Below are 114,995 nucleotides of genomic sequence, written 5' to 3'. Positions count from 1 at the left end.
GGCGCGGATCTTCGCCTTGAGCCGAGTAAGGCGCTGGCTCATCGCGGAAGGCTTGACGATGAACGCGGACGCAATCCGGGCCGCATCGATTCCAAGCACCGTCTGCAGCATAAGCGGCGTACGCATCACGGGGTCAATGGCCGGATCCGTGCAAAGAAACATCATTCGTAGCCGTTCGTCCGGGAAGGCGTCGCTTGAAGAAGCCGGATACTGAGCATCCTCGGACATGGCCAGAAGCGTAGGAAGCGCGTTTGCGGAGATTCGGGCTCGCCGGGCACGGTCGATAAGCCGCCTGCGCGCGGCCGTAATCAACCATGCTTCCGGCCTATCCGGAACGCCGGTCTTCGGCCAGGTCTCTAGAGCGGATAGAAAAGCGTCCCCGAGCGCATCCTCGACAGCCTGCACGTCCCGCCAATGGACGACCAGATAGGAGAGCAGCCGTCCATAGGCCTCGCGCGCCGTTTGCTCAATGAGCCGATTGATCTCCATCTATCGGTTACTTAAGCGCCGGAAGGTTCTGTCTTACCTCGACGGTATCGACAGGTCCTCTGGCCGCCCACTCCAAGGCGGTATCCAGATCCGGCACCTCGATCACGAATATCCCGCCGAGCTGCTCCTTGGTCTCCGGGAACGGTCCGTCCTGAACCGCCATCTCGCCGCCGCGGCGCTTCATCGTGGCAGCCGTATCCGGCGCGTAGAGTCCCGAACCGAACACCACGATTCCCGCTTCCCGCAGGGCATGAACATAATGGGTCCAGCCCGCCAAGTATTCTTGCCGCTTGTCCGGATCCGTTCGGGCCGCAAAGTCCTCCTGGCTCTCATAGAACATCAAAGTGTAACTCATAAGTCAATTCCTCCCTCGATCATTCATTGGAATTTGGTTTCACTAAGATGTCGTACCGGCTGATGGGATTTCGACAAGACGCAGAAAATTTTTTATCTGAAACGGCCTTGCCGGCGAGTCACGGACGAAGTCGAGGATTCTTGGCCAGAATGACTTGGATCACATGCCCGACTCCGGTATGAAGCTGCCCTTCTTCTCTCTTCTGCTCTCCGTAGAAGAAATGAAGAACCTCGTAATCGCTCGTCCATTCCAGAACGTCGGCGGGACGATAAAGCATGTCGACCGATTTGGGGCCGCCGGTTCCGTAGCGGATTTGATCTTCGGAATAGACTTCCAGCATGACGATGCCGCCCGGTTTGACCACCGCGAGCAATTTGTCGAACACCTTTCTTTGCTCTGCCTTAGGAAAGTGCCCGAAGACCATCAAAGCGCCGTCATAGGCTTCGGAAGGAACCGAGTCGCGGAGCAAATCCTTAAGCTCGGTTTCTACCTTGACCTGATACCGCTCCGCCAGCTTCTCGGTCTTCTTCAGACCGTTCTCGGCATAGTCCCATGCCGTAACATGGTAGCCTTGCCTCGCCAAATAAACGGCATTCCGGCCTTCGCCTTCCGCGAAAGCGACGATCCTCTCCCCATGGAACCGGCGCGCTTGTTCTTCGATGAAGGCATTGGGCTGCTCCCCGTAGGCATATTCCTGCAATCCGAACCGTTCATTCCAGGTGTTCATCATCGCGATATCGTCCTCCCGTCGTTTTTTATTCCGTCGCTAATTCATAGATCTTGCGGATTTTCTCATCGAGCAGATCCAGATGAACGATTCGCGCTTCGCGTATGTATTCTTTGCCGTCTACAAAAAGCAATAATACGGGAACGGTGAACACCGAGAATCTTCCGGCGACTTCTTGAACTTCCCACGCGTCTATCTCCGCCAATTGAATCTCGGGATAGCTCATCATTAATCTCCGCACCTGAGGCTGCAAGGCATGACAGACGCTGCAATCCGTACCGTAAATATAGAGGAACGATAATTTGTGGCGTTGGATAAATTCATCAGCGGCTTCAACGCTTGTTAATGGTTCAAATTCTCTCATGGGTACCCTCCGGGCAATTCTATCCTTCTTGTATGTATTTATTATGCAACAGATTAAAGAAATCCGATACGTTGCTAACGTAATCGGATTTCTAGCCGATCATTCGAACTTATAAATAAAAATGGATTCCGCCAGAAAGTCCTGTCTGATATGCTTGCCCGTTAACTGCACCGTTTGATCGGCTGCGAGCATCTCGCGGGTCGCGGGGCGATCCTTGTAGGATTTCCCGCCTCCCTTCACGACCCGGAGAGTATACTTCGTCCCTTCCGATATCATTACCTTAACCTTGACCGCATTGTCCCCCAATCCCATAACCGAGACAGCCGAACCTCCGTCCAGCTCCTGGTCCATGCTTAGGTTAAGGGTGATCCGATTCCCGTCCAGATCAAGAATGGAGCCTGAGATCTCCTCGGGGGCAGTTGCTGGCGAAGCCTCCTTCCCGTTCTCTTCGGAATTCTTCTTATCTGGCCGCGGGCTCTCCGATTGCCCGGTTGGACTTGAGATTTGGATGGCATCCTCCGCATCGCCGCTCCGCGGAAGGGGATCGGTTATCAGGATAACCTCGGGAACGTTCGATTGCGGGTTCAGCCAGAGCCGGATTCCTGCCCGCTCCGGGATGCCGCCATATTGCTCAGAGGTCAGCTTCTCGTAGCGAATGGTGGTCCGCTGTTTGCCGCCGATGATCGTGCTTCGATAGATTTTCGTACTCCGTGCGAGAGCCGATTGCCGTTTCTCCAACCATTCATCCTTTGTTCGATCTCCTGTTGCCCAGCCTAAGTAATACTCCGCCCGATCGCCTGTCAGCCGGATCAGCGTTCCCTCCGCATCGGCCTCCCGACGCGGGATAAACTCCATTCCTTCATAGACAATCTCATGCTTGGTCAGGCCAAGCATGTCGCCAAATTCTTCCCTGGCGATCCATAACGCGGGAATGCTGCCGACCGCGATGAGCGCCAGAACCAGGCCTTGCGTCTGAAGAGAATTCTGATTCGCATAACGAGCGATCCAACGATAGATGACGAACCCGCATAATGCTCCAAGCATATTCAGCAGAACGTCATCGATATCGGCGCTGCCCAGCGACAACGCGAATTGCAGGCTTTCGAACAGAATGCTGACGGCAAGAGCGAGAAACGCCAGCCGGGCGGGCCTTGCGCGCACGTTAGGGAACAAGGCAGGCATCAGCATCCCGAACGGGACAAATATCGCCGCGTTTCCGGCGATATTGGAGAAGGCTCTAAGCCAATTCGCGGATTTTAAATAGGTTCCATAGTCGACGAAGATTTGAAAAGGGAGGAGATTATAGGAACGGTAGCCGCCGGATCGGCCTTGAACAATATCTGCTAACGACCCTGTCTTAAGAAGGATGATCTTAATCAGAAATGCGATATAGACGGCAAAAACCGCGTACATCAGCCCTGTTACAGCTTGCTTCTTCATTGGTTATCCGACCCCTAATCCTTATTGTCGCCTTCTTGGCGTAAGGAAAGGATAACGTAAAGTTCTCAACTTCCTCTCAATTTCAGATGGAAAATGCAGCCGTTATGCTAGCCCCGCCATTCTCGGCATTGGCGACGGACAAGCTGCCGCCATGCTTCTCGCACAAGACCTCGCAGATATAGAGGCCGATTCCCGCTTGCCCTTTGACCGTTGAGGGATCGTGGTAGAACGGTCTCTGGGCCATGCTCAAGCCTTCGTCGCTGAATCCCGGCCCATCGTCCCGAACCGTCAGCACAAGCTTGCCTTCCGCAACCCGGCACTCAATCCCTATCTCTTCAGAAGCATGGCGAACAGCGTTGGAAATGAGATTCTCCGCGACGCGAAGGAATAGCTTGTCGTCGACTCGGACCGTCGGCTGCTGGATTGATACGTTAACACGGTAACGAAGGCGGTCCTGCGGAACAAGAGCTCTCATCGTCTCCCCTACCGCCTCCTCCAGCTTGGCAGGCGGGATGTCGTTCTTGTGCACCCGAATATCCTCCAATCGGCCAATGGAGCTCATCCCCTCGATGTACTGCTCGATTCGGTCGATGCTAGCCGACATCGAATGAAGCACCTTGCTTATTTTCTCAGGGGCCAGCCTCCGGGAGGATCCATACTCGATAAGGAAATCATGGTAGCCCTTTAACGTGGTCACCGGGGTTCGCAGATCGTGAGCAAATGCGGCATTGAGCCGTTTCCTCTCTTCGGCCGTACGCCACATCTTCGTATAAACGGCTGCCATCTCCCTGCGCATCCGCTCAAACGCTTCGACCGCCTCATTCATCTCGTCTCGCTGATCGTAGCTAAGCCTGAAATCAAGATTCTGCCTCGAAATACGCTCGGCTCCTTCAATGAGCAGTGCAATCGGCCGTTTAAGCTTCATCGAGTAATACTTCCGCGCCGCCATAAAGATGAACAAGCCAAACGCAAGGATAGGAAAAACGCTCGAAGTCCATCTCAACAAATGGATCAGCAGCTCATCCTTGCCTGACAACTCCTCTCTCGCGACATACAGGGTATCGGAATGAACGAGCGTGTATTTCCGCATAATGCGGTAGATTCCGCTGGAGCACAGATTCTGGACAAGGATGGCCAAGACAGAGGCTCCCGTCACGGCAAAAGCCATCAGGAGAAAAAGGCTGGCCTTCAAGGATAAACGATTTAAGCGTTCCATTGATAGCCGACTCCCCAGACCGTCTCGATGAACGGATAATCGGTATGCTCGGCGAATTTCTTGCGAATCTTGCGGATATGCTCCATGATGACGCCGGAGTCCCCTTCCTTCTCGCGGCCCCATACCCTTTCGTAGATGCGTTCTCTGTCGAATACCTGTCCGGCGTTCATGGCAAGCAGCTCGATAATCTCATATTCCTTCTTGGAGAGCGGAATCGGCTCCTCATGCACGAACGCCTTCTTGCTATCGTAATCGATCACGATCCCGCCTTCGAACAGAGCCCGCTGCTTGGTCGAATTGCGGCGTTCCCTTCGAAGATGCGCCTCGATCCTCGCCCCGAGCTCGCGGATGCGGAACGGCTTCTCGATATAGTCGTCTCCGCCCTTGCGGAACGCATTGATCTTGTCAGGCTCCTCCACCTTCGCGGTCAGAAAAAGAATCGGACAGGAGACGTGCTCGCGAATCCGTTCGCATACTTCGAGCCCGTCCATGTCCGGCATGCCGATATCAAGGAGGATCAAATCCGGTCCCTTAGCCACCTTCTCCAGCGCCTGCATTCCGTTCTCCGCGGCAAAGACGATATAATCATTCATCTCGAGGTAATCCGTCAACAACGACAGAATCTCTTTATCATCGTCGACTACAAGCAGCTTAGGCCTAATCAACTTGCATCTCCTACCGTTCCATCTCTATGTTAAAAGTGATTTTACCCGTAAGATCTCAAATTTTTATCAAGATTCCCAATCTTGCTTATTATCCTTCTTAATATTCCCCTTTAATCACGAAGAACGAACCCCGGATCGTTCCGGCCAGCTTGGACTTCTGCCTGGCAAACTTGAACTTCCCCAGCTCCGCCGGGATCTCCATCCCCTCGGAAAGCTTGAATCCGACCGCCCTCTTCTTAGGGTCGTCGACCGTGTACAAGACGTTAACCCCAAGGCCGTCCTCGTAAAACACGAATGCCCAACGGATATTCTCTACTTGAAAATACGACGTCTCCAGCGGTTTGGCCGCAAACTCGATATTCCGCTCTTCTCGAAGAATCCGATTCACGTAATCCAAGGTCTCTTGGCTCTCGCTTGCCGGTACGACCGTGAATTCGTGCTTGTATTTGTTCATAAAATAACGGGCTTCATTCGCGCGCAGACCGGCAAGCGCTACTGCTGCCGGGGAAGTTTCCAAACCGACCGCGGACACATTCTTGAAATCGACGATATAGGACATTCTAATCTCTCCTCTTCTAGTTCAAATGAATTTTAAAGTTTACGGTTCTTCGGGCGCAGCGCCCACGACGCAACATTCAAAGCGGCATAGAAAAGCGGAAGAATCATATGGGACCCGTAGCCGCCATAATCGTCGGCGAGCATATGGGAGAAAGCCGCTCCCGTCATTAGAAAGAAAATGCCGGCGTAAGCCCATTCCTTAAGCCGTGGAAGACCCGGCGCGACGATTGCCAGGACGCCGAGCAATTTCCAAGTTCCCAGAATGCTCGTGACGTACAGCGGGAATCCGATGTTCGTTACCAAGTCGACATTGCCCCCATACCGCATCAGTTGACCAATGCCGCTTAGCGTAATGGATATCGCAAGCACCATGGTAACGATCCAATAGGCAATCCCTTTTACTCGGGGCCGGTTTCCTGCTCTAACGGCATTTTCCGTAACGTTAATTGTGCTCATTGCGCTTTCTCCTCCATTCTCCATTAAGACACCATTTGGTGTCGGTTTGATTATAGGACACCTTTAGGTGTCCAGTCAAGAGTTATTTCTGAGAAAATGTGGAATTTCCCCTGCCCATGAGCGAATAGGGCCTCTATATGACATAAAGCCATCCCATGGGGATGGCTTTATGGATCTCTCGGCATTATTCATAGCTGTATCCTTGTCTCTTGCTTCATGCTTCCTCTTCCAGCAATTCCGACCCGCTGCGCAGATGAGCGCCGTGCTCCTGCGTCCATGACCACATGGCAGCGAAGATCGGCTGAAGAGCCTCCCCGGCCGCCGTCAAGTCGTATTCCACATGCAGCGGCACGCCGGGGAACAGCGTGCGCGTGACGATCCCTTTGGCTTCCAGTAGCCGCAGGCGGTCCGTCAATGTCTTCGGACTGATCGGGTGCAGCTTGCGGCGCAGTTCCCCGAACCGCCGGTTCCCGTTAAACAGCTCGAACAAGAGAAGAAGCATCCACTTGCTATCCAGTATTTCGAGAATCGGCTCAACCTTCCCGGGGCAGGATGAAGTCCTTTCCATTCGCGACTCCTCCATACTTCATTTTTTGTAACTATTGCATTTAAATGTAACTACTTTTCAAATATACCACAGCGGACTTAATATTGGATCCAGGCAATGAAAATATTGGTTACTAATGAGGAGGACATCAACATGAAGACTGTATTATGGGCTACCTTAACGGCAAACGGAAATTATGCGCAATCCGGCGCGGAGAATCCCCCCAAGAAGGAGGCGCTTAACGACTTCGCGAAGCAAGCGATGGCGGCGGGCAACTTTATCGTCGGGCGGAGAACTTTCGAAGCCATGCGAGGAAACGGAGGAGGAGGCGGGCCCTTCGCCAATCTCGACATCGTCGTCCTCTCTCAGACCGTCGCGGAGATGCCGGGGGCTGCCGTTGCGAAGTCGCCGGAGGAAGCGTTGCGTTACTTGCGGGAGAGAGGTCATCAAACCGCGCTTATTAGCGGAGGGGCGGATATTCATAACGCATTCCTGGGTCGGGGACTCGTCGACGAATTGATCTTCAACGTGGCGCCCGTTCTGGAGGGCAAAGGGCTGAATCTGGTTATCGACCAAGCTAACTATCGCTATAAGGAAGTAAGCTTGATCGACTGTTCGCCCCTCGGCGGCGGAGTCGTGCAGCTTCGCTATGCGATTGGACGATAAGGAAAAGAATAAGGGTTCTCATTCACGCTCGGCGATCAGACGGCGGATCTTGTTTGCCGTATCGTAATCAGGCAGAGGCGTACTCACTTTGATTTGCAGATCCGGGTTCTCGCTCGATTGGAAGGATACATTCTCGAAGGCCAATTTGCCCGCTATGGGGTGGTAGATGAGCTTCTTCCCCTCCGGCGAGTAAAGCACGTCGCGGTCCGGCCACCACTGCCGGAACTCCGGGCTGCTCCGGGTCCATTCTTGAATCCGCTCCGTCCACCACGGGTCGCCTACGAATCGGCCGTACCCCGCGCGGAATCGGGCCAGTTGCCGTCTTGCATGCTCCTCCCAGCCTTCTCTCAGCAGCTCCCGCATGGAGGGAGACATGAACGTGCGCCACACCGAGTTCCGCTCCAGCTCCGACATCGCCGCATAGTCGCCGTAAATGGCCGATGCCGCTTTGTTCCAGGCGATCACCGTAATCGTGGGGTCGACGACGAACGCGGGGGCCGCTTCCTGCAAGTCGAGGAAACGTTGAAGCGCCGGCGGCACGACAGGCCGCGTCGTCTGCTGCCCAAGAGGCTCTTGCTTAAGCGCCAGGTGGAATAGATGCCTTCGGTCGTTGACGCTCAGTCGCAGCGCGCGCGCGATGTTGTCCAGCACTTGCGTCGACACCTGAATGTCTCTTCCTTGCTCTAACCTCGTATACCAATCGACGCTTACCCCTGCCAGAGAGGCGACCTCTTCGCGACGCAGCCCGGGCGTGCGCCGTCGTCCGCCGTCCGGCAAGTCGACGCGCTCCGGAGCAAGGCGTTCACGGCGACTGCGCAAGAACTGGGCTAGCTCCAACAGACGATCGTCCTTTGTTTGTTCCATTTGAGCGTCCCCCTATCCTACGAGTTTATGTCCTAGGATAAACTCTCTTCTCGTTAGGCGCTTTTTCTCATTGTACACTAGAGGACGCCAAGAATACCCCTACAAGGGGAAAAAGAGGTGTCCTGACATGAATCCATCTTCCCTCTCGGAAGCCTATGCGACAAAACCCGCAACGAATGCTCTCCTATTGATTGGACTTTCCCTCGGCTATTTTATCGTTCTGCTGGATATGACCGTGTTGAACGTAGCTCTCCCGGCAATCCGACTCGACTTGGGCGGCGGATTCGCAGGCATGCAATGGGCTTCCAACGCCTACACGATCGTATATGCCTGCTTGCTGCTGGCCGCAGGCTCTCTGGCCGACCGCTTCGGCGCCAAACGTCTGTTTATCTGGGGTCTCGCTCTCTTTCTCGCCGCTTCCGTTCTATCGGCTGCCGCTTCTTCGCTCGCCGTTCTGATCGTCGCCCGTGCATGGCTCGGGGTAGGCGGCGCGGCTCTGCTGCCGGCCTCGATGGCCTTGTTCACTCATGCGTACCCGAACCCCGCCGCCCGGGCGCGCGCGCTCGGCATCTGGGCCTCCCTATCCGGGATCGCGATGGCGGCGGGCCCCGTCATCGGAGGCGTGCTCGTCGATTCGTTCGGTTGGCGCAGTATTTTCCTAATGAATGTACCCATCGCGCTCGCAAGCATCGCCGTTGCCGCAGCGGGAACGCGGGAGACGCCTCGCCGTTCCGAGACGAGCTTCGACATAGGCGGACAGCTTACCGCTATCGTCGCCGTCGGCTCGCTCACATTCGGCTTGGTACAGGGCGGCTCAGTCGGCTGGTCCGCCCCTCAGGTCGTCGTCACCCTCATCGTTGCCGCCGTCGCCGCAGTGCTGTTCGTGCTGTTCGAAGCACTCGGCAAGTCCCCGATGCTGCCGCTCCATCTGTTCCGAATTTCCAACTTCTCTACGGGGCTGGCGGCGGGGTTAGCGGTTAACTTCGCCTTCTCCGGCCTGCTGTTTCTGCTGTCGCTTTACTTCCAGCAGACGCTTGGCTACTCCGCGTTCGCCGCCGGTCTTGCGTTCCTGCCGTTCATGCTTCCGCCGACCTTCAACCCCATTCTGACGGGGAGGCTCGTAGGCAGGATCGGCCCCCGGATTCCGGCTGCGATCGGCTTTGCTCTTCTGACCGCAGGCACGCTGGTGCTGCTCTTGGCTAGAGAGAACAGCTCGTATGCGATCCCCCTGATCGGACAGCTTCTGGCCGGCTTCGGCGTCTCCTTCGCCATTCCGTCTCTGATCCCCGCCGTCGTCTCCTCCGTTCCCAAGGAACAGGCCGGCATCGCTTCGGGCGCGCTTAACTCCAGCCGCCAGCTCGGAGCCGTTCTCGGCGTTGCCCTTCTAGGCACGATCGCCAGCTCGAGCGATTCGTTCATCGCCGGCTTGCATGCCGCATTGGTCGTCGCCTCGATCTTGCTGCTTGCCGGCGGCATACTATCGCTGCTGCGTCTTGGCCGCAGCGGCCGCTAGACCGAAGTCAGGAACGGCGGGATTCTCCAGAGCCCACTTCGCGGGGTTAGAGCCATCGACAATATCCCCTTTAATAATGGAAAGATAATAATCGGCCTTTGCTTCCATATAATCGGCCCGATGTTTGGCTTCCTGCAATTGAAGAAGGGCACGCTCTTTTTGCCTCCGAATAATCTCGTATCGTTCCTGAATGGTAGAATCGCCTTCTAAACAAAGATCTATGTAGGTTTTAATATCTTCGAGAGACATTCCGCATTGTTTTAGAATTTTGACGCCTACAAGCCAATTGAGCGATTCCTCGTTGAATAGCCGCGCGTTATTGGAATCTCGAACGACTCCTGGTATTAATTCCATATCCGTGTAATAACGAACCGCATGCTCGCTTAATTCAAGCTTCTTAGCCACCTCTTTGACCGTGTACATTAAATCCCTCCTCCTATAATTCTAACGATATCCCTCTTGCCTTCGTGTTACACGAATGGTGTAACGTACTAATTGAAGTCGTATCGGAGCCTAAGTTATCGGAGGGAATAAGGATGCAATTTATAACCCTGAATAATGGAGTACGAATGCCGATTCTAGGATATGGCGTTTACCAGATTCACGATCCCGAGGAATGCGAGAGATGCGTGCTTGAAGCCATTCGCGTGGGTTACCGTTCGTTCGATACGGCACAAGCGTACCGAAACGAAGCTGCCGTCGGTCGTGCGGTCAAGAGAAGCGGAGTGCCTAGAGAAGAGTTCTTCATCACCACGAAAGTCTGGATCTCCAATGCGGGCTATGACAAAGCAAAGGCCTCCATTCAAGAATCGATGGTTCAGCTTCAAGTCGATTATCTGGACTTGGTTCTGATTCATCAACCGTTAAATGATTATTATGGGACGTACCGCGCGATGGAGGAGCTTTATAAAGCAGGTAAAATCAGGGCGATCGGGGTGAGCAATTTCTCCCCGGAGCGATACGTCGACCTGGTGAAGTTCAGCGAAGTGGTGCCGGCCGTGAATCAGGTAGAGACCCATGTCTTTAACCAGCAGGTCAAAGCGCAAGAATGGATGAGAAAATACGGGACGCAGATGGAATCCTGGGGTCCCTTCGCAGAAGGGAAGAACGATTATTTCTTTAACTCGACCTTGCGGCAGATCGGCGATAAATATAACAAATCGACGGCTCAAGTCGCTTTGCGCTTCTTGATTCAGAGAGACGTAGTCGTCATTCCGAAAACGGTCAAAACAACCAGAATGGAAGAGAACTTTAACGTCTTTGATTTTCATCTTACAGCGGAAGACATGGAAAAGATAGCTGCGTTGGATACGGGCGAGAGCTTATTCTTCTCCTCATCTGATCCGCAAACCGTAGAGTTTATCATTAGCCTCGGCAAATAAAAGTCTGCTAGTCATTCATAAAACTGCAAAGAGGCGGTGTCCGTTAAGACACCGCTTCTTGAAGTTGCGCTCATTATCTTAAATGAGAATATGCCCTCCCTCCACATGAAGAACGGTCCCGGTCACGAAGCTGTTCTGGAGCAGGTACAGCACGCTCTGCGCGACGTCTTCCGCTCTGCCTACTCGTCTCACGGGCAGCTTGCCCGCCACCGTCTCATAGAATTGGCTGCGTGCTTCTTCCGGCATCTTGCTGCGTGAAGGCGTATCGATGATGCCGGGCGAAACGACATTCACTCGGATCGGGGCCAGCTCCAGGGCGAGGGTCTGGCCAAGATTCGATATGGCCGCATTGACGGCGCCGAGTGCCGATGAGCCAACCATTGCCTTGTAAGCAACAACGCCCGAGAATAACGTGATCGAACCGGACAGGGATATTTGGGCAGCCCCATATTTGGCCGCGTAGTACTGGCCCCAGAATTTGTTCTCGAACAATCGGCGAGCTTGGGCGGACTCCGTCTGAAGGAAAGAACCCCCCGATGTCTCCGCGGCGCTGACGACCAAATGGTCGAAACGGCCGACCTTCTCAAAGAATGTTTGTACCTGCGGTTCATGGGTCGTATCCAGTGGATAAGCTTCCGATCGGGGTCCAAGAACCGCTTTTGCCTTGTGCAATTTTTCCTCCGAGCGGCTGGCCACGACCACTTCCGCCCCAAGCGCGATGGCTCGTTTAGCCGTTTCCAGGCCAATGCCGGAGCTGCCGCCGATGATCACGATTCGTTGAGCTTGTAACATGAGATAACCTCCTAAGGTTTGGATTATCGATTCCCAAGACTATTATAGGAACAGTAAATTCATTTAGGGAAGTAGTGATCTATTGTACATATAATTTCCCTAAAGTTATTATTGTGATATAATGAGCCAAATCAGATCGATAATTCTTTGGAGGATGGTCCGATGAACGCTGTTGACCCCATTGAATTGAACAAAGGAACGCCGGGCGAACCTTGCCCCATAGCCAAGACGCTTGACGTTATAGGGACGAAGTGGACATTCCTGATCATTCGGGATCTGCTGATCGAAGGGACGCTTCGATTCAGCGATCTGCTGAGATCCTTGGAGGGGATAAGTCCTAAGACGCTCTCGCTTCGATTGAAGGAATTAGAGGAGAACGGCCTATTGGAGCGGAAGGTGTTCCCGGAAGTTCCCCCGCGCGTCGAATATACATTGACGGAGAAAGGGAATCGATTGGAAGGCGTATTTATTGAATTAAAGCGATTCGGATTGCATCTATAAGAGGCATAAAAAGAAGAAGCAGGCCTAGACTGGTTTGTCCTCAGTATTGGCCTGCTTTTCGTTGCTGCCTTATTCGCCGCTATCGAAGTTGTTTGAGGTGTACCCTTCATGCGATCATAAGGCCGCTGCCCCGCATAAGTTAAATGACCTCATATGTTCGGGAGTGGATCGACATGGCGCTTTTTAACCCTCAGAAATTATCCGTCAATCTAATTCCGCCTGCTACCTGGGCTCATCCCGTTGAGGGAAGAAAATATACCCTGACGCATTCGGACAGCACGGGCCAATTATTCTTGGACATCGGATATGGATACAACGGCAAAGCCATCGATCCCAAAATGCGCGACGAAGTGTTGGCGGAATGGATAAAAGACCCGAATGGCCGTCTACGTATAGCCGGGACAGCGTACGTAGACGGCGGTGAATTCAGCCAAACGGAAGCTGAAGCCCGCTTGGCTGTATTCAAGAAGGAGATGGCGACCGCGCTCAAAGGCATGATCAACGGAGACCGTCCCTTTTACGCAAACTATCCCTTTCTCCTTAATGCGCCTATTTATATCCAATTCCTGTCCGCATATCCCCAATATAGACAGGTCATCTACTATGGTACGCCGCGCCAATATCTAGAAGAAGCTTGACGCTAATTCTCCATCGCCTCGATCGCATACTTCAGCTCGACGTCCTGCCCTTCCATCACGCTTTGTTTGAACGTAGCTTCATTAAGGGGAATTCGGATGTCGGGAAGCACGCCTCCGGCTCCGGACCGGTCGGCGTCTCCCTGGACCGTTCCGTTCCGATCGAGCGATCTGCCGTCGGGGAATTGAATGACGTAGCCCTCGGGCATCTTGATTTCGATAGGACTGCTCATGATCCCGAACGAACCGGCCGTCGAGGTGAATCCGACGATTTGGACATTGGGCTCGCCTTTGAGGACGAGAGGCATCCCTTCTCCCGAGCTTCCGGTACGGCTGTTGATCAAGATGGCTACTCTTCCGCCGAAATAAGGCTTAGCCGGCTTGACCTTAACGACTTCGTTCCGGTTCCGTTCAAACTTCCCGGTGTATCTGTTGTAATAACTGACATTCTCGTAATGTTTCCTCTCCTTGACGAAGAACCCGGCCAGATCGGCGGCAAGCTGATCGTCCCCGCCGGGATTGTTCCGCAGATCGATGATCAACCCTTTGGCTTGCCTGTCCTGGAACCCCTCCAATAAGTCCGCCAGACTTCTCTTGGGTGAAACGCCTTCTGACACGGGGAGAAAATGCTTGATTCTCACATAGCCATAGCCGTTGCCGAGCATTTGCCCTTCAACCGGGGAGACATCCAGGTCGGACTGCGCGAGCTTGCTTCTCGTCCTTTTCAATGTCTCGAATCCATCGTCATAAGCCGTCAGCTTCGTTCGGATGGGCTCGGACTCCCCCCAGTTGCGGAATTCGACTTGTACTTCCTTGCCGATGGGGGCGCGAACCATAAACCGGCCTTGATTGAGCCTCATCCCCTCATTCGTGGCCATGCCCGTCTCGCTCCAGGTGGTCCGGTCGTACGCTTCCTCCCCCGTTTCCCCATCCCACGTGACGATCTCCGCCCCTAGCTTGATTCCGCTCTTGGCCGCGGGGCTGTTCTCCAGAACCAGACTGACGAGTACCTTGCCGTTATCCAACTGAACGGTGCTTAGTCCGAAGCCGCCGCCGACTTCCCTCTTGAACACCGTATTTCCGTCGTACACCTTATCGTTGACGATCTTGACATGTCCGTCCCGCAGGGAAAACAGGTATTCCCTTAACGTTAAATAGTACAAATCGTGGTTATGGGCTCTTTCGGCTTGTTCGAATAGCGGCTCATACTTGCTTCGAAGCTCGTTCCAATCGATCTGCTTCCATTCCCCGAACGGGTATTCCCGCGACAATCTGTCGTTCATGGCAACGAATGCCTTGGAGTAGCCCATTCCGCTGTAATCGCTAACCGGGTTGTACCTTAATACTCCCGCGTATGCCAAGGCAAACACCATGGGGGCAACTCCGCATGCGCAGAGGACGCTCCTGGCGATCCTGAACGGTTTCCTCCTCGGGGTCGTCCAAGCTTTGGGCTTTACCAGTCTCCCGAACGTGCAGATAAACACAAGCAGCGTAAGGGATTCGATGAGGAGAGCCGGAAGGCTCCTATCCCCGGAGAGGACGCTTGCCATGGCCGCAAGCATGCCCGCGCCGGGCAAATAATCAAACCATCTGTAAGGCTTCTTGATTGGTATCGCGTATACCGTCAATACGAATAAATTAAGGATGCACATCGCCCACTCATAAACCGTCAGCCATTTGACCGAATCGATCGTACCGATAACGCTCATACTCCGTCTCCTCCGTTTCTTTTCTCAGCGGCCTCCACTGGGATCCATGGGAAGAGTAGGGGAGAAATATGAACGGAGCGTGAACCGGCTTACGATTCGTCAGGCGGAGCGGCGGGCAGATAAACGACGACTTTGGTGCCTTGTCCGACTTTGCTTTCTATGCGAATATCGCCATGGTGAAGAGCGCAGATCTTCTTGACGATCGCGAGTCCAAGGCCATTGCCGCCGCTTCGGCTCCGGGACCGGTCCGCCTTGTAGAAACGCTCGAACACGCGGCCCAGCTCATCCGGCGCAATCCCGATTCCGGAGTCGGATATCGTCACGGTATATCCGTCCATGCGGGCCGTCAATTGAATATGGATGCGTCCGCCTTCCGGCGTGAACTTGATGCTGTTGCTTAGCAGGTTCGTCCATGCTTGGTTGAGCAGGTCCTTATCGGCCGTTATTTCGACGGCCCGAGGCAGATCCAGATCGATAACCAGGTTCTTCTCCGACCATAGGGGTTCGCCGTTCACGACGACCTGCCTGATCTGTTCGTCCAGACGGAAAACGGCATAGTCCAGAGGATGATGGTTGGAATCGAGGGATGCGAGCTTGAGCAGATGATCGCTGAGCCTGGACAATCGGCCGCTCTCCGCCAAGATGATATCCAGATACGCATGGCGCTCGTCTTCGGTCATGGCCTTCATGTCCTTCATTGCTTTCGCAAAACCGGATATCGACGTTAACGGAGACTGAATCTCGTGCGACACATTCGAGACGAAATCCTGACGCATCCGCTCCAATTGCTTCAGATCCACCGCCATCTCGTTGAAACTCCGGGCCAATTTTCCCAGCTCGTCCTTGCGCTTCATGGCCAATTCCACGTCGAAGTCGCCCTTCGCCAGTCGTTTGGTCGCGGCAGTAAGCGTCTTGATCGGTCTTACCACGTACATCGCGGCGATAAGAATGCAGATACTCCCCGTCGCCAGAACAAGCAGAAGGATGACCAGCAGCAAGCGGGTGAGGGTGGATTCGTTCTTGGACGAAGGTCTTAAGAATAAGGCTTGCCGCTCCTCTCCGATTTGGAACGGCAGCCCGACGAACGTCTTCTTGTCCTTGGGGGTAGATCGGTATCTCTCGCCTTCCAGAACTTGCCGAATGGACTCCCGCGATATCGCAAGATCGCCCGAGTCGGAGCTGTATTTGAAGGACTTCAAGGCTCCGGAGCGCTCGTATAGTTGAACGGAGTAGGAAGTGAGCTGCACCATGCTCTCCATGAACCGATCCATATTCGCCGGCCTCGTCTGCTCATAGACGCGAATGATCTCCTCCCCCGCGGCTATCAAGTCGTTCTGCCCGATCCGGTCAATCTTTCTCTCGAATAGGGCAAGCCCGGCCAGAACGGAGACCAGCAGCCCTATTCCCATGGCTGCCAAGAACGTCAACACGACGCGAACGTATAAGGACCTTGTCATTTCTTCACCTCTAGCCGGTAGCCGAGGCTGCGGACCGTCTCGATGCGAAAATGCTCGGCATCCCCGGCGAATCGCTCCCTGATTCTCTTGATATGAACATCGACGGTCCGGTCGTCGCCCTCGTAATCCATCCCCCAGATTTGCACGATCAACTGTTCCCTGGTTAATAGTTGCCCAGGGTGGCAGGCCAGCTTGAAGAGAAGCTCGAATTCTTTTAACGGCAAGATTAGCTCCTCGTCCTCCCGGATTACTTTGAAGGCCCGCCGGTCCAACACGATTCCGCCTAATTGAACGACCTGGGAGGAAGCGATTCGATAACGCCTTAGCAGCGCTTTGACTCTCATCACAAGCTCCGCGGGATCGAATGGCTTGGTCACGTAATCATCCGTGCCCAACTGAAAGCCCCTCACCTTCTGCCCCGCTTCTCCTATGGCCGTTACCATGAGCAGCGGAATGTCCGGATATAGGCGCCGGATCTCCACGCACAGCTCCCACCCGTCCATATGCGGCATCATGATATCGAGAATGACGATATCGACCGGCGACTTCTCCATGACGGAGAGCGCCTGGGTTCCGTCAGCCGCCTCGACCGTATCGAACCCTTCGTTCCGCAGATACAACGTCATGAGCTTGCGAATATGGGCATCGTCGTCCGCGACGAGAATTCTGGTCATTCCCCCTGTAGCCTCCTTGAAGGATAGATTCGATAAACGCAAAAGGAGCTGTCGCGGCGCAACGAGCTCCAAGAACCTCGATAGGATGGTTTAGGGTTTGAATACCATTAGCACAATCGAGAGGAATACGGCAAGATTGGCGACCCCCTCCAGCCAAGCGGAGCGTCTGCGGCTATGCCGGTAAGCCTCGGGCAGATCATCGCCCTGCGTCTGCTGCAGCAGCTTCAGCTGCTGCTTGATGCCGGCCGGAAGCAGTCCGGCGAAGATGACCAGAATGACCAAGAAGATGACGATCGAAGCCACATACCACCGCTCCCGGAACAAGTAGGTCTCCTGGAAGCCGATCGCAAGACCCGAAAGAAGCAGCAAGGTGCCCCCGATCTTCGGCAGGATCGCCGTCTTCTCCAGCAACCCGAGCGCGAACTTGGCCTGGCCCACGGTCCGGGCGCTGCTCATGATGATGGGATAGCAGATGACGGCGGCTATGGCCGTCACTGAGGCTGCGATATGAATGAACAACAGGTAACTATACATGTTCTGCCCCCTATTTTAGCTATGCCCCGGTAAGGATACGGAGTTAGCTGTCGTTCTGGCATGCCGCTCTTCTCGATACAGCAGCCAACTGATGACAAACCCGTATACGGCGCTAACGATATGAATCCAAGAAGGCGTTTTATCCGTTGCGTACGTGAGAACTAAAGCTGCATCCAGGATAGGCATAATCGTAGAAGTCAACATGCCGATAAGCAATGCTTTTCTCATCCGGAAAATCATTAGAACCAACAGGAAGATGCCGATAAACAGATCTCGATCCGCTTTTACATACACAAGGGATTTATCGGCGGTGTCCTGCAGAGGGATCCCATACCCTCGAATCGCGGCTTCCGGCTGGAGAAAGCCTCTTATCCCTAAATACAACATTAACAAGGTAATGACGCCTACCATCCAGAAGGTTGCCGACTTTACTCCCCACTCCGATTTTCCCATACGTCCTAGCTCCTTTTCCTGTTCGATTGGATTGACTTCATTGTATAGCGGTTGTAAAATTCTGTTAAGAACGCACTTTAAAGTAAGGGGCTCACTTGGAAGTAAGGGAGTGGTTGATCATGATTCACCCGCGCGAATGTCCGATCGAGACCGTCATTCACGTACTGGGCGGCAAGTGGAAGCCGTTTCTTCTGTGGCATCTGATGGATTCAACCAAGCGCTTTAACGAGCTGGAGAAGCTCATCCCGGGCGTCTCCCAGAAGATGCTCGCTCAGCATCTCCGGGACCTGGAGCAGGAAGGCGTAATCGAAAGGACCGTATACCCGACCGTCCCGCCGAAAGTTGAATATTCGCTAACCGAGTACGGTAAAACGTTGATCCCTGTGGCGGAAGTCATGTGTGCATGGGGAGAAAATCATAATGAGCGGAAACGCGATGAACCAGCTTCTTGAAGCTGGTTCTTTTTTTCTGATGATGAGAGGGATTGCCTTAACCGTTCATGCAAGCCGAATGACCCGATGTGCCTTCCACTTCGTTGCCTTCTCTGCGCCAATACTCGATGCCTCCAAGCATCTCTTTCACCTGGAAACCGAGAGCGGATAGACGGGCGGCTCCTTTGGTACCGCCGTTGCAAGCGGGTCCCCAGCAATAGACGACGATCAGCCGGTCTTTGCCAAATGCCGCGGTCGTTTCGGCGTTGATCTGGTTGGAAGGAAGGTTAATCGCTCCCGGTACGTGGCACTCGCCATAAGCCTGGGAACTGCGCACGTCTAGGAGCAAGAAGTCGTTAAGCCCATGCTGCATGTCGTACTTCACGTCCGACACGTCCGTCTCGACTGAAAGCTTGTTCATGTAGTGTCGATGCGTTTGCTCCGGCGATGCGGCAGGCGTCTCAAGTACGAGAGAGAAGCGGGTCTGAGTGGTCATTTTTAGCAGCCTCCAAGGATTGTCGTTTTCTTGCCATCAATATAGCACGACTCTCGACATTGGAGTTATCGATAGAAATCTATAGTATTCTTCAATCATTTTGATAATTGGCGCCGCTTATAAGCTCTAAGAAGCCCTCGAAGGCCTTCGCTTTCCATTTTCTCTTGGAGTAGATCAATTGCGTATAGAACCTGCACTCTTCATGGACGAAAGGAATCGCTGCGAGTTGTCCTTTGCTAAGCTCTTCGGCAACCGTGATTCGGGGCAGAAGGGCAATGCCAAGACCGTAGGTCACGCACTGTTTGATTGCTTCCAAATTCCCGAACTCGTAAGCGAGATTGTAGCTGACTTGATTTCCCTTCAACACCTTAAGCAGCATCGCGCGGTAAGTGCAGCCGTCCTCCGTCATGATCAAGGATTCCTTCTCTAGATCTCCCGCATGGACTTCACTGTGTCCGGCAAGTTTGTGGTCAGGGCTAGCAATGATAACCAATGGTTCTTCCCTCAGAATACGGCACTCCAGCTCAGGGTCCGAGAACGGGGGGTCCAGAATAATGCCGATATCCAAAGCGCCTTCTTTGACCGATTCGATAATAAAGGGTTCATTCCCCGGTTGAATAGCCACGGTAACCTCTGGATATTGATGACGATAAGCCTTAAGGCGCGACGGAAGATAGAAAGCCGCCAACGTCTCGATCGTTCCTATGGAGAGCGTCCCCTTGGACTGCTTGGAGACAGCTTCCTTGGACTCTTCATGCAATCGGTGTATATCGTTAGCGTATTGAAGGAGCGTTTCGCCGGCCATTGTCAGCTTCATCGCTCTTCCGTATCGTTCCAAGAGGACCACGCCATAGGATTCCTCTAGTTTCTGAATTTGCGTCGTTACGCTGGACTGGGCATACCCCAGCATTTCCGCGGCTCTCGTGTAGCTTCCCCATTTCGCCACTTCGCGAAAGGTTCTCAGATAAGTCAGTTCCACCGTCCTCGCCTCCCTTCTCCTTATAGCATGACGAAGCGAATAGTAAATCCAGGGAAGCACTGTAGCAGCCCTTTTATGACGATTCAACTCCAATGCGCTAATAACTTTTTCTCAGCAATTCAATCACTTCATCCAGGGTGAGGCCAAACGATTTGTAGTATAAGGTGTCGATTTCCATCTGCTTCAGGATCATCTCGTCGCGGATTCGGCGCACCTCATCCGATGAGAATTCGGCTACAAAACATCCTTTGCCCGTTACGGTATCGATCAACCCGCTTCGTTCGAGTTCCTCCCAAGCTTTCTTTACGGTGATGACGCTAACGCCGAGCTCAAGGGCGGCTTGCCGAATGGGCGGTAAACAATAGCCGCTTGCCAGCTCGCCTTTCAGGATTTGGGCACTGATTTGTTCGAAAAGCTGCTGATAAATCGGTTTGTCTGAATGGTTCGAGATAGATACGTTCATAGAATCTCCACTTTAAGGAATCGTTTAGCTCCGATCCGATAGGCTATCAGGGTGAAGGCGATAAATATCGCAATTCCCGCTATCAGAAGGGACAGTTGAAGCGCCGTATGGTCAGCCCCGGAACCATTGAAAATGTCATTTACCCGCGGGCTCTGAATGCCGACCCATTGGGCAACTCCGGCAAAAAGCATAGCGGCCGTAATGGATGCGCACATGGCCCCGCCGAACTTATATGCCGTCTTGTAAAACAGGGGTATGAATACGAGGTTGTAAATCGCGAGCATGACAAAGCATAATCCCCAGAAGCCCATATGCGGCGCGAAGAAATAATAGGTCAGATTCGGGTATAAGCGAAGCGTAAAGATACCATAAATCATTGCGGTTACCAGGTGCAACAATTCCATGATAACAATAACGCTTACCCTTGCTTTCACGATATCCTTCTTGGTTACGGGCATCATCGCGGTAAACATCAAATCGTTCTGGGCCCTGAATCCGCCGAAAATGTTCGGCATCGTAATCCAACAGAAATACATCGGGACGATAAAATAGATCCAACCCGGTATGAGCATCAAGGCGTTTAAGACGAGGGGAAATAACAAGAAAGCAGGATTTATCCCTAGTTTCAGATCCTTCCATACTAAGTTATACATATGCATCCTCCTTCTTGGCAAAATAGATCATGATCTCCTCGAGACTCGGCGTGGCGGCTTTAAGGTTGGTAGAGGGATCGAAGTCCTTGGCGCGGATCAATCCCGTAAAGCCGAATGAATTGATTTTGTAGGAAATCAGCTGTGCCTTCACTTGATTCAGTTGGCTCTCGCTGCCGCTTAGCAATCGATAGGCTTCCATAAATTCGTGCTTCTCCGAGCTGGCGATGATTTGCCCGTTGTCAATGAAGGTAATATAATCGGCGCATTTCTCCAGATCGGATGTAATGTGAGTCGAGAAGAGAATGCTGATCTCTCCGTCGAGGACGAGCTCTTGGAAAATATCGAGCAGATCGTCCCTTGCGACCGGGTCGAGTCCGCTAGTCGGTTCATCCAGGATGACAAGCTTCGCGCCATGAGATAAAGCAAGGGCTAAGCTATACTTGACCTTCATGCCCGTTGACAGTTCCGCAACCTTCTTATTCTCATCTAATTTAAATCTTCTTAAATAGCTGTGATAGGTCTCCTCATTCCAATTCGCGTAGAACTTCTTTATGACATCGGTTAACGTCTTGATCTTGCTTCGCGTATAGAATTCAAACCCGCCGAATGCATAGCCGATTTCTTGCTTTAATTCGATCTCGTGTTCGGCGACGTTCTTGCCCAGAATGCGCACCTCGCCGCTATCGATATGAATCATATTCAAGATGGATCGGATCGTGGTTGTCTTCCCTGCGCCATTGGCGCCGATAAATCCCATAATATATCCCTTCTCCAGTTGAAACGATACGTCTCTCAGCTGAAAGTTGGGGTATTTCTTATTTAAGTTTCGAATGTCTATTGCCAGCATACCGTACCTCCTCATCAGATTGTGTATGTTGTGCATACACAATGTACCACGGTGGGTTTCTGGAAGTCAAATGGTTTATAACCTAATTTTGGATTTAAATCCGCGCGCAGAATTTATAGAAATAATTGACAGATCGGATTGGATCGGTTATTTTGAGAATGAACGGTTCATTCTTAAAATAAGCATGCGGATTATGGAGGGATGACTTCATGAACACGGAACGAGCGATTATTATTGGCGGGGGTATCGCCGGACTGCTGGCAGCGAAGGTGTTGTCGGGATTTTATGGCGAGGTTGTGATCGTGGACCGGGATGCCTTTCCTCGGGAGCCCGAGAACCGCCCCGGAACGCCTCAGGCCTATCAGCCTCATCGCTTCACGCCTCGCAGCCGATTGATTCTAAACCGGATGTTCCCCGGCCTTATCGATGAGTTAATCCGACACGGCGCTCATCCCGCTCGCGGAACGAAGGCACATCTTCACAACCCCTACGGCTCGATGACCACCGTCGAACAAAGTCACGATGCTACTTTCAGCAGAGCCCTGTTCGAATGGGTCATACGGGGCTACATCCAGAGAACGACAAATATTCGCTTGCTTGGCATGAACGACGTGACCCACCTTCAAACGTCCGAAGACCGCTCTCGGGTAACCGGCATCGTACTCAGGGAGCGCGTATCGGGCGATCGCAAACGTTCCATGATGACGGCGGACCTGATCGTCGACGCGAGCGGACGCTTCTCCAAGGCCGTTCAATGGCTCAATGAGCTCGGATACCAGGTCCCGCGGCCCGAGCGATTAAAGATAGATCTCGGTTACAGCACTCGTCGATACCGCATCCCCGCCGGGCGCAAGGACGAACTGGATACGATCCGCATCGAAGGCGATCCCTTTGCGGCGACGCATGCGGGAGCTTTCTCGATCATTGAAAACGACGTTGCCGAGATGGTACTCTGGAATTTAAATGGCAGGTACCCTTCCACGGAACCGGCGCTATTCGAACAGGAAATTCGCCAATTGGGGAACCCGCTGCTGAATGACGCATTGAGAGGACTGGAACCGATCGGGCAGCCGCGCGGGTTTAGGGTACTGGAACTGTCCAGGCAGCATTTCGAACAGATGCCGCAATGGCCGTCCGGACTGCTGGTCATGGGAGACGCCTTCTGCCAGCTTGATCCTGTTTACGGTCAAGGAATGACGCTCGCGGCAATCGAAGCGGAGGTCCTTGAAGAATGTATCCGGCGACAGTTGGAGCAGCCCCGGCCGCGATTCGAGCTTGAAACCCTTCAGCGGCTGCAGGATAACATAGAGGTTGCCTGGTGGCTGAACGTCGTGTCCGACCTGCGTTGGAGAGGCGTTGAACATTCCGGCGCGCAGCCGCTTCAAGGCGTAACGTTCGCCCAGAACTACTTCGACCATATTCTCAAATGGTCTACGGAAAATGCCAATCACGAAATTCTAGGGTTATATTGGCTGATCAACTCCCTGTTCCTATCCCCGCAGGAATTGTTCCATGCGGATAGGGTCGCAGACCTTATGGCTGCAGGCGGCTCCGGCGAAGCGAAGCAATGGCTGGACCGCTGGATCGAGGAGTCGGATCGGCCGCTGGTCGAGCGACTGTCCCGAGCGATCCCCTCATTCGAGGGAGCCGCCTTCGCCACCTTGGACCAGCTTATGCATTCATCATGATCCTTTTCCAACTATTTCTCCCACGAAGGAGCGCTAACCGTTGACACCCTTATCCGAAGAGCAATTGATCAAACGGCGAGAAACCCAGAGGCAGCGAATCGCAGAAGCAGCCCTAAAGGTATTTGCCGTACGCGGCTTGCACGGAGCCAAGATGAGCATGATCGCCGAAGAAGCCGAACTGAGCGCGGGCCAGCTCTACCGCTTCTTCGAATCGAAGGAGGAACTGTTCATTACCTTGATTCGGCAGGTTGCCGAGGAAACGACCCAGGCAATGGGGAGGATCTACGATCTTCCCGGTTCTCCCTTTGACAAACTCCGCGCCTTTACCGCAAGCATTCTGCAAGAGGAGAGCGTGCAGTATCCATTCAAGCTGATTCAGCATGGCAATACGGAGGAAGATACACCGGGCGAAGTTAAGCAACTGCTGCAACAATTCTCCGCGAAGAGCTATATCGAGCAGCTGCTTCCTCTGTTCGAGGAAGGGCAGCGGACAGGAGATTTCGCGCAAGGCGATACCCGCAAGCTCATATCCGCCTTCCTGACCATGCTATCCGCATTGATTACGTTCAACATGCCCATGGATGAGGATCATCAAATGCCGGATGCCGATATTCTTATGCGAATTGTAGCGGGGCCGCGCGTTCGGGATCGCTAAGGGCCGCTTTATCACAAGGGGGAGATGATCGGACATGAGCACCATTCTGTCTTGCACGAATTTATCGAAGAGCTATGGCAAGCACGATGCCGTCCAGAATCTCGAGATGAGGTTGAACGAGAACACCATATATGGGCTTCTCGGCCGCAACGGCGCCGGCAAAACCACCTTACTCAACATGATAACCGGAAGCTTATTCCCCAGTTACGGTCAAATCGAACTTAACGGTTCCCCGCTTAAGAGAGGAGAGACGCCGAAGGACGTCTGCTATATTCGAGAGAAGAATCTGTTCTTCGGCGGCGCGAAGGTTATCGAGATCCTGCAGCTCTCGTCGGTGTTCCACAAGAATTGGGATTGGCCATTCGCCCACGAACTGCTTAGGATCTTCAATCTCAACCCGAACAAAAAGATTCGCCAGCTCTCCAGAGGAATGGAGTCGCTGGTCGGGAATGTCATCGGTCTGGCGAGCCGCGCGCAGCTTACGATTTACGACGAACCGGTCCTTGGCCTTGATGTGCTCATGCGAGAGAGGTTCTACCGCGTTCTGGTCGAGGATCATGCGAAGCATCCTCGTACGATTCTGTGCTCGACCCATCTGATAGACGAGATCGCGACGGTCGTTGAACAGGCTTATATCATCGATAACGGTTCCATTCAGATGCACGACACGGTAGACAGCATCCGAAGCCAGTCTCATTTGTTAAGCGGGGACCGGGCATCCGTAGAGAGCTTTACCTACGGCAGGAAGGTCATCTATCAAGAGACTTATGGCAATAGCTTGCTGGCTGCCGTATATGGAACGCTGGAGGAGAAGGACCGACAGCTCGCTCGCAATCGCGGCATCACGATCGATAGCCTGCCGCTTCAGAAGTTCTTCTCCTACCTGATCGAAGGGGGACAGCGAATTGGATAAAACGACCGTGCTGTTGAAGGCAACGTTTCTGCAACTTAGGCTTTATTTGTGGATTATCGTAGGCGTACTAGCCGTCAGCGTTATAACGGACCTCATCATAAGTCTCGCGATGGGTAACGGGGAGAACTCTTCCGTGTCGGCGGGTAATTTGCTCGATGTGTTCCTGATCTTCGTGGGCAGCGTCCTTCCCGTAAGCTTCTTCAAACGGTTAATTTATTTAGGCGCAACCCGGAAAGAGTACTATGTTGGCGTCCTGTTCGTCTATGCGGTGTCGGCAGCCGTCTTCGCCATCTTCAACATCGCTTGGCTCCAGCTGGAGAAAGACGTCATTCGCAGCTATGAGCATACGTTTAACATTCTCGAAATTTTCCACTGGGATCAATTCGGCTTCGGCGGCATGTTCGGGTACCAATTCGGTGCCTACCTGTTGCTGCTTGCGCTGTTGAACCTGCTGTTCTCCGGACTTCGCCATGCCGCGGGCTGGACGATCTGGGCGGTCCTCATTGCCGCGATCCCCGTCTTCACCTCGATCGCTGCCCTTCGGAGCAAACTTACCGATGGACTTCAGACATTGCTCTCCAACGATTCCCTTCTGCAAGGCTTCGGATTGACCTTCGGTGCGGCATGCCTGCTGTTTGCCGGAGGTTGGTGGTTTACGACGAGACGTTCGTTCGCGTAAACGGCTCCTAACCCTAAGGTTGACACTTATATAAAATGCCTCTATTCCGCAAAGCGCGGATTAGAGGCATTTTTGCGTTATTTGCCTTATACTCGTTGATGATGTACGTCTCGTAAATTTCCCGATGAACGGGGTCTTCGACCAAACACACCTCGATCTTGGTCACTTCATTCCGATAATCCTTCATCACCGACACGGTATCTTCGAAGTGCCTTCTGCGTCTTATTATTTCCGGTTCGCCTCATGTACCTTCAACAGCTTGCCTTTGACAGTCGTATCCTTCATCATATCAAGAACGAGGCGTCCTTTGCCATTCAGAATATCCACATAGGAGGCGTTATCCTCGATCGTGATGATCCCGATGTCATCCGCCGTTACCCCTTCGAGCTTCGCGATCGTGCCGACGAAGTCTACCGCCCGAAGCTTCTTTTTCTTCCCCCCGTTAAAGTAAAGCTTCATCACTTCCTTATTCGATGCGGAACCCTTATCCTTCTTGACGGTTCGCCGGCTTATCTTCGCTTCGAAGGCGGGGCTGTTGCGAGCGATCGCTTCTTTGGAAGGATTGTTTCTCTTGGGAATCTCGAACCCGATATATCGCTCGACGCCCGCCACGAATTTCTCTTCGGTCGGCGTGGCGAAGGAGATCGCTTTCCCCGAATGTCCGGCCCTACCCGTTCGGCCGGTTCGGTGGACATAGCTTTCGTTTTCTTGCGGAAAATCGTAGTTGATGACATGGCTGATGTTCTCGATATCGATCCCTCTCGCAGCTACATCCGTCGCGATCAAATAGCGGAATTCCCCTTGTTTGAAAGCGTTCATGATCCCCGAGCGATCGTCTTGCTCCATTCCCCCATGGATTCTGCCGCAGGGATATCCGTGCTTGTTTAATTCTTTGAAAACGACTTCAACTCTGATCTGCGTCCGGCAGAAAATAATGCAGCTATCCGGATTCTCGACGATAGTGACGTCCCGGAGCAGTTTAAGTTTGTTCTCGTCCCTGACCGAAAAAATCGAATGCTCGATTTGGCTTGTCGTTCTAGCCTCGGTCTTAACCTCTATGTCCAACGGATGATTCATGTACTTGTGGCATAAATTCTCTACGTCCTTGGGCAAGGTCGCCGAGAACAACATCGTCACGCGATCCTGAGGAAGCTCGCGGATAATCGTCTCCACATGCTCGATAAAACCCATATTCAGCATCTCATCGGCTTCATCAATTACAAGAAACTTGATTTGTTCGAGATCGATCGTCTGCTTCTCGATATGATCGATTAACCGCCCCGGCGTGCCTACGATGACATGATTTCTCTGCTGCAGCTGCACCTTCTGCCTGGAGAAAGGCTGCTTCCCATAAATAGCGGTCGCTTTTATTCTTTTGTATCGGCCGATATTCATGATATCCTGCTTCACTTGATCGGCAAGCTCGCGAGTCGGCGTTAAGATCAGGGCCTGCGGCCGATTCTCATCCCATTCCAACATCTCGCAGATCGGAATGCCATAAGCCGCGGTCTTCCCGCTTCCCGTATGGGACTTGACGGTCATATCCTTACGCTCAATCGCGACGGGGATCACCTTGCTTTGAACTTCCGTCGGTTGTTGATAACCCAAGCTTTCCAAAGAACGAGTAATTTCCTCGCTTAACTTATAGTCTTTAAAGCCTTGCTCACTCATAGACAAACCCCTTTATTATAAGTAACACCGAATTATTTCCTCGAGGCTAGGTTGTATTCTATCTATTATGGACCTGCCTGTCTATTCCATTCAGAGTACATTCGGCTTGAACGCTTGTTTAGAAATTGATCCCCGCGCTTCTTCACATAGTTTGCAATCACGAAACGCCAAGGAATGACGAAGGGGAATATGACAACCCATAAGATAGAAATAGCCATCTCCATAGTCGGATCGTCCATGTGACCGGATGTCCAAATCGGGAGGGCAACGACGATCAGCCAGAGCGACTTCCACGCCAATTCCCACAGAAGTACAGGCAGCATCTGCAGGGGATACCGCAACCCGAGGACGCATAGCGCCCAGAAGGCGAGCAGCATGCATTGCACCACCCCCTCCATCAATTCCCATGACCCCGACCGGTTGATGACTTCAGGCCATATCTGTATACCGAGCCCCACGACGACAACAAGATACCCTGCCCTCAGTATATAAAGACGCAATAACGAGACCTTCCGGGCTGTTCCTCCTTGGAAATGCTCCGTCACGTTCATCATCCCTCTCCCCTAGATATAAGCCTTCTTCATCCAATCCGCGATGCGAAGAGACTCTGTTTCATGCAATTCCTCCACGTCGGCCATCTTAAGCAGCGAACCGTCTTTAAGCGCAATGAAACCGTCTATTAAGCTTTCGATTTCCGCAACCTCATGGCTAGTCATGATTAAGGTTTGAGCATTCAAGTCAACATAGGAGATCAAACCTTTCACGATAGTCTCGCGTACCATCGGATCTAGCCCGGATAAGGGTTCATCCATCAGAATGTAGGGTACTTCCCTGGCCAAAGCGAGCACGATTTGCAATCGGCCGCGATTTCCTTTCGAGAGAGCTTTGATTTTCATTTGCGGATCCAATCGCATAAGCTTCATGATTTCGTCCGCTTTAGCAAGGTTGAAGTCAGCAAACTGCGACGCCTGGAACCGTATCGCTTCCCTTACCGTGAAAATAGGATAAAAGGAGCCCAATTCAGAGGAATACGAAACGACTTTGCCGGTTCTTCGATTGGCCGCCTCTCCGTTTACCGTCACGCTGCCGCTCGTAGGCAGCGAAAGTCCCGACATTAGCTTCAATAACGTTGACTTCCCGCTGCCGTTGCCGCCTATAACGCCAATGATTTTGCCTATAGGAACCGTCAGTGAGATGTCCTTAAGCGCAGTCTGGTTTATATATTTTTTTGTAACGCCTGTCATCCGGATCACGTTACTCATCGCCTTTCTCGACATTGTTCAGATATTCTTCCAGCCCCGATAGAATCTCCGCTGAGCTGTATCCCATTTCTTGCATGACATGAACGAATTGCTCGATTTGTTCGTGTTTTAACTTTTCACGCTGTTGAACCAAGCGTTCTTGCCGCTCCGAAACGAACGTGCCTTGGCCTCTTCTCGTTTCCAAGATCCCTTCGCGCTCCAACTCGCTGTATGTGCGTTGAACGGTATTGGGATTCATGTTGTATTTGATCCCCATATCGCGGATGGAGGGAAGCTTCTCTCCTGCTTTCAACTCCCCGCTTATAATTTGTCGGTGTATGCGATCCGCCAATTGCAAGTAGATCGGCTTTGAAGCATTAAATTCATCCATCGTTATCCCTCGACTTTGTTGTCCACGAGCCACGCGGTTAATATGAATAATCCGACGATAAGGATGAGGTCGTATACATACCCTCCTGCGTAGGTTTGTATAGGATCTGTCAATACCGAGGGGAATTTATAAGTAATGCCGCCCCATTCCGCAACGATCCGATACAGATCAGAGGTTTTAAACAGAGCATTAAGGCCTTCGGTAATGACAGCCGCGCCAGCAACCGCTGCCCAGCTCCAACGCCCGATTCTCAGCTTGAGGTATTGGTACAGGGCCCAAAGAGCCATCACCCATGCGCCAAGCATAATGGATATCCAGATAATGTGCGGAAAGACGAACCAGCCCATTCTCCAAGTATCCGTCCAATACGGCTCAATCAAGCTGAACTTAGGTTCGATCAGCAGTCTGGACAATGCATATAGCAAGGCTAATGAAATTACCGTCATCATCAAACCGTTCGCTATTTTACTCAGCAACAATCTAGAAGCCGATTGGGGATTATTCAGCCATAGGTGCAAATGGTTGCCCTCCGACTTTAACCCCATAACTACGATAAGAGGAACGTAAACCACATGTAGGGCAACGGCAATCGCTAAAGGAACGAACATGAGCAATGAATCTTCCGCTGCCCTCTCCAAGAATATCGTCAGCACTGCAATACATACGTTCATGACGAGTCCGATAAAGAACACGGCTCTTGTTAACTTAAAGTCCTTAATGAACAAAGCTGGCCACTGCCTCATATCCGCTTCACCCTTTTACGAGAAATTAATCAAAAGACCAGTGCACTAATGAAATAGTACACTAAGTCACTACAACATGTAAATAGGCATTAGAAAAAAAAGGCAAAAGAGGGTCCCCTCTTTCGCCTTCTCCACCAATGGTTTGATTCCCCATATTATCCCATAAAAATATGCGTACTTACGTTAGCCATTGAATCGATTTTCAGCGTAAGCTGGAAAGCGGACGGACGATTGGTAAAATCGTTTTGGCAAATTTCTGATCCTACCTAGTTTCTGATCCTACGAAGGGAGCCCGTCCTTCCGGTCCCGTTCCTGCACGAGTTCGACGAACGTCTGCAGCATCTCCGGATAGATCTTGTTCGTTGGCCGTCCTATGATAAAGGCGTACAACCAGCCCAACAATCCGGTAAAATCAAGTTCGTGAGTAATCCGCAAAGCCCCGGTGTTCAGCTTCTCGAAGCTCCTGTTGAACGTAAGGCGACCGCCGGGCAGCGGAACGATGCAGGAATAGCCTTTGGCCTTATCGATGCCGACGATCCGAAACTTCGACCAGACGCCCCCCTTCGCCGACTTCATTCCCCCGGATACGCCTACGGCGAAGGGCCCCTCCAGCTTCGCCTCGACAATCTCTCGGTCCCATTGCGGCCATGAAGGAACATCCGCCCAAGCTTGCCACAAGGCCTCGGTCGAGACTTCTGCGATCGTGCTGTTTATGAATTTCAACGTTTTTTGCTCCTTATAGAGAAATGGTACTAGTCTGTTCCATCATATCATTTTCCAATCGGGAACTGTGTTAGACTTGGATAGAAGACCTTCGCCGCTACCGACAACAATCCTGCAGACGGTCAACCGAAGAAACAATGAGACAGAAAGGACTGAACAGCAATGCCGTTTCGGACCTATCTCCCCCAACCTCCTTTGTCTTCTCTCATCGCATACTTCTGGTCCTATACCGGAACGAATCCGCCGCACTCTAGAAGACTCACCCTGCCGGACGGCTCGATCGATCTTGTCATTGATCTGCGCGATCGTAAAACCCGTATACATAATCGATATGACAGCGAAACGACACTGGCATCTTCCGTGATTAGCGGGCCTCAGACCGATTATTATATAACGGATTCCTCCAGCGAGCGGTCTATGATTGGCGTCCATCTCAAGCCCGGCAGCGCAGGTCCGCTTCTAAAGCTGCCTTCTATTAAGTTAAAGGATACGCATGTCTCGCTGGATGATTTATGGGGGATAGCGGCTACGGATCTGCGCGATGAGCTGCTTTATTCCAACTCGGTAGAAGATCGGTTCCGTATCCTTGAGAAATACTTTCTATTGCGAAGCGATTGGTCAAGGCCATCGCATTCAGCCGTTCCGTTTGCGATTGCCTCGTTGCAGCAGCCGCAACAATCCGAATCCATTACGAACCTAGTCGAACAGGTTAACATGAGCGCCAAACGATTCATTCAAATCTTTAAGGATGAAGTGGGGCTAACACCCAAACGGTTCAGTCGTTTAATGCGTTTTCAACAGGCGGTACGTCTAATCAGACAGAGCAAACAGATCGATTGGGCCGATCTTGCCATGTCTTGCGATTATTATGATCAGTCTCATTTCATAAAAGAATTTCAGTCCTTCTCCGGCCTCACTCCGACCGAGTATCGCGCTATCGAAAGCCTTCACCCCAATCACATCCCACTCACCAGCTAGATTCGAGGAAAAAATATACAATACGGCTTCCCGTTCGTCCCCTTACAATGCGGAGAGCAGCTTACATTCTGTAGTTGGAAGGGGAGATTGGCTATCATTGCTCCATTCAAAATCGAGGTTCCGCAATCCGATCTTGAAGACTTAAGAGCGCGGTTGCATCGTACCCGGTGGCCCGATGAAGAGGCCGGCGCAGACTGGTCAATGGGTACGGATCTCGGTTATATGAGAGAACTGATCGATTATTGGCGAACGCAGTATGACTGGCGCATTCATGAAGCCAGGTTAAATGCCTTACCGCAATACAAGACTGCTATTGAGGGAACGACCCTCCATTACGTGCATGTTCAAAGCGAAAATCCAAATGCGGTGCCGCTATTGCTCGTTCATGGTTGGCCCGACAGCTTCTACCGATATCACAAGATGATCCCGTTGTTATCCGACTCCTTCGATCTTGTCGTGCCTTCGATTCCCGGCTTTGGATTCTCGGATCGCAGAACCACAACACCGAAGCGAGTCGCCCGCTTGTTTGCCAAGCTGATGACAGAAACGCTCGGATACGAAGGCTTCGCGGCTTGCGGCGGGGACATCGGCACTGGAATCGTGACCATGCTATCCACCCATCACTCCGACGTTGTGAGAGCGATCTTGTTGACGGACGCCGGTTATCCAACCGGAAGGGAGGATATGACGGAGGTGTCCTCTGCCGATCGGCAGTTTATGTTAGACACGCAGGCTTGGGTTCAGTCAGAAGGCGCCTATCTGAAGCTGCAAGCGACCAAACCGCAGACGCTTGCCTATTCGCTTAACGATTCGCCGGTCGGCTTGGCGTCTTGGATCATTAGCATGATCCGTTCGGGGGCTGGCGACGAGACCGTAGATGTTGCCTTTGGCGGCAGGGAGGAACTTCTCACGAATATCATGATCTATTGGCTGACCGAGACAGCCGGATCTGCCGCGCGCATGTATCGGTTAATGGCATTGGCCAATCAAACGAACGAAGATCGCGATCCGCCGAAGACAGCGATACGCAGAGTACCGGCAAGCATCGCGCTCTTCCCGCGCGAAATCCAGTTCCCCGCAAGTTGGGCCGAACGTTCGGTACATGTGCGAAGCTATAACAGGATGCCCCGCGGCGGTCATTTTGCAGCGCTGGAGCAACCCGAACTTCTGGCCCATGAACTGAGGCGATTTATCCCTATCCATTATTCTTATTGATAACCAAGGAGGAACTTATGAGATACGCTTATGTTTACGTACTGGATACGATGGCGGATTGGGAGCTTGGCTTTGTGACTGCGGAGCTCAACTCCGGTCAATATTTCAAAAATCGGGGGAGTCGTCTTCCCGTGCGTACAGTCGGGGCTTCCAATCGTCCTATCACGACGAAGGGCGGATTAACGATCGTGCCGGATCTGACAGTCGATGAGATCAAACATGAGACATCCGCGATTCTGCTTTTGCCGGGGGCCGATAATTGGAAGGATCCCGCGAACGGGCCAATCCTAGAAAAGGCAAAGCAACTGCTGAACGCCGGCGGCAATGTTGCAGCCATATGCGGAGCAACGCTTGCGCTTGCGGATGTGGGGTTGCTGGATGATCGTCAGCATACGAGCAACAGTCTGGAGTATTTGAACTTCTTTAGCCCCTCGTACAAAGGCGCCGCTCGATATAAGGACGAGAAAATCGTTGTCGATGGCAATCTGATTACAACCGGTTCAGCCGGCGCGCTAGAATTAGCGCGCGAGGTTATCGCGCTGCTGGACCTGTTTGCGGAAGAGACGCTGGAAGCTTGGTATAACTACTTCGCTTCAGGCGACCCTAAATATTTCTATGCGATGATGGGGACGCTGCAAGAGAGCCATTCATAACTTGCGAGGGTGACTAAGACGTTGGTCTTGGGTCACCCTGTTTCTATTCTCATCGGGGGCATCGCTACTCGTTTTTTTCATATTCGTAATCCCGTTCGACCTTGCAGACTCTCGTTTTGAATCGGAGGTACCAATCGGACACCCCACGCCTTTGAGCAATCATATGCCGTTCATTCTGTTTCCAATTTCTTATGGCATCGAGAGATTCCCAATACGATACCGTAATGCCTACGCCTTCCCGGGCGCTTTCTACGCCTAGAAATCCGGGTTGAGAACTCGCGAGTTTCTCCATCTCTTCTGACATTTCTGCATATCCGTTGTCCCCATCCGTTCTCTCGGATGTAAAAATAACGGCGTAATAAGGGGGCTCCGGTGTCTTTGCTATTCCGCTCATAAGTACCTCCCGCTAAAGTTATTGATTTGATTATAATGATTAAATTAAAATAAATAAAATGAATATAAATGATACAATGAATTAGATTGTTTCATGAAAATGAGAGGTCATTATGAATTTGCTTAAGTACCAAATTTTCATTCATGTAGTGGAAACGGGGAGTCTCACTAAGGCTGGAGAGGTGTTAAACCTTACTCAATCCGCAATCAGTCATGCCATCTCCGGATTGGAGCACGAATTAGGATTGAATCTTCTTATTAGGAACCGTTCAGGTGTCCAACTTACCGATAATGGAGAACGGTTACTCCATTATTTCAGAAAAATCACCCAGTTAAATGAAGATCTTCACCAAGAAGTGGCTTTGATCAAGGGCATCGAAACGGGCACGGTGAGGATAGGTACATTTTCAAGCGTATCTATATCGTGGCTGCCCGGAATTCTAAAAGAGTACCACGATCGGTTTCCGTTAATTGAAACGAAAATACTTGACGGCAACTACCGCGAGATCGAAAGGTGGATTGCAACCGGAGCCGTTGATATTGGTTTCGTGAACCTCCCCGTTCAGGAGGGGTTAGAGGCGATCCTGTTGAGAAGAGACAGAATGCTCTGCATTTTGCCTGCCGATCACCCTCTTGGCGGGCAATCAACCATCCGAATCGATCAAATCATAAACTCGCCTTTCATTATGCCTACCACTGGCTGCGATGCAGATCTAAGACGAATTTTCTCGCAATACAAACTTTCGCCGAATATCAAATATGAGCTTGAAGACGATCATGCCATCATGTCCATGGTACAAAATAATTTAGGTGTAAGCATACTCCCGGAGACGATACTAGAGCATTCTCGTTACGATCTATGCAAGCGTCCATTGGAAGGAGAGCACTTCCGTTCCATTGGCATTGCTGCTGTTTCCTTTAAAAGTATCTCTCCAGCGGCAAAAAAATTCGTTGATTACATAACAACATGGGTCAACAAATTATAGCGCCTGAGCCCTACATAAGCGATTTGCGGTAATCGCTCGGAGAGACGCCCGACCAGCGTTTGAACTGCCGGCTGAAGTGGGCGATGTCCCGGTAACCGAGCCTGAGCGCGATATCGGATACCGAGGTGCTCGGATCGAGCAGCCAGCGTTTGGCCAGTTGCAGCTTCACTTGGGATAAATACTGCCGCGGCGACAAGCCGAAAGCTTCGTGAAACAATCGATTGCAGTACGCCGTGCTGAATCCGAGACGGCCTGCGATCCTCTCCACAATTCGCCCCTCGCCGCCTGCATCATCCGGAATTGCCGATTCGACTGCGCTCGAGGGGTTCTCAGCCGCCTCTTCCAGCATGCGGGCCATTTCCCGCGCCACGGGAAGCCGCGAGGACGAAGGGGTATCCGCAGCCGTCCCTTCCTCCTCCAGCGCGTCTCCCAGCACGGAACACAATTCGAACAGCGCCGACAGCGCGCGAATGTGCCCGTTCGGACCCGCGGCCTGCGGGATCCCCTGCGTCATTTCGAGCAGCTTGCCGAGCGGCTCGTAAAGCTTGCGGGCATTGACGGAACCTTGGGGAAAAACGACCGTGTTCGTTTGCTGCAACCTCCGGCGGAAACGGGCTTCTCCAATGTCGAAGTGCAAGCAGAAATAAGACATCTCTTCTCCGCCCTGCGCCTCGCTGCGATGGCGCTCTCCCGAACGAACAAGCACGATGTCGCCCGTTCCCTGCGCGATGGGCAAGCCGCCCACGTGCATGAGCTGTTGCCCAGCCAGCACCCAGTTGATCTCAAACAAAGAATGATTATGGACGGGATACGACCAGTTCGGTTCCACCGTGCGCATATGCGCGTAATGCAGCGATACCGTCGCCTCCATATTGGGCAGCATATGCGCTTCCCGGCTATGCCTTTCGCCTGTCGGCAGCTTCCACAAGGCTCGTCCCTCCTAGTTGCGATTTGGGTAAAATCAGGTTCGTTTTGTTTCTGTCTCCTAGTAAAGTTGTGGAGTATATTTAGGATAAAGGCAGAATCCTATCTTCGCAATCATCAAGCTTGAGGAGGCAACCCCATGACTCTGAATCCATTCTTCAACGCGCACCACTCCCCGATCGGCGCATTCGCCAGCTTCACCCTCGGATTCCCCGGCGCAAGCGGTGGCTTCGATCTCGAGCGCGGCGTCCCGCCGAAACAGAACGTTTATATCGGCCTGCAGAAGCAAGACGGCAAAGGCTACGAGGCGCTTCCCTTCTATGAAGGAGCAGACGACGAGACGAAGCGTTACGCAGCCGAGCACGGTTCTTCCCTCAGCGACAACGACCAGCTCGTCTCCGTATTCCCGCCCGACGCGATCACGCGCGATTTCCGGCTGTGCACCGACACTTGGCAGGCTGGCGATCTCACTTTCCGCCTCTACTCCCAAGTCCGCTCCGTCCCTGATCCTCTGAAGGCGACCGAACAAGAGCTGCGCGAAACGCTGTTGCCCGCCGTACTGGCGGAAATTACAATCGACAACACCCAAGGCGATCAGCCTCGCCAAGCGTTCTTCGGCTTCAGAGGCAACGATCCGTACGCCGCGATGAGACGCCTCGAAGACTCGACCGACGGCCGACTGCACGGCGTCGGGCAAGGGCGCATCGTCGCCATCGCGACGAACGATCCGAACGTCGAATCGGCGCAAGGCTTCAACCCGGAAGCCATTCTGAAGCCGATTCGCGCCGAGAACAGGCTGTTCGGACTCGGGGGCGTCGGCATGCTGCTGTTTGATACGCCAGCCGGGCAAAAACGGACGTACCGATTCGCGCTCGCTTTCCACCGGGACGGCCTCGTCACCTCCGGCATGGAATGCTCGTACTGGTATTCCCGGTACTATCGTAACCTCGAGTCCGTCGCCGAAGCGGCGCTCGCCCAATTCGACGGTTACGTAAGCCATTGTCTCGACGCCGACCGGATGATCGACGATGCCCCGTTGTCCGCCGATCAGAAGTTTATGATGGCGCACTCCATCCGCAGCTATTACGGCAACACCCAGCTGCTCGACCGCGACGGCTCGCCGCTGTGGATCGTCAATGAAGGCGAATATCGGATGATCAATACGTTCGATCTGACCGTCGACCAGCTGTTCTACGAATTGAGAATGAATCCATGGACCGTTAAGAACGAGCTCGATCTGTTCGCGGAACGCTATTCCTATTACGATGAAGCCCATTTCCCCGGCGACGGCAAAGCGTATCCGGGCGGCATCAGCTTCACCCATGATATGGGCGTCGCCAACGTATTCTCGCGTCCGGGCTACTCCTCGTATGAGCTTCACGGCATCGCGGATTGCTTCTCCCAAATGACGCATGAGCAGCTCGTTAACTGGGTGCTGACCGCGGCCGTGTATGCGGAGCAGACCGGCGACCGCGACTGGCTGTCGCAGCGGATTCCGCTGCTCGGCGAGTGCTTGGACAGCATGATGAACCGCGATCATCCGGATCCGGCGCAGCGCAACGGGCTGATGGGACTCGACAGCAGCCGCACGATGGGCGGCGCGGAGATTACGACGTACGACAGCCTCGACGTGTCGCTCGGACAAGCCCGCAACAATATTTATTTGGCCGGCAAATGCTGGGCCGCTTACGTTGCGCTCGAGAAGATTTTCCAAGATTTCGACCGGTCCGATTGGGCGCAAGCAGCCGGTTTGCAAGCAGAGCGCTGCGCGGCGACGCTGGCGGGAAGCATGACGGCAGGCGGCTACATCCCCGCTGTCATCGGGGAAAACAACGATTCGCGCATCATCCCCGCAATCGAAGGGCTCGTATTCCCTTATTTCACGGGCAATGCGGAAGCTTTGGAAGAGGATGGCCGTTTCGGCCGCTACATCCGCGCTTTGAAGACGCATTTGCAGACGGTACTCGTCCCAGGCGTCTGCTTGTTCGAAGACGGAGGTTGGAAGCTTTCGTCGACGAGCTCCAACTCGTGGCTGAGTAAAATTTATCTGTGCCAATTCGTCGCGCACCGGTTGCTCGGTCTGCCGCAGGACGCATCCGCCGCTGCGGCCGACGCTGCTCACGTCGATTGGCTGCTTCGCCCCGAATCCGCGGTTTGGAGCTGGAGCGACCAGATGCTGAACGGCGTACCGTGCGGCAGCCGGTATTACCCGCGAGGCGTCACAAGCATTCTGTGGCTTGAGAATACCGCGCAATAATTATCATAACCGCGTTCAGCCTGTAATCAGTTTGAGAAAATGACCGGATTTGCGATAGCAATCCCGGTCATTTTCTTATTAACTGAGCCAAAACAAGCACATCCGATTCAGATTGATTTATAATATTGGAATAATAGGCACCAAAATTAAACAATTATGGAGCGTAACGATGACCAACCTGAAGAGTGCAATGATTATCGGAGCCGGAATCGGCGGCTTAGTAACGGCCTTACAGTTGGATCGGCTTGGAATTAAGGTGCAAGTTTTTGAAAGCGTTGACGAGATTCGTGCGCTGGGGGTGGGCATCAACCTTCTCCCGCATTCCGTCAAGGTATTAACCGAATTAGGATTCGCCGACGAACTGGATCGTGAAGGCGTTCGCACCGCGGAACTCGTCTACTATAACAAATTCGGGCAGCTCATTTGGCAGGAGCCGAGGGGACTGGACGCCGGCTATCAGTGGCCGCAATACTCCATTCATCGCGGCAAGCTTCAACTGCTTCTCCTGCAGGAAGTTCGACGTCGACTAGGCGAACATGCGGTCCAAACGGGCCATCACTTGAGTACGTTCGAAGAGAATGCGGACGGCGTAACCGCGCACTTTGTCAGCCGCAAGACCGGACAGGCTGTCGGCAGTTACAAAGCCGACATGATGATCGGCGCTGACGGCATTCACTCCGTGGTCCGAAAAACCTTCTACCCCGACGAAGGCGATCCCAAGTACGGCGGACGGATCTTGTGGCGCGGCACGACGGAAGCCGCTCCCTTCTTGAGTGGTAGATCGATGATCATGATGGGACATGTCGACGTCAAATTCGTGGCGTACCCGATCTCCGCCCCGAACCCGCAAGGGGAATCGACCATCAACTGGATTGCTGAATTGACCGTCCCAGGAGGGATGCGGAATCGCACCGACTGGAACCGCAGGGCCAATAAGGAAGATTTCGCGCCTTCTTTCGCCAATTGGAAGTTTGATTGGATCGACGTCCCTCGGATCATCGAGGAAGCGGAGTCCGTCTACGAGTTTCCTCTCGTGGATAAAGACCCTGTCAAGCAATGGGCGTTCGGCCGGGTAGCTTTGCTGGGCGATGCCGCGCATCCGATGTATCCGATCGGATCGAATGGTGCTTCCCAAGCGATATTGGATTCGGATGCCTTATCCCGCTCTCTGCAAGCGAATGAATCCGTGGAAGCCGCATTGAAGCAATATGAAGCCCTCCGGTTGGAGAAAACGGCATCGATCGTACTCAGCAACCGCGAGAACGGTCCTGAGATCGTGATGCAGATCGTGGAGGAACGGGCGCCTAACGGGTTTGCGAATCTTCATGACGTGATCAGCCGGCAGGAGTTGGAGGACATCTCCGCGCGCTACAAGAAGATTGCTGGCTTCGATAGAGATACCTTGAACGCCGTTAAGGACGTGACGTCATGATACATTCTGAACTTGCATTCGAAGCCGTCATGGAGGTCGGCCCCGTTCAGGAACTCGGGGCAACGCCCAAAGGCGCGAGAAAAATGATTCCCATTCTGGGCGGACGATTCTCGGGACCGAAAATCGAAGGGATCATCCTTCCCGGCGGAGCGGATTGGCAGCTGATTCGAAATGACGGCGTCGCGGAAGTGAAAGCCCTATATACGATGAAGACCGCGGATGGAACCATGATCTATATCGTCAATAGAGGCTACCGCCACGGTCCGAAGGAAGTGATGAGCCGGTTGGCTGCGGGAGAACCCGTGTCACCGGAGGATTACTATTTTCGCACCACGCCTGTCTTCGAAGTGGAAGACGGCCGATACGGTTGGTTGAACCGAACGCTGATGGTCGGCATAGGCGAGCGGACCAAAGAATCGGTTCGCATTCGGTTCTACGAAATTCTATAAACGATAAACGCCCGGGAAGACAGATGCGCTGCCTATATCTAAGTTAGCAGCGATAGCCGGGTGCAATAGCGAAATGGAAAGGCACCTGACCGGGTGCCTTATTTATTTGCCGGGAAGCCCGTCCCCTAACCTTTACAACTCTATTACATTTTCGTGATATATTGCGTTCAGAGGTGATGCCCGTGGCGACAATTCTTATTGTCGAAGACGAGAAACCAATTAATGAATTGATCCGAAGAAGCCTGCAAACCGTCGGACATCGCTGTGTCTCCGTTTATGACGGACAAGCTGCTGTTGATGAGCTTGCACAGAATAAATATGATCTCTTGCTGCTTGATATTATGCTGCCTAAGATGGGCGGTTATGAGGTGTTCGAAAGAATACGGGGAATTCCAACCATCATTCTGACGGCTCGGGACGGATTATCCGATCGGGTTAAGGGACTAACAATGGGCGCTGACGATTACATCACCAAGCCTTTCGAGATGTTGGAGTTACTGGCTCGCGTGGATGCCGTATTGCGCCGTACGAGGAGAGAACGCACGGGGGAGAGCTTCGAGCTGGACGGGATGCGCATCGATTTCGGAAGCCGCCAAATCTACTGCGATCAACAGCCGATCGAATACACGCCACGGGAATTTGAACTGCTGGAAACGCTAGTGAGAAACCGCAACATCGCGCTTTCGCGGGAGAAGCTGCTCGAATTGGCATGGGGCTACGACTATGAAGGGGATACTCGAACAGTGGATGTCCATATTCAGAGGCTTCGGAAGAAGTTTGGCCTGGAGGACCGCATCAAGACGGTCTACAAGCTAGGCTACCGATTAGAGGTATAGAGATGAGAGCAAGAACGTTTCTGGTTACTCTGACGCTGTTCCTTCTCTTTTTTAATCTGTCCATTTTTTTGTTCTCGGCGATTACGCTCAAAACCAATCTTGACGGTTCACGCGAACGAAGTCTGGGCGAACATTATTTTATTGCCTCCACTTACGGCAAGGATTTGTACGCTTTGGAAAGCAGGGGGACTATCGCGGATGCGGCGCTAGGCTCGCTGTTCCAGTCGTATTCCGCATACTATGGCAAGCAAGGCGTAGCCCTCGAGCTGTCGGAAGAAGGCCGCATCCTATACACCAGTCTGCCGAAAGGCGACCGGCGCTCCGGCCATTCTCAAGCCGCAATTCCGGGAGAGCGAACCGTAACGACAACGAAGCTGGATGGACGGACCTATGTCAGCGTAATAGGCAATCTTCCCGCACCTTACGAGACCTATACGTTAACCTACCTTTATGATGTCTCGGGCTACTTATCGGCATGGAGCCGTATGACCGGCATGCTGTTTCTGTTGGGAATCGTCTTATGCACATTGTTGGCCGTTTGTCTGCACTTCGTGCTCGGCCGCGTGTTCAAGCCGCTTCGTCAAATCTCGGAAGCTTCGAAGTGCATTGCGCAAGGAGAATATGGCAACCGCATTGGCGCGACCCGTCATGACGAGCTGTCGGAGATGGCTGATAGCTTTAACCATATGGCCGAGGAAATCCAGAAGCAGATAGGGCAACTGAAGCTAGCGGCCGAACAAAAACAGCGTTTTATCGATAATTTCGCTCACGAGCTTCGCACCCCGTTAACCTCTATATACGGCTATGCGGAGTATATTCAGAAGGTAGAGTTAACGGATGAGGATAAGTTGGCGGCAACCGATTATATCATGTCGGAGAGCCGCAGACTTCAGAATCTAGCCTATCAATTACTAGAGCTGGCGACGCTTGGCCGCAGCGACATCCGGCGGGAACCGGTTGAGATAAAAGAACTGTTCCGTAAAACGGAGGAGACGCTTAAGCTCAAGTTGGAAGATTGCAAGGTCAGGCTGACTTGGAAGTGCCGATTGGATGCGGTAGACGGTGACCGCGATCTATTGGAGAGTCTTGTCGTCAATTTGGCAGATAACGCCGTTAAGGCTTGTCCCCCGGGCGGTCTGGTGCTTCTGGAAGCTTATATGGAGTCTGAACGCCCCGTCATTCTCGTAACCGATGACGGCAAAGGAATGACCGATGAACAATTGGGGCGCGTAACGGAAGCCTTTTACCGCGTTGACCAAGCTCGCAGCAGAGCTGGCGGCGGAGCAGGCTTGGGACTGGCTCTATGTGAGCAGATTGCTGCCAGCCATGGCGCCAAGTTATCTTTTTCTTCGCAAATCGGCAGAGGCACGATCAGCAAAATTACTTTTACAACTTCGTGATAACTTGATGATAGATTGCTAACCTGGCGCCCTCATACTTGCACCTGTAAGCAAAAATCGCGTTTAAAAAAGGAGAGCTATCATGAAGGCAACAATAGGAAAAGGAAAAGAATTAAAAACGATTGTACTCGGAACGGCTGCGGCGATTACGGCGTGTACTCTTGTCTTCGGGGGCTTGGCTCAAGGGGCGAAAGCGGCGGAGACGAACAAGACGACAAGCGTAGCGACCAGCTACAGCGCGCCCGTCGTCCAAACGGCGAAAGAGAGCTTGCCAAGCGGTTATGTTAAGGCCGATTATCAGGTAAAGCTTCATGATCTCAGCGGGCAAGGAACGGCAAATGACTTGGGGATGAGCGAAGCCGCTGAGCTCGGGGCGCAAAATCTATGGACGCTGTTTCAAGCGGATCTGAAAGGCAAGACAATCGTCATGTCTTACCACCCCGCGACCGCGCTTGATCCCCGCGCTACATGGTACGGCGAAGTAGCCGAGGCGGACGGCCAAAGCTATACGTTTGAAGTGGACGCAGTAACAGGAGACCCTCGGGTCGCCCACCAAGGCCAGTATTGGAAGAACGCCGGATCGCTTGGTTTGGATAAAAAGTTGCTGAAGCAACACGATGATTTTACGAAGCTGGCGAAGGAAATGGCGGAGAATCACAAGCTCGTACCGGGTAAGTTCGCTTCGGTTGAATATGTCTCGCAAGGCTACACCAGTTCGAACTACGGCAGCAATCCCGATATTACCTTTATGGTGAAGTCGGAAGGCGGCGAGCGCGCCCAACTGACATTCTCCCGTTATAACAAGCAGCTGTTGTCGGTGGAATATGACGGGTGGCTAAAGGACATGCAGCCTAGAGAAGACGCTGCCGTAAACAGCGTAGCAGACAAAGCCTATACGCTCGTAGAAACACAAAGCGAATGGGGAGACGGAAGAATCGAGATGAAGGAGTACCCTTCGCTGAATCAATAATCGATAGAAGAAGCGCAATCCCTCGGGATTGCGCTTTTTCTATCAGATTCCCTCTACATACCTTTTGTCCTGCACGGCGTATGTATGATTGGCTTTCCCCCCCTTATTACAGCAGCGCAAACCCAGTTGATGTATAATTAAGGAAATACATATGTCCTACTTGGGTAAGGAAGGATGCCTGTGAAAAAAGTTTTTTATTTCATGGACTGGGGGATATTTGGGCTCCGGTCCTATAATTATATTTTGCTGTTATCTCATCTTTTAATGGAGAATGAATATTCGCCTCGATTGTTCGTGAACATCGTCTGGATCTTGGCGGCCCTTATTATTCCGGCTTTATTCTGGTTTCCGCAGCAAAGGATGAACAAGGGATGGTTCATCTCGCTTGAACTATTGCTAGGGGGATCTTACTACGTTAAATCGTTTATGCAGGCCGATCAACTTGGGAGTGTCGATTACCTTATCCCTAGCCTTACAATCGGCTACCTATTAACCAGAAAGACGGCCTGGACGATCCCGGTCCTATCCGTACTCCCCTTCACCAGCATGTTATTCGGGAAAGTCACCTGGGATCTGGCGCTCGGTTCAAGCTCGGATAACCTTCTTTTCTCTTTTATCGGGATTTGGGTCAGCTTCATCGCCAAGGCCTATCATGAGAAAAATAAATTAGCTAAAGAGATCGATGAACAAAATAAACTGTTATCCCAATATGCCGCCGAGATCGAAAGGATGACTCTGCTGGAGGAACGAAGCCGTATGTCCAAGGAGATGCACGACACGTTAGGGCACTCTTTTATTTCCCTTATTATGAGTCTCGATGCGGCAATTGCCCTTCTAGGCAAAAACCCAAGCCTGGCCAAGGAAAAGTTGATTAGCATAAGAGGAATGACGGAGCAGAACCTGGATGAAATGAGAGACATCGTGCATAAGATGGGGGAAGAAGAGACGACAAGTCTAGCGGACCATGCCGAGAGACTCGTCAGCAACTTTCGAGAATATACCGGAACGGTCATTCTTCTCACGCTGAAGGGCACAGAACGGACCCTTCCTTTCGATATGCGGCAGTCGATCATTCGGGTGATACAAGAGTCTTTTACGAATGCGCTCAAGCACGGGAAGGCAACGGAAATTGAGCTGGAGCTCCGCTTTTCTCCATCGGCTTTATCCGTTGCCATTCGCAATAATGGAACTCCCCTGGGTAAGATAGAGCATGGGTTCGGCCTATCAACGATGAAGAATCGGGTGGAGATGCTGGGAGGTACCTTCTCGATCTCCTCCTTGGCGGTCGCTGGCGTTGAAGTCAGATGCGAGATCCCACTGAAAGGAGATAAGCCGGATGCCGAGAATTAAAGTGCTCATCGTTGATGATCAGGAATTGATCCTTGAAAGTCTTAAAATCGTACTCGAGATGGAAGACGATATCGAGATTGTGGGATTGGCTAAGAATGGTGAAGAGGCGATCGACTATTGCGAGAAATCCCAACCGGATATCATCCTCATGGATATCAACATGCCTATTATGGATGGCGTTGTTGCTACAGAGAAGATCAAGCCTCGATTCCCGTCGACGAAAATTATTATTCTGACTTCTTACAAAGAAGTTGAATATGTTCTGGCGGCGTTAAGCCATGGAGCGGAGGGTTACCTGCTCAAAGCCATTCACCCTAAGAACCTCATCGCAGGCATCCGAGTGGTTCATACGGGAGGCACTCTCATTTCGCCGGAAATGGCGGACAAAATGATTAAAAGCATGCTGAAAAGCGGTATTTCATCGACAATGGATAAGAACAATGAATTCGGGCTTAGCAACCGTGAAGTCGAAGTTCTTCACAAGCTGGCGTTAGGTCTGCGCAATCAGGATATCGCTAAGGCCTTATATCTCAGTGAGGGTACGGTTAAGAATTATATCTCGAATATCTATTCGAAAATGAATGTAAAAGGAAGAAGAGAAGCTGCCTATAAGGCCAAAGAGACAGGGATTTTAGATTTTTAATGAACAGCTCGAAACCGACACCTTAACGGGTGTCGGTTTTTTATTTGGGTAAAGTCATATGACCGCGATATGACCAAACGGCACTGCTGAGGTTTGACTTTTTTAAAGTATAGTGTGATTTAAATCCTGAACAAGAAGAGGAGCAATCACCTATCATGAGAAAAACACCCCATAATGAGGCACTTAGCGGCAAGGAATCGTCTAAGCTTGTTGCGTTCTTTCGATTCCCCCTCATCTGGATGCTCGTGGGAGCGCTTGGGATCGCTCTCGCCAATGTGACATTCAACCTGTTATCCGAAGATTTAGAAGCGCCGGGATCCATCATGCTGGCGCTTGTCGGAAGCGCGGTTGCAATCGCGATCTACTGGCTTACGATGAAATTCCTGGCGCGGCGGCCGGTTCCTGAACTTCTGTTCCAACGGCGTGCGGTATCGGAGATTATTTACGGCGCCGCCATCGGCCTTATCTTTATCATCGTTTCAACATCGCTCATCGTCCTGCTCGGCGGGTATTCATTCAAGTGGTCAAACGAAAACATCGGCTCTGTCGTTTGGCCTATTATCGCCACGCAACTCGGCGCTGCCTTCGTAGAAGAATTGATCTTTCGCGGGCTTGCTTTCCAAGCCATTGAGAAAATGGGCGGAAGTCGGCTTGCGCTGATTCTAACATCCCTCTTCTTTGGGATCGCTCATCTAGGCAACCCCGGAGCTACAGCTTGGGGAGCCCTATCCATTATCATTGAAGCCGGCGTATTGCTAGGTGCAGCCTTCCTTTGGCGGCGCAATGTTTGGTTTATCATTAGCCTCCATTTCTTCTGGAATACAATAGAAGGACTCTTAGGCATTCCCGTCTCGGGCCATTCCTCCTCAGGTCTGTTCACCGTTAAAGTGACGGGTCCAGCCCTTCTCACGGGAGGCCAATTTGGCCTTGAAGCTTCAATTATACCCGTAATAATCAGTCTAATGATCGCCATCACCATGCTGATTCTAGCTCGCCGCAAAGGGCATCTCGTATGAGAAACTCCATATCATTCCTCCTGGCTGCAGGATATGTTAATATTGTTACTTAATACAATAATAATTTTGAACTTAGCCTGCCGCCAGCTTGCATGGAATTCTTACGACTTTTATAAGGTAGGAAGAAGGGGGATATTTATGGAGTATCATGTATCCGTACAGGGGAACGATCAGCTGAGAGGAACAGCCGATCAACCCTTTCGCACAATATCGCGCGCTGCGGCTCTTGCCCTGGCTGGCGACACGGTTATCGTTCATGCCGGAGTATACAGGGAATGGGTTAACCCTGCTAATGGAGGAACAGCGGAGCATAGAATCCTCTATCGATCCGCGGGAGACGGGGAAGTCGTCATTACAGGAGCGGAACGGATTACCGACTGGAAGTCCGAAGGGGATCATGTTTGGAGTACGGAAGTACTCAATTCCATCTTCTCCGTTCGTAATCCCTTTGAAGTGGAGTTGAGCGGGGACTGGGTGTTTGACGGGCCCTTCCCGGTTCATCTCGGCGATGTCTATTTGGATGGCAAATCTTTGTATGAATGCGAGAGCGTCGAGAAGGTCCGCAAGCCCGAAGTTTGGCCCGAAGCCAAATATCCCGAGGACTCGCTGCTCAAATGGCATGCCGAAGTTGGCGTTGCAACAACAAAAATTTGGGCCCATTTCGGCGGGAAAGATCCTCGTAAGGAAAATGTCGAGATTAATGTCCGTCCTTATTGCTTCTGGCCTGAGAAACCAGGACTTAACTATATAACTGTAAGCGGATTCACCCTTCGTCAAGCCTCTCCTCAATGGGCGCCGCCTACCGACTACCAGGAAGGTTTGATCGGACCTCACTGGAGCAAGGGTTGGATTATAGAAAACAATATAATCAGTGAATCCAAATGCGTTGGCATCAGCCTCGGTACGGAGATCGGTACAGGCCACACCAAGTCTTCGGGGAAGCATATGAAAGGCGGAACTCAACGCGAGCAGGAGGTTATTTTACGAGCATTACGCTCCGGCTGGCATAAGGATAGAGTCGGCAGTCACATCGTTCGAGGCAATGTGATTCACGATTGCGAACAGGCCGGTATTGTGGGGCATATGGGGGGAGCCTTCAGCCGCATTTATCAGAACCACATTTACAATATTCACCACAAACGGCTCAGGCACGGTGCCGAAGTAGCGGGCATTAAACTGCATGCTTCCCTGGATACTCAAATTAGCGAAAACAGAATCTACAGCTGTTACCGTGCGCTTTGGCTTGACTGGCAGGCACAGGGCACGCGCATCAGCCGCAATGTATTTTTTGACAACCTTTCCGAAGACCTCTTCGTTGAGGTTTGCCATGGTCCGTATATGGTCGATCATAATCTGTTTCTCTCTCCGATGAATTTCAGAAATATGGCACAGGGCGGGGCATTTGCCCATAACTTGTTTGCAGGCAGATTTGTCGTTCGTTCCGAGATTACCCGTACTACGCCGTATCACTTCCCTCACGAGACGGCAATGGCAGGGTACTCCAACATCACCGGGGGCGATGACAGGTACTACAACAATATCTTTTTGGGGGATAACGACGCGAATAAGGAACCTGTTCCAATAACCTTTTTCGAGCATCTTCCGCTTAAGCCAAGAGATGAAGTTGGAGAAGACGGGAAGACGGTCATGGACGGCGTTCCGGACAATTCCATTTGCTATCTGCATGCCGTGGGACTGGGGGGCTACGACAAACATCCCGATGTAAAAGATAAGAAATGGTGGGAATACACCCCGGAGGAGCTTATTGAGCTTGGCGAAGCCGCAAAGGATTTCTTTATTGGAAATGCGGTTCTTCCGGTGGCGATGGGCGGAAATTTATATCTTAACCATGCGGTTCCAAGCAGTCATGAACCCCATGCGAAGATCTATGCGCAGAAGGGTATAAAAGTCGAGATTAATCCTGCGCAAGGCAGGGTGCACATTCAGGTCAAAGAGCCCGAATTGCTTCGGGGAGCCTCTGCAACGTTGGTGACCACCGACCTGCTTGGCAAGACTTATCACGCCGATATGAAGTATGAGGAACCGGACGGCACTCCATATCGTTTCGACTCCGACTTCTTCGGGAATAAGAGACCCGATGCAGATGTCTCACCTGGTCCGTTTGAATGGACCAACAATGCTACCATCGATTTTGAATTTTAGTTTATTATTGTTGATCCAGATCCAGTCACTTCGGTGATTGGATCTTTTTTGCGAAATCAAAAGGCACCCATTTAGGGTGCCTTGATAAGTTTGAATTCCTTGGCCAATTCGTTATCTTACGGTTTGGCGGCTCCGTTTATCTTCTCGAAATACGGAGCTAGCTTGGAAGCGATCTGTTCAAACTGCTGTTGCTCTTCTTTGGACAACTCCTCCTCATGCGCAACTCCATTTTCATCGGTGATCTTCAGCTTTAATTGCATCAACTGCTTCGTCAGCTCCGAATATTCCTTGAATTCGTCTTCCGTGAGCTTGCCTTTTGCTGCCTGAAGCATTCCATCAATCTCTTGATAATCTTCCTGTGTACCGCCATGCTGTTCAATGGTCGCGGAGGAACCGAAAATATCGTCGGCCAGATAGGAAGCTGCGAATACGGTTGACGGAATCAGGATGGCTACTGCAACAATGCCTGCAATCATGCGTTTTTTCATAGGAGCTCTACCTCTCTTTTCGTTTAAATAGTGTTGATAGGACTGTCGGACGCGTCCATATAAATCGGGTGGGCAGTGCATCGAATCTGCCGCCTGGCGCAGCTCTTCACGCAGTTCCTTATCAATGGACATACGCGTCTCCTCCCATCATCTCGAAACGTTTCCGAAGTTGCTTCAATGCCAGATGATTCCTGGATTTTACGGTGCCAACGGGGATCTGCAGCAGGTCTGCGATTTCTTCCAGAGCATAGTCGTGAAAATAGCGCAGGATGACAACCACACGTAGTTTGTACGACAGCTTGAGGACATGACTGGACAGTTCATGCTGCATTTCGGACTGCAGGACAGCTTTGTCCGTCCACTCGTACTGTTCGCAAGTCATCTGGCGGTTTCGTTCAAAGAGGCGAATTCGCCGCCAGGCCTTTCGTTTCCAATCCTGGACCTGACGAACAGTGATCCCGTGCAACCAATACCGGAACGGCCGGTTCGGATCGTACGCGTGAAACGACCGCCACATGCCCACGTAAACTTCGTTCACGATATCCTCAATGTCCTGTTTGTTGAAGACGAGAAAAGCAACCGTCCGATAGATGTCTTGATGCGTCGCCTGATAGACAAGCTGAAACGCCGACTCATCGCCCGACGTTGCTTTTTCAAGCCACATAAGTAACTCTTTGTCATTCATGGGGGGCCCTCCCTGACGTGTTTCAACCCTTACTTCGCTCTCGCGGGCAAAAAGGTTCAGTTGGTGAATAAATATATTTGAAAATACGGATCCGAATTTCCTCAGGTGTGTTCAGCGTATCATCTCAAATGCGAAAGCGAAAGGCACCCATTTAGGGTGCCTTGATAGGTCTGATTAATATAGTCTGGCTACAGCGACGAATCTGCTTTTGGTGCTGCTTTACGAAGCGGTGTCGGACTTCCGATTGGGGATTAATTTTCTTTAAGTCAGGCCATTCGGCGGCGGCGGAAACAGATCGAGCGTCGTCCGAATGAACAACTTGACCGCGTGGGATGCCTCATGGATGGATGGAACCGCAAGCCCAATATCGCGATAGGCATTCGGTTCAAGCTTGCGTTTCACAAGCCCTGGAGGGAGAGACTTCAGCGCAAGCTCGGACAGAATGGGGAAGCCGAGCCCCTCCTCCGCCATATGGAGAGCCATGCTGACACTCTGAACGATGTACTTCGGTTGCAAGTGGGTCCTCGCTCGTTCGAAAAGGTCGGTAAGCGGCGGCTCATAGCCGGCATTACACGTAATGAATGGCTCCTTCGAGAGCTGTTTGACGGGGACAATGGGCAAACCGCTCAAAGGATGATCCTCTCGCAGTATGGCGAACATTTTCTCCCGATAGAGCGGAATCGTATCCCAATCTCCATCCGGCGGAATGAGCAATGCAACGTCGATCACTCGTGTCTCCAGCCAGTTTCTCAGCTCGTCGATGCTACCCTCTTGCAGCTCGAATGCGATGTTCGGATGCTGCTTGGCGATAGCGCTAATAATACGAGGCAGGAAGTGAGCAGCGGCCACGGGAAACGCTCCGACGCGGATGGTGCCGACTTGAAGCCCTTTCTCATCGGCGACGACTTGATCGACCTTGGCGAAGGTGCTGAGAATCTCGCGGAACAGAACGACGATTCGCTTCCCGGCTTCAGTCAATTGTACGCCGCGGCGGTCACGCAGCAGCAGAGGGATGTCCAACTCCGATTCTAGCGAGGAGATTGCTCGGCTGACCGCAGGCTGCGTCATATTGAGTTCGAGGCCGGCTTTTGTGAAGCTCGCCGTCTCTGCAATCTTTACGAACAGCTTGATTTGTGTATTGGTCATAACGTTAATGATATGCCCCCTATGAGAAACATTCATTTTAATCATGCTGGAATATAGTGTATCATTCGGATAAGGCTTCTCACAAGGAGAGATTCGTTATATGTCAGAGACAGCATTATCAAGTAAGCAAACGTTATTCTATTTGGCCTTCCTCATTCTAATGTGGGGGATTAACTGGCCTTTGTCCAAGTATGCTCTCGAGTTTACGCCGCCGCTTCTGTTTGCCGGACTTCGTACCCTAATCGGAGGCGCACTGCTTATTATTATTGCGTTGCCGCACTGGAAGCTGCTTCGGCTTCGGGAAACATGGCGGTATTATGTGCTGTCCGCATTCTTAAGCATCGTATTCTACTACGGCTTCCAAACCGTCGGCCTCCAATACATGCCGGCTGGCCTGTTCTCTGCGATCGTGTTCCTCCAGCCTGTGCTACTCGGATTGTTCGCTTGGATGTGGCTGGGAGAGGGGATGTACACGCGGAAAATGGTCGGCTTACTGCTCGGCTTCGGCGGAGTCGCCGCGATGAGCATCGGCGGATTGAAGGGGGGCATTTCCATCTTGGGCATACTACTTGCCTTGGGGTCCGCGCTAAGCTGGGCGCTTGGCACGGTTTATATCAAACGGCAGGCAGCCAAGGTCGATTCGCTATGGATGACCGCTATGCAGATCGTGATTGGAGGCATCGTCATGACGGCTTACGGCTCGACTGTCGAGAGCTGGTCAGAGGTACGCTGGACGGCCGCTTTCTTGTACGATACGCTGTTCATCTCTGTATTTATCATTGCACTCGGTTGGCTCGTATACTTCAAGCTAATCGGTTCAGGCGAGGCATCGAAGGTCGGCTCTTACACCTTCCTTATCCCGGTCGTCTCCATCGTCTGCAGCATTTTGTTCCTGAACGAGCATTTGACGATGAACCTTATCGTAGGAATGGCGCTTATCGTTTCTAGCATATTGCTTGTAAATGTAAGGCATAGACAGGTGTAACTCAGCTATCGGCTTTGAGCAGATCTATTGTTTAAGGATCTATAATCCCTGTTTTCAAGGCATCGCTGATCATCAATAACGCTGAAGTGGCAAAAAAACCGCATCGAAGCGATGTAAAAGCCAAAGCGAAAATCGAGGGCACCTGAGGAGGTGCCCTGCTTGTCGTTTACTCTATAAATTCCTGAAAAACGACCGGATATCCCCGACCATCAGATCCGGCGCGTCGATCGCCGCAAAGTGTGTTCCGCGCTCGAATTCGTTCCAATGCACGATGTTGTTGGCGAGCTCGGCAAAGCGGCGGATCGCAACATCAGATTGCTGGAATACGGCTACGCCCACAGGCGTCGGCGATGGATCTTTAGGTACCCAGGCCGCCGCATCATGCGCGCCTTCGTAGTACATGCGGGCGGAAGAATTCGCCGTGCCGGTTAGCCAATAAAGCATGAGGTTCGTCAGGAAGCGATCTCGGTCCACGGCCTCCAAGGCGTCACCGAAGCCGTAGTACAATTCGCACGTCCAGGCGAGCAGGCCGACCGGGGAATCGTGCAGTCCATAGGCCAGCGTCTGAGGCCTAGTCGATTGAATCTTGTTAAAGCCGAACCGCTCCTGCATGAATTGGCCCAGGCGCTCCAACCGGACCTTCTCAGCCTCGGTCAGTGTTCCTAATACCTCATCTTCGACCTGGCCGAAGGGAACAAAGCCCATAGTCGCGGCGTTGACGTGGACACCGATCACGTTCTGCGCCGCGATCCGGCCGATCTCCGGCGCGATAATCGCCCCCATGTCTCCACCCTGTACGCCATAGCGCTCATAGCCAAGCAAGCCCATCAGCTCAGCTAGTGCGCCGGCCGCGCGACGTGGCGACCATCCCGTTTCGGTCGTCGGACCGGACAAACCGAACCCCGGCAGGGACGGGATGACGAGGTGATACGCGTCCGACACGTCGCCACCGTAGGAAGTCGGATCGGTCAGGGGACCTATCAGATCCAGGAATTCGACGGGCGAACTCGGCCAGCCGTGAACGAGCAAGAGTGGCGTGGCGTTCGGCTCTTGCGACCGGATGTGGAAGAAGTGGATAGTCGCCCCATCGACCGTGGCGGTGAACTGCGGCAACTCATTCAAGCGAGCCTCTTGGCGGCGCCAGTCAAACGAAATTCTCCAATACTCGGCCATGTCCTTCACGAAGGAGAGGGGGGCACCGTAGCTCCAGCCGACGCCCGACAACTCACCGGGCCAGCGGGTCATGCGGAGTCGATGGTTCAGGTCTTTCAGTTCGCCCTGGGGAGCTTCGATGCGGAAGGGACGGATCATATCTGACTGTGCGTTCGTTTCCGTGTTCATGTTTGAATGCCTCCTTAAATTTGTTGTGGCATGCATAACACTTACATTTCAAAAAAATTGTCTCGTTCGACCCTGCACACTCTTAGTCCAAATCGTTTATACCAAACCGCTTTCCCCTTTTCCTGCGCCACCTTATGCATGGCATGGTCTTTCCAATTTTTGATTGACTCCAGGGAATCCCAATAAGAAACCGTAATCCCTAGCCCTTCCTGGTCGCGATCGCTGCTTTCTATGCCTAAAAAGCCTGGTTGTGTAGAAGCAAGTTCAACCATCTTGTCCGCCATTTTTTCATACCCTTGTTCTCCACTTGTTAGTTCAGACGTAAAAACCACTGCATAGTAAGGTGTTTGAGGAGTTTTTGCAATTCTGCTCATAAGTGCCTCCCATAAGGAAAATAGTACTTGTAGTTAATAACCCGGCTATCCAAAATTTGGGTTGATTCGAGTATACCCCTTAAATTAGAATAAATATAATGAATGTTTATGATGTTATTAATTAATATTTTTCATGAAAATAGGTGGCCATGATGAGCTTGCTTAAATATCAGATTTTTGTCAAAGTTGTGGAAGTGGGAAGCCTTACCAAAGTGGGGGAAATGTTAAAACTTACGCAGTCAGCAATCAGCCATGCCATCTCTGGGCTGGAGCATGAATTAGGTTTAACTCTTCTGATTAGGAGCCGTTCCGGCATCAAATTAACCGACAATGGAGAGCGTTTATTACATCATTTCAAAGAAATCATCCAATTGAACGAGAAACTCCATCAAGAAGTCGCTTTGATTAAGGGGCTGGAGATTGGCACAGTAAGGATTGGCACCTTCTCAAGCGTATCGATTCAATGGTTACCCCGATTACTGAAAGAATATCACGATCAGTTTCCGCTAATCGAAGCGAAATTACTAGATGGAAACTATCATGAAATCGAAAACTGGATCGTTAGCGGGGAAGTTGATTTTGGTTTTGTGAATGCTCCTACACAAGAAGGATTAGAAGTGATTCCGTTGAAAAATGATAGAATGCTCTGCATTTTGCCATCTAATCACGTTCTTCGAGAGCAATCCATAATCCGATTAGAACAAATCGTGGATTTGCCTTTCATTATGCCTGTTGCAGGCTGTGATATTGATGTGCTTCGCATTTTCTCTCAACATAAACTTTCACCGAAAATCCAATATGAAGTGGAAGATGATCATGCCATTATGTCCATGGTACAACATGGTCTAGGCGTGAGCATTCTCCCTGAAATGATACTATCACAGACTCAATATGATTTGTGTATACGACCTTTGGATGGGGAGCATTCCCGTTCAATCGGCATAGCTGCCGTTTCTTTTAAAAATGTTTCTCCAGCGGCAAAGAAATTTATTGATTTTATTGCAGCACGGGTTGATAAATTGTGAATGGGAATTCGCCCCACTTATGGCACGGTTCCGCGTATCATTTATAGAGCGAAATCAAAAGGCACCCGATTGGGTGCCTTTGTTGCGTGTTTTTCCCCTGTAAATCCACTAACCTGACCAGACATTCATGTAAAAAGACGATCAAGTATCCGAGCTACTTCGGGCCTCGCTTCTCTAACCTGATCTTTGTCAACTTCCCGGCGCTGCGCGATTTCGGCGTAACGACGGTCATTGATACATTGCTCTCGCTGATCTGCGCCTTAACAATCCTGCCGGCGCTCATCGTTCTGTTCCGCAAGCGCGAACGAGCAAAAATAGGAATGGATAAGGGTAAAACTTATAAATTCTAGATGATGAACACAAGAAGGAAATGGGATCGTGCGATGTATACCTCAGATATTTCAAGAAGAAACCTTACGTTTTGAACATCGTTTGTTGAGTGAACTCGCCTCTTCAGATTTACGCTCATATCAGTTGAACTGATCATATGGGGTGTCTTTGAGTTTATTGCTGTATTCAATATTTCGCCGTCACTTGTGGTACGGTTCACCTTAACGCTCATAACGGCGAAAATCACGAAAGGAGCTGCCACGGCAGCTCCTTTTTTTGTATATATGGGATTGATCTTACTGTGAACGTACATCGTCGAAATTCCGCAGAAGGCGTTGCTCCAGCTCTTTTTCGTTCGTTTTTAGTTCTTGCATGATCGGAATACTCATATCGGTATTGGGATTGTACTCAAGGCCCCAATGCATGATGGCAAATAGGACCGGAATCAGGTCAAGTGCTTTTTGTGTCGGCCGATACATCGTTTGTGCCCGATTTGACTCGCCTTCAATTTTGACGAGCAAGCCTGCTTCAACTAGTGATTGGAGCCGTGCGCTTAAAATATTGGTTGCGATGCGCTCGCGTGAAGCGAGGAATTCGCGGTAATACCGCTTGTTATGGATAAGGACGTCACGAAGGACGACGAGGCTCCATGGATCGCCCCATATATCGAGCGCATATACAATTGGACAAACGGTAGATGTTCGCTTTTTCATGAGCATGATTATACGATCTGTGCTTGCATTTTGCAAGTTTTATTGTTGTCGTTCTAATCAGGCTGCGCCTAATGCTATTCCTGCCAGGTCACTGGTTTATCGAGTATGACGCCATCCGTCTGCACCCATTGACGTAGACTGCCCGCTTGGACTTGAATTACGATGAAATACAAATCGCCAGTACCGTTATTGCGAAGCGTGCGTTCGCCTTCAGGCGAAACACGAATAGCCGTTCCTTCCTTTACATCAACAATCTGTCCATCTACCTGAAACTGACCTTGGCCGCCAATGAATAGGTATAGCTCCTCATTCTCGCGATGGGTGTGATAGAACGGGACAGAGCCTCCCTCAGGCAGTTGGTTCAGCGAAACTTCCATGCCGGTTAGTCCAAGCTTGTCCTTCAGAAAGAGCTTACCTGGGATGGGATCCTTCGACATGCTCAAAAGATTGCTAATAGGACCTGATTCCACAACGCAATTGGAAAGCTTGTCTCGATAAAATTTTCGCCGTTATTTGTGATGAGGTTCACCGTAACGGAGGTAACAGCGAAAGTAGAACAAAGCGTATTCCCTTGACATTACCGTAAATCCGCTTTAAGATCTAAATAACCAAATATTTAGTTATTTAGTCGATAACAAGATGGAGGCAATGCACCGATGGAAGCCCATGATACGACGCAACTTGAGACACTCGTCCATCGGCAGTTGAGGGATTGCAGCCCGATCTTCCTCGCCTTGGCCGACCCTATCCGGCAAGATATCATTATGATGCTAACGAAGCACGATTCGCTAAACGTCGCTCAGATCGTCGAACGATCGCCGATGTCCCGATCCGCCATATCCCATCATCTGAAAATATTAAAACAAGCCAATATCGTCAATTCCACCAAAATAGCCACCGAGATTTATTACAACCTGGAAATCGAGGAACCGGTGCAGCATCTGAAGGATTTTATCGCGACAACGGAACGTATTATAGAGATGAAGACTGCCGGGGCCGAATAAGGCCCTTTCTTCTCATACTAAATAACCAAATAATTAGACATTTAGTTATTTGGTCTTTAGATAATAAACGACTTAGGAGGCTTCATCCCTATGAAAACCGTCCTTATTACAGGCGCATCTAGCGGCATCGGCAAGGCATTCGCGGAATTGTTCGCCAAGAAGAACTACCGCATCGTTCTTGCATCCCGCAACGAAGAGAAGCTTAGCGGTATTGCTCGGCAGCTTCGGGACAACTATGCCGTCTCGACAATATTAATTCCCGTTGACCTGGCTCAAAGTGATGGCCCCATCCTACTACACGGGCAACTGATGGAAATGGGCATCGCGATCGACGTTCTCGTCAACAATGCGGGGTTCGGCTCCTTCGGACTGCTACATGAGCAGGACGTACGCTCCGAACTTGAGATGCTGCAGCTCAACGTACATTCGCTCTCCCACCTCATGATGCTGTTCCTTCCTGCCATGGTGAGCCGCGGAAGCGGAAGCATACTGAACGTAGGCTCGACCACTTCATTCTACGCCTGCCCGCTCAGTGCCAACTATTCCGCTTCTAAAGCTTTCGTTCTCTCGCTCACCGAAGCCGTCTCGAACGAGCTGCAAGGGACAGGGGTTATCGTCACCGCATTATGCCCCGGGGCTACCGGGACCGAATTTTTCCGAAGCGCTAAGATGGATGGTCAGAAGGTCTCCGATCCGAAAACGCTCATGAGCCCGGAAACCGTTGCAGAGATCGGGTACAAAGCGTTAATGAGCAAAAAAACAATCGTTGTCCCCGGCTTCCAGAACTGGCTGCTCACCCAAGCGCCGCGCTTCTTCCCAAGAAGATTCGTCACCCGAATCACGCGAAGCGTGCTGGAGCAGAAGCTATAACCACGACAGCGCGAGGCTATTCCCGCTATTGCAGAAAGCTCCCTCCAAGCGGATCGGAGGGAGCTTAGACAACGCTATAAAATCGTCTTAATCTCGGAGAGGGCGTTTTAGCCGTTACTTATGATACGGTTCTCCGCGCCGTCTGTAACGGCAAGTTTTAGGGCCATCCTTTGCCGGATGGCCCTAAAGAGAGGTTATTTATCAATATAAAGGAGAACATCAAGACCCCTTTTTAAGGTATACGATAGCTCTATGTACCTTTTCAGCGTTACCATAGCCCCGAAACCTACACACATATATACAAATCCATGCCCCACAAGGAATTCCGCAAAAGAACTTGCCCTTACTTATGATACGGTTCCCCGTATCGTGTATAGAGCGAAATCGGCACCCCGATTGGTTGCACCCTCACAAGTCAGTATAAAAAAGCCTTTGAAGCTGATGTATACTCAAGGTAACTTTGTCCATTAACTGACTAGGAGGTGTCCATAACGTGGGAAATCAGTCGAAGCAACGTACGACGCAGCTCATTATGAACTCTTATATTAAGCTCCTGAACCAGAAGCCCTTCTCTGCTATTACAGTGAACGATATCTGTGAGGAAGCGCTCGTTCATCGCAGCACTTTCTATCGTTACTATGTAGACAAGTACAATTTATTCAATCAATTGATGGAAATTATAGGAAACAACCTGTATGAACGGGGCCATGTCCGCAGTTTAACGCATTCGTTGCCAGAGGTATTAATTGAATACGTCAACGATAACCGATCGCTCTTCTTGAACGTGACCGCCGACAATCAGAACAACGAATTGTACAGTTTGCTTATTCGGATCGCAAGCAAACTGCTGATGGAGGGTGCTCAGATGATGGACGACCCGTTGTCGATCAAGATTAGGCGTTCACCCTACCCGAATGTAGTATGCGAGTTCTACAGCAGTGGAATGATCGAAGTACTGAAGCAGTGGGTGATGAAGAAATATGACTTCTCCAAGGAAGAAATAATCGAGATCGTTACTGAACTGACTGCCTAACAGGACAATTTGGAACATATGTCTCATTATAAGACGCTTTGCTTGAATTGATCATATTTCAGCCTCCTAATCCTTGCTATATTACGAAATAAGCAAAGGAGGCTGTAAAGACAATGGATAGAATTTTCTCAAGAATAGGCGAGTTTATCGTTGCTAGGTCCAAGTTAAACATTATCGTTGTCGTCATTCTAACGATTATTATGGGCTTGGGCGTAACCAGGCTCGAGATGAAGATGGGAAACGATGTTCTCGTCAGCAGCGACTCGGAAGCCTTCAAGAACACCGCGACATATCAGGAGAACTTCGGCGGCGACAGCATTTATATTCTGCTGAGCGGAGAACGCGATCAATTGATCTCGCAAGCGACAGTGAAGGAGATCTCCCGCTTTACGGAAGAGGCTCTGCGGATCGAAGACATCACGGGAACGACTGACTTTGTTACACTGATGAACGAGATGCGAAAAACGGACGCGCCGGCCGTCGAAGAGATGAGCACCGAACAGCTGCGTCAGGCTGTGTTCTCCGATAACGGCAATGTTCCTGGTCCGCTTAAGCAGTTGATCCCCGCAAACGGTGAACGAGTGCTGATCGTAATGAACACCTCTAATGACACCGAAATGGACACTTACGTTCGAATTAACGATGAGTTGAACGACCTTATTGAGCAGAGCAACTTCGCGGACGGGATCACGGTCAAGACTGGCGGGGTACCTATCGTAGAAGGTGAGGTTAAGGGCGAAGTCATGACCACGATGGGAATCATGCTATCGCTCGCTGTCGTCTTGATGATTCTCGTTCTGTTCCTGGTATTCCCTGTCCGACGCCGGATTATCTCGCTCGGCTTCGTTCTGGTTGGCCTTCTATGGACTTTCGGCTTCATGGGTTGGGCGGGCATTCCAATCACGCTGGCGACGATGGCAACATTGCCTATCATCATTGGCCTGGGAACGGACTTCGGCGTACAGTTTCATAATCGCTACGAAGAAGAGTATGTGCATAACAATCGCGATGCCGCTCTTGCAACGAAGAACGCTATCAAGCATATAGGTCCCGGTGTCGGAATTGCCGTCTTCATCATGGCTTTAAGCTTCTTAACCATGTTCTTATCGAAGGCGCCGATGATGCAGCAATTCGGGCTGACGCTCGCGATCGGCGTTCTCTTCAGCTACGCAGTTGAACTCGTCCTCCTGTTCTCTGCCTTCAAACTGCTCGACCAGCGCAGCCGGGCGGTGAAGCTTAAGGAGTACAAGGAGACTTGGCTTTCCCGCTTCTTAAGCCGCTACGCGGGTCTCGTCGGAAAGCTCGCTTTGCCGATTCTGGCCGTCGCGATCGCCTTATCGACGATTGGCTTTTCCGTCGAGCACAAGATACCGACCGATACGAACCTCCTCAAGATGATTCCGCAGGATATGAAGTCGCTCAAGAACACGTACGAGCTTCAATCCACTGTCGGCTCGACTATGTTCATTACCTATCTCGTAGAAGCCGATGACGTCACGGATCCCGAGGTCGTCCATTGGATGCAGGATTTCAGCCAGACCATCGATAACAAATATGAGGATATCCAAGGGGTGAACACGCTGGCCTCGCTTCTCCTTCAACTAAGCGGCGGCAGCGACCTCCCTTCGGATGCCCAGCAGCTGAAAGCCGGCATTCAAAGCCTGCCCCCTTCTATCTTGAAGACCGTCGTCAGCGAAGATCATCGCTATGCAACCCTCCAATTCCAAGTCAATCCCGATCTCTCCTCCGCCGATCAACTCGCTCTCATGAACGAGATCACGGATCAGGTCGATGCCGAAGCAGGGATCGAGGTGAATCCGGCGGGCGCTCAAGTCATGATGCTGTATGGAGTCAACAATATCGGCGCCAACAAACAGCTCATGATCGTCGTAGGGCTGGCCATTATTTTCATCGGCTTGTTCCTGGTTTATCGCCGATTCAAGCATTCCATCTACCCGCTTGTTCCGATTATGCTCGTTCTCGGAATCGGAACGGAGTTCACGATCCTGATCATGGAGCGTTTCCGCGAAGAAGAAGCCAAAGGGTTAGGGGCCAAGGAAGCGATCCAAGTGTCCTAGTCCAAGGTCGGCCAAGCGATTACCGCTTCCGGATTGACGGTTGTCGTAGGCTTCTCTACCCTGATCTTCGTCAACTTCCCGGCGCTGCGCGATTTCGGCGTAACGACGGTCATCGATACATTGCTCTCGCTGATCTGCGCCTTAACAATCCTGCCGGCGCTCATCGTTCTGTTCCGCAAGCGCGAACGGGCAAAAATCCAAACAAAAACGCCTTCTGCGTCCATGGATGTCGAGAAAGCTTTGCAGAGATCAGATAGGAATGGATAAGGGTGAAACTTATAATATCTAGATGATGAACACAAGAAGGAAATACAGTGTGCTACTCGTAAAATAGCGTCACCTGAGTCTGCGTCCCTAAATCATCGTGACAAGGAGCAACATGGCGATTACATCGGCCAAAAGGTGGGCCATAAAGGCAACGACGATGTTCTTCGTTCTCATGTAGATGATGCCGAAGATCACGCTGTCGACGAACACGCTGAGTAAGTCCCAGAACACAACTTCTGCGGATCCGGTGCTAAAGTGCATGAGCGCAAAAAGAAGGGACGAAGTACAGATGGCAGCCCATGGCGGCACAAACCAGCCGATTCGCTGTTGAATGAGTCCGCGGAAGGCAATTTCCTCTCCTAGAGGCGCAATCAGGATCGCCAAAATCAACTGCCCGTTCAGCTCTCCGCTCGACGGTAGACGGTCTTTGATGTGCATAGCCGTTTCCGGTGAGTAATACTTGAAGACAAGAACAAATACGAGCTGCGACACAACAGAAACAAGTATTATCCATAGCCAAGTCCGGCGGATGTCCCTCGTTAAACCCGCAATCGTCGGCCCCCATAACGGGGCGTCGCCTTCGCGTATTTTCCAATCCACTATAAAATATATAATAGACGCGATCGCGATCAGTCCCTTGAGCCCGGGAATGAAAATGACGGAAACGATCATCAACGCGATGATAACCAATACTTCGGCAGCCCGGCGGGGTCTCAGAGATTGGGGAGCCGTCTCCCTGCCGGATTGTACAACTTCGACCTCGCTCATGCTTTTTTCTCCTTATCGTTATGTTTTCAGAATACAATGTGGCATAGATTGGCAGAAAAGTAAATAGCTTGGCTCATACATAAGGCCTTCAACGCAACCGAACCAGGTTGCGTCTTTTATTTTCAACTTCTTTTAGACAGTATATTGACTTAATTGCCAACATCTGCTAATAATAGTTTAGACAGTACATTGTCTATTGTGAAGGGGCCGATCCTATGGACATCTACAAAGAATTGTTTCTCATGCAGCAGACTTACGCCACATTGTTTTCGCTTGCCAATAAGATCCAGATTAAAGGCGACATCTATTTCCAGAGCCTTACGTCTAGACAGTACATGACGATGCTGGCGATCGCCCATCTGCAACAAGATGAGACTACGCTCAACAACATTGGACGGAAACTAGGCACAACCAAACAAAGCGTCAAGCAGATCATATCGATTCTCGAGCACAAGGAATTTGTCCGAATTGCTCCTAGTCCCAGGGATAAACGAGCGGTCAACGTCATCATCACCGAAACAGGCATGCAGGCCCTGTTGGAATCTTCGGAAAAAGGCATTTATTTTCTTGCGGATCTATTCGCAGAATTCACGTCAGATGAACTAGAGTTCATGTGGAACCTATTGAAAAAACTGTACCGATTTGACGGGGAAGAACAGGATGGCTTCGAATCCGACGGCACCCAGGAACCAGCCGAGAACGCAGATGAGCTGCAGACAAGAGTCATGGAAGAATTCGAAAGAAGAAGAAATCAATCCAAATTGGGAGGACCAAATCATGAAACAAAGAAATGAAAGCTTTGAATGACAGGCGAGGACCTGGTAGGAGTCAAAACTTGGGGAGGGTATAATTATGACGGTTGTAATAAACGACAAAACTTTGCAAATGATTCGAAAGGCATGCAAAAGCAAAAAGAACTTAAAATTAACAGTTGGCTACGTAAGAGGAGCGGAGTCCGGAATATGTGTAATTAATGAACACGGGGAGATGGAGGCCGATCGCGAATACCGTTATGAAATCGGCTCTATTACAAAAACCTTCACGACTTCCTTGTTAGCTAAGTATGTTTCAGAAAACAGGATGTCATTAACCGATTCCATCCATAAATACGTTGAAGGACTTACGGAGGAAAAGTACTATCCGACTTTGTTTCGTCTCGCCACTCATACTTCGGGATATTCAGGTTCATTGCCCTTTAATAAACGGGAGAATTTGAAGTTGCTCCTCGGATTGATCAGCGGCGGCGGCGACATGAAAAAGCGGAATCCGTTTAATGTGGACATCGACAAGATGAAAGCGTTGATCGAGCGACATCCGTTGAAAAATAAAGATTACGCATGGGAGTATTCCAACTTCGGACTTGCGCTTATCGGTTATGCATTAGGAGCGGCTTCCGGCAGGGGATATTGGAGTGCGATGAATGATTTTGTACAACATGAATTAGAACTAACTCATACCTGGCTGGGGAATGAAAAAGCAAATTTGCACGGGTATGACTCCAAGAATAACGTTTGCGACCATTGGCAATGGGGTCCGAATGAAATCATAACTCCTGCAGGCGGACTAAGTTCCACAGCTGGGGATTTGCTGAACTATGCTACTAGGGTCATGGGTAACGATCAACCATACTTGGCAACATGTACCTTGAAGCATGCGAATGGAAAAGGCAAACGATACGATATGGGTCTCGGCTGGTGGCTGTTGAGGAATAACAATAACATCTTTTGGCATGGCGGGGGTACGGGTTGTTTCAGTACTTTCTTGGGCGGCAATCGGGAAAAGAAAACAGCAGCCGTTGTTTTAGCCAATTACAGGATGGGCTTCGACGCCGATCAAAAAATCGGGTTCTCTTTATTGGAAAGCTTATAACGGGATCAGAAGCAGGGGTTAAAGTGGTATGGGGGAGGACTGGTTTTCATTCAGTTAACCTTTCACGGCCCACGGCCCTCCTACCCGAATTCCGATTGCTCCAGCGGTCCTTACTTCCACGTACGATAGCGAACATTAGCTGGAGCAATTGAACTAGGTGACGGATACGAGTATGGCGACCATCCCGATGATGTCCGTAAGATAACTTTTTCTGAAAATCCCCGGAAAACCAATGCCTCTTTAATTGAAACTCTACATGTCGACTAGCCTCTCGAATCATGAAAGAGCAGTATTGAACTCCCACAAATTTCGCCGTCACTTATGATACGGTTCACCGTAACGTTGGATAGGGTAAACTAATAGTAAAGGAGGGGGCTCGATTACCCCCTCCCATCACTTCTCTCCCAATCCCAAAAACCCCCAGATGTTATGAAGAACCTCCAAAATGGAAACTGCAATAATCCATTTGACCAATGGTGTATTTACTAGATCTTTTACTAATGCTGAATCTAAGTTCATTCCCTCTGTTATAAAGTTTGCATAGGTAAACCATGCTATAACTGCATACCCAACAAACTTGCCAAGCAAAAGCAATTTATTAACTAGTTGGTCCCATCTCAATGTGATGTAACACATCCTTATTATTTTCTATATTAATCAATTTGAATAAACGTACATTATCTCGAAACACATGTTTTTTTAATGACAATGAATTGTATATTATTTACACTGAACTTGTGAGACTACCGACTGGGGGTTAGCAAATGAACATCGAGCTGGCAAGAAAAAATGGGAAGACCAAAATTATTAAGCTTAATTTCAATGAACGCTCCGTACAAGTAGCGCTAGGTCTGGTAAATACATCAAAAAAGGGAGCCGTTGTTCAAGCCAATTACTTCATTACCCAAAATGGAGAAATACTAAAAGGTTGGAAGCAGCATGGCTCTGTTCAGGAACTGGTTAAAACGCATTTAGGTCTCGATGTTCCAGGAACTAGGCAAGAATTTATTGACAAGCTCTATTATAGTTGTTAATAATATGCCGCCTAGGAATTGTTGCGATCCTAGGTGGCATTCAAGCTGCGGGCTCTACTTATTACTATCCGCTATTTGTTCAACAAGCACCGAACATCTTTCTGTTGCATCCCTCTTCAATTCGCACTCCCAAACAACAATCACTTTCCAGCCCATATCTTGCAATGCTCCTTGCTTTTTTTGATCGCGCAAGACATTGCCCTCAATCTTTTTCATCCAGTACTCTGTATTTGACTTTGGCGGACGGTAGTACTTGCAGCCTTCGTGAGCATGCCAGAAGCAACCATGAATAAAAATCGCTGTCTTATACTTAGGCAAGATGATATCAGGCTTTCCTGGCAGTTTCTTGTCATGTAGACGATATCGAAACCCTTTACTATGCAGATACTTCCTGACGGTCATTTCTGGCATTGTATTCTTGGCTTTTATCTTCGACATCATCTTGCTTCGTTGCTCTGTCGTCAGCGTATCCACCATCTGCAATGCCTCCCTGCAAGTTGCTTGACACATTGCAAGCATCCAGCAATTTTGCAAGTTTGGCTGCAATAGCATGGGCCATAATCGGCGGCACAGCATTCCCGACTTGCTGGTACTGAGAATCCTTCGTTCCTATAAATACGAAATCATCAGGGAATGATTGCAGTCTTGCCGCTTCGCGGATGCTTATTGCCCTATGAATCGTCGGATGGATCCACATCGACTTGCGGACATTCGTAACCGTCCCACAGGACTTCTCATAATTGAGCCTTAGATAAATTGAATTTTGGGTGCGCTCTGGGCTTGTGTAAGTGTCCTCAATAAGGCTGCGGTCAAGATCATGGAAATTCTGGCCTTGTCCAAGAGCTTCAAATCGCTTTTTTGCGGTCTCCCGAGTTTCCGTTACTATGTGATTGCTTAATGTAGAAGTGTTCCGAAGCTGACTGGTCAGTTTTGTTTCAAGAAACTCATCAGCTAACTGAATTGGAGCATCCTCGGTACTGAATACAGGAGGCACGGTCTCTAGATCCTTTATAGCATCATAAACTGTACGGTATTCAGTTTCTTCAAACTCTCGTTTAGGCAACTCTGGCTTTACATTGAGTTTTTTTAATATTCCCATAGCTATATAACGTTCCCGAAGCTGCGGCGCTCCAAACCAAGCAGCATTTAGAACATCTGCATCGATATCATAACACTCGCCCAATCGCTTATTAATATAATCAATGACCGAATACGACCTTACTTCCACTTGAACGCTTTTCGGCTCTCTTTTCAATGAATGCACAGCGATATTGTTATCTAGCAACTCTTTCGCATGCATAAGCATACGTTGAAAGTTAATGTAGTTCATCATGGGCCGAACTGCTTCCTTGAACACAATTTCCTCGCCTGCATACTTAATAAACGCATTCAGCGCCTCTTGTTCGAATTCAATGTACGCTTTAGAAACGTCTGAACTCCTCTGAGGAAGCCCTGCAATATACTTGATGCACTGTTTGGCCTTTTCCTTTAAGGCTTTTTCGCGCGATTCTTCTTTGCTCGAATTCTTGAGAAGCATTCGCAGCAAATAAAACACCTTGTCTGACAAAATCAGCTCGTCCAGCACTTTCGAATTAAACAAGTACTCTTCTACATCCGCAACTGGACACTCCGTATCGAGAAGGTATATCGTCTCATTACGAGTAGTAATCCCCAATCGTTCAAATTCCATCCCATCATTATTCGTACAATAAAATCGATGAACATCCGACTTCAACATACGAACATTCTCCATAACAAAAGCCTTGGGCTGGAGATTGAGTATGACTTCGACATACTTTTTAACCAAACTATTGTTCTGGCTGATAATATGGTTTTTTTGCCGATTCGCATTGGAGAACCCCTGACATGGCGGTCCTCCTACCACTACATCAAACTCTCCATATGTGCTTTTGAAAGACTTATAATCAGTGATATCCAGTATATCGCTTAACACTGTTGTATGTTCATGATTACGCTCGTAAGTAGCTTTTGCATTGTCATTTTTCTCAACGGCTACTGCTATATCAAAGCGTTTGGTTTGCAAAAATCCCAAGCTCATGCCGCCCGCGCCTGCAAACAGATCCAGTAGTCTATACACTGTCATGCACCTCTCTTTAATCCTCTTTCCAGCCTTCAGACACAGCCTTTTCGAGCAAAGCAAGCAGCTTCTGGCTATGTACCGAGTTTGGCAGCTTCGCGGGCATATTGCAAGCTATTTTTAATGACTCAGCTTCTGTATGGTAGGGGATCTTCTTTTCTGCAATGAATGAATGCACTCGTTTCCAGTATTCGGCCCCATAATTGACTACTTTTGATTGGGCCTCTATTCCGCTGATCATTTTCTGATCCTTGCGCGCTCTTCGAGCTTCCGATTTGGCATCGGTTGTATCAATTAGAATAGATTCAATCGACGCATCAAGAACAATATCCAATGACTTGATTCTCGTCCAACACGCCTCGCGTTTGCACCATTGGGTTACGTTGGCGACAGCCCTGGTCGGATCAGTAATTGAATCCAGAACAACTTTGGCAAGCTTGGCTAATTGATTTGTAAGCACGTCAGGAACGTCTTGTTTATTCCAGATTATCTGTAAGTCCAAGGTGCTATCGGGATATTGATTCTTTAGCAAGTGAGCCAGCAAAGCGATTGAATAGGTAACTATATTGGCTCGATAGCCTTGCTCATACCACGATTGGTACGTTACCAGCTTTTCAACATGCTTGAATAAGATAAAGAGGGCAATTGATTCTTGAAAGAATCGTTCATTGAATGCCTCATCGGAAACCGACCATGCATCATCTACCCACTCTGCGAACTCGCTGAAATTCGACTGGGCTCCTTTGCTTACGGTATGAGGAAGTCCTCTCCAGGTATTTCGCGCTTTCGCCATGTCAGTCTTTGTAATCAATTGTTCCTTTGGATTTTGCGTTAGGAAGCGGTTGCGCTCCGATTTTGTCATGCGCATTTGGGCTTGGAGATACTGTCCCCTGGCTCGTTCATAGAACCAATGTGTATCGTGCTGCGCACCGCCTGTTGCTGGTGCAAACAACCTTCTTGAAATCTGTTCAATACGAATGTGGAATGGATGCGTTGAGAAAAAGTCTGCATCGCTTACTTTATTCTGACTATTGGATGATCTCGAAATTTTTTGCATGAGATTATGCGTCTCATCCTGATCACCATCGATCTCAGTCAATTTCATCTGTACGCTGATATCGTTTAGATTGGCCTTATCCTTATAACGGGCACTGGATAATGAAGCCGTTGTCTGCCCGCCGTTGATAATCTGAAAGTCTTTTACTGAAGTTATGAATTTCCCCTCTGGTTTCTCCTCGACTACTACATCCGCTGCTGTTGCCGCTATTCCATTATTGAATGCAAAGAACATTCTCGGAGAGCTTAGTATCGTTTCTCGGATTTTCTTGTTTACCGCAACCTTTGTGCTTAAAAACGACCGCACATTGCCTTCCAACAACTGCGCACCGAAACGATCATATACATCTGCAACAGCTGAACCTGGTATTACACATAAATAGCATCGATAAGAATTATCTCCGAATCCGCTGGCATCAAGGCATGGAATCCCGTTTGGAGTGTATTGGGTAAAGTCTATTTCGATGTTCTCACGACCTGAATCCGCTAAGAACATCTTGTAGAGCCGCTCAACATCCCATATTTGAAACTCTACATTAACCCCTTCAAACTCCTTGACTGGGAAACTTTCAATCCGACCGCTCATGAATCCATCAGTAAACAACAGAACACGGTACTTGCGAATACGCTCCTTGTTCGTCCTCAAAATATCCATCAAATCCGCGGCGGTACTGCTGATTTCTATTTTCTTGTGAAGATTATTGTTGAAAGTCTCATCAACAAATCTTAGCGGCCACTCAAAAATTTGTTCAGCATCGGAACGAGTAAGCGTTCTTTCGGTGTCTTCCCCGAGAAAATCGGCGACTATAAGATTCATCGTATAGTCGAACTCATCAAGTGCATATCCATCAATTCGCAACTTTCTGTTCCGCAAGCCTGAACCTAGGTAAAATGCATTCTCGAAATCAGGAAGTACTTCTGCGTTTACAAGGTAGTTTGAAACAATTGCAACGAATGCCGCGCTTGAACCCTCGCCATAGGCTGCAGCAGTAGAACGGACATCTTCAATAAACTCTTTTCTAAAATCCTGCAGATCCATATGACGCCTCCAACTTAATTTTTAACTCTCCAGCCCTCAATTGCGTTAATGCTTAACTCATAGCTTGCTGATGCGATTTGGGAAGGAACGCTACCGCTGATCAATTTCGGAAATGTGCTATCAACATGATATCTGTGTGTCCCGCTCAATCGATACCAATAATCCTCGTATTCCTGCAAGTCAATAAATCCTCGCCTAAGCAATTTTTCATTGAATAAGTCCAACGCCGATTGATCATGCTGTAACGCCTCTCGAATTTCTGCCGCTTTGCTCAATAAAGTGAACGAATTGCTTTCATTAGGCGCGGTTTTATCCACGAAATACAGAACCAATGCCCCTGGCAGCGCAACATTCAACTGCTCCAGCGAAGAAATCGAAACAGTCTTTGAACCGATACCTAACGCTTTTACTTCATGCCATGTTGTCGGAAAGATAAAGTCCTGGTCGGCATCTTCGGGTCCCATCCAACTTTCCACAGCTGCTTGTACTGATACTCCCTCGGACATGCAAATTTGCAGATGAATCATTTCACCTAGCAAACCTTTCCTCTCTGACTCGCTCAATAGTCCGATTTTCTGTTGTTCCATTAACCTCGACCATTGCTTATATCGCTTCATCACATATTGAATACCGCTTTTCGAGTTTGTTTGATTTCTTGATGACTCTATCAGATCACAACACAACCAAATAAATACTTCTTCATTTTCATTGCGTATAAGTCGAAATGCGAGAGCCCACTTGCCATCTCCACGCTGTCCAATTGAGGACAATATCGATTTTGATGATGGAAAAATATCGGGCTCATTATTACAGACTAACAGAAGAGATTTCTGATTAATATTCTCATAACCAATATGCCATTCTAGAGGATGAGTACCATCTATCCTTACATAACCGCTGTTATGGTGTGAAAGCCTATTCCATTTGTCTCGAAGCAGCTCGTTAGATAACATCATCATCGTCCTCATCGTCATCAATATCCATCCAGTTGCTTACTTCCACCATATTTACAACATAATTGGCTGCTTCGATCTCTCCATTTCCAGGGAGCCCCAAACCAATAGCGTAAAGTGTATCTGGAATCTTTGGGTTTGCTGGTTCATCTTCGTTTTGGGTACTCTTCAGTACGTGGAGCATTAATAGCGGCTTTCGATCACCAATTAAATAAGCACTATCGGGAACATTTTTTCGATCAGGATGCAATTGTCTGAAGCTATCCTCAGCCGCTTTAATTTGATCGCTCGTTAAACCTGCCTTAGTACATCCGCCAGATCCTACTCTGACTTTTGTTCCCATGACTTTTATCATGCCGTTGGCTTCTTCAACATAGCGTTTTTCTCTCTTAAGAGTAATAACGCCATTTGCACCTTCCAACTCAAACTCAACAGAATCTGAACCGAATGGAATGAATACATCCCATTCAACAAACCCAGGGTTCTTCTCGATGTACTCTGCAAGAGCTTTGCCTTGGAATGACATATGCCAAGGATGCGTCTCAAAACTGTATAACAATTCTACGATAAGATCCTTATGAATTCCGCTCCACATTAGTCCGTTTTGTTCAACATCCCGTCTTGAACCTGCGCTATCCAAACTCGCTACAAACAGCTTGAAAGCCCTCTCGTTCGCCGCGAGTACATCTGGCTTTGATTTCAGACGCGGTGTCTCAAGCAGCTTTCCTGTCACCGAGATAGGGCGGCTCACCTGTGTTGCTGTCCTCATTTTATTGCGAGCAGTTACGATTAAAGAATTCGGATCCTGGCGCACCTTAAGACCGAAATCTCTCGGCGTAAGATTATGTTTATTCATTCTGCTTATTTCATCTTTAAGCTCGTTGGCTGCTGCTGTAATATATCCATACCAATCAATCACATCCGCGGACATCCATACCTTAAAGAGATCGCTATAATTGGGACGGTAACCAAACCATCTAGCCATTTGCAGCAACGTATCGTACATTTGCGAATTGCGATAGAAATAGCTTGTACACAGGCCTTCTAATGTCAACCCCCGAGACAAACTGTTGCCCCCCACGGCAATTACTCGCAGCCCATTTTCCTCATGAGCATCATAATTCAGGCTTGCAGCCCCTGTTTTCTGGTTGACTGCTCGAACTTCAATCGGTGAAATGGCTTTATGCAAATATTCCATTTGCAGAGTCCGCCAAGAAACCCCTGCGATATCCTCCAAACGATGCTTGTCCCAGATTTGCTTCAACACATTCAGTGAATGTATCTGAAGAGCCTGCTCTTCATCCCATGCAGCATAATTACGAACATCCGACTTGACCTGTTCCAGCCATACTATTATGTTTTCACGTATTTTTACTTGAACATCTGTAAATCGACTTACGTTTATGAGCATAGAACGATGATCTTTAATATCGCCTCGAATATCCCGCACAGCATTTGTCAGCAGAAAATAGCCCATCGCTTCGAACAAGCTTGGAGGCAGATCATCAACTGGTAGGTCTTTCTTATGCTTGAATGGGAAGAAGCACTCGATCTCTTCGGAATCTATTTTCATGATGCTTTTATCATATTTCGCTTCTTCTCCGAACATGGCATTGGCTCCAATATAGTTCGTTGGAGGCGACAATACATAAATGAAATCTCTTGGGAAAAGATCATCGCCTACCATATCATCCTCTGTTTCTGGATTGATAAAGATGTTGGCGAATGGAGTCGCTGTAATGCCCAGATAAGTCGCTTGATAGAATCTATTTAGAATTGATCGGATAGCTGCATTAATAGCTGTCGGATCTTCCTCCTCCTTTCTTGTGTTTACAGATGCATTATCAGCTTCATCATCAATGAGCAAGAGCGGTAAATCGATTTTTCCAGAGTTATCCGCATTATTGGAACAGAGCCAGCTTTCGAGGTTTCTCAGTACAGATTTATTCTTTTTTACAACGAACAGCGCAGGTTCTTTAATGTTTTTCAAAGTCAGATCATTGCTGTTCAATATACTCGTGTTGAAGTCATACAGCACAGAAGTGAACGCAGAAATACGTTTTGTCGAGTCAATCTTCCCTACCCCATCAAATACATTTTTAACTTCCTGCTTTCCCTTCAATCGCAGTAGATCCTTGCTTAATCTTCCTGCGAACTCCTTATCTAAACGCTTCTGTGTCTGCATACGCAGATTTTCCATAGTCCCTGCCAGAACGATAATAACTTTATATCCTGTATCCGCTGCCTTATTGCAGATTGCGGTGTAGTTGACGGTCTTTCCAGATTGAACATCGCCTAGAATCAACCCTCTTCTTTGCCACTGCTTGCTGCTTTGCGGATCGCCAAACAAGTCCACAATATCATTGGATACTGTCTCCAGATTGGCAGTTACGCGAGTGTTCCAGCCCTTCACATCTTCCAAATAACGTTTGAAACGATTCCAATAATAGAAATCAATTTCCGCTCTGCGTCCAGGCAGCCATGACTGATGATCGCTGTTCTTATTCGAGATATAAACACCAACATCCATAGTAATTACCAAGGCAGCCTTAAGGTTTTTTACGACTTGAGCAAACTCCTCATCTGGTATTGGGAAAGCCGCTCTCAATGCATTGGCCTCGGCAATAAATTCATCTTCGCTCGGAGGAGCATCAGGATACTTTGTATTGACTGCAACAGAAATAAATCTTTCGAGCATTTGCGCTGCTTGACTCAACATCCTATTCCGCCTCCTAAATTAGATCCCTCAGCAATTCGGGCTGTTGATTGAATGGTTCTGTACTTGCTAGTCTCTTTAGCATCATTTCTCTTTCCTTCACATCTCTACAACCAGCTAGCAGCTGTTCCAACAAGTTCGACAGATCCGACTGGGAGACTTCATTCTCGTTTACAATACGCTCATCATTAGTCAGATCAATATAAAGCTGATTAAGAGGCAAGCTTCTTTCAATTTGCTGCAGCAGTTTCTCTACTAATTGTTTGTTTGCAGCATTTGAACTTACTGCTTCTACCAACGGATGGTCACGGTTTATTTCATAGAATATTCCGCCTTGACGAGCTTTCACTCGATTCCAAATGTGTATTTTTGATTCATCCGTTTCCTTCTTCCCCCTAAAGACCCATGTTCTTTTGCTGCTTTCAGATATTTTTCCGATAATGCCAGCCAAATTCCTACGCACTGCTTCGGGTGGAACTGCAATCGATTTTTTTATATCAAGTGTCCAAAGATAGTCTAATGAGTTTGGAATATCTACACGAACCCGAGCTAGCTTTGAGAGGTCTCCTTGCCGCATTAATCGAAACCAGGTTCCCCACACCAGCAATCGTTTATTGCGGTAGACATAAAAGCCTTGCAGCTTTCTTAGACCGTCTTTTCCCCCAAGCATGCTGATATCGGATTCTGACAACTGAGAAATATGCGGCAACGTATATGGTCTAACCATAACCTTGTGACCTTCAATTGAAATGCTCTCATCAGCCATTACCTGAGTGCTTTTACTCGATAAAAAAGGATCGATCGGTTCAAGCTTCACATTATTCATGAAAATCTCAATCTTCTTTATCCCTTGCTCTCCAGCAAGATATCGATGAAACACCAAGGAGAGGTGCTCCCGAACGAGATCCATATATTTGCCCATTGTCTGATCGAAGTTGGCATCCCCCAGACTCAAGCGATCCAATGCTTGCCACACAACCAACGTTCCTGTGACCTTCTCTTTCAGCTGATCAATATGCGGAATATCCGCCACATCATCTGAGTCGAGAAGCTTTAACGACCAGTCGTTCGTTGATTCAATAAAATCCAAGTCCCATTGTGCACCAACAATTGCATCATTTTTTTTGCTTATTACTGTAAGCCTTCTGCATTGGGACATAGAGGCAGTCTTCAACCCCAAACCAAATCTCCCCAGATCACCGCTTGCCCTGGTATCGAGTGGATTTTTGCTCCCATACCGCATTGCATTCTTTATTTCATCCTCATTCATGCCTGATCCATTATCCATTATTGCAACATAGGGATTTCCGATTGGGAAAAACATAATGTGTACCTCTGTTGCATGCGCTGTAACGCTGTTATCTATAATATCCGCCACAGCGGTTTCTATTGAATAACCGATTGCTCGGGTAGCCTCCATTAACACTGGCGCATTAGGCGGTAATGAAACAACCTCCACAGATGACACTTCCTCTCTTGAAAAAGTAATCCTATTTTACTATTGCATATTCGACAACAGTCACCCTTTACCCTTCCAAGAACTACGCTGTTCTTTCAATATCCCAATGCCTGCCTAAATTTCGGATATCCAGATGCTGATGCAGATTGAAGCGGCCGTATAGGAGCTAAAAATTATATAAAATTTCTCGAGGGTACTGGTGCTTGATCGAGACTTTTCTGCGCCGTTGGGAGCCCCACCCCCTTCAATAGTTAGACCTGTGTTTGCCTGAGTATTTGGGTAGATGCAGGTCTGTTTTTGTTTGCGGCGTTATGACAGCGAAAATTGGGCAAGTGAGAAGATGCTCAACTATGGGAGAGAGGAGGAATCTGCATTGAATGATGCTCTTGCGGCTTTGTGAGTGGAGCTTACTGAGTTGCTTGTATGGTAGCGTGTATTGCGTTCAGTCAATCAGCAAAAACCGCGCTATGAAACCGCTTTGCAGCTCAATCTGGAAGTCAGTGGACATTGGATCAACTAATGTCAGCACACCATCACGAAAGGAGAACCAAGACATGCTTTCACATCAACAATCAATTTCTGACGACATGAAGTCCCTGTTGAAGCAATTAATTATCAACGGGAGCACTCGAATTGCTGAAACTGTTCTCTTTGTGTATTTCCAGCGCAATTGGAAGATCGACGACAATCTGGCTGCTCATTATGTTGTTCGATACTTTCAGAAGTATTTTCCGAAGCAGCTAGCCAAGCATCAGCAGAGCCGCGCTAAGACGGAATAGAGATCATTGCATTCACGTGAGGGGGTGAGAACGATGTACAAGTTGGAGAACTTGCTGGAGCTAAAACAACGGCTTCTAGCAGTTGGACAGAAAATGAATCCTACAGCTGATCTTCAATCATCCGACGGAAGGAAATACATTCGCTGTCTATGCAAAAGAGTGCTCTTGGAGCAGGCAATCGAGGCAGAAAAAAAGGTGGCCCATTGAGAGCACACCAGAGAATTAATCTGATTGTAGTCTAACCGAATCTGTACTGATCTTCAACCAGGAGAGGCCATTACGGTCTCTCCTTTTCACATTCTATTAGTCGATGGAGGAATCAATTTGAACCCAACTTATAATATGTCATCTCTGAAACATCTGCTTGCCGATACGCTTTGTGAAAAGTTGACCAGCTACCTTATCGAAGAAATCTTCACCCGCTTTCCATCCAACGCTGAACTGCTGGATGCTACAGAGCAGGAGCTGATCGCCATTAAAGGCGTAGGCAAAGTTAAAGCAAGACAAATTATCTCTGCTTTAAAACTGGCGCGCTTGCTGGCAGCTCCGACGGAGACCCCTAATAAATTGAGTTGTCCTCAGGATGTTTGGCGGTACGTCTCGCCAGAACTTTGCTATCTGCATAAGGAACATTTTGTCTGTCTATTTCTTAATACCAAGAATCACGTCATTACAAAAGAGACAATCTCTATTGGTTCGTTATCGGCGGCTATTGTACATCCAAGGGAAGTATTCAGATCGGCTATAAAACGTGCGGCAGCATCAATCATTTGTGTTCATAACCATCCTTCAGGAGATCCGACTCCATCTCAGGAAGATATTCAATTAACAAAACGTTTGGTTGAAGCAGGCAATATTGTTGGTATCGAAGTACTCGATCACATGATTGTCGGTCATGAAAAGTTCTACAGCCTAAAGGAGCACGGCAACATGTAGTCGACGTTCCGATCCTTCTGCGCCGCCCTCTTGACCTGGAGCCTCTAGCATCATGTTTACAGGGCTTCGGGGCGATCCCCCAAATCAGGAATTGCCCTGGCACGAAGCTTAACATGATGCCCTCTCCAAATAAAGAGGGCTTTAGAGGTCATTCCCTGCAAGTTTTAAAAACATAATGAAAGGAAATGAACCATCATGACGAAATTGTTATATCCGTCAGACCATGAAGAAATCGTGCTGGTTTCCTGCAAAGAGGTTTCTTCGAATCAAATTGACATATCGGATGCCGACAACCGTTATCAACTGTTATTAATCGATGGCGGATATGATCGTTATGAGCAGCGGCATCTTGAATGGTTCCGATTGATTGAAAAAGTTTGCGGTTGGTCTGTTTATGTTTTTGAAGTCGACGCTGAACTTGAATCGAATATTCTAATCGACCAAACCAAACGCAGGATATTTATTAATAGACGGCTGCTCAAACGTCGATTTAAAGCGCTGATGCAGATATTGAACAGATTAATCAACTTCCTTAATTACATCCAAGAGAAAACTTATGAATGTTTATTCAAACGTCAATGAGAATGAACTTCAAATGAAGAAGCCAAGGGAATCAATCTTTACCTTGGCTTCTTCGGCACATCAAATAATGCTGCGCTCAAAATGCTCTTCGTAACACCGTGACAGAGTGGACTTCAAAAAAACGTAGATGCTGCTGTCCATTTCTAAATCATCTGGAAGCTCTACATCATAATCGTCGCCGCACTTCACCAATCGTATGTGTGATACGGTCAATTCAAACGGGGAGATGTGAATGATGCCGTCACTATCCTCATATTTGCTGATCAAAACTTTGACATCGGCAAACAATACTGTTCCTCCCATATCTACATACGGCGCAGAAAACTTCAAAATGCGGCATTGCATGTCCTCGGGAGCAAAGCGGATTGAAGCTACCTGATCTTGTTCGTACAGAGTCAAACTCTCATTTCTCATCGTTTACAGTCCTATCAATAAAGTAGCTAAGCAAAATGAAAATGCTTGGCCCTCACTATCCGACTTGGACCAGAGGGATGACGGTCAAAGCATCAAGTCGGTGTTGGTTGTAAATATGCCTTATTTCGCCCTCTTGCTCCCTGTTCCACATTGAAAACAAATTATGCATTGTGAAAAATGCTTGTACTACAAGGATTTCGCTCTTCCATTGAATTTAAGAGATATCATGAACAATCAGCCAGCTTCGTCCCGCTTACCCGTCTGTTCAATATACCTTTGAATCGGAAGCTTTGTAACACTAAGAGGGAGATCTTTGATGGTTTCGGTAAAAATTGACTACTTTCTTGTGAATGCTTCTCCCTCTGTGTTCCGTCCCCTTAATTAAATGAAAGCCATCTCAGCAACTGATTTGTATACTCATTGCTCATCGATACCGCCAGATTAAGAGCCGATAATTGAGAAAGGATTTTCTTCCTCTGGTACGGGGACAATGACTTCATCGTTTGACCGATGTAGGGCTTCCGCACCTTGTTCTTGAACTGATCGAGAAGTTCGTCAATGAAATCCTCTGTTGCTGAGATAAGGTAAACTTCTTTAAACCAATTCTTAAGCAACAATTGCTGATGAAAGTCATCAAAAGCAATCTCGGAGCCTTTTTCGTACTTATGACGCAATTCAATTCTCGTCAGAAGCGAATCTGACTTCATGTGCTTGGCTTTATCGTAAACAACCAACTGCTGCTTGCTCTCTCTGCTGCCCAGATACAGAGTCTGGTCCTTGAACCTCTCATAGTCAGGTTTCTTCCGATAGGTTGGCCACCAAATAGAGCGGATACACTCTAGGGTATCAAGTCCAGCAACATCTATTTTAGGATGAATCACCTTCATCCAGACGTCTGTTGTTCTGCCTACAATGAAGACGAGCCAATCGATTACCTGCTGCAAAGTCAGCCCGCCTTGAGATGGGTTGATGACGATCTTTATTATGTGCATATTGCGATGCTTTGGATTTACAAAGACGCGAACGCATCCAAAACTGTAGCTTTTCATGTAGTGTTGATTGGGTTGAAGATAATGATAATTCACTCTTGCGAATAGAGCGGCGAGAATTAGAAAATCTGCTGTCAATGGCTTGTCGGTTACAAAATGGATTCCATCAAACGGGCTGCTCTGATACGGTGTTTTCCTTTCAAAAAGATTGTGGTACTGCTGAAATCCATGGATATTCTGTTTTACGCTGCTTATCCATGCCTTTGAGATAGCAACAGACATATGTGGCTCCTTTCTTGCACAGGAGCTTAAATTTACCTTGCGGCAGTAGCTCCCCCTAAGTTCAAAATGATTTCAGTTACATTCTTCTCGCGACATCAAAGGGGGGCGGGTGATGTCACAAGATTAATTGCAAATTATTCACAACTTATCTGTGTACCCTGTTACATTTACACGTTAGCAGGCATAGTTATTGCAACTCGGATTCCTCGGATGAATTGTTAACATCGGCACTTACATTTTCAACAACCATTGCAATTTGTTTAAGGAACGCTTCCTTCTGTGCAATTGTATCCAGCGCTCCAACCGATGCTTGTTCCTGTTTTTTGTATTGAGCCTTTACATTCCACTCTTGCATGCAGTAGCCGCCTTATACAATTATAGTTGTTTACAAATATATTTGTGTTTATAATAAAGGTAACGATTCTGATTGTAAAGCAAATATTTAAGGAGAGATTGAAATGCCAAACAGACAAATCAATAAAGGTGAGTTTGAACAGCTCAAGTTGATGGAATTAGGTATGAGAATTCGATTTCTACGTGAGCAGATGGGTTGCCTTTACAGCAAACATGCATTTTCGACAACAGAACTTGCCAAACGCTTGGAGGTTACTCCTCAATCCTTAACATCCATTGAACGTGGAGAAACGCGAAACCCGTCATTCAAAGTCATCTGTCAATTAGCTAAAGTCTTCAATGTGCCGATTGATGCCTTTTCGGACGAATATTATGCTGAAGCACCGTCGCGCTTGTTTCATATCGGCTTCAAGGAGAAAGATGATACTTCGCCCGATTCCCGACATGGCATTAATTCCGATTCAGATGTTAGCGATTATTCAGATGAGCAGCAGTTCGGGATTGGTTTAATTGCATATCAAATCTTTACGAATAATGAAGTGCGAGTCGTCATGAAAGAGGAGTCAAACAAGAACGTCGATACGATCGGCTTCGTTCAGCTTTTGGCTAGATTGAATTCGGAAATCCAAATGGCTAACGCCAGAAGTATTAGCAACAATCCGCAGTACCTTAGAGATAACACGAATGTCTATAATCGAATGCTTAATTTGCAAATGAACATCTTCAAGGAGCCCTCACGCTATCCGCGTGTCAGTAGGCAGGATTGGAATGCAATTCTGCAAAAAATGATGAGAAACTCTCAGGAGGAATTGGAGTAATGTCAAACAAAGCAGCCATTTACGCCCGTGTCAGTACGGAAGAACAAGCAACTCAGGGATACAGCATTCAAGCCCAGCTGGAGGAATTGCGCAATTATGCTAATTATCAGAAGTTGGACATTGTAAGTGAATATATAGACGAAGGAGCCAGCGGTAAAAGCATCTCTGGACGGCCTGAAATGAAGCGGCTGCTTAATGATGTTCAACGAGGCAAACTTGATTATGTCCTCTTCTACAAACTTGACCGCATATCTCGTGACCTGAAGGATGCGCTTGAAATCAGTGATACTCTTAGTCAGCATAACGTAACGATGTATATTCATAATGAAAAAATCGATACAAGTACTCCTTCTGGAAAAATGCACTTTCAAATCATGGGTTCCTTTGCTGAGTTTGAGCGCAATACTATTGTGGATCGTGTGAAGATGGGGATGACGCAACGAGCGAAAGAGGGGAACTTCAATGGAGGGCAATGCTTGGGCTACGATTGCATAGAAAAATCCCTTATCGTAAATGAAGAAGAAGCCGCTATTGTGCGAGAAATTTTCGATCTATCGGATCAAGGATTAGGCTATAAAGCAGTTGTCAACCGCGTAAACTCAAAGGGATACTTAACAAAGCGAGGTATTCAATTTCAAGTCAATGGTGTCAAAACGATTCTGGACAACCCTATGTATATCGGCAAAATTCGGTTTAACCAAGTTGAAGGCTGGAGCGAAAAAGGGAGAAAAGGAAAGAACGCTGATCCATTGTTAGTTGAGGGCAAGCATCAGCCAATCATTAATCTTGAGCTATGGGAACGTGTCCAAGAACAACGGAAGAAACGCTCCTACAAGCCCTCAAAATCTAACTCGCCATTTATCTTGAATGGCATTATTAAATGCCCGAAATGCGGAGGTGGTATGGTGGCTGGTCGCTCAAAAGGCGGGAGCGGCAAATACTATCGTAATTATGTCTGCGGTCAGCACCACAACAAAGGTAAAGACGCTTGCAGTGCTCATAGCATCAACGCAGACAAGGCAGAGCAGAAGTATTCAAGCGGCTAACCAATATTATTTCCAGTCCAGCTGCACTGAAGAGAATCATTGAAGAGATTAATCAGCAACGCTTAACTGCAACTGAACCGCTATTGGAGCAACAAAAGCAATTAAAGAACAAGCTTCAACAGGTGTCCAAGAAGTTGAACAATCTTTTAGATGCGCTGGCAGATGGGAACATTGGCAAATCAATTATCGCTCCTAAGATTAAAGAGCTTGAAGATCAGCAACCTGTATTAGAGCAGCAGCAACAGAAGCTCAGCACCGATCTAACTGAGGCAGATACCAAACCGATTGATCATCAAGCAGTACACACGCTGCTTTCTGACTTCCAAGCAACGCTGAACAAAGTCGATGCGGAACGCCGCAAAGCCCTACTTCGAATGATCGTGAAAGAGATCACCATCAGCAAGGAAGCGCCGCGCCGTGTTGGACGCCATATCGAGAAGATCGTACTGCACTTCGATTTCACCCTAGAGGAAATGACCGATAGCTTTGAGCTCGTTAAAGAGCTATATCCGAACGTGCTGAAAGACATCGAACCGTGGAAAACCACTAAAGGTAAATACGAAAGCATGACGAGGGACTACTTAGAGTCCCTTTTTAGTTTACCTTTACTTATGATACGGTTCCCCCCGATTAATCTTAAACGCCCTGTAGATCTGTTCCAGCAGAAGAACCCGCATCATCTGATGCGGATACGTCATGCGACCGAACGACAGCTTCTTGTCGGCGCGCTTAAGCACCGCCGGCGACAGGCCGAGCGAGCCGCCGATTATAAAGCTGACGGAGCCGCCGCCGTAGACGGCTTGCTTGTCTAGATGCGAAGCGAGCTGCTCACTCGACCAGGTCTCGCCGTCTATGGCAAGCGCGACGACGTGCGCGCCGTCCTTCAGCGCGGCCAGGATGCGCTCGCCCTCGCGGACGCGCACCTGCTCCTCCTCCGCCGGACTCATCGAGTCCGGCGTTTTCTCGTCCGGCAGCTCGCGGATGTCCAGCTTGGCGTAAGCGCCAAGCCTTTTCGCATATTCCGCCACTCCGTCCCACCAATACTTCTCCTTCAGCTTCCCTACGCATACGATCTGAATCTGCATGTACCCTTTTCCCTCCGCGCCTGATATCCGTTACCTTCAGCTTATCCTATTCCGGGCAACGGACGCAAAGAGGAGTCAAGAAGCCATCTCTTCGGCAACTTCCCTTCCCCGAAGCGAAGCGAGGTTCTGCTTGCTAAATCCCTTCGCGATCAGCCAGACCGCCAAGCTCATCTCATACACGCCGACGGGCAGAGCCAGGAACCCTTTGACCGCTGAGACTGGCTCGATAGCGCCAAACATCTCCAGCAGGCCCGCAATGAACACGAGAACGGCAGTAACTATGCCAAACAGGGCTAAAGGTCTCGGAACCAGCCTCGTTCTAAACAGTAGATAGCTATACAAGGCCGTATTGACTCCCAGCATGAAGTTAGGGCCGAGCATCGAAGTCCATCGATGGAACCCCTGCAGCAGATAGCCGATCCCGAGAAGATTCTCTTGATCGGTCAGGTCGTTTGCCTCATAGTGAATACTAAGCTGCAATAATCCCAATATGCTTACCGCGCCAATGGCAATGAACACGGCTTCCATGAATCGGAAGCATAGATAACCGAGAGCCAGATGCTCGTTCCAGCGACGAAGATAAGGAAACAGCATCACCGCGGTGCCCACCGCCGATAGAACGAGGAAGAGGTCGTTTAAGACACCGATCAACACCTTCGTTTTCCAACCATTCATCACGGACAGATACCAGTTATCGGACAATACGGGATCATAACAGAGCACGGCAATGACTGAAGTGACTGCAGCCACGATATAGAAAATGCCGATGATGATTCCATTCCTTCTGTCTTGCGTCATTCTTCTTACCTCCTTATTGGATTGGGGATTGAGATTCCTATGGATCACTATGAGATTGTCGAGAGTTCGTTGACCCACATTGAGAGTCGGCTAGACCAGCCCTTATCGGTAGAGTCCGTGGCGAATGCCTTCAACATGTCCAAATTCTACTTCCATCGGCTGTTCTCGGCCATGATGGGCTGCTCATTGAACCAATACATCCTGTCCCGCAGGCTGAATGCTTCTCTGTCCCTCATTCAAGAAGGCCGAATGCCGCTCACCGATATTGCTTACCGGCTTAACTTCGGGACTCCGTCCTCGTTCACCCGAGCGTTCAATCGCCAATACGGCGTCGCTCCGAGCTCGCTTAGGGGACCGAACCCGAGCATCCTGCCCAGTCCCATTCCTTCGGTCGTGAGAAGGCCCATCAAGAACATCAACGGAGACGTGGTCGCTGATTTTACCCTGACGGAATTCGAGTCGATTCGGCTTAGCGGCATCGTCTTCGAGGTGGATCTGGCGGAGGATTACGAGACGACGATTCGCTCCCATTCCCGAATGCTGCTGCAGGAAGTGGACTCCTCCGTCCAAGGCCCTTGTTACGTCGTCTATTCGAATTGCCAGCCTGACTCCACCCGCTTCCGGGTTCTGTTCGGGATCCCGCAAGAGATTCGGATTGAGAAGCCGTTTTATTTTACCGTTGATGTGCCGCAGCTCTTCTGCGCTAAGTTCAACTATTCCGGCGACCTCCTAGCTATAGGCGATGTTCTAAAGACCGATTACGCGCGTTTTCTCAAAATCTCCAGGCAGGAGACGGACGACTCCCATATCGAGCTGATTCAATGCTTCGACGACGTCCGCCGTCTCGAATCGTCCTATCACATCTTCGCCCCGATCCGAAGACTGCCCATCGACTCCGATGAGGAATAGCGCTATTCCATAAGGATCGGATGAATACAAGTTACCACAATGCTAATCGTCCTACTTTCCAAATCTTGCTGTAATGGCAAAAGCAAAGGCCACCCCCGGAGGGATGGCCTTCTTCGTCCTATTCGGACAAACCGTATATTTGAACAGAACGAGACCGTTCAACAGGCGGCTCGTCATCGTAACGAACCGGCATTCCCCGACTCTTCATGCCTGCCTCAACTCATCTGCAGATTTGCCATGCGTTTCCACAATTCAATCGAATTCCCTCGAAAAAGGAAAATATATTGTAAATTATTGTATCGGCTTGTCGATTTTGATATCATTTATTATACCTTTCATTTCCTTTCATAAAAAATAGATAGGAGAATCCATGTTGAAAAAAATCGGGGTCTTATTCATTCTTGCAACTCTTCTGCTGACGGCCTGCCAGAACGGCAACAAGGCCGACGACACTAGCGCCGCGCCCGCTGGCAGCTCGGCTTCGGCCCAACCGGTCGCCGCGAATGGCTCTACCGTTCTCGATCTGAAGAAGAAGTACGGATCGGAGAAGGCGAAGGCGATCATGCCGATGTACAACGTGCCTTACGACAAAGTCTTCAAGTTCAAGTTCAACTCCAAGCTGAGCGATCTATCGCCGAGCGACATCATCTCCGTCCATACCGACATCAAAGCGCTGGAAGCCAGCAAGATTCTGACTTCCGCCAGCTTCGACGATTACCTCGCCGACCAGACGACGATCGAAGTCAAGCCGCTCGGCGGAGTCTTGGTGTCCTCCGATACCAAGAAAGGGCTGCAGACCGGATGGGGCAATGCGCCGATCTACTACATCCGCATCAACTATGACCTGGATGCCGCAACGCCGACCGAGCTGGACAAGCCCATTATTATCCCTTTCACCGTGAAGTCCGACCTGCCCGTTCCGACCGTCAAGAAGGAGATCTCCCCGGACGGAAGGCTTAAGTTGGTCTGGAACGAGGTTGAAGGCGCCAAGGAATATCGAATATATCAGAGCGCCCGCTACACGTTATTGGAGACAACGAACAAGCCGCTCTTAGGAGCGGAAGAAGGATACGCCGGCCATTTCCCGTTGCTGCAAGCCACGGTAACCGAGACGAACTTCGACGACTTCATGGATGGCGCGGAAGGCTCTCTTACCGTCGTCAAGAGCGACGATCCCTCTCTGTACGACCTGGTCTCCCAACAGAACGCGACGGTCAATGGCGAATATTACGTAACGGCCGTGGGAGCGGACGGCAAGGAGTCCAACTTCAGCGCCGCCCTGAGCACGACTAAGCTGTCCAAGAGCCTGCCTCTTGAGTTGGAGAACGACAGCAGAATCTCGCTCAGCACTTTCCCGTCGGTTGCCGATCTGCCGAAGACCGTCAAGGTGAAGTTCATTGACGGCTCCATCGCGGAGCGTGCCGTCGAATACCATACGGATGGCATCCAGGCTGCCGAGTCCGGCAGCACGGCGATCAACTATACCGTCAAGGGAACCGCTCTTCGCGGGTACCTCATGGTCGAGAAGGCGACCCAACAAGAGCTCGACGGCCTCGCGGCTTCCAGCGTAGCCGATCCTACCAACGGTTACGTAGAACCGTCGAACGATACCGACTATGTTCCGGCTCCCGATATTCCCACGATTATCGACGGACAGGCGGAGACTTCCTCGGGCGATTCATCCTCAAGCGGCAGCGACGACTTGGTGGACCGCCAGAAGTCCAACACGGAACAACAAGTCGAGTCCGGCGACCAGGAACCGATCGTGGTACCGACGACGCTTGCGGACATGAAGGTCGCCGCCGATTCGGCCGCCGAGGAATACTTGGCCCTGAGCATGATCGGCGGACAGGAAGAGATCTCCTTGAAGGCATTCCCGGAACTGCAGAATTTCGATACGCTGTCGGATACGCTGCTTAAGGTCTCCTATCAGAACCCGCTCGTTCTCGGTCTCAAGCAGTACAAGTACAACTACCGGACCTTGAAGCTGACGGTAAAGTACGATTACAGCAAGGAAGACATCGCCAAGAAGCAGCAGGAGATCATCGCGGAAGCCGGCAAGATCGTCACCGGCATCATCAAGCCGGACATGTCCGACGACGATAAGCGTCTCGCCATCTACGACTATCTTAACGACAATACGAAGTATGACGACGAAGCGCTCGAGAACGCGGAAGAGAACGACTTCAAGGAGATCGATCCGAAGTTCAACGACTCGTTCAATACCTATGGAATCATGGTTAACAAGGTCGGCGTCTGCGCCTCCTACGCCGCATCCTACAAGATGCTCAGCGATCTGGCGGGGCTGGATTCGATCGTCGTCACCGGCACGATGAACGGGGTGCCCCACGCCTGGAACAAGGTCAAGCTGAGCACCGGTTGGGTGAATGTGGATCCGACCAACAACGAGACCAACTCCGGGATCCCGTACCTGTTGTATAACTCGAGCGACATGACCGCCGCGGACGACGATTACGCGCTGGACAACGATTACTGGACCGATTCGGAGATCCCCCAATTCGCCAGCACCGACGACTCGCAGGATTACTATGTGAAGAACGGCTTGGAGGTTCAAACCGTGGCGGAGCTGACGGACAAGCTGTCCTCCAACCTGAAAGGCGGAACCTGGACAACCGTCGTGCGTTTCGTCGGAGTCAAGGACGAGAACGCCTTACGGGAAGGAGTCGGCACGACCATCGCTGAAGTGGCCCGCGACCGCTTGGAGAAGACCAAGATGGGATCGATCGGCACCTATGTGGTCATCATCAGCGAATAAATTCAGGCTTTACCCGCAAAGTAGCCCCCTTGCCAGCGCTCGAACGTTCCGCTATAATGGCTCCAATGATGAAGGAAGGGGATCGGTTCCATGAACGCGATCGCACTTGGACAACTTCATTACCATTACAAGCAGCGCTAGTACTCCTGATTCCATTCAGGGAGGGCTAGCGCATCTCGCGTTGGCCTCCCTGCGGCATAGAACGCGCAGGACCAAGAGGTCCTGCGCGTTTTTTATTTTCCAACCGGAAAGGAATGGGGAACATGCAGAATGTCAAAGGAACGTACGATTTCTTCGGAGACGAGCAGGAGCTGAGAACGGCCGTTCAGTCCACGCTTCGGGAGGTGTTCGAGCTCTACGGCTTCCGCGGAATGGACACGGCTATCCTGAACGAGCTTGAGCTGCTGACGGCGAAGTACGCGGGCGGGGACGAGATTCAGAAGGAGATCTACAAGCTTAGCGATCAAGGAGAGCGCCGTCTCGGCCTCCGCTACGACCTGACGATTCCGTTCTCCAAGGTGGTCGCGTGGAACCCCGGCATCGAGCTCCCCTTCCGGCGGTATGAATTCGGCAAGGTGTTCCGGGACGGGCCGGTGAAGCGCGGGCGGCTGCGCGAATTCCTGCAGTGCGACGTGGACGTGACGGGGGCTCCCGGTGAAGAGACCGAAGCCGAGCTGATGCTGCTGGCCGCCGAGGCTTTCAAGAGGCTGAATATTCCGATTACGATCAAGTGGAACAATCGGCTTTTCTTAGGAGAACTGCTGAACAGAATGGGCGTTCCGGACTCCGAGACCTCGTCGGTCATGCTGACGCTGGATAAGCTGGAGAAAATCGGGCCGGAAAACGTTCTAGGCGAGCTTGGCGAGAAGGGAATCGGTGGTTCGACGATCGAGGCGATCGGCCGGCTGCTCGGTGCTCGGGAGCGGCCGACGTTCGAGCAAGCCGCTGCTTCGTACGACCTGGAGACGAGCCTTGGGGCGCGGCAGGTCCGCTCTCTTCAGAATCTGCTCTCCCAGGTCGGTCTGAACGAGACGTGCGAATTCGATCTTTTCCTCTCGCGCGGGCTGTCGTTCTATACCGGAACGGTCTACGAGATCTTCGACGCCACCGGCAGCTTCTCGTCCAGCCTGGGAGGAGGCGGCCGCTACGACGCCATTATCGGCAAGCTCGCCGGACGGGAGGACCTCGACTATCCGACCGTCGGCCTCTCGTTCGGCATGGAGTCCATCATGGCTCATCTACGCGAAAGGGAATCCGCCCTCCAGCGTCAACCGGCGGCGCCTCTGGCAGCCGTCATCCCCATCGGGGTCTCCGCGACCGCCGATGCCCTGCGTACGGCAGCTCTCCTGCGGGCGGAAGGCATCCGCGCCAGCCTCGATACGAGCGGCCGGAAGCTGAAGCGTTCGCTGGGCTCGGCTTCGGCGGCAGGAGCGCGGTTCGCCATCCTCATCGGCGAGGAGGAGCGCGAGCAAGGGAAGGTACTGCTTAAGGACATGGCCAATCAAACCGAGCGGCTGGCGGACGTCGAAGAGGCGATTTATATCGTGTCGAAGTATATGTAAATGCTCGTGCTTCCTTTTGCTAACGAGCAAGCTCCCGAATCAACGCTGGCAGCCAGGCTTCAAGCGGCCCGAATGCGAACCCTGCCTCTTCCGCTTTGTTCGTATCCATATGCCAGTCGTCGGGTACCCCATATGGTGAATGCTGCTCCTGCGGGACATCCTCCAGGCTAACGATAGACGCCTTGCGATTCACGGCTTCTTCGATAAGGGCAACGATTCCGCCAGGAGAAATCACTCCTTTGGAGCAAGCATTTACCGGTCCCGTTAGCTTCGAAGATCCGAGCCAGAAGAGGAAGTCCGCGGCCTCGTCGGAGCTGATAAACGATACCGGCGCGTGGGGCTTCGGCATTCCGATCGGCAAGCCTTGCTGAACGAGCTCAATATGAAGAAGCAGTCGGCGGGTATAATCGTCATTGCCTAACACAACCGGGAAACGCACCGCCGCTGCCGGGAATGGAGCCTTCTGGAATATCACTGCTTCCACCAGCCGCTTGCCTTCCGCATAATCCGTATCCTTAGAATACTCGTCCGGAAGCGGATAGGAATATGGATCTACCTCCTCTTCCCTTTTGGCCGGACCGCCAAACGGATAAACACTGCGCGAGGAAGTAACAATATACCTTCCCGCTCTTCCTTCGAAGAGCCGAACGGCCGCTTCCGCCTGTTCAGCTGAATAGCAGATGTTATCGTATACCACATCATAGGTCTCGTTCCCAAGCGCTCGATGCAAGGCGTCCTCATCCTGGCGATCCACCGTCAACCGCCGCACCGCGTCTCCGAACTCATCGGGAGCCTGCCCCCTGGTTAAGACGGTGACATCCACTCCGCTCCGGATCAATCGCTTCACCAGCTTCTTGCCGAAGAACCTAGTCCCGCCGATCACTAATACTTTGCGCATTAGGAACTGCTCCTCTCTTCATTAAACTTCCTTTAATCGACACTTCGCCATCAACCTAGACCGCTCCTCCTGCCCATCAGCCTTTTTTCTAAGCAAACGTCTTGCGGTACCCATAATTATCCACTGAAACTCGCTCATACCGTCATTTCTAGCACCCTCCATAAAGCTGCACCATCCTCCCCGTTCTGACAGATGGAACAACCTGCCACGACATCTTCCTCCCCCTTCCAGAAGGTAGCGCTTACACACCTTGCCGGAACAAAAACCGCGGGAAAAGGTTCGTTTTTTGATTCGAAACACGGCTAAAATCCGAGAGATGATGTATAATAGGAAATTGAATTACAGAGACAGGAGATTGGAGGACAAGCCTGCTGGGAGCTGCCTGGTGTCGCGATGGCCGCTGGCGTGCAAGAATGCCAATTAGGAGAGACTAGGCTGACGAACAATTCCCGCAGACCGTGTCCCGATCGGGATTTGCGGCAAGACCATAGAAGCAATGATCTTAAAAACAGTGTAGGAGGCAATCAACAATGGCATTGGAATCCATGAAGGACATGCTGAACAAAGCACTCAAAGAAGGTTATGCGGTAGGTCAATTCAACATCAACAACCTGGAGTGGACGCAAGCGATTCTGGACGCCGCTCAAACCGAGCAATCCCCGGTTATCCTCGGCGTATCCGAAGGCGCGGCTAAGTACATGGGCGGCTTCAAGGTCGTTACCGCTATCGTTAAGGCTCTGATCGAAGAGTCCAAGATCACGGTTCCGGTTGCCATCCACCTCGACCACGGCTCCAGCTTCGATAAGTGCAAAGCGGCTATCGACGCAGGCTTCACTTCCGTCATGATCGACGCTTCCCACCATCCGTTCGAAGAGAACGTCGCTACGACGAAGCAAGTCGTTGAATACGCTCATGCTCGCGGCGTATCCGTCGAAGCCGAGCTCGGCACGGTTGGCGGCCAAGAAGACGACGTTATCGCGGACGGCGTTATCTACGCGGATCCGAAGGAATGCCTCGAGCTCGTTGAGCGCACGGGCATCGACTGCCTTGCTCCGGCTCTGGGCTCCGTACACGGTCCTTACAAGGGCGAACCGAAGCTGGGCTTCAAGGAGATGGAAGAAATCTGCAAGACGATCAACCTTCCGCTCGTTCTGCACGGCGGCACGGGCATCCCGACCGAGCAAATCAAGAAGTCGGTTTCGCTCGGAACGGCTAAGATCAACGTGAACACCGAGAACCAAATCGAATTCACCAAGGCTGTTCGCGAGGTTCTCGCAGGCAACGCCACCGTTTACGATCCGCGCAAGTTCATCGGTCCTGGCCGCGAAGCCATCAAGCAAACGGTTATCGGCAAGATCCGCGAATTCGGCTCCAACGGCAAGGCTTAATTTTCCTCGCCCGAGCTTCAAGCGCCCGAAGTCCTTTTCCAAGGATTTCGGGCTTTTTTTGTGAAAGTGGTTGGGAAACCCCTGCAATTTTTGTTACAATGAGTGAAAATCGCACGAACAAGGGGATCGTTATGGACTACATCAGCACTAGGGGCCAGGTGGAAGCGATCGGCTTCATCGACTCCGTCCTTATGGGACTGGCCGACGATGGCGGCTTGCTCGTTCCAAAGCATATCCCGCAGCTGTCGGCCGACACGCTAGCGCAGTGGCGGAAGCTCTCCTACCCGGAGCTTGCGCTGGAAGTATTCTCTCTATTCACGAGCGGGGAGATCCCGCGCGAGGACCTGAAGAAGCTTGTCGATGACAGCTACGGAACGTTCCGTCACGAGGAAGTCACTCCGGTTCTCCGCGTGAACAACAACCTGCACATTCTGGAGCTGTTCCACGGACCGACCTTCGCCTTCAAGGACGTTGCCCTGCAGTTCCTGGGCAATCTGTATTCCTATATCTCGCGGAAAACGAATTCGATCATCCATATCCTCGGGGCGACATCCGGAGACACGGGGGCTTCGGCGATCGAGGGCGTGCGCGGCAAGGAAGGCATTCGGATCGCCATCCTTCATCCTCACGGCAAGGTGAGCAAGGTGCAGGAGCTGCAGATGACGACCGTGGACGACGCCAATGTGCTGAATCTGTCCGTCGACGGCAACTTCGACGACTGCCAGCGCATCATCAAGGAGCTGTTCGCCGACGTCAAGTTCAAGCAGGAGTACCACCTGCGCGCGATCAACTCCATCAACATCGCCCGCGTTCTGGCGCAGACCGTGTACTACTTCTACGCCGCCTTCCAGCTGGCGAAGCAAGGGCACGCCGGCCCGGTCAACTTCAGCGTGCCGACCGGCAACTTCGGCGACATCTTCGCCGGGTATCTCGCTAAGCGAATGGGCCTGAACGTCGGCAAGCTGATCCTCGCGACGAACGAGAACAACATCCTGGAGCGCTTCGTGAACGAAGGCATCTATCAGCCGGGCGAGTTCCACATGACGTACAGCCCGTCGATGGACATTCAAGTCGCCAGCAACTTCGAGCGTTACCTGTATTACCTGTACGGCGAAGACGCCGCGACGACCGCCTCCTTGATGGATTCCTTCAAGAAGGAAGGCAAGATCGCCATCCCGGCGGAGAAGCTCGCTCAAGTGCAGAAGGACTTCGTCGCCTACGGCGTGCAGAACGACGAGAGCTTGGCTATCATCGGGAAGTATAACGACGATTACAGCTACCTGCTCGATCCGCACACCGCTTGCGGAGTCGCGGCTGCCGAGAAGTTCACGGAAGAGGACGAAGTGACCGTCGCCCTCTCGACCGCGCATCCGGCGAAGTTCAACGAAGCGATCGAGCTGATCGGGATCGAGCAGACGTTCCCGCCGCAGATCGAAGCGCTGTTCGACAAGCCGCAGCATCAGACGCGCGTCGGCGGAACGAATGGCGAAGTGAAGGCCGAGATTCTGAAGTTCTTTTAAGACAAAGCTAAACCTGCCGGGCCGCTTATCGCGGTCGGCAGGTTTTTTACGTGGAACGCGCGACTCCCTACTCTAACATCAACTCTAACTCCCGTCTTCCAACTAACCAACTAGCCAACTAGCCAACTAGCCAATTAAAAGCGATTCTGCACTTATTTCCCCCGTTTTTTGAACCGAGACAGCAAATAGGTGCATTTCTGCACCTATTGCCGTCGATTTGCTTACACACCCGCTTCACTAAGTGCACTTTCGTGCTTTATCAAACAGCGGCTTCTTCCGTTAGATGGACGATCAGCCCCTTCAACAGAAGCCCGCCATTGGAAGCAGCCACCAGACTCTGCAGTGCTGCTTATTCCTCTACCTTAACGACCATCTCCGCCCACTTCGTCGAGCCGGGCCCAGTCTCTGTATACGGGATATACTTCGGACTGATAATCGAGAGCAGATAGTACCCGGGACCATCGTTCGCGGCGATCGACCCGGCGAACTTGCCGTCTTTGATCGCGACCTCGACGGAGCCTGCCTTCACGTAAATTTGATGAGCGAGTCCCCGGCCGGACGGTTCGTACTTCTCGAGGGTCAGTGTCAGCTTATCGAAGGAGGGATTATCCCTCAACAGAGCGCCCGATACAGGGATCGCTTCGCCTGCTTTCGCCTCCACATAGCCGGACGTTGGTGCGGTTACGGACAAGTATTGCATCCCGTCATCCGTTAATCTTATCTCCGCGGGCTTCGCGTCATTAGGCTCCCGATAGACCGTGAAGTCATTGACCGCTCCGGAAGGAGAATACACCTGAAGCAGATTGACGCCGGGACGAACGCCGATCGTATACTCCATTCTCTTGTATACCCGGCCATCCATCGAGATGTTCTCTTCTTTCAGAAGGCCGGTGCCGCCGCCGCCGACTCCTGCGCCCATCGACACCATCACTTGCGGAGCGAACATCGTCGTTTCATACAGGAGAGAGAAGGTCGCCGTGTCCTGATCGGTCGTCCAGCTCGGCTGCTTGAGCTCGACGATCTTGTCGCTCCATCTCAACGTCGTCTGCCCTTGCGCGGTCGAAGCGGTCACTCCCATCTGCGATAGCGCTTGAATCGGGATGTAGACCCGGCCGCCCGACAGGAACGGCGCCGGAATCTTCGTATATCCGAGCGGTTCTCCGTTCAGCCACAGCTGATCCGATCCGACGCGGAACCCCAGCTCCGTGCTCCATTCCTTTACCTCCGGCTTCATCGCGATGAGGGCTTCCCGCTTCTTCGAATTCCAAGCGACGGACGCCGCGGCGCCGCTTAGCCAGAGGGTGCGGAGCGTAATATAGACCCTTCCGTTCTTAATGATTGGCTTGTCGGATTGTAAGGCTTTGCCGTCCAGCGTGGCTGTTGATCCCTTCAAATTGAGCGTTAATGTATGGTTAACCCGGTACATCTTCGCGATGTCTCCGCCAATTGCTCCCGATGCGGTATCCGGGGCATCCGCGGCTCCCGCCTCACCTCCAACAAGGCTAATGGATAGCAAGATTGCCAGGATCATACTCGCTAATGATTTTCTTCGCATGTTTATCCTCCTCCAATTAACGCTCAGGCCGGAGCCGCCGTGTCCACTAATTCGCTAACCATGTTCTCGGACAGCGTCCAGACCTCGTTTTTCTTCGGCTTCGGGGGATATATCAGCCCGCCAAGACTAGCGCCGTACTGCCGGTAATCGCTCACGATGAAGATGGCCAGCAGCTGTTCATCCGCTCTCCTCAACTCCAGCCGATAGAAAGGCCCGCCCGGCCCCGGTTCCTCAAAATGCGTTCGGGGCGCCCTCCTCATCCGGGTGCTCCATTCCGACAGCTGGCGCGTATCCGTAATCTCTCGAATGACCTCGGTGCCTTCCGAATTCAGAACGCGGATGACGGCCGCCCGATCCGGCCAGGGGAGCGCCTGTTTGCGAATTCGTTCGTCTTCATGCTCCCGAATCCATAAGAAGAAGAAAGCCATTCCAATCGCCGTAAGAATCGCCAACCCCAAGCAGATGTAACCCGCCGCCCGGGCGAATTTCTGATTCATCGAGTCGTTCCCCCTCCCCGCACGACGGCACCGGACAACTTCGTCTAGTGGTATTTTCCAATTAGACGGTTGCCGGTGCCGTAGGGTTGCCTTGTTATCGTCTATTTTCCCAAAATGATTTATAATTAAAGTAAATTCTAGTATTTGTATCCATTAGGAGAGTAGACTTATGCCCAAAGAATTCGAGAGAGCGGCGCTAGGAACCAAAGCGGAACGGATGGACCGTTGGATGCGAACCGTCGGCCGAAGGCCTTCCGCTTCCGATCTTATTCAGTTGATCGAGCTGATCTACGGCTTCGACATGGACACCCTCCCCGCCTCGCCGACGCAAGGGTCTGCCCGGGAAGTGATCGAAGGCTATCTGGAGGAATGTGATTCTTCAGGTTCAACAGGTTCATCAGGCTCTTCAGGCTCATCGGACTTATCGGGCTCTTCCATTTCCGGCAGAGAACTGCGGCAGAGATTAAACCTGGCTTTCGGTGTGAACCTGGACGCTCTGTCCGCCCTCGAAGGGGAGAGAATCTCTCTCTACTCGAAGAACCAGTGGATGCTCAGGGACGATACCGACCTGTTCATCGTGCACACCGGCAAGGGAGACGTCGACGTCCGAATCTATCCGACTCCTTACTTCTGGCTGCGGACGAAGGCCGAAGCCCTTCCCGACGACTTCATGCACGACATGCTCATCCTCGGCTACGATTTCGACGAAGGCACGAGCAGCCACTATTATTGCAGCCCCGGCGGCGAGGCCGTCCCCGATGAATTCAAGGGCAAGACCATCCATACGCTGCGACGGATGATCGCGCGTTCCTTCTCCGGCCTCTAGCTTCTACTTGCCGAAGGAGGACAGGAACTTCACCCGATCTCCCATCGGAGGAGCATTGTTGTCCTTAAGCGCGATCTCCAGCACGGCTGGACCCCCGGCGCCTAACAGATGATCGATCTCCTCCGAATGAAGATCGCCCAGCTCCGATACCCGGAAGCTCGGAATGCCCATGGCGGCGGCCATGGCGGAGATATCCACTTCCTCCTGCTCGAAGGAATAATGCGTTCGCTTGAACTGCAGATTATGCCCGTGGTACACCATGCCCAAGCGAGCATTGTTGACGACGACGAACAGGATCGGCAGCCCGTATTCCTTGGCGGTCAGGATCTCCATTCCGTGCATGAAGAAGCAGCCGTCGCCGGTGATGCAGGCGACCGGACGCTCGGGCTCCGCCAGCTTCGAGCCGATCGCCGAACCGATCCCGCTTCCCATCGCTCCGAAGTGAACGTTAATGCTGTAGGTGTCCGAGTCCTTCACCTTCATGTAATGGATGACATAAGACATGAACTCCCCGATATCGACCGTATATCGGGTATCCGAGGGCAGCCGGTCCTGCAGGGATCGCAGCACGTTCTGCGTATTGTAGTCCGACCGGGAAGCCCCCTCCCGAGCTTGCTTCTCGATTCTTTCCCCGGCTCTTCCCCCGATTGTCGCCCCCTTGGCTCCAAGCGCCCTGAGCTCCTCCATAAGCAGCAGCAGACTGAGGTTAATGTCCCCGAGAACGGGCAGATCGACCGGATACTTGCGTCCGAATACCGTAACGTCGAAGTCGAGCTGTACCGTATATCGCCCCTTCGTGAGGCTGGCGTTATAATTGTTCGTCGCCGTCTCGCCGAGGCTCGATCCCGCGATCAGGATCGCCTGTCCTTCGCCGTCGGCAATCAAGCTCGTGGCGGCTTCATGCCCGGCGAATCCGAACACGCCGACGAGCAGCGGATGATCCTCCGGAATATATCCCTTCGCTTGAGGAGTCGCGACGATCGGCCAATCAAGCAGCTCGGCCAGCTCCAGCAGAACATCCACGGAGCCCCGGATTCCTTGGCCCGCCAGGATATAGCCGTCCTTGCGCCGCCAAAGCTCCTTGGCCGCGTGCCGGATCGTCTCCAGGTCGGGAATGATCGGCTTGCGAGCCGGGAACGGCGGGAGCTCCGGCTGGCCGACCTCGGCATGCTGCACATCGATCGGAATCGCGATATGTACGGGGCCCGGCACGTCGGACAAGGCGATCTGGCACGCCTTCGCCAGCTCCGGAAGCAGGTCCTTGGCATCCTTCACGAGGACGCTGTACTTCGTGACCGGACGGAATACCGGAGAGGAATCGAGCTCCTGGGAAGCGTTCAGTCCCATCGTGCCGACGGGTACGCTTCCGGTTATGAACAGAACGGGCAGGTGCTCCCGCATCGCGTTGGCAGCCCCCGTGACCAGGTTCGTTGCCCCGGGTCCGCTGCAGCCGATGGCGACGCTAAGCCCCCCGGAATACTTCGCGTAAGCGGCAGCCATATAAGACGCGGCCCCTTCATGCTTGGCGACGACCGGAACGAGCTGCGGCATGTCGTAGAGCGCGTCGAAGAACGCGTTGACGGAGCCCGCCGGAATGCCGAAGAGATACCTGATGTCTCCCTTGTGAAGATAATCCAATACCATTTTCGCAGCCTTCATCTCATAACCCCTCTGCTTTTTTCTCCAAGCGTCTGTCCGAATGGAAATACTGATCGGCTATGTCATGCGCCTTCATCGGGCGGCTGAAGTAATAACCTTGCATCAGGTAGCAATTGCGGGCGGATAAGAAGTCGACGTGCTGCTTCGTCTCGACTCCTTCGGCGATGACGCTCAGCTTCAGGTTCTGGGCGAGAGCGATGATCGCATTGGTGATGGCGGCGTTGTCTCCGTCCTTCGTGATGTCTTGAAGGAAGGTCTTGTCGATCTTCAGGATATCGATCGGCAGGTTCTTGAGGTAGCCCAGCGACGAATACCCCGTTCCGAAATCGTCGACCGCGATGTTGATGCCGAGCCCCTTCAGCTCCTTCATCGTTCGGAGCGTCACTTCGGTGTTCTTGATGATCAGGTTCTCCGTCAGCTCCAGCTGCAGGTATTCGGGAGACAGCTCGGCCTCCTCCAGGACGGACTTCACGAGCGCGAACAGGTTATTCTGCTCGAACTGGCGCGCCGACAGATTCACCGACATCGAGATCAGCGGGAAGCCCCTGTCGTGCCATTCCCGAAGCTGACGGCAGGCCGTTCTCAGCACCCATTCTCCGATCGGCACGATCAGCGCCGTCTCTTCGGCCAGCGGGATGAACTGATCGGGCGGAATCATTCCCCGCTCCGGGTGCTTCCAGCGAAGCAGCGCTTCTACGCCGACGAGCCTTCCCGTCGCATAGTCCACCTGCGGCTGATAGTAGAGCTGCAGCTCCTGGCGGTCCAGAGCCTTGTACAGGTCGTTCTCCAGCTTCACGGTGTCGAACGTGCGGGTGTCTATTCCTTCCCGGTAGAAGTGATGGGTGTCGCCCGATACTTCCTTGGACTTGTACATCGCCGTGTCGGCATTCTTGATGAGGGCGTCGACCGAGCAGCCGTTATCGGGGAACAGGCTGATCCCGATGCTGGTCTTCATGTAGATCTCGTGCTCCATAAGCTGGAACGGCTTCGCGAAGGATTCCTTGACGAGCTGCACCGCATCCAGCACGTCTTCCTCGCAGGCAATGCCGGGGAGCAGAATCATGAACTCGTCCCCGCCCTCGCGGGATACCGTCGCTCCCTCCGGCACGCAGGCCGTCAGGCGTCTCGCCACTTCCCGAAGAAGAATGTCCCCGAAGCTGTGGCCGAGCGAATCGTTCACCAGCTTGAAACGGTCGAGGTCTAGATAGAGAAGCGCCAGCTTGCCGTCTCTCTGAACGGCCGACGCAATGGCTTCGTGAAGCCTGTCCTTTAGGAAAACGCGGTTGGGAAGGTCGGTCAGACTGTCGAAGTACGCGTGGTAACGGATTTTCTCCTCCATCTGCTTCCGCTGCGTGATGTCCTTGAAGGTGACGACCTCGCCGACGATCTCGCCTCTCTCGCGAATAGAAGAGATGACGAATTCCACGGGGAAGCTGGAGCCGTCCCTTCGGAAGAACTTCTCCGTCTGAGAGAATGCGTCCCAATGCCCCTTGTTTCCCGCCGGTGCGGCGCAAGGGGGCTGAGTCTCGGTTCCGCTGAAAATAAGGCAGGCGCTCTTGCCGATCAATTCCTTGCGGGAATCATAGCCGAGGATCGAGACGCCCGAGGGGTTGCAGAACGTGATGCGGCGATCCAGGTCGAGTCCGAAGATTCCTTCGCCCGCCGAATTGAGGATCAGCTCCTTCTCGCGGCTGAGGTGCTTCAGCTCGGCGACGACCTTCTCGAGTTCCCGGTTCTTCTCCGTAATCTCTGAGGTCCTCTCCCGAATGATGCTCTCTTGCTTCTCCAGGAACAGCAGGTTGGAGATCGCCGATGCCGTCGCGTCGACGATCGATTGGGCCAGCTCCATCTTCGACTCGGAGTAGCAGAGCTTATCTCCTTCCAAGCTGACGACCGGGATGACCCCCAGAACCTCCCCTCTCGACACCATCGGGAGCATCAGCATCCCCTTCATCCCGAAGCTGCGGCACAGCTCGTGGTTGGGGCGGGGATCCGCGTACACGTCGGGAATAAGGACCAGGCTTTTCGTCCGGATCACTTCCTGGAAGACGGCGTCGTTGCTCTCGTCTATCGTGAACTTGCTGTGCGCGCGCATCCAGTCCTCTTCCGTCCAGTCGCTGTCCTTGCTTAGCTTCGCGGGCTTAATCTTCGATTCCGTGATCGGGTCCATCAGGTGAACCCCGATGTTGGAGTTGCCCAGAACCTTGCTGATGTAGAAGAAGCAAGTATCCAGGCTCTCCTGCATCGTGGAGCTCATCGCCAGGTCGCTCGTGACGTCGAGCAGCAATTGCTTCTCGGAGATCAGATTCTCCTTGTACGCCAGATTCTTCGCGTTCTGGATCGCCACGGCGGCCATGTTCACGTAAGCCTCGACCGATTGGATCTCGGATTCGGTCAGGTTCATCGGCGTGCCGTAGTCGAACAGGAAGACCAAACCGTATAGTTCCTGCTCGTAGGAGATCGGGAGAGCCAGCAGGGACTTGATCTTGAAGCCTTCGACGGCTCGGGGGTCGGGCCGGCTGTCCTTCGACGTATCCGGAATGTAGATGGTCTTCTTGGTCTCGATGACTTCCTTGGCCAGCAGATCGTACCCGGTATCGATCACGTGCATGTCCAAGGTCCACCCGTTCAGCACCTCCGGCTTGCCCACATAGCCCCGGAAGGTTCCATCCTCCTGCGGAAGATAGATGCCCACCGAGTCGCATTGCACGATCTCTTCCGAGATCGCCGTCGTTACTTTGACAAGGACTTCCCGAAGCTCCAGGTTCATGTTGATCAGCTTGGTGAGATTCGCCAGACGGGAATACCTCATATGCTCACGAATCAGCATGATTTCGACCCCATTCTCCTTAATATGTTCCAAGCGGCAACACTCACCTCATCCTCTGCCCGCAACGTTCTCCGCGCAAAACTGGATTTCATTGACATTTCGTGGTAATGGACAATTATTCTACAAAAAATCGGCATCTCCTTTTTTCCGGAAAAGAATTTTTTTGGCGGTTTTTCCCGATGACGGAATGCTACAAGAGGCGACAGGATTCCTGTTAAAAAGCGCGTCAGATCGACATTCTTTGCTCTCGGATAGGTCTATTGGAGGGGGTGCAAAAAGAGCGGTTCCGCACGGCGTCAAACACCGTTCGGAACCGCTCTGTTGGGTAATCGAGTTTACACTTTTACGATACTTGGGGGTCCATCTTCCGGATGATTTCCTCTCCGGGAACCCCGATTCGCGGATGCCATCCGGACATCGAAGCCGTTATCGTTGGAGCAGCGCCTTGGCAAGCCGAGCCGCCGCTTTCAATCGGGAGCGCGGCCTGGACTGCTGAACGAAGCGGTAGTCGACCAATTCCACTCCCGCGTCCCTCAGCGCGTAGTTGAAGTCGTTATCCAGCGGGAGCCGGTACTCCCAGACCCGCTTCTCCCAAGAGCGGACCCGACCGGCCAGCTCTTCATCCTCCGCCGCCGGATGAATGTACGTCTCGCTGATCCCGTCCGGCAGGTCGTACAGCTTCGCGATCATCATCGCGCGGAACGACTCGTAGGTCTCTCCTTCTTCGAGATGATAGGAGTGGCTGAGCAGATAATCCGGCAAACCGACTCCGAGCAGGTCCGCCAGGGCAACGACTTGGGCAAGCGTCTTTCTCGTGCCCGGACCGTCGATCGACGCCATGAAGGCGTCCTTCTCATACAAGCCCCGGAACAGCCGGAAGGGCAGCTTGCGCTTCGAGCATTCCCATAGCGTTAGCGGCAGATAGCTTCGCCCGGTGGCCACGCCGTACAGGCTGCCCATGTGGTTGTCGACATGGGAGATCGCCAGCCCCGCCTGCTTGACCGCCTCGAATTGAGCCGCCATCTCCAAGCGAACGGCCTTCGGGTCGGCGCCGCGTTCGAATTCCTCCACGGTTCGATACATATGCCCGCTCTCGTCGTGCAAGGACGGGTTCCCCGTCAGGCTGCGCCAGCGAATGGCGTCATACTCGCTCGTGAACGTCAGATGCAGCCCGACGTTGGCATACCCCCGTTCCCGAACCCGTGCCGCCGCTTCCTCGAACGCAGGGGCTGGCGTCATGATCGTAGCCGACGAAACCTTGCGCTCCTCCAGCAGATGCAGGATCGCCTCGTTGGCTGCCGGGCTCTGGCCGAAGTCATCGCAATTCAGAATCAATTTTCTGGCCATCGAGGCTTCCTCCCGTTCCTGTCGCGTTCCGGTTCTTCGGCGGACGGATGCCGTCCAAATCCTTTACCAACATGGAGATGCCGAACGAGATGGCAAGCAGCAGCAGAGGCACGACGCTGACGAGCACGCGGAACGTCGTCTCCGGGTGCGGCCCGGGATCGTCTCCGCTGACGTAGCCGTAGATAAGGCCGACGATCCAGAACGCCAGCGCCGAGATGAGCCCGCTCGAGCGGGTAATGAAGCCGCCCACGGCGGTGTAGATGCCTTCCCGGCGACGGCCGGTCCGTTCGGCATCCAGGTCGATGATCCGGGAGGACAGCACGTTCGGAGTCACGAGGAAGCCGGCCATGCCGAAGCCGACGACGATTCCCGCCGCGACGCCGCCGCCCAAGCTCTGTCCGAACCAGAGAGGAATGGCCGACAGCCCATAGACGGCCAGCGCGAGACGCCAGCTGCGAAGGCCTCCGAGCTTGCGCACGATCAGGTACCAGACGGCAACGAGCGGAATGACCGCGATGAAGATAGAACCGAGAAGGATGGACACCTGGCTCTCGGGAATCCGAAGCGCGTACTTGGCGTAGAAGGGAATCATCGAACCCAGCAGGCCGTTGACGGTCTGGGCGAAGGAGTTGGCGATGTTGAACGTCCAGAACGGCTTGTTCTTCAGCGTCGCGCGGAAGGCTTCCTTCAGCGGCAGCGGCTTCTCCGCGCGGGCGTTCTCGTCTTCCCGCACCGAGAAGGCGAACCACAACATGAAGATAGCAAAGACGAAGGCGTATAGTATCGCCATAGGCCCGAAGCCGACGGCATCATAGAGGATGGGGGTTAGCGCGGTGGCTATGAGGATCGCGGCAATCTGGTAGCCCTGCTGGATCGCGGACGCTTTCGCCCGCAGGCGCTCTCCCCGGAACAGCTCGGGGAACAGCGCTCCGTAGTTGACCCACAGCAGCGTAGCCACCGCTTCGAACAGGATCAGCGCCGTCAGGAACCAGACGAATAGCCCGGTGTCGCCCATTCCCCGAGGGACGGCGAACACCAGGATGAAAGAGAGCATGAAGAACGGTACGGAAGCGATAATCCAAGGCCTGCGCCGGCCGAACCGGGTATTCGTCCGGTCGGACAGATAGCCGGCCATCGGATTGTTGACCGCGTCCCAGATCAGGTAGACGACCCGGGCAAGCGTGGCGAGGCCGACGCCCAGGCCAAGCTTCTCCACGTAATAATAGCTGTAAAACGAGCTGAATGCTTGGCTGGGAATCATCATGGCGAACATGCCTAAAGCATAAGCGGTCGGTGAATTCAGGAATTTCCTGCTCATCGATCGTCGCTCCTATCGGATTGGAGTGGCCTCGCGATTCCGTACGGTCTATCCTGCTTATTCTATTCTCTCTCGACCGTCAACTCTCCTGTTGAAGGATTGGAGAGCACGATCCGCGCGTCGTAGGATTCTCCCGACGCGTCCTTGAACTTCAGCTTGGACGTCTTGCCCTTCTCGATCAGGCTGCGAACCATGGCGTCGGTGAGCGTGCGGCCCTGATTCTCCTTCCAGATGACGAAGGAGCAACCGCTCTTGTAATGGCTGCAGCCGTATCCCTTGCGGCCCATGAAGATCTGTCCGCCGCAGCCCGGCCGCGGACAAGCGCCTACGACGACCGGAGCCCCGGGGGCGGCGGCCGTCGTCTCTTTGGAAGCGCGAGGCGCCTTGGCCGCCGCCGCGCTTCCACCGGGAGCGGCGGCGCGCTTGCCTCCGGAGGAAGAGGCTTGGCGCGAGCCGCTCTTCTTCGCCCCGCCCGCCGGCTTGTCCGGCTGGGCGAAGGCGGCTTTGACGGCGGGGCGCTGCACCCGCACCTTGTCGATGATCTGCACCGTGAACCGCTTCACGTTGTTCATGAACTGCTCGGCCGACGCCTGCCCGCGGGCGATCTCGTTCAGGCGCTGCTCCCAGCGCCCCGTCATCTCGGGCGAGGTGAGCAGCTCGACGCCCGCTCCGCGGATGAGCTCCACCGCGGTGCGCCCCTTCGGCGTAATGACGATCTTCTTGCCCTGCATGTCGATGTACCCGACATTCTTCAGCCGTTCGATCGTCGCCGCGCGCGTCGCCGGAGTGCCGAGGCCGCTGTCCTTCATCGCGTCCCGCAGCTCATCGTCCTCGATCTGCTTGCCCGCGCTCTCCATCGCCTTCAGCAGCGTGCCCTCGGTATACGCCTTCGGCGGCTGCGTCTCCTTCGCCTTCACCTCGGCCCGCTCGCACTGTACCGGCTCCGAAGCGTTCAGCTCGAAGACGCCGTCCGTCTCCTCCTCTTCGTCCTCCTGCTCCTGCGAATCGGCGTTCCCCTTGCGTCCGCCCTTCTTGCCGGAGCCGGACCCGGAACCCGAACCTTCGGAAGAGTCGCCGCTATAAATCACCTTCCAGCCGAGCGAGAGCAGCTGCTTGATCGTTGTCTTGAAGCGCTCTTCCTCTACCAAGGTCATCACCGTATGCACCTTGTACTCCGCCGCCGGATAGAAGTGCGCGAGGAAGCGCCGGACGATCAGATCGTAGATCTTTTTCTCGTCCGGGCTTAGCGCCCCCGCTCTCTTCAGCGTCGGCATGATCGCATGGTGATCCTCGACCTTCGCCGGGTTGCAGACGGCTTTGTTATTCTTGTGCACGAACCTCTTCTCGGCTCCGTTCACGAGATTCGTATAGTCCGAGTTGCCGCGCAGCGAATCGAGCACCTTGTGCATCTCGGGGATGTTCTGCTCGTTCACGTAGTTCGAGTTCGTACGCGGATAAGAGATCACCTTGTGCTTCTCATAGAGAGCTTGGGCCACGTCCAGCGTCTTCTTCGCCGAGAAGCCGTGCTTCCCGTTCGCTTCCCGCTGGAGCAGTGTCAGGTCGTACAGCTTGAACGGGTACTCCTTCGTATCCTTGACCTCGTAGCTCTCGACCGCGCCCGGCTTGCCTTGCACCTTCTCCACGAGCTTCTTGGCTTTCTCCTCGTCCATGATGCGGTCACCCTGCCACATCCCCCGATACGAGGTTGTCCCTTGCTGGAAAAACCCGTGCACCTCGTAATACTTAAGCGAGTCGAACGACTCGATCTGCTTCTGGCGATCGTAGATGAGCGCCAGCACCGGCGTCTGCACGCGCCCGACGGAGAGCAGCTCGTTATGCTTCGTCGTGAAGGCGCGCGACCCGTTCATGCCGATCAGCCAGTCCGCCTCGCTTCTGGCCCTCGCCGCTTCCGTCAGGTTCGCGTATTCCGCGTCATCCTTCAGCTCGTCGAACCCGCGCCGGATCGTCTCCGCCGTCAAGTCGGAGATCCACAGCCGCCGTACCGGCTGGCGCAGCTTCAGGTGCCTGCGGATCAGCGAGAAGATATGCTGGCCTTCCCGCCCGGCGTCGCACGCGTTGACCAAGCTGTCGCATCTCGCCGCCAATTCCTTGATGACGGTCAATTGATCCTTCGTCTTCGGGTTCGGAAGCAGCTTGAACTCCTCGGGAATGATCGGCAGGTCGCCGAAGTTCCACTTCTTGTATCGATCATCGTACCGATCGGGCTCCGCCAGGCCGATGAGATGCCCGATCGCCCACGTAATGATAAAGCGCTCCCCTTCCAGGTAGCTGCGCTTGTTCTGCGCCCTCGGCTCGATGACCGAGGCGATGTTGCGGCCCATGTCCGGCTTCTCCGCGATAACCAACGTTTTCACAGGGCATGTTCCTCTCTTCCACAAGGGATGTCTTCCGAATTCGTCATTCTTCGCTAGCTTTATATTACCACATTGCCTGCCCCGCCCGGCTAAGCTTTTGCTTAAACGCGGGCAAGCCCGATCCCTCCGGGGACCGGGCCTGCTCCTGCTATCGATTTAGTTGTCTTCCTCGCCCAGAATCGCCTGAACGCGCCCGACCTGGCCGTCCGTCAGCCGGACCTTGATGCCATGCGGATGGAACGAAGAATTCGTAAGCAGATCCTTGACCGTTCCGCGCGTCAGCTTGCCGGTGCGCTGATCCTGCTTCAGGACGATATCGACTCGAAGTCCCGGCTTCACGTCCGCTCTATTTTGCCCATTGCCCGCCATGCCGTCTTCCCTTCTTCCGGTCAGCCGAGATAGTTGTCCGGAACGTATTCGATCTTGGAGGCAGCCGTCACGGACAGCTCCCGCCTGTCTCTATTGTACTCTACCGGGCCCTCGTTCACGTAGTACCACGTCTTCACCGTCGGCCGATCGTCATACTCGCGGAAAATAAACACGTTCAACTCCCGACAGAGCTCCAGCAATTGTTCGATGTTCTCGTTCCATTCCGTCTGCGCGGTAATGCAGAAGCATCCATCCGGCTGCTCCCGGATCTCGTATGGAAGGGGCTGCTTAGCCGTATCGACAAAAATCTTGCCGCCGACCGAATGCTTGATGATTAACGTCTCTCTCATGGGAGCACCTCCTTAAGGCAAGTCGATCAGCATGACGAATGCCTCTTCATCGGATGCTGCGAGCTTCAAGCCGGTAACTTCCGTTATCCGAGCCGTATCCCGTTCCCCCAGCTCCGCTCCGTTCGCCGACAACGAGCCTTCGATAACGAACAGGTAGATCCGGCGTCCCGCTTCCTGACGGAACTCCAGCTCTCGCCCCGCATCCAGACGGCCAAGGTAGATCGTCATGTCTTGATGGATGGAAGCCGCATCCTCTGCGCCTTCCGGCGTAACGACCGGATACAGCGCATTGACCAGCTTCGCCGGGTCGTAGCGGCTCGTCTCGTAAGAAGGAGCCAAGCCGCGCTCTGTCGGCATGAACCACATCTGAAGGAAGTTCAACTCCTCCGTCTCGGACGGATTGTACTCGGCGTGGATGACGCCGGAGCCGGCGGTGATCCGCTGAACCTCCCCCGCCTTCGTAATCTCGATATTGCCCAGATTATCCTCGTGCCGGATCGCGCCCTTCAGGATAACCGAGACAATCTCCATATCGCTGTGGGGATGAGCGCCGAACCCCTTGCCTGGAGCGACGAAGTCGTCATTGAACACTCGCAGGACGCCGAAGCCGCTATTGCTCGGATCGGAGTAAGCGCCGAACTGGAAGCTAGGCCGGCTCACCAGCCAGCCGGTATCGACCTTGAACCGGGCTTTGCCGGGATGCACCTCTATCATGGGGATTCCTCCTTATAATCTATATATACGTAAGCAACTAACTAAATCATAGTCTATTCTTGCTATAAACTCAACGGTTGAAAAGGTGGGACTATAAGGAATCTAGCGGCTTCGCGCCGGAAAGAGTTTACCGTGGGGGAGAATTCGAGGTTAGGGATTCGGGCGGAATTCGGAACTCGATTCGTGATTCGGGCAGAACTCGGGATTCCATTCGTAGTCCGTAATTCGGTTTCGGACTCGGGGTTTTGGGATTGGATTCTAGATTCGGCTCGCAGTTGTTCGGTTTGGTTAGTAGTTCGATGCGTGATTGGGTCCATAGTTTGGCGGTTCGGGCCGGGATTCGATTCTTAGCCGGATTCGGGCCTGTTCGCATCGATATTCGGGAGTGGTCAGCATCGGTAGTTCATAAGGGCATGGGAACCCGGGAGGGATAAGACAAGTCGTAAGACCGTCGCAACCTGTAACGGAAATTTGAGACCCTTAGCGGCCTTTCAAACCGGATTTCTTAGTGTAACGGAAGTATAGGACCTTATTTCGTGAATATTGCCCGGAATCGAGAGATTCTAAGCGTGTAAGGGTCGCTAATTTCCGTTAGATTTCTGGCAAGCCCCTTTTGTGAATCTAAGGGTCTGTAAGATCCGTTAGAACTGCGCGGCGATAAAAAAAGGCGGGTCGGGAAGCCTCCCGACACCGCCGCCGATCACATCGCACAATATCCGCTTGTTTTTTTGTCCTTATCTCGACCGTCCGCGAGGCTGCCTGCCGGAGCCGCCGCCGTTCCGGTTGCCGCCGCCATTGCCGCTGCCGCCAGCTCCGCGCGGAGAGCGTCCGCCTGAGAAGCCGCCCGACTTCCCGCCGACGGTAGACCCGCCGCGGGCGCCTCTTCCGCCTTGTTCGCCTCTGGCACTCACACCGCGACCGCCTCCGCCTTGCTCGCCTCTAGCACTCGCACCGCGACTGCCTCCGCCTTGGTCGCCTCTCACGCTCGCACCGCGACCGGCGCCTCCGCCTTGCTCGCCTCTAGCGCTCGCACCGCGACCGGTGCTTCCGCTCCGGCTGCCGGCTCCGCCTCGACCGCCCGCTTCGCCGCCGAAGCCCCGGCCGGCGCCCGCAGAAGCATGGCGGCGATCCGTCGTCGCCGCTTCCCTGCCGAATGCAGCCGCGCCTTCGCCGCGCCCGCCGCGGGAATCGCGGCGAGAGCCGCCGGCTTGCTGCCCGCGCGCGCCCTGTTCCGGCTTCGGCGAGAAGTCCCGCTCCGCCCTGCCTTGCGCGGCAGCTGCCGTTTCCGCCGTGATACGCTTCCCGTTCCCGACGGCGCCGCCGCCTGCACGGCCAAAGCCTCCGGAGCCGGTACGGCTCGAAGCCCCCGCCGGCTTCTTGAAGCCGCCGCGGGATGCCGATGCCCCGCCGAACGACGAGCCCCCGCGAGCCGCTCCGCCTCTGCCGCTTCCGCTGCCGGATCTGCCATTGCCAGCTCTGCCGCCGCCCCTGGTGCTGCCTTGGGCAGCGCCCTTGCTTCTTCCCCCGGCAACGCCGCCGCGCGAGAAGCTTTCTTCTTCGCCGTCCATATCCGGCTCCGTAATATAGGAACCGTACGACTGGCGTTGGATCTTCATATCGATGCCGCTTTCGATCTTAGCCAGCTCCGGGCGATCCTTCGGCGCGACGAAGGTGATCGCCATGCCGGAGCCGCCTGCCCGGCCGGTGCGGCCGATGCGGTGGATGTAGCTCTCCACGTCATGAGGAATGTCGTAATTGTAGACATGGGTAACCCCGTCCACGTCCAGTCCGCGCGCCGCCACGTCGGTGGCGACGAGAAGCTGGAGCTTGGCTTCGCGGAACCGCTTCATGACCTGCTCCCGCTTCGCCTGCGACAAGTCTCCGTGAAGCTCGTCGCTCTCGAAGCCCATCTGCTGCAGCGCCTCGTTCAGCGTGCTGGCCCGGCGCTTCGTGCGGCAGAAGATCATGCCCAGATACGGCCGCGTGTCCTTGATCGTCTCGACCAGCGCAGACTGCTTGGCCCGGTCGGTCGTCTCGATGACGAGCTGGCTGATGTCCTTGACGGTAACCTGCTTCGCCTTGACCGTTACTTCCTCCGGCTTGCGCAGGATTCTCGAAGCCAGCTCGCGGATCGTGGCCGGCATCGTCGCGGAGAAGAGCAGCGTCTGACGCTGGGAAGAGGTGTTCCTCAGAATCTCCTCGACTTCGCCGAGGAAGCCCATGTGCAGCATCTGGTCCGCTTCGTCCAGCACCAGCATCTGCACGCTGAAGAGGGATACCGTCTCCCGGCGCAGGTGGTCGAGCAGACGGCCCGGCGTCGCGATGATCAGATGAATGTTCCCCTTAAGCTTGAGCAGTTGAGCTTCGACATCCTGTCCGCCATAGACGGGCAGAACGCGAATGCCCTCCTCCGGGCCGACGAGCTTCTTGACCTCGTTCGTGATCTGAAGCGCCAGCTCCCGCGTCGGCGTCACGATCAGCCCCTGAAGCTTGTCGGACTTCACGTTGATCCGGTCGAGCATCGGAAGCACGAACGCCAGCGTCTTGCCCGTTCCGGTCTGGGCCTGTCCGATCACGTCGCGTCCTTGCAGCACGAGCGGGATCGCCGCCTCCTGAACCGGAGTCGGCTTCTGTATTCCTTGAGCGGTCAGCCGCGCCACGCGGCTCTCCGAAATTCCTAACTGAGCAAAACCTGTCACTGAAGCACCTCATTCGCCCTTAGGCGTTCTTTTCCAATAAAGGATCGCATCCTTGGATTATCCCTATGGTACCATAACGAAGCCTATTCGGACACCAAGCGGAAATAGCCCGCACCGGATGCTGGAACTCCAGCTTCGCGCAGGCTAGCGTAAAGGCGCAAGCAACTCTCGTCACGAACGATCCTTTTTGTCTTCCGCCCTCATCTTGCGCAGGGCCTTCCGGTAATCGTTGTCGGTGATGGCGGAGTCGCCGCTTCTCGATGGACGGGGCGGCAGCTCGGCTCGATTGCCGCTTCCCGTACTCGTACTCATCTCCCGCAGCGCTCCCCGGAAGCTGACGTCCTTGCCGGACGGGTCTCTTCGCGCTGGCGCAGCCCTATCCTTAGAGACATCCCTCGAATCATCCCTAGAAGCGCCTCTCCGTCCATCCCTGGAGATATCTCTAGAACCATCCTTGGCGACATCCCTCGGAATTTCTCTCGCCACATCTCCCGAGTAATCCCTCGAATCGTCCTTCAACGCTTCTTTAAGCGTGTCCCCCGTATCGGCACGGCTCGGCCCCGGTTCCGAACCGGCCGGAGACGTCGCCTCCACTCGGTTCGCCGCAGCGGATTCGCCCGCCGCTTCCCTACCGGGTTCCGCTTTCGCAACCGCTGCCGTCTCCTCGGTTCGTGCCGTCCCTTCAATGGCCGGTTCGGGCTTGTCCTCCCCTGCCACTTCGGAATCGGCTTCCGGAGCTGCGTTGCGCTTCTTCGAGGCGCGGACATTGAACACGACAAGCAGAAGAATGACGATGACGACCAGAATGGAATAAACGATGATCAGCATCGCGATTATCCCCCTTGGCCGGAGGCGAACTTCGCCGTCAGCTCCGCCACTCGGCGTCCCAACGCGCGGCCCAGCGCCAGCTCATCCTCGTTCGGAAGGTTCGGAGGATCATCCGGAGAGGATTCGACCGGGCAGGTGATGCCCACTCCATAGTAGGAACCGTATAGCGCGTTCTCCGGAACGGTGGCCGGCAAGCCCGCGATGATCATGCCTTGATGGAGCATCGGCGTGATCAGATTCAGCAGCGTCGCTTCTACGCCTCCGTGCTCGGTAGCCGTCGTGCAGAAGACCGCCCCGATTTTGTCTACCAGCTTCCCGTTCGCCCATAGGTAGCCCAGCTTGTCGATCCAGGTCTTGAGCCCCGCGCTGATGGTTCCGAAGTGGCCGGGACAGCCCCAGATGATCGCATCCATCCGATCGAGCACATGGACGTCCGCCCGCTCCACATGGTGAAAATGAACCTTCGCCCCTCCGACGCTCCGCGCGCCCTGAGCAATCGCCGTCGCCAGCGCTTCCGTATGCCCGTCTTCGCTATCGTAGACCACGTAAATGTTCATCCGCTAACCTCCAACTCTCGTCGATTGTGTTAGCATGACCCATTGGCTACCGAATATGCCCGTTCATTTTGCTGGCAGGAGCATATCGTTTCCCCAATGGAGGCAAGCTACTGCCTATCGAACCATTGAGATTACCGAAGAGGAGAATAGTTGCGCCATGAAAAACTCCAAGCTTGTCCTGATCAACGTCATCGTCATCGTGCTGCTCATCGCGGCGGGCGGCGTTGCGATCTATTACTACATGCAGTCGGTGAACTATATTACGACAAGCAATGCCAAGATCGACGGTCAGGCGGTGTCGGTCGCATCCCCGGGATCGGGCACCCTGACCTCTTGGAAAGGCAATGTCGGAGAGACCTTCTCCATCGGCCAGCAGGTGGGCTCCGTGCTAACGGCCGAAGGCTCTCAGTCGATCACGGCGCCGAGCAAAGGAACCGTCGTGCAATCGAGCGGAGTCGTGAACACGAACGTCGCCCAAGGAACGGTGCTGGCTCGCCTATACGACCTCGACAGCCTGTGGGTATCCGCCAACATCTCGGAGAAGGACATCAGCGACGTCAAGCTGGATCAGACGGTCGACGTCTACGTCGACGCTTTCTCGGGAACCGACCTGACCGGCCGGGTGTCGCAGATCGGACTCGCGACCGCGGGAACCTTCTCCCTGCTGCCGACGTCGAATACGACCACGAACTATACGAAGGTCACTCAAGTCATTCCGATCGCCATTCAATTGGACGGCTATCGCGGACTGTCCCTCGCCCCCGGCATGAGCGTCAAGATCCGAATCCATAAGTAGGGAGCGAGGCCGAAAATGAACTCGAACAGAGGAGCGACGGTTGCCGTTCTAATCTTCGGGATGTTCGTGGTCATTCTGAATCAGACGATGATCAACGTCGCCATCCCCAAAATGATGAATGACCTCAACGTCTCGACCACGACGATCCAATGGCTGTCGACCGGGTTCATGCTCGCCAACGCCGTCATGATTCCCATCAGCGCCTTCCTGATGGAGACGATCCCTACCCGGACCCTGTTCATCACGGCCATGGCTCTCTTTACGGCCGGCAGCCTGATATGCGGGATCGGCTCCAGCTTCGCGCTTATCCTCGTCGGCCGGATCGTTCAGGCAATCGCCGCCGGCCTGATGATGCCGCTCGTGACCAGCATCTTCCTTCGGATCTTCCCCCCCGAGAAGATGGGCAGCGCGATGGGCATGATGGGCGTCGCGATGATGTTCGCCCCGGCGCTCGGTCCGACCTTCGCCGGGTGGGTGATCGAGCATTTCTCCTGGCGGGTCCTGTTCTTCATCATGGTTCCGCTCGGGCTGATCGAAGTCGTCTTGGCGTTCCGGCTGCTGTCCAACGTTCTGAAGCTGACCTACCCGAAGCTCGATTGGCCGGGCGTCGTCTTCTCGACGATCGGCTTCGGATCCCTGCTCTACGGGCTTAGCGAAGCGGGCAGCAAAGGCTGGGGAAGCGCCGTCGTCCTCAGCACGATCGTGATCGGAATTCTGTTCCTGGTGTTCTTCGTCTGGAGGCAGCTGACCGCGAAGACGCCGCTCTTGAATCTGAGGGTATTCACCGTGTATTTGTTCTCGATGACGACTCTCGTTAGTGTCGTCATTAATATCGCGATGTTCGGAGCCATGCTGCTGCTGCCGATCTATATCCAGAACATTCGCGGCTATACCGCGCTTCAATCCGGCCTGCTCATGCTGCCGGGAGCCGTCATCATGGGAATCATGTCTCCGATCTCCGGGGCCTTGTTCGACAAAATCGGGGTTCGCCCGCTCGCGATCATCGGTCTGGCCATCACGACCGTGACGACGTACGAGTTCACCCATCTGACGGACGGGACGTCTTACTCCCACTTAATGGTTCTCTACATGCTCCGCAGCTTCGGAATGTCCTTCATCATGATGACGATCATGACGGCCGGCTTGAACGCGCTGCCCATCGAGATGAAGAGCCACGGGAGCGCCGTCTCCAATACGATTCGGCAAGTGGCCAGCTCTCTGGGAACTGCGCTCTTGATCACCGTCGAATCGACGCGAGCCAATGCGCACATCGCCAACTACGTGAACAGCATTACCTTGAACAACCCGATCGCGGCCGACAACTTCGCTTCGTTCGAGAGAGCTATCGCCGGGCTGACCGGACTGCCGCCGGATGTGGGAGCCGCTTATGCCATCACTCTCATCAGCGGGCTGGCCACCAAGCTGTCCACGATCGAAGGCATCAACGATTCCTTCGTGGTGGCGATGTGCATAACGGCCCTGGGCGTAATCTTCTCGCTCTTCCTCTCCCGGCCGAAGAAGCAGCCGAAGCCGGCGAAATAAGCGAAAATGCCTTCGCCGCCTTCTCCCGCCAACAACACGCATAACGAAAATAAGAGCCCGCGCCTCCCTGGCGCGGGCTCTTTACCTTTATACGCTTAACGCGGGCGATACGGCCGCTCCGCCTTGCTGAAGCTGATACATGCCGTAATACTTGCCCTTCTGCTCCATCAGCTCGTCGTGATTGCCGCGCTCGACGATCTCCCCGTGATCGAGCACGAGAATCTGGTCCGCCTGGCGGATCGTCGACAGCCGGTGGGCGATCACGAATGTCGTGCGTCCCTTCTTCAACACGTCGAGGGCAGCCTGGATGATCGCTTCCGTCTCCGTGTCGATGCTCGCCGTCGCTTCGTCGAGAATCAGAATGGCCGGATCGTAGGCAAGCGCCCGGGCGAAGGAGATTAGCTGACGCTGACCGGCGGACAGCGTGCTTCCCTTCTCGATGACCGGCTCGTCGATGCCGTTCGGCAGGCTCTGGAACATCTCGTAGGCGCCGACGTCCTTCAGCGCTTTCTCGACCTTCTCCCGGCTGATCTCCGGATTATCGAGGCTGACGTTCGAAGCGATCGTTCCGGTGAACAGGAACGGATCCTGAAGCACGATGCCCATGTGCTGGCGGAGCATCTGCTTCGGGGTGTCCATAATGCTGGTTCCGTCGATCGTAATCGTGCCCTTCTCGATATCGTAGAAGCGGAACAGAAGGTTCAGGATCGAGCTCTTCCCGGAGCCGGTATGGCCGACGAGCGCGACCGTCTGGCCCTGCTTCGCGTCGAACGAGATGTTCTTCAACACGTAGTCGTCGCCTTTGTAAGCGAAGGTGACGTCCTTGAAGCTGACCTCTCCCTTGTAGCGTTCCATCTTGCCCTCGGCCACGTCGACTCCGGGTTCGTCCATCAGCTCGAACACCCGCTCCGCCGAGATGCGGGCCGTTTCCAGATTGGACAACTGGTTGACGATCCCGACGATCGGCTGGAACATGCGGGACATGTAGTCGACGAAGGCATACAGGAGGCCGACCGTAATCGCGCTTCCGAGCTTATCTCCCCAGAACAACCAGACTACCGAGATAAAAACGATATTCCGGAGCACGTTGACCAGGTTATGGGAGGTAATGGAGTTCAGGCTCAACATCTTGTTCTGGTAAGCGTAGAACTCCTTGTTGTGGTCGTCGAACTCCTCCATCGTCTGCTTCTGCCTGCGGAAAGCCTGAATGATCGGCATTCCGTTGATCGATTCGTTGATCATCGCGTTGATATCGCTGAGCTTCGTTCGGATAATGCGATTATAGCGCTCCGCGAACTTGCGGTAGATAATGATCCAAGCGATCAGGATCGGGATGACCGGCAGCGCGATCAGCGCCAGCTTCGGGCTCATCAGGAACAGCGCGCCCATGATGGCCGCCATGTAGATAGCGCCGGAGAAGAAATTCGCCAATACGGCGACGAACAGCTCGCGAATCGTCTCCGTATCGTTCGAGATGCGTGAGACGATCTTCCCGGCCGGCAGGTTGTCGAAGTACTGGACCGGCAGCCGCTGCGAGTGCGCGAACACGTCCTCGCGGAGCCGCTGGACGATCCGGTTCGCCGACGTCTGGAGCAGCATGCGCTGGCCGTAAGTGAACAGCGCCGCCAGCACCAGCAGTCCGACGTAGATCGCGGCCAGCTGCAGCAGGATTGGAATCTCCGGCTTGTAGAACTGATAAAGCTCATCCTTGCTGAGCTTCGTAACCTCATAAGTCGCCGGATTCCCGTTCTCCGGCGTAATCGTCATCGTTCCGTCCGCGACCTTGCGTTGGCCCTCGATGACCGTCTCGCCCTCGTACCAGTAGAAGCCGCCGTCAGCCTGCAGCACCCGTACCGGGGCGCCTAAGATATCGTCCGCGGAGATGTGATCTCCCCGCTTGTAATACTTTCCTTTATATTCGGCCTTCTTGCCGCTTGCCGAGCTGACTTCGTACCAGGTTTTCTCGATGCCGAGAATGTTCTGGTCGATCATCCGCTTCGCGATGACCGGGCCGATCAGCTCTACGCTGACCGCCAGCAGCAGGAATGCAAGAGCAAGAAGAATCGATCTCTTATAGAGCATGGCATATTGGAACAGCCTCTTGCCCGTCGTTCCCATGGATGAACACCTTCAATCTTTGTTAAGAATGCAAACCGCAACGCTTTCCGGACCTCCGCGCCTCGTCTTAAGAGGCGTCCACCATCGCTTCAAGCTGCTGACGGTCGAACTGCTCCTTGTACCAGCCGCCCCAAGCGAGCAATTGTTCGTGAGTGCCTTCCTCGATGACCTGGCCCTCGTCCAGGACAAGAATCCAATCCGCGTGCTGAACCGCCGACAGGCGGTGCGTCGTAATAATCGTTGTCTTGCCTGCGCGCTCCGTGCGGATGCCTTCGATAATCTCCGCTTCGGTCTTCGCGTCCACCGCCGACAAAGCGTCGTCCAGCAGCAGGATCTCGGGATCCGCGATCAAGGCGCGGGCAATGCTTACCCGCTGCTTCTGGCCGCCCGACAGCGCCACGCCCTTCTCTCCGACGAGGGTCTCGAGACCCTCCGGCAGATAACGAATGTCCTTCGCGAACGAAGCTCTCGCCAGCGCGCGCTGGATGTCCTCTTCCGTGGCATTCTCGTCGCCGAACAGGATGTTCTCCCGGATCGTCCGGGAGAAGAGAATCGGCTGCTGCGGCACATAGCCGATCCAGCCAAGCAGGCGTTCGATCTCCAGCTTCTCAAGCGGAATCCCGGAGATCGTAATTTCCCCTCTTCCGAGAGGATACTCGCGCAGCAGCTGCTTCAGAAGCGTCGTCTTGCCGCTGCCCGTGCGTCCTACGACTCCGAGCGTCTGCCCCGGCTTCAGGCGGAAGTTGACCGCCACGAGATTGTCGATGACGGAGCTCGGGTAGCGGAAGGTGACGTCGTTGAATTCGATGCCCTCCGGCTTCGCGACCGCCACGAGATTCTCTCCGTCGTCGACGTCCGGCTTGTAGTTCAGCGTCTCCGTCACGCGATCGAGAGAAGCGTTGCCCCGCTGCATGAGGTTGATGAGCTCGCCGATGGCGAACATCGGCCAGATCAGCATCCCGAGGAACATGTTGAACGAGACGAGCTCGCCGAGCGTGATCTCGCTCCGGAACACCAGGTAGCCGCCGTAGCAGAGCCCGATGATATAACTCATATTAACGAGAAGCTTATTCGATGGCTCGAACAGGGAATCGATCTTGGCGACCTCCAGGTTCTTGCTCAGCACCTCGTTCGTCTTGGCATGGAACCGTTCCCGGTCGGCCTTCTCCTGCACGTATGCGCGCACGACCCGAACCCCGGATACCGATTCCAACACCTGATCGTTGAGCTCGCCGAATGCGTCCTGGGCGCTCATGAAGCGATCGTGGATCTTCTTGCCGAGCTTCATCATGAGCAGGGCGAGGATCGGCAGCGGCAGCAGCGCCGCAAGCGTCAGCTTCCAGCTGATCAACACGGCCATCATGAAGAGAATGGAGAGCATGAAGATGGAGGAGTCCACCAGCGTCAGAATGCCGAAGCCGGCCGTATTCGAGATGGCCCACAGGTCATTCGTCGCCCGGGCCATGAGATCGCCCGTCCGGTTGCGCTCGTAGAACGTCGGCGTCATCTTCAGGAAGTGGCGCATCAGCCGCTTGCGCAGAAGCCTCTCCAGCAGGAACGCCCCGCCGAAGAGCTGGTACATCCATACGTAAGTGACGGCGTAGCTCACCAAGGTAATGCCGACCCAGATCAGAACGAATTCGATAAAGCCTTGCGTACCCAGCGCTCCCTCATGGATACGGTCGATCGTCTGGCCGAGCAGACGCGGGGGCAGTACCTCCACGATGCCGACGGCGATCAGCAGAATGACCGCGACCGAGTACCTTTTCCAATGGAGCTTGAAGAACCAACCCAACTTGCTTAGAACCGTGAACACTCGTCTTTCACACCTTTCCGCGGATCAGAATCCGCTAGAAACCTCAAACCGAATGCCTGACAACCCTTAAGGACAAAAACAGCGTACCGCCCGCAAG

115 protein-coding genes and 1 pseudogene (1 of these 116 only partly in view) are annotated in these 114,995 nt (G+C 52.2%); 48 read left to right on the top strand and 68 right to left on the bottom strand.

The window, feature by feature from the left end:
• From ELR57_RS00845 to ELR57_RS00800, 10 genes are all read right to left on the bottom strand, one after another.
• Positions 1-489 carry the 5' portion of an RNA polymerase sigma factor gene (locus tag ELR57_RS00845; protein WP_126956294.1) on the bottom strand. 762 nt of this gene lie to the left of the window's left edge, so the window shows 489 of its 1,251 coding nt (coding positions 1-489); the start codon lies at positions 487-489; its stop codon lies off the left edge, out of view.
• Between the two features lie 7 nt (positions 490-496).
• On the bottom strand, positions 497-844 hold the full coding sequence (locus ELR57_RS00840; RefSeq protein ID WP_126956292.1) for a YciI family protein: 348 nt from the start codon (positions 842-844) through the stop codon (positions 497-499).
• Positions 845-962: 118 nt separating this feature from the next.
• The gene (locus ELR57_RS00835; protein WP_126956290.1) at positions 963-1,574 is read right to left on the bottom strand and encodes a class I SAM-dependent methyltransferase; all 612 of its coding nucleotides are present in this window, start codon (positions 1,572-1,574) and stop codon (positions 963-965) included.
• Positions 1,575-1,599: 25 nt separating this feature from the next.
• Complete coding sequence (locus tag ELR57_RS00830; RefSeq protein WP_126956288.1) at positions 1,600-1,935, bottom strand: thioredoxin family protein; 336 nt, start codon at positions 1,933-1,935, stop codon at positions 1,600-1,602.
• A 99-nt stretch (positions 1,936-2,034) separates the two neighbouring features.
• The gene (locus tag ELR57_RS00825) at positions 2,035-3,375 is read right to left on the bottom strand and encodes a VanZ family protein (protein WP_126956286.1); all 1,341 of its coding nucleotides are present in this window, start codon (positions 3,373-3,375) and stop codon (positions 2,035-2,037) included.
• 82 nt (positions 3,376-3,457) lie between these two features.
• Entirely contained in the window at positions 3,458-4,591 is a 1,134-nt protein-coding gene (locus tag ELR57_RS00820; RefSeq protein WP_126956284.1) for a HAMP domain-containing sensor histidine kinase, read from the bottom strand.
• Entirely contained in the window at positions 4,579-5,256 is a 678-nt protein-coding gene (locus ELR57_RS00815) for a response regulator transcription factor (protein ID WP_483296219.1), read from the bottom strand. The genes ELR57_RS00820 and ELR57_RS00815 overlap by 13 nt, the downstream gene beginning before the upstream one ends.
• Before the next feature lie 97 nt (positions 5,257-5,353).
• On the bottom strand, positions 5,354-5,815 hold the full coding sequence (locus tag ELR57_RS00810; RefSeq protein WP_126956282.1) for a phage tail protein: 462 nt from the start codon (positions 5,813-5,815) through the stop codon (positions 5,354-5,356).
• 32 nt (positions 5,816-5,847) lie between these two features.
• A complete protein-coding gene (locus ELR57_RS00805; RefSeq protein ID WP_126956280.1) occupies positions 5,848-6,270 on the bottom strand; it encodes a DoxX family protein in 423 nt (140 codons plus the stop codon).
• A gap of 214 nt (positions 6,271-6,484) precedes the next feature.
• Positions 6,485-6,838, bottom strand: coding sequence for a winged helix-turn-helix transcriptional regulator (locus ELR57_RS00800; protein WP_126956278.1), 354 nt, complete (start codon positions 6,836-6,838; stop codon positions 6,485-6,487).
• Between the two features lie 132 nt (positions 6,839-6,970).
• Here ELR57_RS00800 and ELR57_RS00795 point away from each other — a divergent pair, with 132 nt between their 5' ends.
• On the top strand, positions 6,971-7,483 hold the full coding sequence (locus ELR57_RS00795) for a dihydrofolate reductase family protein (protein WP_126956276.1): 513 nt from the start codon (positions 6,971-6,973) through the stop codon (positions 7,481-7,483).
• An 18-nt stretch (positions 7,484-7,501) separates the two neighbouring features.
• On the opposite strand, the gene ELR57_RS00790 is transcribed toward ELR57_RS00795, so the two are convergent.
• Positions 7,502-8,347 (bottom strand): helix-turn-helix transcriptional regulator, encoded by an 846-nt coding sequence (locus tag ELR57_RS00790; RefSeq protein ID WP_126956274.1) that lies wholly within the window; start codon positions 8,345-8,347, stop codon positions 7,502-7,504.
• A 127-nt stretch (positions 8,348-8,474) separates the two neighbouring features.
• Here ELR57_RS00790 and ELR57_RS00785 point away from each other — a divergent pair, with 127 nt between their 5' ends.
• Entirely contained in the window at positions 8,475-9,860 is a 1,386-nt protein-coding gene (locus tag ELR57_RS00785; protein ID WP_126956272.1) for an MFS transporter, read from the top strand.
• On the opposite strand, the gene ELR57_RS00780 is transcribed toward ELR57_RS00785, so the two are convergent.
• The gene (locus tag ELR57_RS00780) at positions 9,825-10,283 is read right to left on the bottom strand and encodes a MerR family transcriptional regulator (protein ID WP_126956270.1); all 459 of its coding nucleotides are present in this window, start codon (positions 10,281-10,283) and stop codon (positions 9,825-9,827) included. The genes ELR57_RS00785 and ELR57_RS00780 overlap by 36 nt on opposite strands.
• 113 nt (positions 10,284-10,396) lie before the next feature.
• On the opposite strand from ELR57_RS00780, the gene ELR57_RS00775 reads away from it, so the two are divergent.
• Complete coding sequence (locus ELR57_RS00775; protein ID WP_126956268.1) at positions 10,397-11,242, top strand: aldo/keto reductase; 846 nt, start codon at positions 10,397-10,399, stop codon at positions 11,240-11,242.
• Positions 11,243-11,320: 78 nt separating this feature from the next.
• Here ELR57_RS00775 and ELR57_RS00770 read toward each other — a convergent pair whose 3' ends face one another.
• Entirely contained in the window at positions 11,321-12,034 is a 714-nt protein-coding gene (locus ELR57_RS00770) for an SDR family oxidoreductase (RefSeq protein ID WP_126956266.1), read from the bottom strand.
• Between the two features lie 162 nt (positions 12,035-12,196).
• Between ELR57_RS00770 and ELR57_RS00765 the strand changes: the two genes are divergently transcribed.
• Together ELR57_RS00765 and ELR57_RS00760 are read left to right on the top strand one after the other, a co-directional pair.
• Positions 12,197-12,535 carry a winged helix-turn-helix transcriptional regulator gene (locus ELR57_RS00765; RefSeq protein ID WP_126956264.1) on the top strand — a complete coding sequence of 113 codons (339 nt, stop codon included), beginning with the start codon at positions 12,197-12,199 and terminating at the stop codon, positions 12,533-12,535.
• Positions 12,536-12,708: 173 nt separating this feature from the next.
• Positions 12,709-13,173 (top strand): staygreen family protein, encoded by a 465-nt coding sequence (locus tag ELR57_RS00760; RefSeq protein ID WP_126956262.1) that lies wholly within the window; start codon positions 12,709-12,711, stop codon positions 13,171-13,173.
• Between the two features lie 2 nt (positions 13,174-13,175).
• Here the strand turns inward: ELR57_RS00760 and ELR57_RS00755 are convergent, their stop codons facing one another.
• The 5 genes from ELR57_RS00755 to ELR57_RS00735 form a co-directional block, all read right to left on the bottom strand.
• Complete coding sequence (locus ELR57_RS00755; RefSeq protein ID WP_126956260.1) at positions 13,176-14,879, bottom strand: S41 family peptidase; 1,704 nt, start codon at positions 14,877-14,879, stop codon at positions 13,176-13,178.
• Positions 14,880-14,968: 89 nt separating this feature from the next.
• The gene (locus ELR57_RS00750; protein ID WP_126956258.1) at positions 14,969-16,336 is read right to left on the bottom strand and encodes a HAMP domain-containing sensor histidine kinase; all 1,368 of its coding nucleotides are present in this window, start codon (positions 16,334-16,336) and stop codon (positions 14,969-14,971) included.
• Entirely contained in the window at positions 16,333-17,010 is a 678-nt protein-coding gene (locus ELR57_RS00745) for a response regulator transcription factor (RefSeq protein ID WP_126956256.1), read from the bottom strand. Before ELR57_RS00745 ends, ELR57_RS00750 begins: the two co-directional genes overlap by 4 nt.
• A gap of 90 nt (positions 17,011-17,100) precedes the next feature.
• Positions 17,101-17,544 carry a DUF2269 family protein gene (locus ELR57_RS00740; RefSeq protein WP_126956254.1) on the bottom strand — a complete coding sequence of 148 codons (444 nt, stop codon included), beginning with the start codon at positions 17,542-17,544 and terminating at the stop codon, positions 17,101-17,103.
• A gap of 15 nt (positions 17,545-17,559) precedes the next feature.
• The gene (locus ELR57_RS00735) at positions 17,560-17,997 is read right to left on the bottom strand and encodes a DUF4267 domain-containing protein (protein WP_126956252.1); all 438 of its coding nucleotides are present in this window, start codon (positions 17,995-17,997) and stop codon (positions 17,560-17,562) included.
• A gap of 119 nt (positions 17,998-18,116) precedes the next feature.
• Between ELR57_RS00735 and ELR57_RS00730 the strand changes: the two genes are divergently transcribed.
• Positions 18,117-18,449: a winged helix-turn-helix transcriptional regulator gene (locus tag ELR57_RS00730; protein ID WP_126956250.1), complete on the top strand. Its 333-nt coding sequence runs from the start codon at positions 18,117-18,119 to the stop codon at positions 18,447-18,449.
• Positions 18,450-18,486: 37 nt separating this feature from the next.
• Here the strand turns inward: ELR57_RS00730 and ELR57_RS00725 are convergent, their stop codons facing one another.
• From ELR57_RS00725 to ELR57_RS00705, 5 genes are all read right to left on the bottom strand, one after another.
• Positions 18,487-18,924 (bottom strand): rhodanese-like domain-containing protein, encoded by a 438-nt coding sequence (locus ELR57_RS00725; RefSeq protein ID WP_126956248.1) that lies wholly within the window; start codon positions 18,922-18,924, stop codon positions 18,487-18,489.
• 91 nt (positions 18,925-19,015) lie between these two features.
• Positions 19,016-19,903 (bottom strand): LysR family transcriptional regulator, encoded by an 888-nt coding sequence (locus ELR57_RS00720; RefSeq protein ID WP_126956246.1) that lies wholly within the window; start codon positions 19,901-19,903, stop codon positions 19,016-19,018.
• Positions 19,904-20,000: 97 nt separating this feature from the next.
• Complete coding sequence (locus ELR57_RS00715; protein WP_126956244.1) at positions 20,001-20,366, bottom strand: GntR family transcriptional regulator; 366 nt, start codon at positions 20,364-20,366, stop codon at positions 20,001-20,003.
• Positions 20,363-21,019 (bottom strand): ABC-2 transporter permease, encoded by a 657-nt coding sequence (locus tag ELR57_RS00710; RefSeq protein WP_126956242.1) that lies wholly within the window; start codon positions 21,017-21,019, stop codon positions 20,363-20,365. Before ELR57_RS00710 ends, ELR57_RS00715 begins: the two co-directional genes overlap by 4 nt.
• Positions 21,012-21,866: an ABC transporter ATP-binding protein gene (locus tag ELR57_RS00705; RefSeq protein ID WP_126956239.1), complete on the bottom strand. Its 855-nt coding sequence runs from the start codon at positions 21,864-21,866 to the stop codon at positions 21,012-21,014. The genes ELR57_RS00710 and ELR57_RS00705 overlap by 8 nt, the downstream gene beginning before the upstream one ends.
• 209 nt (positions 21,867-22,075) lie before the next feature.
• On the opposite strand from ELR57_RS00705, the gene ELR57_RS00700 reads away from it, so the two are divergent.
• The 4 genes from ELR57_RS00700 to ELR57_RS00685 are packed head-to-tail and all read left to right on the top strand — an operon-like array spanning position 22,076 to position 25,801.
• Positions 22,076-23,554 (top strand): NAD(P)/FAD-dependent oxidoreductase, encoded by a 1,479-nt coding sequence (locus ELR57_RS00700; RefSeq protein WP_126956237.1) that lies wholly within the window; start codon positions 22,076-22,078, stop codon positions 23,552-23,554.
• A 40-nt stretch (positions 23,555-23,594) separates the two neighbouring features.
• Positions 23,595-24,209 (top strand): TetR/AcrR family transcriptional regulator, encoded by a 615-nt coding sequence (locus ELR57_RS00695; RefSeq protein WP_126956235.1) that lies wholly within the window; start codon positions 23,595-23,597, stop codon positions 24,207-24,209.
• Positions 24,210-24,243: 34 nt separating this feature from the next.
• On the top strand, positions 24,244-25,122 hold the full coding sequence (locus tag ELR57_RS00690) for an ATP-binding cassette domain-containing protein (protein WP_126956233.1): 879 nt from the start codon (positions 24,244-24,246) through the stop codon (positions 25,120-25,122).
• The gene (locus ELR57_RS00685) at positions 25,115-25,801 is read left to right on the top strand and encodes a hypothetical protein (RefSeq protein ID WP_126956231.1); all 687 of its coding nucleotides are present in this window, start codon (positions 25,115-25,117) and stop codon (positions 25,799-25,801) included. The genes ELR57_RS00690 and ELR57_RS00685 overlap by 8 nt, the downstream gene beginning before the upstream one ends.
• Before the next feature lie 13 nt (positions 25,802-25,814).
• Here ELR57_RS00685 and ELR57_RS28175 read toward each other — a convergent pair.
• The 7 genes and pseudogenes from ELR57_RS28175 to ELR57_RS00650 form a co-directional block, all read right to left on the bottom strand.
• Positions 25,815-26,024, bottom strand: a pseudogene (locus ELR57_RS28175) (hypothetical protein); the annotation flags it as partial.
• A 2-nt stretch (positions 26,025-26,026) separates the two neighbouring features.
• Positions 26,027-27,472, bottom strand: coding sequence for a DEAD/DEAH box helicase (locus ELR57_RS00675; protein WP_126956228.1), 1,446 nt, complete (start codon positions 27,470-27,472; stop codon positions 26,027-26,029).
• A gap of 65 nt (positions 27,473-27,537) precedes the next feature.
• Entirely contained in the window at positions 27,538-28,023 is a 486-nt protein-coding gene (locus ELR57_RS00670) for a hypothetical protein (RefSeq protein WP_126956226.1), read from the bottom strand.
• 12 nt (positions 28,024-28,035) lie between these two features.
• The gene (locus ELR57_RS00665; RefSeq protein WP_126956224.1) at positions 28,036-28,734 is read right to left on the bottom strand and encodes an ATP-binding cassette domain-containing protein; all 699 of its coding nucleotides are present in this window, start codon (positions 28,732-28,734) and stop codon (positions 28,036-28,038) included.
• On the bottom strand, positions 28,727-29,104 hold the full coding sequence (locus ELR57_RS00660) for a GntR family transcriptional regulator (protein WP_126956222.1): 378 nt from the start codon (positions 29,102-29,104) through the stop codon (positions 28,727-28,729). The genes ELR57_RS00665 and ELR57_RS00660 overlap by 8 nt, the downstream gene beginning before the upstream one ends.
• Before the next feature lie 2 nt (positions 29,105-29,106).
• Positions 29,107-29,847: a hypothetical protein gene (locus tag ELR57_RS00655; protein ID WP_126956220.1), complete on the bottom strand. Its 741-nt coding sequence runs from the start codon at positions 29,845-29,847 to the stop codon at positions 29,107-29,109.
• Between the two features lie 279 nt (positions 29,848-30,126).
• The gene (locus ELR57_RS00650; protein WP_126956218.1) at positions 30,127-30,570 is read right to left on the bottom strand and encodes an SRPBCC family protein; all 444 of its coding nucleotides are present in this window, start codon (positions 30,568-30,570) and stop codon (positions 30,127-30,129) included.
• Positions 30,571-30,732: 162 nt separating this feature from the next.
• Here ELR57_RS00650 and ELR57_RS00645 point away from each other — a divergent pair, with 162 nt between their 5' ends.
• The 3 genes from ELR57_RS00645 to ELR57_RS00635 all read left to right on the top strand — a co-directional run bounded on the left by ELR57_RS00645 (position 30,733) and on the right by ELR57_RS00635 (position 33,416).
• Positions 30,733-31,548 (top strand): helix-turn-helix domain-containing protein, encoded by an 816-nt coding sequence (locus tag ELR57_RS00645; protein WP_126956216.1) that lies wholly within the window; start codon positions 30,733-30,735, stop codon positions 31,546-31,548.
• An 87-nt stretch (positions 31,549-31,635) separates the two neighbouring features.
• Positions 31,636-32,763: an epoxide hydrolase family protein gene (locus ELR57_RS00640; protein ID WP_202866389.1), complete on the top strand. Its 1,128-nt coding sequence runs from the start codon at positions 31,636-31,638 to the stop codon at positions 32,761-32,763.
• A gap of 17 nt (positions 32,764-32,780) precedes the next feature.
• Positions 32,781-33,416, top strand: coding sequence for a DJ-1/PfpI family protein (locus tag ELR57_RS00635; RefSeq protein WP_126956214.1), 636 nt, complete (start codon positions 32,781-32,783; stop codon positions 33,414-33,416).
• 64 nt (positions 33,417-33,480) lie between these two features.
• On the opposite strand, the gene ELR57_RS00630 is transcribed toward ELR57_RS00635, so the two are convergent.
• Positions 33,481-33,810 (bottom strand): antibiotic biosynthesis monooxygenase family protein, encoded by a 330-nt coding sequence (locus ELR57_RS00630; protein WP_126956212.1) that lies wholly within the window; start codon positions 33,808-33,810, stop codon positions 33,481-33,483.
• Between the two features lie 112 nt (positions 33,811-33,922).
• On the opposite strand from ELR57_RS00630, the gene ELR57_RS00625 reads away from it, so the two are divergent.
• Positions 33,923-34,795 carry a LysR family transcriptional regulator gene (locus ELR57_RS00625; RefSeq protein ID WP_126956210.1) on the top strand — a complete coding sequence of 291 codons (873 nt, stop codon included), beginning with the start codon at positions 33,923-33,925 and terminating at the stop codon, positions 34,793-34,795.
• A gap of 10 nt (positions 34,796-34,805) precedes the next feature.
• On the opposite strand, the gene ELR57_RS00620 is transcribed toward ELR57_RS00625, so the two are convergent.
• Positions 34,806-35,723 (bottom strand): helix-turn-helix transcriptional regulator, encoded by a 918-nt coding sequence (locus ELR57_RS00620; RefSeq protein WP_126956208.1) that lies wholly within the window; start codon positions 35,721-35,723, stop codon positions 34,806-34,808.
• 135 nt (positions 35,724-35,858) lie between these two features.
• Between ELR57_RS00620 and ELR57_RS00615 the strand changes: the two genes are divergently transcribed.
• The 10 genes from ELR57_RS00615 to ELR57_RS00570 all read left to right on the top strand — a co-directional run bounded on the left by ELR57_RS00615 (position 35,859) and on the right by ELR57_RS00570 (position 48,235).
• The gene (locus ELR57_RS00615; RefSeq protein WP_126956206.1) at positions 35,859-37,976 is read left to right on the top strand and encodes a glycoside hydrolase family 52 protein; all 2,118 of its coding nucleotides are present in this window, start codon (positions 35,859-35,861) and stop codon (positions 37,974-37,976) included.
• 169 nt (positions 37,977-38,145) lie between these two features.
• Complete coding sequence (locus tag ELR57_RS00610) at positions 38,146-39,408, top strand: flavin-dependent oxidoreductase (protein ID WP_126956204.1); 1,263 nt, start codon at positions 38,146-38,148, stop codon at positions 39,406-39,408.
• Positions 39,405-39,857 carry a DUF3237 domain-containing protein gene (locus tag ELR57_RS00605; RefSeq protein ID WP_126956202.1) on the top strand — a complete coding sequence of 151 codons (453 nt, stop codon included), beginning with the start codon at positions 39,405-39,407 and terminating at the stop codon, positions 39,855-39,857. Before ELR57_RS00610 ends, ELR57_RS00605 begins: the two co-directional genes overlap by 4 nt.
• A gap of 182 nt (positions 39,858-40,039) precedes the next feature.
• Positions 40,040-40,693, top strand: coding sequence for a response regulator transcription factor (locus tag ELR57_RS00600; protein WP_126956200.1), 654 nt, complete (start codon positions 40,040-40,042; stop codon positions 40,691-40,693).
• 2 nt (positions 40,694-40,695) lie between these two features.
• Positions 40,696-42,093 (top strand): HAMP domain-containing sensor histidine kinase, encoded by a 1,398-nt coding sequence (locus ELR57_RS00595; protein WP_126956198.1) that lies wholly within the window; start codon positions 40,696-40,698, stop codon positions 42,091-42,093.
• An 82-nt stretch (positions 42,094-42,175) separates the two neighbouring features.
• Positions 42,176-43,063, top strand: coding sequence for a hypothetical protein (locus ELR57_RS00590; protein ID WP_126956196.1), 888 nt, complete (start codon positions 42,176-42,178; stop codon positions 43,061-43,063).
• Positions 43,064-43,237: 174 nt separating this feature from the next.
• Positions 43,238-44,413 carry a sensor histidine kinase gene (locus tag ELR57_RS00585; RefSeq protein WP_238162359.1) on the top strand — a complete coding sequence of 392 codons (1,176 nt, stop codon included), beginning with the start codon at positions 43,238-43,240 and terminating at the stop codon, positions 44,411-44,413.
• On the top strand, positions 44,400-45,056 hold the full coding sequence (locus ELR57_RS00580) for a response regulator transcription factor (protein WP_126956192.1): 657 nt from the start codon (positions 44,400-44,402) through the stop codon (positions 45,054-45,056). Before ELR57_RS00585 ends, ELR57_RS00580 begins: the two co-directional genes overlap by 14 nt.
• 155 nt (positions 45,057-45,211) lie before the next feature.
• Complete coding sequence (locus tag ELR57_RS00575; protein WP_126956190.1) at positions 45,212-46,072, top strand: CPBP family intramembrane glutamic endopeptidase; 861 nt, start codon at positions 45,212-45,214, stop codon at positions 46,070-46,072.
• Positions 46,073-46,210: 138 nt separating this feature from the next.
• Positions 46,211-48,235 carry a right-handed parallel beta-helix repeat-containing protein gene (locus tag ELR57_RS00570; RefSeq protein WP_158629886.1) on the top strand — a complete coding sequence of 675 codons (2,025 nt, stop codon included), beginning with the start codon at positions 46,211-46,213 and terminating at the stop codon, positions 48,233-48,235.
• Between the two features lie 116 nt (positions 48,236-48,351).
• Here ELR57_RS00570 and ELR57_RS00565 read toward each other — a convergent pair whose 3' ends face one another.
• From ELR57_RS00565 to ELR57_RS00555, 3 genes are all read right to left on the bottom strand, one after another.
• Positions 48,352-48,855: a DUF3600 domain-containing protein gene (locus ELR57_RS00565; protein WP_126956186.1), complete on the bottom strand. Its 504-nt coding sequence runs from the start codon at positions 48,853-48,855 to the stop codon at positions 48,352-48,354.
• Positions 48,845-49,408, bottom strand: a complete 564-nt coding sequence (locus ELR57_RS00560) for a sigma-70 family RNA polymerase sigma factor (RefSeq protein ID WP_126956184.1) — start codon at positions 49,406-49,408, stop codon at positions 48,845-48,847. The genes ELR57_RS00565 and ELR57_RS00560 overlap by 11 nt, the downstream gene beginning before the upstream one ends.
• Before the next feature lie 261 nt (positions 49,409-49,669).
• Positions 49,670-50,554, bottom strand: a complete 885-nt coding sequence (locus ELR57_RS00555) for a LysR family transcriptional regulator (RefSeq protein ID WP_126956182.1) — start codon at positions 50,552-50,554, stop codon at positions 49,670-49,672.
• Between the two features lie 100 nt (positions 50,555-50,654).
• Here ELR57_RS00555 and ELR57_RS00550 point away from each other — a divergent pair, with 100 nt between their 5' ends.
• Positions 50,655-51,539, top strand: a complete 885-nt coding sequence (locus ELR57_RS00550) for a DMT family transporter (protein ID WP_126956180.1) — start codon at positions 50,655-50,657, stop codon at positions 51,537-51,539.
• Positions 51,540-51,710: 171 nt separating this feature from the next.
• Here ELR57_RS00550 and ELR57_RS00545 read toward each other — a convergent pair whose 3' ends face one another.
• Both ELR57_RS00545 and ELR57_RS00540 read right to left on the bottom strand, forming a co-directional pair.
• The gene (locus ELR57_RS00545) at positions 51,711-52,880 is read right to left on the bottom strand and encodes an epoxide hydrolase family protein (protein ID WP_202866387.1); all 1,170 of its coding nucleotides are present in this window, start codon (positions 52,878-52,880) and stop codon (positions 51,711-51,713) included.
• Positions 52,881-52,921: 41 nt separating this feature from the next.
• Entirely contained in the window at positions 52,922-53,254 is a 333-nt protein-coding gene (locus ELR57_RS00540; RefSeq protein WP_126956176.1) for an antibiotic biosynthesis monooxygenase family protein, read from the bottom strand.
• Between the two features lie 152 nt (positions 53,255-53,406).
• On the opposite strand from ELR57_RS00540, the gene ELR57_RS00535 reads away from it, so the two are divergent.
• On the top strand, positions 53,407-54,279 hold the full coding sequence (locus tag ELR57_RS00535) for a LysR family transcriptional regulator (protein ID WP_126956174.1): 873 nt from the start codon (positions 53,407-53,409) through the stop codon (positions 54,277-54,279).
• Positions 54,280-54,905: 626 nt separating this feature from the next.
• Here the strand turns inward: ELR57_RS00535 and ELR57_RS00530 are convergent.
• Both ELR57_RS00530 and ELR57_RS00525 read right to left on the bottom strand, forming a co-directional pair.
• Entirely contained in the window at positions 54,906-55,328 is a 423-nt protein-coding gene (locus tag ELR57_RS00530) for a winged helix-turn-helix transcriptional regulator (protein WP_126956172.1), read from the bottom strand.
• Between the two features lie 68 nt (positions 55,329-55,396).
• The gene (locus tag ELR57_RS00525; protein WP_126956170.1) at positions 55,397-55,759 is read right to left on the bottom strand and encodes a cupin domain-containing protein; all 363 of its coding nucleotides are present in this window, start codon (positions 55,757-55,759) and stop codon (positions 55,397-55,399) included.
• Between the two features lie 219 nt (positions 55,760-55,978).
• On the opposite strand from ELR57_RS00525, the gene ELR57_RS00520 reads away from it, so the two are divergent.
• From ELR57_RS00520 to ELR57_RS28170, 5 genes are all read left to right on the top strand, one after another.
• The gene (locus ELR57_RS00520) at positions 55,979-56,326 is read left to right on the top strand and encodes an ArsR/SmtB family transcription factor (protein WP_126956168.1); all 348 of its coding nucleotides are present in this window, start codon (positions 55,979-55,981) and stop codon (positions 56,324-56,326) included.
• A 90-nt stretch (positions 56,327-56,416) separates the two neighbouring features.
• Positions 56,417-57,196 carry an SDR family NAD(P)-dependent oxidoreductase gene (locus ELR57_RS00515; RefSeq protein ID WP_126956166.1) on the top strand — a complete coding sequence of 260 codons (780 nt, stop codon included), beginning with the start codon at positions 56,417-56,419 and terminating at the stop codon, positions 57,194-57,196.
• A 493-nt stretch (positions 57,197-57,689) separates the two neighbouring features.
• The gene (locus ELR57_RS00510) at positions 57,690-58,229 is read left to right on the top strand and encodes a TetR/AcrR family transcriptional regulator (protein WP_238162358.1); all 540 of its coding nucleotides are present in this window, start codon (positions 57,690-57,692) and stop codon (positions 58,227-58,229) included.
• 113 nt (positions 58,230-58,342) lie between these two features.
• Positions 58,343-60,307 carry an efflux RND transporter permease subunit gene (locus ELR57_RS00505; protein WP_238162357.1) on the top strand — a complete coding sequence of 655 codons (1,965 nt, stop codon included), beginning with the start codon at positions 58,343-58,345 and terminating at the stop codon, positions 60,305-60,307.
• 33 nt (positions 60,308-60,340) lie between these two features.
• Positions 60,341-60,574 (top strand): MMPL family transporter, encoded by a 234-nt coding sequence (locus ELR57_RS28170; RefSeq protein ID WP_238162356.1) that lies wholly within the window; start codon positions 60,341-60,343, stop codon positions 60,572-60,574.
• A gap of 87 nt (positions 60,575-60,661) precedes the next feature.
• On the opposite strand, the gene ELR57_RS00500 is transcribed toward ELR57_RS28170, so the two are convergent.
• A complete protein-coding gene (locus ELR57_RS00500; protein WP_126956164.1) occupies positions 60,662-61,342 on the bottom strand; it encodes a CPBP family intramembrane glutamic endopeptidase in 681 nt (226 codons plus the stop codon).
• Positions 61,343-61,557: 215 nt separating this feature from the next.
• Here ELR57_RS00500 and ELR57_RS00495 point away from each other — a divergent pair, with 215 nt between their 5' ends.
• Positions 61,558-62,136, top strand: a complete 579-nt coding sequence (locus ELR57_RS00495; RefSeq protein WP_126956162.1) for a MarR family winged helix-turn-helix transcriptional regulator — start codon at positions 61,558-61,560, stop codon at positions 62,134-62,136.
• Positions 62,137-62,194: 58 nt separating this feature from the next.
• Positions 62,195-63,211, top strand: a complete 1,017-nt coding sequence (locus tag ELR57_RS00490) for a serine hydrolase domain-containing protein (RefSeq protein ID WP_126956160.1) — start codon at positions 62,195-62,197, stop codon at positions 63,209-63,211.
• Positions 63,212-63,604: 393 nt separating this feature from the next.
• Here ELR57_RS00490 and ELR57_RS00485 read toward each other — a convergent pair whose 3' ends face one another.
• Positions 63,605-63,832 carry a hypothetical protein gene (locus ELR57_RS00485; RefSeq protein WP_126956158.1) on the bottom strand — a complete coding sequence of 76 codons (228 nt, stop codon included), beginning with the start codon at positions 63,830-63,832 and terminating at the stop codon, positions 63,605-63,607.
• A gap of 143 nt (positions 63,833-63,975) precedes the next feature.
• On the opposite strand from ELR57_RS00485, the gene ELR57_RS00480 reads away from it, so the two are divergent.
• On the top strand, positions 63,976-64,245 hold the full coding sequence (locus ELR57_RS00480; RefSeq protein WP_126956156.1) for a hypothetical protein: 270 nt from the start codon (positions 63,976-63,978) through the stop codon (positions 64,243-64,245).
• 54 nt (positions 64,246-64,299) lie between these two features.
• Here the strand turns inward: ELR57_RS00480 and ELR57_RS00475 are convergent, their stop codons facing one another.
• From ELR57_RS00475 to ELR57_RS00450, 6 genes are read right to left on the bottom strand one after another with little or no spacing between them, the layout of a single operon-like run.
• Complete coding sequence (locus tag ELR57_RS00475; RefSeq protein ID WP_126956154.1) at positions 64,300-64,722, bottom strand: very short patch repair endonuclease; 423 nt, start codon at positions 64,720-64,722, stop codon at positions 64,300-64,302.
• A complete protein-coding gene (locus tag ELR57_RS00470; RefSeq protein WP_126956152.1) occupies positions 64,622-66,343 on the bottom strand; it encodes a DNA cytosine methyltransferase in 1,722 nt (573 codons plus the stop codon). The genes ELR57_RS00475 and ELR57_RS00470 overlap by 101 nt, the downstream gene beginning before the upstream one ends.
• A 16-nt stretch (positions 66,344-66,359) precedes the next feature.
• On the bottom strand, positions 66,360-68,438 hold the full coding sequence (locus ELR57_RS00465; RefSeq protein ID WP_126956150.1) for an AIPR family protein: 2,079 nt from the start codon (positions 68,436-68,438) through the stop codon (positions 66,360-66,362).
• A gap of 14 nt (positions 68,439-68,452) precedes the next feature.
• Entirely contained in the window at positions 68,453-69,391 is a 939-nt protein-coding gene (locus tag ELR57_RS00460) for a PD-(D/E)XK motif protein (RefSeq protein WP_238162355.1), read from the bottom strand.
• Positions 69,381-72,110 (bottom strand): Z1 domain-containing protein, encoded by a 2,730-nt coding sequence (locus ELR57_RS00455; protein ID WP_126956148.1) that lies wholly within the window; start codon positions 72,108-72,110, stop codon positions 69,381-69,383. The genes ELR57_RS00460 and ELR57_RS00455 overlap by 11 nt, the downstream gene beginning before the upstream one ends.
• A gap of 13 nt (positions 72,111-72,123) precedes the next feature.
• Positions 72,124-73,566 (bottom strand): ATP-binding protein, encoded by a 1,443-nt coding sequence (locus ELR57_RS00450; protein ID WP_126956146.1) that lies wholly within the window; start codon positions 73,564-73,566, stop codon positions 72,124-72,126.
• Between the two features lie 554 nt (positions 73,567-74,120).
• Between ELR57_RS00450 and ELR57_RS00445 the strand changes: the two genes are divergently transcribed.
• The 4 genes from ELR57_RS00445 to ELR57_RS00435 all read left to right on the top strand — a co-directional run bounded on the left by ELR57_RS00445 (position 74,121) and on the right by ELR57_RS00435 (position 75,863).
• Positions 74,121-74,345 carry a hypothetical protein gene (locus ELR57_RS00445; protein WP_126956144.1) on the top strand — a complete coding sequence of 75 codons (225 nt, stop codon included), beginning with the start codon at positions 74,121-74,123 and terminating at the stop codon, positions 74,343-74,345.
• 33 nt (positions 74,346-74,378) lie between these two features.
• Complete coding sequence (locus tag ELR57_RS27770) at positions 74,379-74,552, top strand: hypothetical protein (protein WP_158629885.1); 174 nt, start codon at positions 74,379-74,381, stop codon at positions 74,550-74,552.
• A gap of 135 nt (positions 74,553-74,687) precedes the next feature.
• Positions 74,688-75,281, top strand: a complete 594-nt coding sequence (radC, locus tag ELR57_RS00440; RefSeq protein WP_126956852.1) for a RadC family protein — start codon at positions 74,688-74,690, stop codon at positions 75,279-75,281.
• 195 nt (positions 75,282-75,476) lie between these two features.
• Entirely contained in the window at positions 75,477-75,863 is a 387-nt protein-coding gene (locus ELR57_RS00435) for a hypothetical protein (protein WP_126956142.1), read from the top strand.
• A gap of 60 nt (positions 75,864-75,923) precedes the next feature.
• Here the strand turns inward: ELR57_RS00435 and ELR57_RS00430 are convergent, their stop codons facing one another.
• The 3 genes from ELR57_RS00430 to ELR57_RS27765 form a co-directional block, all read right to left on the bottom strand.
• Entirely contained in the window at positions 75,924-76,277 is a 354-nt protein-coding gene (locus ELR57_RS00430; RefSeq protein ID WP_126956140.1) for a hypothetical protein, read from the bottom strand.
• Positions 76,278-76,654: 377 nt separating this feature from the next.
• Complete coding sequence (locus tag ELR57_RS00425; RefSeq protein ID WP_126956138.1) at positions 76,655-77,548, bottom strand: hypothetical protein; 894 nt, start codon at positions 77,546-77,548, stop codon at positions 76,655-76,657.
• Positions 77,549-77,735: 187 nt separating this feature from the next.
• Entirely contained in the window at positions 77,736-77,903 is a 168-nt protein-coding gene (locus ELR57_RS27765; RefSeq protein WP_158629884.1) for a hypothetical protein, read from the bottom strand.
• Between the two features lie 103 nt (positions 77,904-78,006).
• Between ELR57_RS27765 and ELR57_RS00420 the strand changes: the two genes are divergently transcribed.
• The gene (locus ELR57_RS00420; protein WP_126956136.1) at positions 78,007-78,720 is read left to right on the top strand and encodes a helix-turn-helix domain-containing protein; all 714 of its coding nucleotides are present in this window, start codon (positions 78,007-78,009) and stop codon (positions 78,718-78,720) included.
• Entirely contained in the window at positions 78,720-79,766 is a 1,047-nt protein-coding gene (locus ELR57_RS00415) for a recombinase family protein (protein WP_126956134.1), read from the top strand. Before ELR57_RS00420 ends, ELR57_RS00415 begins: the two co-directional genes overlap by 1 nt.
• 605 nt (positions 79,767-80,371) lie before the next feature.
• Here ELR57_RS00415 and rlmH read toward each other — a convergent pair.
• Positions 80,372-80,851 carry a 23S rRNA (pseudouridine(1915)-N(3))-methyltransferase RlmH gene (rlmH, locus tag ELR57_RS00410; protein WP_126956132.1) on the bottom strand — a complete coding sequence of 160 codons (480 nt, stop codon included), beginning with the start codon at positions 80,849-80,851 and terminating at the stop codon, positions 80,372-80,374.
• 75 nt (positions 80,852-80,926) lie between these two features.
• Positions 80,927-81,649 (bottom strand): DUF4386 domain-containing protein, encoded by a 723-nt coding sequence (locus tag ELR57_RS00405; RefSeq protein ID WP_126956130.1) that lies wholly within the window; start codon positions 81,647-81,649, stop codon positions 80,927-80,929.
• A 39-nt stretch (positions 81,650-81,688) separates the two neighbouring features.
• On the opposite strand from ELR57_RS00405, the gene ELR57_RS00400 reads away from it, so the two are divergent.
• The 3 genes from ELR57_RS00400 (at position 81,689) to hisS (ending at position 86,896) form a co-directional block, all read left to right on the top strand.
• On the top strand, positions 81,689-82,558 hold the full coding sequence (locus tag ELR57_RS00400; protein ID WP_126956128.1) for a helix-turn-helix transcriptional regulator: 870 nt from the start codon (positions 81,689-81,691) through the stop codon (positions 82,556-82,558).
• A gap of 373 nt (positions 82,559-82,931) precedes the next feature.
• Positions 82,932-85,334: an Ig-like domain-containing protein gene (locus ELR57_RS00395; RefSeq protein WP_158629883.1), complete on the top strand. Its 2,403-nt coding sequence runs from the start codon at positions 82,932-82,934 to the stop codon at positions 85,332-85,334.
• 263 nt (positions 85,335-85,597) lie between these two features.
• Positions 85,598-86,896, top strand: coding sequence for a histidine--tRNA ligase (gene hisS, locus ELR57_RS00390; protein ID WP_126956124.1), 1,299 nt, complete (start codon positions 85,598-85,600; stop codon positions 86,894-86,896).
• 19 nt (positions 86,897-86,915) lie between these two features.
• Here hisS and ELR57_RS00385 read toward each other — a convergent pair whose 3' ends face one another.
• Complete coding sequence (locus ELR57_RS00385) at positions 86,916-87,794, bottom strand: NAD-dependent epimerase/dehydratase family protein (protein WP_126956122.1); 879 nt, start codon at positions 87,792-87,794, stop codon at positions 86,916-86,918.
• 530 nt (positions 87,795-88,324) lie between these two features.
• On the opposite strand from ELR57_RS00385, the gene ELR57_RS00380 reads away from it, so the two are divergent.
• Both ELR57_RS00380 and thrC read left to right on the top strand, forming a co-directional pair.
• The gene (locus ELR57_RS00380) at positions 88,325-89,182 is read left to right on the top strand and encodes a class II fructose-bisphosphate aldolase (RefSeq protein ID WP_126956120.1); all 858 of its coding nucleotides are present in this window, start codon (positions 88,325-88,327) and stop codon (positions 89,180-89,182) included.
• Positions 89,183-89,313: 131 nt separating this feature from the next.
• A complete protein-coding gene (thrC, locus tag ELR57_RS00375; protein ID WP_126956118.1) occupies positions 89,314-90,702 on the top strand; it encodes a threonine synthase in 1,389 nt (462 codons plus the stop codon).
• A 349-nt stretch (positions 90,703-91,051) separates the two neighbouring features.
• On the opposite strand, the gene ELR57_RS00370 is transcribed toward thrC, so the two are convergent.
• Positions 91,052-92,257 (bottom strand): stalk domain-containing protein, encoded by a 1,206-nt coding sequence (locus ELR57_RS00370; protein ID WP_126956116.1) that lies wholly within the window; start codon positions 92,255-92,257, stop codon positions 91,052-91,054.
• Positions 92,258-92,280: 23 nt separating this feature from the next.
• Positions 92,281-92,754, bottom strand: a complete 474-nt coding sequence (locus ELR57_RS00365) for a hypothetical protein (RefSeq protein WP_126956114.1) — start codon at positions 92,752-92,754, stop codon at positions 92,281-92,283.
• 169 nt (positions 92,755-92,923) lie between these two features.
• Between ELR57_RS00365 and ELR57_RS00360 the strand changes: the two genes are divergently transcribed.
• Positions 92,924-93,580, top strand: coding sequence for a hypothetical protein (locus ELR57_RS00360; protein ID WP_126956112.1), 657 nt, complete (start codon positions 92,924-92,926; stop codon positions 93,578-93,580).
• Between the two features lie 3 nt (positions 93,581-93,583).
• On the opposite strand, the gene ELR57_RS00355 is transcribed toward ELR57_RS00360, so the two are convergent.
• The 11 genes from ELR57_RS00355 to ELR57_RS00305 form a co-directional block, all read right to left on the bottom strand.
• Positions 93,584-95,239, bottom strand: a complete 1,656-nt coding sequence (locus tag ELR57_RS00355; protein WP_126956110.1) for a thiamine pyrophosphate-binding protein — start codon at positions 95,237-95,239, stop codon at positions 93,584-93,586.
• A gap of 1 nt (position 95,240) precedes the next feature.
• Entirely contained in the window at positions 95,241-98,069 is a 2,829-nt protein-coding gene (locus tag ELR57_RS00350; RefSeq protein ID WP_238162352.1) for a bifunctional diguanylate cyclase/phosphodiesterase, read from the bottom strand.
• 426 nt (positions 98,070-98,495) lie between these two features.
• Entirely contained in the window at positions 98,496-99,416 is a 921-nt protein-coding gene (locus ELR57_RS00345; RefSeq protein WP_126956108.1) for a polysaccharide deacetylase family protein, read from the bottom strand.
• Positions 99,385-100,734 (bottom strand): MFS transporter, encoded by a 1,350-nt coding sequence (locus ELR57_RS00340; RefSeq protein WP_126956106.1) that lies wholly within the window; start codon positions 100,732-100,734, stop codon positions 99,385-99,387. Before ELR57_RS00340 ends, ELR57_RS00345 begins: the two co-directional genes overlap by 32 nt.
• Positions 100,735-100,796: 62 nt before the next feature.
• Entirely contained in the window at positions 100,797-103,109 is a 2,313-nt protein-coding gene (locus ELR57_RS00335; RefSeq protein WP_126956104.1) for a type IA DNA topoisomerase, read from the bottom strand.
• 156 nt (positions 103,110-103,265) lie between these two features.
• On the bottom strand, positions 103,266-103,478 hold the full coding sequence (locus ELR57_RS00330) for a YwbE family protein (protein WP_126956102.1): 213 nt from the start codon (positions 103,476-103,478) through the stop codon (positions 103,266-103,268).
• Between the two features lie 20 nt (positions 103,479-103,498).
• Positions 103,499-103,828, bottom strand: coding sequence for a hypothetical protein (locus tag ELR57_RS00325; RefSeq protein WP_126956100.1), 330 nt, complete (start codon positions 103,826-103,828; stop codon positions 103,499-103,501).
• 12 nt (positions 103,829-103,840) lie between these two features.
• Positions 103,841-104,542 carry a pirin family protein gene (locus tag ELR57_RS00320; protein WP_126956098.1) on the bottom strand — a complete coding sequence of 234 codons (702 nt, stop codon included), beginning with the start codon at positions 104,540-104,542 and terminating at the stop codon, positions 103,841-103,843.
• A gap of 734 nt (positions 104,543-105,276) precedes the next feature.
• Positions 105,277-107,241 (bottom strand): DEAD/DEAH box helicase, encoded by a 1,965-nt coding sequence (locus ELR57_RS00315; RefSeq protein WP_126956096.1) that lies wholly within the window; start codon positions 107,239-107,241, stop codon positions 105,277-105,279.
• A 171-nt stretch (positions 107,242-107,412) separates the two neighbouring features.
• Entirely contained in the window at positions 107,413-108,069 is a 657-nt protein-coding gene (locus ELR57_RS00310) for a hypothetical protein (protein ID WP_126956094.1), read from the bottom strand.
• A gap of 5 nt (positions 108,070-108,074) precedes the next feature.
• On the bottom strand, positions 108,075-108,626 hold the full coding sequence (locus tag ELR57_RS00305; RefSeq protein WP_126956092.1) for an NAD(P)H-dependent oxidoreductase: 552 nt from the start codon (positions 108,624-108,626) through the stop codon (positions 108,075-108,077).
• A 157-nt stretch (positions 108,627-108,783) separates the two neighbouring features.
• Between ELR57_RS00305 and ELR57_RS00300 the strand changes: the two genes are divergently transcribed.
• Positions 108,784-109,422 carry an efflux RND transporter periplasmic adaptor subunit gene (locus ELR57_RS00300; RefSeq protein ID WP_126956090.1) on the top strand — a complete coding sequence of 213 codons (639 nt, stop codon included), beginning with the start codon at positions 108,784-108,786 and terminating at the stop codon, positions 109,420-109,422.
• A gap of 15 nt (positions 109,423-109,437) precedes the next feature.
• Positions 109,438-110,964 carry a DHA2 family efflux MFS transporter permease subunit gene (locus ELR57_RS00295; RefSeq protein WP_126956088.1) on the top strand — a complete coding sequence of 509 codons (1,527 nt, stop codon included), beginning with the start codon at positions 109,438-109,440 and terminating at the stop codon, positions 110,962-110,964.
• 87 nt (positions 110,965-111,051) lie between these two features.
• Here the strand turns inward: ELR57_RS00295 and ELR57_RS00290 are convergent, their stop codons facing one another.
• Together ELR57_RS00290 and ELR57_RS00285 are read right to left on the bottom strand one after the other, a co-directional pair.
• Positions 111,052-113,082, bottom strand: a complete 2,031-nt coding sequence (locus ELR57_RS00290) for an ABC transporter ATP-binding protein (RefSeq protein WP_126956086.1) — start codon at positions 113,080-113,082, stop codon at positions 111,052-111,054.
• A gap of 67 nt (positions 113,083-113,149) precedes the next feature.
• Positions 113,150-114,898, bottom strand: a complete 1,749-nt coding sequence (locus ELR57_RS00285) for an ABC transporter ATP-binding protein (protein WP_126956084.1) — start codon at positions 114,896-114,898, stop codon at positions 113,150-113,152.
• Positions 114,899-114,995 lie beyond the last annotated feature (97 nt).

This window comes from Cohnella sp. AR92 (genome assembly GCF_003990975.1).
Taxonomy (GTDB): Bacteria; Bacillota; Bacilli; order Paenibacillales; family Paenibacillaceae; genus Cohnella.
Note: the sequence above shows the minus strand (reverse complement) of the source record. Positions and strands in the feature narration are given on the sequence as shown.

Bases quoted from the DNA above. Each gene is read 5' to 3' on its own strand.
- ELR57_RS00515 (WP_126956166.1), top strand. From the start codon at position 56,417: ATGAAAACCGTCCTTATTACAGGCGCATCTAGCGGCATCGGCAAGGCA.
- ELR57_RS00755 (WP_126956260.1), bottom strand. From the start codon at position 14,879: ATGAGCGTTATCGGTACGATCGATTCGGTCAAATGGCTGACGGTTTAT.
- ELR57_RS00420 (WP_126956136.1), top strand. From the start codon at position 78,007: ATGCCAAACAGACAAATCAATAAAGGTGAGTTTGAACAGCTCAAGTTG.
- ELR57_RS00445 (WP_126956144.1), top strand. From the start codon at position 74,121: ATGCTTTCACATCAACAATCAATTTCTGACGACATGAAGTCCCTGTTG.
- ELR57_RS00790 (WP_126956274.1), bottom strand. From the start codon at position 8,347: ATGGAACAAACAAAGGACGATCGTCTGTTGGAGCTAGCCCAGTTCTTG.
- ELR57_RS00405 (WP_126956130.1), bottom strand. From the start codon at position 81,649: ATGACGCAAGACAGAAGGAATGGAATCATCATCGGCATTTTCTATATC.
- ELR57_RS00625 (WP_126956210.1), top strand. From the start codon at position 33,923: ATGAATTTGCTTAAGTACCAAATTTTCATTCATGTAGTGGAAACGGGG.
- ELR57_RS00435 (WP_126956142.1), top strand. From the start codon at position 75,477: ATGACGAAATTGTTATATCCGTCAGACCATGAAGAAATCGTGCTGGTT.
- ELR57_RS00415 (WP_126956134.1), top strand. From the start codon at position 78,720: ATGTCAAACAAAGCAGCCATTTACGCCCGTGTCAGTACGGAAGAACAA.
- ELR57_RS00370 (WP_126956116.1), bottom strand. From the start codon at position 92,257: ATGCGAAGAAAATCATTAGCGAGTATGATCCTGGCAATCTTGCTATCC.
- ELR57_RS00770 (WP_126956266.1), bottom strand. From the start codon at position 12,034: ATGTTACAAGCTCAACGAATCGTGATCATCGGCGGCAGCTCCGGCATT.
- ELR57_RS00635 (WP_126956214.1), top strand. From the start codon at position 32,781: ATGAGATACGCTTATGTTTACGTACTGGATACGATGGCGGATTGGGAG.
- ELR57_RS27765 (WP_158629884.1), bottom strand. From the start codon at position 77,903: ATGCAAGAGTGGAATGTAAAGGCTCAATACAAAAAACAGGAACAAGCA.
- ELR57_RS00300 (WP_126956090.1), top strand. From the start codon at position 108,784: ATGAAAAACTCCAAGCTTGTCCTGATCAACGTCATCGTCATCGTGCTG.
- ELR57_RS00400 (WP_126956128.1), top strand. From the start codon at position 81,689: ATGGATCACTATGAGATTGTCGAGAGTTCGTTGACCCACATTGAGAGT.
- ELR57_RS00700 (WP_126956237.1), top strand. From the start codon at position 22,076: ATGAACACGGAACGAGCGATTATTATTGGCGGGGGTATCGCCGGACTG.
- ELR57_RS00565 (WP_126956186.1), bottom strand. From the start codon at position 48,855: ATGTCCATTGATAAGGAACTGCGTGAAGAGCTGCGCCAGGCGGCAGAT.
- ELR57_RS00490 (WP_126956160.1), top strand. From the start codon at position 62,195: ATGACGGTTGTAATAAACGACAAAACTTTGCAAATGATTCGAAAGGCA.
- ELR57_RS00780 (WP_126956270.1), bottom strand. From the start codon at position 10,283: ATGTACACGGTCAAAGAGGTGGCTAAGAAGCTTGAATTAAGCGAGCAT.
- ELR57_RS00670 (WP_126956226.1), bottom strand. From the start codon at position 28,023: ATGAACGTGACGGAGCATTTCCAAGGAGGAACAGCCCGGAAGGTCTCG.
- ELR57_RS00660 (WP_126956222.1), bottom strand. From the start codon at position 29,104: ATGGATGAATTTAATGCTTCAAAGCCGATCTACTTGCAATTGGCGGAT.
- ELR57_RS00555 (WP_126956182.1), bottom strand. From the start codon at position 50,554: ATGACCAATACACAAATCAAGCTGTTCGTAAAGATTGCAGAGACGGCG.
- ELR57_RS00675 (WP_126956228.1), bottom strand. From the start codon at position 27,472: ATGAGTGAGCAAGGCTTTAAAGACTATAAGTTAAGCGAGGAAATTACT.
- ELR57_RS00580 (WP_126956192.1), top strand. From the start codon at position 44,400: ATGCCGAGAATTAAAGTGCTCATCGTTGATGATCAGGAATTGATCCTT.
- ELR57_RS00495 (WP_126956162.1), top strand. From the start codon at position 61,558: ATGGACATCTACAAAGAATTGTTTCTCATGCAGCAGACTTACGCCACA.
- ELR57_RS00430 (WP_126956140.1), bottom strand. From the start codon at position 76,277: ATGAGAAATGAGAGTTTGACTCTGTACGAACAAGATCAGGTAGCTTCA.
- ELR57_RS00345 (WP_126956108.1), bottom strand. From the start codon at position 99,416: ATGGCCAGAAAATTGATTCTGAATTGCGATGACTTCGGCCAGAGCCCG.
- ELR57_RS00710 (WP_126956242.1), bottom strand. From the start codon at position 21,019: ATGTATAACTTAGTATGGAAGGATCTGAAACTAGGGATAAATCCTGCT.
- ELR57_RS00360 (WP_126956112.1), top strand. From the start codon at position 92,924: ATGCCCAAAGAATTCGAGAGAGCGGCGCTAGGAACCAAAGCGGAACGG.
- ELR57_RS00830 (WP_126956288.1), bottom strand. From the start codon at position 1,935: ATGAGAGAATTTGAACCATTAACAAGCGTTGAAGCCGCTGATGAATTT.
- thrC (WP_126956118.1), top strand. From the start codon at position 89,314: ATGGACTACATCAGCACTAGGGGCCAGGTGGAAGCGATCGGCTTCATC.
- ELR57_RS00775 (WP_126956268.1), top strand. From the start codon at position 10,397: ATGCAATTTATAACCCTGAATAATGGAGTACGAATGCCGATTCTAGGA.
- ELR57_RS00320 (WP_126956098.1), bottom strand. From the start codon at position 104,542: ATGATAGAGGTGCATCCCGGCAAAGCCCGGTTCAAGGTCGATACCGGC.
- ELR57_RS00540 (WP_126956176.1), bottom strand. From the start codon at position 53,254: ATGAGCAGAATTGCAAAAACTCCTCAAACACCTTACTATGCAGTGGTT.
- ELR57_RS00575 (WP_126956190.1), top strand. From the start codon at position 45,212: ATGAGAAAAACACCCCATAATGAGGCACTTAGCGGCAAGGAATCGTCT.
- ELR57_RS00425 (WP_126956138.1), bottom strand. From the start codon at position 77,548: ATGTCTGTTGCTATCTCAAAGGCATGGATAAGCAGCGTAAAACAGAAT.
- rlmH (WP_126956132.1), bottom strand. From the start codon at position 80,851: ATGCAGATTCAGATCGTATGCGTAGGGAAGCTGAAGGAGAAGTATTGG.
- ELR57_RS00785 (WP_126956272.1), top strand. From the start codon at position 8,475: ATGAATCCATCTTCCCTCTCGGAAGCCTATGCGACAAAACCCGCAACG.
- ELR57_RS00475 (WP_126956154.1), bottom strand. From the start codon at position 64,722: ATGGTGGATACGCTGACGACAGAGCAACGAAGCAAGATGATGTCGAAG.
- ELR57_RS00615 (WP_126956206.1), top strand. From the start codon at position 35,859: ATGACTCTGAATCCATTCTTCAACGCGCACCACTCCCCGATCGGCGCA.
- ELR57_RS00560 (WP_126956184.1), bottom strand. From the start codon at position 49,408: ATGAATGACAAAGAGTTACTTATGTGGCTTGAAAAAGCAACGTCGGGC.
- ELR57_RS00745 (WP_126956256.1), bottom strand. From the start codon at position 17,010: ATGACCAGAATTCTCGTCGCGGACGACGATGCCCATATTCGCAAGCTC.
- ELR57_RS00500 (WP_126956164.1), bottom strand. From the start codon at position 61,342: ATGAGCGAGGTCGAAGTTGTACAATCCGGCAGGGAGACGGCTCCCCAA.
- ELR57_RS00460 (WP_238162355.1), bottom strand. From the start codon at position 69,391: ATGTTATCTAACGAGCTGCTTCGAGACAAATGGAATAGGCTTTCACAC.
- ELR57_RS00835 (WP_126956290.1), bottom strand. From the start codon at position 1,574: ATGATGAACACCTGGAATGAACGGTTCGGATTGCAGGAATATGCCTAC.
- ELR57_RS00605 (WP_126956202.1), top strand. From the start codon at position 39,405: ATGATACATTCTGAACTTGCATTCGAAGCCGTCATGGAGGTCGGCCCC.
- ELR57_RS00325 (WP_126956100.1), bottom strand. From the start codon at position 103,828: ATGAGAGAGACGTTAATCATCAAGCATTCGGTCGGCGGCAAGATTTTT.
- ELR57_RS00655 (WP_126956220.1), bottom strand. From the start codon at position 29,847: ATGAGGCAGTGGCCAGCTTTGTTCATTAAGGACTTTAAGTTAACAAGA.
- ELR57_RS00355 (WP_126956110.1), bottom strand. From the start codon at position 95,239: ATGAAGGCTGCGAAAATGGTATTGGATTATCTTCACAAGGGAGACATC.
- radC (WP_126956852.1), top strand. From the start codon at position 74,688: ATGTCATCTCTGAAACATCTGCTTGCCGATACGCTTTGTGAAAAGTTG.
- ELR57_RS00595 (WP_126956198.1), top strand. From the start codon at position 40,696: ATGAGAGCAAGAACGTTTCTGGTTACTCTGACGCTGTTCCTTCTCTTT.
- ELR57_RS00760 (WP_126956262.1), top strand. From the start codon at position 12,709: ATGGCGCTTTTTAACCCTCAGAAATTATCCGTCAATCTAATTCCGCCT.
- ELR57_RS00630 (WP_126956212.1), bottom strand. From the start codon at position 33,810: ATGAGCGGAATAGCAAAGACACCGGAGCCCCCTTATTACGCCGTTATT.
- ELR57_RS00735 (WP_126956252.1), bottom strand. From the start codon at position 17,997: ATGGGAAAATCGGAGTGGGGAGTAAAGTCGGCAACCTTCTGGATGGTA.
- ELR57_RS00465 (WP_126956150.1), bottom strand. From the start codon at position 68,438: ATGGATCTGCAGGATTTTAGAAAAGAGTTTATTGAAGATGTCCGTTCT.
- ELR57_RS00705 (WP_126956239.1), bottom strand. From the start codon at position 21,866: ATGCTGGCAATAGACATTCGAAACTTAAATAAGAAATACCCCAACTTT.
- ELR57_RS00535 (WP_126956174.1), top strand. From the start codon at position 53,407: ATGAGCTTGCTTAAATATCAGATTTTTGTCAAAGTTGTGGAAGTGGGA.
- ELR57_RS00590 (WP_126956196.1), top strand. From the start codon at position 42,176: ATGAAGGCAACAATAGGAAAAGGAAAAGAATTAAAAACGATTGTACTC.
- ELR57_RS00295 (WP_126956088.1), top strand. From the start codon at position 109,438: ATGAACTCGAACAGAGGAGCGACGGTTGCCGTTCTAATCTTCGGGATG.
- ELR57_RS00810 (WP_126956282.1), bottom strand. From the start codon at position 5,815: ATGTCCTATATCGTCGATTTCAAGAATGTGTCCGCGGTCGGTTTGGAA.
- ELR57_RS00365 (WP_126956114.1), bottom strand. From the start codon at position 92,754: ATGAATCAGAAATTCGCCCGGGCGGCGGGTTACATCTGCTTGGGGTTG.
- ELR57_RS00730 (WP_126956250.1), top strand. From the start codon at position 18,117: ATGATTCACCCGCGCGAATGTCCGATCGAGACCGTCATTCACGTACTG.
- ELR57_RS00330 (WP_126956102.1), bottom strand. From the start codon at position 103,478: ATGGCGGGCAATGGGCAAAATAGAGCGGACGTGAAGCCGGGACTTCGA.
- ELR57_RS00570 (WP_158629886.1), top strand. From the start codon at position 46,211: ATGGAGTATCATGTATCCGTACAGGGGAACGATCAGCTGAGAGGAACA.
- ELR57_RS00690 (WP_126956233.1), top strand. From the start codon at position 24,244: ATGAGCACCATTCTGTCTTGCACGAATTTATCGAAGAGCTATGGCAAG.
- ELR57_RS27770 (WP_158629885.1), top strand. From the start codon at position 74,379: ATGTACAAGTTGGAGAACTTGCTGGAGCTAAAACAACGGCTTCTAGCA.
- ELR57_RS00750 (WP_126956258.1), bottom strand. From the start codon at position 16,336: ATGACAAGGTCCTTATACGTTCGCGTCGTGTTGACGTTCTTGGCAGCC.
- ELR57_RS00550 (WP_126956180.1), top strand. From the start codon at position 50,655: ATGTCAGAGACAGCATTATCAAGTAAGCAAACGTTATTCTATTTGGCC.
- ELR57_RS00545 (WP_202866387.1), bottom strand. From the start codon at position 52,880: ATGAACACGGAAACGAACGCACAGTCAGATATGATCCGTCCCTTCCGC.
- ELR57_RS00800 (WP_126956278.1), bottom strand. From the start codon at position 6,838: ATGGAAAGGACTTCATCCTGCCCCGGGAAGGTTGAGCCGATTCTCGAA.
- ELR57_RS00665 (WP_126956224.1), bottom strand. From the start codon at position 28,734: ATGAGTAACGTGATCCGGATGACAGGCGTTACAAAAAAATATATAAAC.
- ELR57_RS00380 (WP_126956120.1), top strand. From the start codon at position 88,325: ATGGCATTGGAATCCATGAAGGACATGCTGAACAAAGCACTCAAAGAA.
- ELR57_RS00715 (WP_126956244.1), bottom strand. From the start codon at position 20,366: ATGAACGTATCTATCTCGAACCATTCAGACAAACCGATTTATCAGCAG.
- ELR57_RS00480 (WP_126956156.1), top strand. From the start codon at position 63,976: ATGAACATCGAGCTGGCAAGAAAAAATGGGAAGACCAAAATTATTAAG.
- ELR57_RS00305 (WP_126956092.1), bottom strand. From the start codon at position 108,626: ATGAACATTTACGTGGTCTACGATAGCGAAGACGGGCATACGGAAGCG.
- ELR57_RS00340 (WP_126956106.1), bottom strand. From the start codon at position 100,734: ATGAGCAGGAAATTCCTGAATTCACCGACCGCTTATGCTTTAGGCATG.
- hisS (WP_126956124.1), top strand. From the start codon at position 85,598: ATGCAGAATGTCAAAGGAACGTACGATTTCTTCGGAGACGAGCAGGAG.
- ELR57_RS00585 (WP_238162359.1), top strand. From the start codon at position 43,238: ATGCCTGTGAAAAAAGTTTTTTATTTCATGGACTGGGGGATATTTGGG.
- ELR57_RS00310 (WP_126956094.1), bottom strand. From the start codon at position 108,069: ATGCTGATCATCGTTTATTCCATTCTGGTCGTCATCGTCATTCTTCTG.
- ELR57_RS00820 (WP_126956284.1), bottom strand. From the start codon at position 4,591: ATGGAACGCTTAAATCGTTTATCCTTGAAGGCCAGCCTTTTTCTCCTG.
- ELR57_RS00290 (WP_126956086.1), bottom strand. From the start codon at position 113,082: ATGGGAACGACGGGCAAGAGGCTGTTCCAATATGCCATGCTCTATAAG.
- ELR57_RS00825 (WP_126956286.1), bottom strand. From the start codon at position 3,375: ATGAAGAAGCAAGCTGTAACAGGGCTGATGTACGCGGTTTTTGCCGTC.
- ELR57_RS00645 (WP_126956216.1), top strand. From the start codon at position 30,733: ATGCCGTTTCGGACCTATCTCCCCCAACCTCCTTTGTCTTCTCTCATC.
- ELR57_RS00530 (WP_126956172.1), bottom strand. From the start codon at position 55,328: ATGCTCATGAAAAAGCGAACATCTACCGTTTGTCCAATTGTATATGCG.
- ELR57_RS00525 (WP_126956170.1), bottom strand. From the start codon at position 55,759: ATGTCGAAGGATCCCATCCCAGGTAAGCTCTTTCTGAAGGACAAGCTT.
- ELR57_RS00385 (WP_126956122.1), bottom strand. From the start codon at position 87,794: ATGCGCAAAGTATTAGTGATCGGCGGGACTAGGTTCTTCGGCAAGAAG.
- ELR57_RS00740 (WP_126956254.1), bottom strand. From the start codon at position 17,544: ATGTATAGTTACCTGTTGTTCATTCATATCGCAGCCTCAGTGACGGCC.
- ELR57_RS00455 (WP_126956148.1), bottom strand. From the start codon at position 72,110: ATGTTGAGTCAAGCAGCGCAAATGCTCGAAAGATTTATTTCTGTTGCA.
- ELR57_RS00725 (WP_126956248.1), bottom strand. From the start codon at position 18,924: ATGACCACTCAGACCCGCTTCTCTCTCGTACTTGAGACGCCTGCCGCA.
- ELR57_RS00840 (WP_126956292.1), bottom strand. From the start codon at position 844: ATGAGTTACACTTTGATGTTCTATGAGAGCCAGGAGGACTTTGCGGCC.
- ELR57_RS00350 (WP_238162352.1), bottom strand. From the start codon at position 98,069: ATGCTGATTCGTGAGCATATGAGGTATTCCCGTCTGGCGAATCTCACC.
- ELR57_RS00520 (WP_126956168.1), top strand. From the start codon at position 55,979: ATGGAAGCCCATGATACGACGCAACTTGAGACACTCGTCCATCGGCAG.
- ELR57_RS00505 (WP_238162357.1), top strand. From the start codon at position 58,343: ATGGATAGAATTTTCTCAAGAATAGGCGAGTTTATCGTTGCTAGGTCC.
- ELR57_RS00795 (WP_126956276.1), top strand. From the start codon at position 6,971: ATGAAGACTGTATTATGGGCTACCTTAACGGCAAACGGAAATTATGCG.
- ELR57_RS00805 (WP_126956280.1), bottom strand. From the start codon at position 6,270: ATGAGCACAATTAACGTTACGGAAAATGCCGTTAGAGCAGGAAACCGG.
- ELR57_RS00610 (WP_126956204.1), top strand. From the start codon at position 38,146: ATGACCAACCTGAAGAGTGCAATGATTATCGGAGCCGGAATCGGCGGC.
- ELR57_RS00765 (WP_126956264.1), top strand. From the start codon at position 12,197: ATGAACGCTGTTGACCCCATTGAATTGAACAAAGGAACGCCGGGCGAA.